This is a genomic window from Saccharopolyspora sp. ID03-671, from assembly GCF_045278815.1.
Lineage (GTDB): Bacteria > Actinomycetota > Actinomycetes > Mycobacteriales > Pseudonocardiaceae > Saccharopolyspora > Saccharopolyspora ipomoeae.
In genome coordinates this window covers 5735920-5849467 of record NZ_CP134054.1, presented here as the reverse complement: position 1 = coordinate 5849467, position 113548 = coordinate 5735920, and the positions used below count along the sequence as shown (strand labels likewise).

At 70.1% G+C, this 113548-nt stretch carries 118 protein-coding genes and 2 pseudogenes (2 of these 120 running past the window's edge); 34 read left to right on the top strand and 86 right to left on the bottom strand.

What is annotated here, in order from left to right; genetic code table 11:
* The 4 genes and pseudogenes from yvcK to REH65_RS27100 form a co-directional block, all read right to left on the bottom strand.
* Nucleotides 1–841, bottom strand: the 5' portion of a protein-coding gene (gene yvcK, locus REH65_RS27115) for a uridine diphosphate-N-acetylglucosamine-binding protein YvcK (protein ID WP_406693252.1). The gene continues 116 nt to the left of window position 1, outside the view; 841 of the gene's 957 nt are visible here — the first part of the coding sequence; it begins with the start codon at nt 839–841; its stop codon lies off the left edge, out of view.
* Between the two features lie 23 nt (nt 842–864).
* Nucleotides 865–1743, bottom strand: a complete 879-nt coding sequence (rapZ, locus tag REH65_RS27110) for an RNase adapter RapZ (protein WP_406689659.1) — start codon at nt 1741–1743, stop codon at nt 865–867.
* Complete coding sequence (gene uvrC, locus REH65_RS27105; protein ID WP_406689658.1) at nt 1736–3409, bottom strand: excinuclease ABC subunit UvrC; 1674 nt, start codon at nt 3407–3409, stop codon at nt 1736–1738. Before uvrC ends, rapZ begins: the two co-directional genes overlap by 8 nt.
* Nucleotides 3410–3524: 115 nt before the next feature.
* A pseudogene (locus REH65_RS27100) lies at nt 3525–3641 on the bottom strand (hypothetical protein); the annotation flags it as partial.
* Nucleotides 3642–3865: 224 nt separating this feature from the next.
* Here REH65_RS27100 and REH65_RS27095 point away from each other — a divergent pair.
* Nucleotides 3866–4834 carry an MBL fold metallo-hydrolase gene (locus tag REH65_RS27095; RefSeq protein WP_281453718.1) on the top strand — a complete coding sequence of 323 codons (969 nt, stop codon included), beginning with the start codon at nt 3866–3868 and terminating at the stop codon, nt 4832–4834.
* 83 nt (nt 4835–4917) lie between these two features.
* Here the strand turns inward: REH65_RS27095 and REH65_RS27090 are convergent, their stop codons facing one another.
* Nucleotides 4918–5997 (bottom strand): glycoside hydrolase family 172 protein, encoded by a 1080-nt coding sequence (locus REH65_RS27090; protein ID WP_281453719.1) that lies wholly within the window; start codon nt 5995–5997, stop codon nt 4918–4920.
* A gap of 76 nt (nt 5998–6073) precedes the next feature.
* The gene (locus REH65_RS27085) at nt 6074–7096 is read right to left on the bottom strand and encodes a dihydroorotate dehydrogenase (protein WP_406689657.1); all 1023 of its coding nucleotides are present in this window, start codon (nt 7094–7096) and stop codon (nt 6074–6076) included.
* Between the two features lie 124 nt (nt 7097–7220).
* Between REH65_RS27085 and REH65_RS27080 the strand changes: the two genes are divergently transcribed.
* From REH65_RS27080 to REH65_RS27070, 3 genes are all read left to right on the top strand, one after another.
* On the top strand, nt 7221–7976 hold the full coding sequence (locus REH65_RS27080) for a DeoR/GlpR family DNA-binding transcription regulator (protein WP_406689656.1): 756 nt from the start codon (nt 7221–7223) through the stop codon (nt 7974–7976).
* Complete coding sequence (locus REH65_RS27075) at nt 7969–9141, top strand: MFS transporter (RefSeq protein WP_406689655.1); 1173 nt, start codon at nt 7969–7971, stop codon at nt 9139–9141. The genes REH65_RS27080 and REH65_RS27075 overlap by 8 nt, the downstream gene beginning before the upstream one ends.
* Before the next feature lie 163 nt (nt 9142–9304).
* Nucleotides 9305–9679 (top strand): FKBP-type peptidyl-prolyl cis-trans isomerase, encoded by a 375-nt coding sequence (locus REH65_RS27070; RefSeq protein ID WP_281453723.1) that lies wholly within the window; start codon nt 9305–9307, stop codon nt 9677–9679.
* A 135-nt stretch (nt 9680–9814) separates the two neighbouring features.
* Here REH65_RS27070 and REH65_RS27065 read toward each other — a convergent pair.
* The 14 genes and pseudogenes from REH65_RS27065 to REH65_RS27000 form a co-directional block, all read right to left on the bottom strand.
* Nucleotides 9815–10062 (bottom strand): annotated as a pseudogene (locus REH65_RS27065) (PH domain-containing protein).
* A 185-nt stretch (nt 10063–10247) separates the two neighbouring features.
* A complete protein-coding gene (ribH, locus tag REH65_RS27060) occupies nt 10248–10748 on the bottom strand; it encodes a 6,7-dimethyl-8-ribityllumazine synthase (RefSeq protein WP_281453725.1) in 501 nt (166 codons plus the stop codon).
* A gap of 151 nt (nt 10749–10899) precedes the next feature.
* Entirely contained in the window at nt 10900–12198 is a 1299-nt protein-coding gene (locus REH65_RS27055; RefSeq protein ID WP_281453726.1) for a bifunctional 3,4-dihydroxy-2-butanone-4-phosphate synthase/GTP cyclohydrolase II, read from the bottom strand.
* Nucleotides 12195–12854, bottom strand: coding sequence for a riboflavin synthase (locus REH65_RS27050; RefSeq protein WP_406689654.1), 660 nt, complete (start codon nt 12852–12854; stop codon nt 12195–12197). Before REH65_RS27050 ends, REH65_RS27055 begins: the two co-directional genes overlap by 4 nt.
* Before the next feature lie 42 nt (nt 12855–12896).
* On the bottom strand, nt 12897–13931 hold the full coding sequence (gene ribD, locus REH65_RS27045) for a bifunctional diaminohydroxyphosphoribosylaminopyrimidine deaminase/5-amino-6-(5-phosphoribosylamino)uracil reductase RibD (protein WP_406689653.1): 1035 nt from the start codon (nt 13929–13931) through the stop codon (nt 12897–12899).
* Between the two features lie 35 nt (nt 13932–13966).
* Nucleotides 13967–14647: a ribulose-phosphate 3-epimerase gene (gene rpe / locus REH65_RS27040; protein WP_281454024.1), complete on the bottom strand. Its 681-nt coding sequence runs from the start codon at nt 14645–14647 to the stop codon at nt 13967–13969.
* A gap of 114 nt (nt 14648–14761) precedes the next feature.
* The gene (locus REH65_RS27035; protein WP_406689652.1) at nt 14762–16147 is read right to left on the bottom strand and encodes an amino acid permease; all 1386 of its coding nucleotides are present in this window, start codon (nt 16145–16147) and stop codon (nt 14762–14764) included.
* Between the two features lie 219 nt (nt 16148–16366).
* The gene (locus REH65_RS27030; RefSeq protein ID WP_406689651.1) at nt 16367–16774 is read right to left on the bottom strand and encodes an OsmC family protein; all 408 of its coding nucleotides are present in this window, start codon (nt 16772–16774) and stop codon (nt 16367–16369) included.
* Nucleotides 16775–16871: 97 nt separating this feature from the next.
* Entirely contained in the window at nt 16872–17315 is a 444-nt protein-coding gene (locus tag REH65_RS27025) for a nucleoside deaminase (protein WP_406689650.1), read from the bottom strand.
* Nucleotides 17316–17332: 17 nt separating this feature from the next.
* Entirely contained in the window at nt 17333–18742 is a 1410-nt protein-coding gene (locus REH65_RS27020; RefSeq protein ID WP_406689649.1) for an RsmB/NOP family class I SAM-dependent RNA methyltransferase, read from the bottom strand.
* Nucleotides 18739–19662 carry a methionyl-tRNA formyltransferase gene (fmt, locus tag REH65_RS27015; protein WP_406689648.1) on the bottom strand — a complete coding sequence of 308 codons (924 nt, stop codon included), beginning with the start codon at nt 19660–19662 and terminating at the stop codon, nt 18739–18741. Before fmt ends, REH65_RS27020 begins: the two co-directional genes overlap by 4 nt.
* Before the next feature lie 2 nt (nt 19663–19664).
* Nucleotides 19665–20210 (bottom strand): peptide deformylase, encoded by a 546-nt coding sequence (gene def / locus REH65_RS27010; protein WP_406689647.1) that lies wholly within the window; start codon nt 20208–20210, stop codon nt 19665–19667.
* A 93-nt stretch (nt 20211–20303) separates the two neighbouring features.
* A complete protein-coding gene (gene ggt / locus REH65_RS27005) occupies nt 20304–22088 on the bottom strand; it encodes a gamma-glutamyltransferase (protein WP_406689646.1) in 1785 nt (594 codons plus the stop codon).
* Between the two features lie 72 nt (nt 22089–22160).
* On the bottom strand, nt 22161–23744 hold the full coding sequence (locus REH65_RS27000; RefSeq protein ID WP_406689645.1) for a putative glycoside hydrolase: 1584 nt from the start codon (nt 23742–23744) through the stop codon (nt 22161–22163).
* 176 nt (nt 23745–23920) lie between these two features.
* Between REH65_RS27000 and REH65_RS26995 the strand changes: the two genes are divergently transcribed.
* From REH65_RS26995 to REH65_RS26955, 9 genes are all read left to right on the top strand, one after another.
* Nucleotides 23921–24943, top strand: a complete 1023-nt coding sequence (locus REH65_RS26995) for a polysaccharide deacetylase family protein (protein ID WP_406689644.1) — start codon at nt 23921–23923, stop codon at nt 24941–24943.
* Nucleotides 24944–25223: 280 nt separating this feature from the next.
* Nucleotides 25224–27401, top strand: coding sequence for a nitrate- and nitrite sensing domain-containing protein (locus REH65_RS26990; protein WP_406689643.1), 2178 nt, complete (start codon nt 25224–25226; stop codon nt 27399–27401).
* The gene (locus tag REH65_RS26985; protein WP_406689642.1) at nt 27398–27778 is read left to right on the top strand and encodes a roadblock/LC7 domain-containing protein; all 381 of its coding nucleotides are present in this window, start codon (nt 27398–27400) and stop codon (nt 27776–27778) included. Before REH65_RS26990 ends, REH65_RS26985 begins: the two co-directional genes overlap by 4 nt.
* 6 nt (nt 27779–27784) lie before the next feature.
* Nucleotides 27785–28135 (top strand): DUF742 domain-containing protein, encoded by a 351-nt coding sequence (locus tag REH65_RS26980; RefSeq protein ID WP_281453740.1) that lies wholly within the window; start codon nt 27785–27787, stop codon nt 28133–28135.
* Complete coding sequence (locus tag REH65_RS26975) at nt 28119–28697, top strand: GTP-binding protein (RefSeq protein ID WP_406689641.1); 579 nt, start codon at nt 28119–28121, stop codon at nt 28695–28697. Before REH65_RS26980 ends, REH65_RS26975 begins: the two co-directional genes overlap by 17 nt.
* Before the next feature lie 318 nt (nt 28698–29015).
* Nucleotides 29016–30314 carry an MFS transporter gene (locus REH65_RS26970; RefSeq protein ID WP_406689640.1) on the top strand — a complete coding sequence of 433 codons (1299 nt, stop codon included), beginning with the start codon at nt 29016–29018 and terminating at the stop codon, nt 30312–30314.
* Nucleotides 30311–31453: a GAF domain-containing protein gene (locus REH65_RS26965; protein WP_406689639.1), complete on the top strand. Its 1143-nt coding sequence runs from the start codon at nt 30311–30313 to the stop codon at nt 31451–31453. The genes REH65_RS26970 and REH65_RS26965 overlap by 4 nt, the downstream gene beginning before the upstream one ends.
* Nucleotides 31454–31478: 25 nt before the next feature.
* Nucleotides 31479–32384 (top strand): polysaccharide deacetylase family protein, encoded by a 906-nt coding sequence (locus REH65_RS26960; protein ID WP_406689638.1) that lies wholly within the window; start codon nt 31479–31481, stop codon nt 32382–32384.
* A 43-nt stretch (nt 32385–32427) separates the two neighbouring features.
* Entirely contained in the window at nt 32428–33084 is a 657-nt protein-coding gene (locus tag REH65_RS26955; protein ID WP_406689637.1) for a GntR family transcriptional regulator, read from the top strand.
* Between the two features lie 116 nt (nt 33085–33200).
* On the opposite strand, the gene REH65_RS26950 is transcribed toward REH65_RS26955, so the two are convergent.
* Nucleotides 33201–33764: a GNAT family N-acetyltransferase gene (locus tag REH65_RS26950; RefSeq protein WP_406689636.1), complete on the bottom strand. Its 564-nt coding sequence runs from the start codon at nt 33762–33764 to the stop codon at nt 33201–33203.
* Complete coding sequence (locus REH65_RS26945) at nt 33764–35785, bottom strand: primosomal protein N' (RefSeq protein ID WP_406689635.1); 2022 nt, start codon at nt 35783–35785, stop codon at nt 33764–33766. Before REH65_RS26945 ends, REH65_RS26950 begins: the two co-directional genes overlap by 1 nt.
* Before the next feature lie 91 nt (nt 35786–35876).
* Here REH65_RS26945 and REH65_RS26940 point away from each other — a divergent pair, with 91 nt between their 5' ends.
* Entirely contained in the window at nt 35877–36332 is a 456-nt protein-coding gene (locus REH65_RS26940; RefSeq protein WP_281453748.1) for a tRNA (cytidine(34)-2'-O)-methyltransferase, read from the top strand.
* Here the strand turns inward: REH65_RS26940 and REH65_RS26935 are convergent.
* From REH65_RS26935 to REH65_RS26865, 15 genes are all read right to left on the bottom strand, one after another.
* On the bottom strand, nt 36319–37044 hold the full coding sequence (locus REH65_RS26935; RefSeq protein WP_406689634.1) for a TIGR02206 family membrane protein: 726 nt from the start codon (nt 37042–37044) through the stop codon (nt 36319–36321). The genes REH65_RS26940 and REH65_RS26935 overlap by 14 nt on opposite strands.
* A 156-nt stretch (nt 37045–37200) precedes the next feature.
* A complete protein-coding gene (locus REH65_RS26930) occupies nt 37201–37635 on the bottom strand; it encodes a hypothetical protein (RefSeq protein WP_406689633.1) in 435 nt (144 codons plus the stop codon).
* A gap of 193 nt (nt 37636–37828) precedes the next feature.
* Entirely contained in the window at nt 37829–38608 is a 780-nt protein-coding gene (locus REH65_RS26925) for a hypothetical protein (protein ID WP_406689632.1), read from the bottom strand.
* A 35-nt stretch (nt 38609–38643) separates the two neighbouring features.
* The gene (locus tag REH65_RS26920) at nt 38644–39885 is read right to left on the bottom strand and encodes a putative T7SS-secreted protein (RefSeq protein ID WP_406689631.1); all 1242 of its coding nucleotides are present in this window, start codon (nt 39883–39885) and stop codon (nt 38644–38646) included.
* Nucleotides 39878–40222 carry a hypothetical protein gene (locus tag REH65_RS26915; RefSeq protein WP_406689630.1) on the bottom strand — a complete coding sequence of 115 codons (345 nt, stop codon included), beginning with the start codon at nt 40220–40222 and terminating at the stop codon, nt 39878–39880. The genes REH65_RS26920 and REH65_RS26915 overlap by 8 nt, the downstream gene beginning before the upstream one ends.
* Nucleotides 40223–40366: 144 nt before the next feature.
* A complete protein-coding gene (gene metK / locus REH65_RS26910) occupies nt 40367–41563 on the bottom strand; it encodes a methionine adenosyltransferase (protein ID WP_281453750.1) in 1197 nt (398 codons plus the stop codon).
* Between the two features lie 39 nt (nt 41564–41602).
* Nucleotides 41603–42853 carry a bifunctional phosphopantothenoylcysteine decarboxylase/phosphopantothenate--cysteine ligase CoaBC gene (coaBC, locus tag REH65_RS26905; RefSeq protein WP_406689629.1) on the bottom strand — a complete coding sequence of 417 codons (1251 nt, stop codon included), beginning with the start codon at nt 42851–42853 and terminating at the stop codon, nt 41603–41605.
* Nucleotides 42850–43143: a DNA-directed RNA polymerase subunit omega gene (gene rpoZ, locus REH65_RS26900; protein ID WP_010310991.1), complete on the bottom strand. Its 294-nt coding sequence runs from the start codon at nt 43141–43143 to the stop codon at nt 42850–42852. Before rpoZ ends, coaBC begins: the two co-directional genes overlap by 4 nt.
* A gap of 72 nt (nt 43144–43215) precedes the next feature.
* Nucleotides 43216–43818 carry a guanylate kinase gene (gene gmk, locus REH65_RS26895; RefSeq protein WP_281453752.1) on the bottom strand — a complete coding sequence of 201 codons (603 nt, stop codon included), beginning with the start codon at nt 43816–43818 and terminating at the stop codon, nt 43216–43218.
* Nucleotides 43815–44132, bottom strand: coding sequence for an integration host factor, actinobacterial type (gene mihF / locus REH65_RS26890; protein WP_093423896.1), 318 nt, complete (start codon nt 44130–44132; stop codon nt 43815–43817). Before mihF ends, gmk begins: the two co-directional genes overlap by 4 nt.
* Nucleotides 44133–44639: 507 nt before the next feature.
* Nucleotides 44640–45413: an ESX secretion-associated protein EspG gene (locus REH65_RS26885; RefSeq protein ID WP_406689628.1), complete on the bottom strand. Its 774-nt coding sequence runs from the start codon at nt 45411–45413 to the stop codon at nt 44640–44642.
* A 218-nt stretch (nt 45414–45631) separates the two neighbouring features.
* Nucleotides 45632–46882, bottom strand: a complete 1251-nt coding sequence (locus REH65_RS26880) for a hypothetical protein (RefSeq protein ID WP_406689627.1) — start codon at nt 46880–46882, stop codon at nt 45632–45634.
* Between the two features lie 11 nt (nt 46883–46893).
* Nucleotides 46894–47445 (bottom strand): DUF3558 domain-containing protein, encoded by a 552-nt coding sequence (locus REH65_RS26875; RefSeq protein WP_281453755.1) that lies wholly within the window; start codon nt 47443–47445, stop codon nt 46894–46896.
* Nucleotides 47446–47462: 17 nt separating this feature from the next.
* Nucleotides 47463–47861, bottom strand: a complete 399-nt coding sequence (locus REH65_RS26870; RefSeq protein WP_281453756.1) for a PE domain-containing protein — start codon at nt 47859–47861, stop codon at nt 47463–47465.
* A gap of 243 nt (nt 47862–48104) precedes the next feature.
* Nucleotides 48105–48296 carry a DUF397 domain-containing protein gene (locus REH65_RS26865; RefSeq protein WP_406693251.1) on the bottom strand — a complete coding sequence of 64 codons (192 nt, stop codon included), beginning with the start codon at nt 48294–48296 and terminating at the stop codon, nt 48105–48107.
* Nucleotides 48297–48407: 111 nt separating this feature from the next.
* Here REH65_RS26865 and REH65_RS26860 point away from each other — a divergent pair, with 111 nt between their 5' ends.
* Both REH65_RS26860 and REH65_RS26855 read left to right on the top strand, forming a co-directional pair.
* Entirely contained in the window at nt 48408–49724 is a 1317-nt protein-coding gene (locus tag REH65_RS26860; protein WP_406689626.1) for a hypothetical protein, read from the top strand.
* Between the two features lie 241 nt (nt 49725–49965).
* A complete protein-coding gene (locus REH65_RS26855; RefSeq protein ID WP_406689625.1) occupies nt 49966–50352 on the top strand; it encodes a hypothetical protein in 387 nt (128 codons plus the stop codon).
* 115 nt (nt 50353–50467) lie between these two features.
* Here the strand turns inward: REH65_RS26855 and REH65_RS26850 are convergent, their stop codons facing one another.
* From REH65_RS26850 to REH65_RS26835, 4 genes are all read right to left on the bottom strand, one after another.
* A complete protein-coding gene (locus REH65_RS26850; RefSeq protein ID WP_406689624.1) occupies nt 50468–50995 on the bottom strand; it encodes a hypothetical protein in 528 nt (175 codons plus the stop codon).
* 88 nt (nt 50996–51083) lie between these two features.
* Complete coding sequence (locus REH65_RS26845) at nt 51084–51512, bottom strand: hypothetical protein (RefSeq protein ID WP_406689623.1); 429 nt, start codon at nt 51510–51512, stop codon at nt 51084–51086.
* Between the two features lies 1 nt (nt 51513).
* On the bottom strand, nt 51514–52230 hold the full coding sequence (locus REH65_RS26840; RefSeq protein ID WP_406689622.1) for a hypothetical protein: 717 nt from the start codon (nt 52228–52230) through the stop codon (nt 51514–51516).
* 18 nt (nt 52231–52248) lie between these two features.
* Nucleotides 52249–52428 (bottom strand): hypothetical protein, encoded by a 180-nt coding sequence (locus REH65_RS26835; protein ID WP_406689621.1) that lies wholly within the window; start codon nt 52426–52428, stop codon nt 52249–52251.
* Between the two features lie 272 nt (nt 52429–52700).
* Here REH65_RS26835 and REH65_RS26830 point away from each other — a divergent pair, with 272 nt between their 5' ends.
* A complete protein-coding gene (locus tag REH65_RS26830) occupies nt 52701–52961 on the top strand; it encodes a hypothetical protein (protein WP_406689620.1) in 261 nt (86 codons plus the stop codon).
* A gap of 45 nt (nt 52962–53006) precedes the next feature.
* Here REH65_RS26830 and REH65_RS26825 read toward each other — a convergent pair whose 3' ends face one another.
* Nucleotides 53007–53774, bottom strand: a complete 768-nt coding sequence (locus REH65_RS26825) for a hypothetical protein (RefSeq protein WP_406689619.1) — start codon at nt 53772–53774, stop codon at nt 53007–53009.
* 189 nt (nt 53775–53963) lie between these two features.
* Between REH65_RS26825 and REH65_RS26820 the strand changes: the two genes are divergently transcribed.
* Nucleotides 53964–54542, top strand: a complete 579-nt coding sequence (locus REH65_RS26820; protein ID WP_406689618.1) for a dihydrofolate reductase family protein — start codon at nt 53964–53966, stop codon at nt 54540–54542.
* Between the two features lie 102 nt (nt 54543–54644).
* Here the strand turns inward: REH65_RS26820 and REH65_RS26815 are convergent, their stop codons facing one another.
* Entirely contained in the window at nt 54645–55256 is a 612-nt protein-coding gene (locus tag REH65_RS26815; protein ID WP_406689617.1) for a TetR/AcrR family transcriptional regulator, read from the bottom strand.
* Between the two features lie 196 nt (nt 55257–55452).
* Between REH65_RS26815 and REH65_RS26810 the strand changes: the two genes are divergently transcribed.
* Entirely contained in the window at nt 55453–56025 is a 573-nt protein-coding gene (locus tag REH65_RS26810) for a stage II sporulation protein M (RefSeq protein ID WP_406689616.1), read from the top strand.
* A gap of 47 nt (nt 56026–56072) precedes the next feature.
* Here REH65_RS26810 and REH65_RS26805 read toward each other — a convergent pair whose 3' ends face one another.
* Complete coding sequence (locus REH65_RS26805; RefSeq protein WP_406689615.1) at nt 56073–56789, bottom strand: hypothetical protein; 717 nt, start codon at nt 56787–56789, stop codon at nt 56073–56075.
* A gap of 65 nt (nt 56790–56854) precedes the next feature.
* Nucleotides 56855–57253 carry a DUF6578 domain-containing protein gene (locus tag REH65_RS26800; protein WP_406689614.1) on the bottom strand — a complete coding sequence of 133 codons (399 nt, stop codon included), beginning with the start codon at nt 57251–57253 and terminating at the stop codon, nt 56855–56857.
* A gap of 152 nt (nt 57254–57405) precedes the next feature.
* Between REH65_RS26800 and REH65_RS26795 the strand changes: the two genes are divergently transcribed.
* Together REH65_RS26795 and REH65_RS26790 are read left to right on the top strand one after the other, a co-directional pair.
* Nucleotides 57406–57582 carry a hypothetical protein gene (locus REH65_RS26795; protein ID WP_406689613.1) on the top strand — a complete coding sequence of 59 codons (177 nt, stop codon included), beginning with the start codon at nt 57406–57408 and terminating at the stop codon, nt 57580–57582.
* 81 nt (nt 57583–57663) lie between these two features.
* A complete protein-coding gene (locus REH65_RS26790; protein WP_406689612.1) occupies nt 57664–58032 on the top strand; it encodes a hypothetical protein in 369 nt (122 codons plus the stop codon).
* A gap of 162 nt (nt 58033–58194) precedes the next feature.
* Here REH65_RS26790 and REH65_RS26785 read toward each other — a convergent pair whose 3' ends face one another.
* Nucleotides 58195–59010, bottom strand: coding sequence for a helix-turn-helix transcriptional regulator (locus REH65_RS26785; protein ID WP_406689611.1), 816 nt, complete (start codon nt 59008–59010; stop codon nt 58195–58197).
* A gap of 124 nt (nt 59011–59134) precedes the next feature.
* On the opposite strand from REH65_RS26785, the gene REH65_RS26780 reads away from it, so the two are divergent.
* Both REH65_RS26780 and REH65_RS26775 read left to right on the top strand, forming a co-directional pair.
* Nucleotides 59135–59872, top strand: coding sequence for an alpha/beta fold hydrolase (locus tag REH65_RS26780; RefSeq protein WP_406689610.1), 738 nt, complete (start codon nt 59135–59137; stop codon nt 59870–59872).
* Between the two features lie 135 nt (nt 59873–60007).
* Complete coding sequence (locus REH65_RS26775; RefSeq protein WP_406689609.1) at nt 60008–60661, top strand: maleylpyruvate isomerase family mycothiol-dependent enzyme; 654 nt, start codon at nt 60008–60010, stop codon at nt 60659–60661.
* Nucleotides 60662–60681: 20 nt separating this feature from the next.
* Here the strand turns inward: REH65_RS26775 and helR are convergent, their stop codons facing one another.
* From helR to REH65_RS26760, 3 genes are all read right to left on the bottom strand, one after another.
* The gene (helR, locus tag REH65_RS26770; RefSeq protein ID WP_406689608.1) at nt 60682–62859 is read right to left on the bottom strand and encodes an RNA polymerase recycling motor ATPase HelR; all 2178 of its coding nucleotides are present in this window, start codon (nt 62857–62859) and stop codon (nt 60682–60684) included.
* Between the two features lie 395 nt (nt 62860–63254).
* Nucleotides 63255–63608 (bottom strand): hypothetical protein, encoded by a 354-nt coding sequence (locus tag REH65_RS26765; protein ID WP_281453777.1) that lies wholly within the window; start codon nt 63606–63608, stop codon nt 63255–63257.
* Entirely contained in the window at nt 63605–64687 is a 1083-nt protein-coding gene (locus REH65_RS26760; RefSeq protein ID WP_406689607.1) for a serine/threonine-protein kinase, read from the bottom strand. Before REH65_RS26760 ends, REH65_RS26765 begins: the two co-directional genes overlap by 4 nt.
* 451 nt (nt 64688–65138) lie before the next feature.
* Here REH65_RS26760 and REH65_RS26755 point away from each other — a divergent pair, with 451 nt between their 5' ends.
* Nucleotides 65139–66008, top strand: a complete 870-nt coding sequence (locus REH65_RS26755; protein ID WP_406689606.1) for a DUF559 domain-containing protein — start codon at nt 65139–65141, stop codon at nt 66006–66008.
* A gap of 335 nt (nt 66009–66343) precedes the next feature.
* Here the strand turns inward: REH65_RS26755 and pyrF are convergent, their stop codons facing one another.
* From pyrF to pyrR, 7 genes are all read right to left on the bottom strand, one after another.
* On the bottom strand, nt 66344–67195 hold the full coding sequence (pyrF, locus tag REH65_RS26750; RefSeq protein WP_406689605.1) for an orotidine-5'-phosphate decarboxylase: 852 nt from the start codon (nt 67193–67195) through the stop codon (nt 66344–66346).
* A gap of 2 nt (nt 67196–67197) precedes the next feature.
* Nucleotides 67198–70512, bottom strand: coding sequence for a carbamoyl-phosphate synthase large subunit (gene carB, locus REH65_RS26745; protein WP_406689604.1), 3315 nt, complete (start codon nt 70510–70512; stop codon nt 67198–67200).
* Nucleotides 70512–71633 carry a glutamine-hydrolyzing carbamoyl-phosphate synthase small subunit gene (gene carA, locus REH65_RS26740; protein WP_406689603.1) on the bottom strand — a complete coding sequence of 374 codons (1122 nt, stop codon included), beginning with the start codon at nt 71631–71633 and terminating at the stop codon, nt 70512–70514. Before carA ends, carB begins: the two co-directional genes overlap by 1 nt.
* A 71-nt stretch (nt 71634–71704) precedes the next feature.
* Complete coding sequence (locus REH65_RS26735; RefSeq protein WP_406689602.1) at nt 71705–72223, bottom strand: transporter; 519 nt, start codon at nt 72221–72223, stop codon at nt 71705–71707.
* Nucleotides 72223–73521 carry a dihydroorotase gene (locus REH65_RS26730; RefSeq protein ID WP_281453786.1) on the bottom strand — a complete coding sequence of 433 codons (1299 nt, stop codon included), beginning with the start codon at nt 73519–73521 and terminating at the stop codon, nt 72223–72225. Before REH65_RS26730 ends, REH65_RS26735 begins: the two co-directional genes overlap by 1 nt.
* A 79-nt stretch (nt 73522–73600) precedes the next feature.
* Nucleotides 73601–74533: an aspartate carbamoyltransferase catalytic subunit gene (locus REH65_RS26725; protein WP_281453787.1), complete on the bottom strand. Its 933-nt coding sequence runs from the start codon at nt 74531–74533 to the stop codon at nt 73601–73603.
* On the bottom strand, nt 74533–75123 hold the full coding sequence (pyrR, locus tag REH65_RS26720; RefSeq protein ID WP_281453788.1) for a bifunctional pyr operon transcriptional regulator/uracil phosphoribosyltransferase PyrR: 591 nt from the start codon (nt 75121–75123) through the stop codon (nt 74533–74535). Before pyrR ends, REH65_RS26725 begins: the two co-directional genes overlap by 1 nt.
* Nucleotides 75124–75411: 288 nt before the next feature.
* On the opposite strand from pyrR, the gene REH65_RS26715 reads away from it, so the two are divergent.
* The gene (locus REH65_RS26715; RefSeq protein ID WP_010311046.1) at nt 75412–75900 is read left to right on the top strand and encodes a transcriptional regulator; all 489 of its coding nucleotides are present in this window, start codon (nt 75412–75414) and stop codon (nt 75898–75900) included.
* A gap of 202 nt (nt 75901–76102) precedes the next feature.
* Here the strand turns inward: REH65_RS26715 and nusB are convergent, their stop codons facing one another.
* The 3 genes from nusB to REH65_RS26700 all read right to left on the bottom strand — a co-directional run bounded on the left by nusB (nt 76103) and on the right by REH65_RS26700 (nt 78302).
* Nucleotides 76103–76558, bottom strand: a complete 456-nt coding sequence (gene nusB / locus REH65_RS26710) for a transcription antitermination factor NusB (protein ID WP_281453789.1) — start codon at nt 76556–76558, stop codon at nt 76103–76105.
* Complete coding sequence (gene efp / locus REH65_RS26705; protein ID WP_093423648.1) at nt 76555–77121, bottom strand: elongation factor P; 567 nt, start codon at nt 77119–77121, stop codon at nt 76555–76557. The genes nusB and efp overlap by 4 nt, the downstream gene beginning before the upstream one ends.
* Before the next feature lie 83 nt (nt 77122–77204).
* Complete coding sequence (locus tag REH65_RS26700) at nt 77205–78302, bottom strand: M24 family metallopeptidase (protein WP_406689601.1); 1098 nt, start codon at nt 78300–78302, stop codon at nt 77205–77207.
* A 178-nt stretch (nt 78303–78480) separates the two neighbouring features.
* Here REH65_RS26700 and REH65_RS26695 point away from each other — a divergent pair, with 178 nt between their 5' ends.
* Entirely contained in the window at nt 78481–78999 is a 519-nt protein-coding gene (locus REH65_RS26695) for a methylated-DNA--[protein]-cysteine S-methyltransferase (RefSeq protein ID WP_406689600.1), read from the top strand.
* On the opposite strand, the gene REH65_RS26690 is transcribed toward REH65_RS26695, so the two are convergent.
* Nucleotides 78943–79638: a spermidine synthase gene (locus REH65_RS26690; protein WP_406689599.1), complete on the bottom strand. Its 696-nt coding sequence runs from the start codon at nt 79636–79638 to the stop codon at nt 78943–78945. The two genes, REH65_RS26695 and REH65_RS26690, sit on opposite strands and share 57 nt — an antisense overlap.
* A 47-nt stretch (nt 79639–79685) precedes the next feature.
* A complete protein-coding gene (locus tag REH65_RS26685; protein WP_406689598.1) occupies nt 79686–80993 on the bottom strand; it encodes an MFS transporter in 1308 nt (435 codons plus the stop codon).
* 71 nt (nt 80994–81064) lie between these two features.
* Here REH65_RS26685 and REH65_RS26680 point away from each other — a divergent pair, with 71 nt between their 5' ends.
* Together REH65_RS26680 and REH65_RS26675 are read left to right on the top strand one after the other, a co-directional pair.
* The gene (locus REH65_RS26680) at nt 81065–82006 is read left to right on the top strand and encodes a GlxA family transcriptional regulator (protein WP_406689597.1); all 942 of its coding nucleotides are present in this window, start codon (nt 81065–81067) and stop codon (nt 82004–82006) included.
* A 99-nt stretch (nt 82007–82105) separates the two neighbouring features.
* Nucleotides 82106–82822, top strand: coding sequence for a DUF4232 domain-containing protein (locus tag REH65_RS26675; RefSeq protein ID WP_406689596.1), 717 nt, complete (start codon nt 82106–82108; stop codon nt 82820–82822).
* 123 nt (nt 82823–82945) lie between these two features.
* Here REH65_RS26675 and REH65_RS26670 read toward each other — a convergent pair whose 3' ends face one another.
* From REH65_RS26670 to REH65_RS26635, 8 genes are all read right to left on the bottom strand, one after another.
* Nucleotides 82946–84385 carry a beta-xylosidase gene (locus tag REH65_RS26670; RefSeq protein ID WP_406689595.1) on the bottom strand — a complete coding sequence of 480 codons (1440 nt, stop codon included), beginning with the start codon at nt 84383–84385 and terminating at the stop codon, nt 82946–82948.
* Complete coding sequence (gene aroQ / locus REH65_RS26665; RefSeq protein WP_281453797.1) at nt 84385–84819, bottom strand: type II 3-dehydroquinate dehydratase; 435 nt, start codon at nt 84817–84819, stop codon at nt 84385–84387. Before aroQ ends, REH65_RS26670 begins: the two co-directional genes overlap by 1 nt.
* Nucleotides 84816–85928: a 3-dehydroquinate synthase gene (gene aroB / locus REH65_RS26660; RefSeq protein ID WP_281453798.1), complete on the bottom strand. Its 1113-nt coding sequence runs from the start codon at nt 85926–85928 to the stop codon at nt 84816–84818. Before aroB ends, aroQ begins: the two co-directional genes overlap by 4 nt.
* Before the next feature lie 32 nt (nt 85929–85960).
* A complete protein-coding gene (locus REH65_RS26655) occupies nt 85961–86476 on the bottom strand; it encodes a shikimate kinase (protein WP_406689594.1) in 516 nt (171 codons plus the stop codon).
* A complete protein-coding gene (gene aroC / locus REH65_RS26650) occupies nt 86476–87681 on the bottom strand; it encodes a chorismate synthase (RefSeq protein ID WP_281453800.1) in 1206 nt (401 codons plus the stop codon). The genes REH65_RS26655 and aroC overlap by 1 nt, the downstream gene beginning before the upstream one ends.
* Before the next feature lie 48 nt (nt 87682–87729).
* Nucleotides 87730–87954 carry a hypothetical protein gene (locus REH65_RS26645; protein ID WP_406689593.1) on the bottom strand — a complete coding sequence of 75 codons (225 nt, stop codon included), beginning with the start codon at nt 87952–87954 and terminating at the stop codon, nt 87730–87732.
* Nucleotides 87955–88477: 523 nt separating this feature from the next.
* Nucleotides 88478–88933 carry a PTS glucose transporter subunit IIA gene (locus REH65_RS26640; RefSeq protein WP_406689592.1) on the bottom strand — a complete coding sequence of 152 codons (456 nt, stop codon included), beginning with the start codon at nt 88931–88933 and terminating at the stop codon, nt 88478–88480.
* Nucleotides 88930–89292, bottom strand: a complete 363-nt coding sequence (locus REH65_RS26635) for a glucose PTS transporter subunit EIIB (protein ID WP_281453803.1) — start codon at nt 89290–89292, stop codon at nt 88930–88932. Before REH65_RS26635 ends, REH65_RS26640 begins: the two co-directional genes overlap by 4 nt.
* Nucleotides 89293–89396: 104 nt before the next feature.
* Here REH65_RS26635 and REH65_RS26630 point away from each other — a divergent pair, with 104 nt between their 5' ends.
* The 3 genes from REH65_RS26630 (at nt 89397) to REH65_RS26620 (ending at nt 91821) form a co-directional block, all read left to right on the top strand.
* Complete coding sequence (locus REH65_RS26630; protein ID WP_406689591.1) at nt 89397–90155, top strand: GntR family transcriptional regulator; 759 nt, start codon at nt 89397–89399, stop codon at nt 90153–90155.
* A gap of 108 nt (nt 90156–90263) precedes the next feature.
* A complete protein-coding gene (locus REH65_RS26625) occupies nt 90264–91517 on the top strand; it encodes a PTS transporter subunit EIIC (protein ID WP_406689590.1) in 1254 nt (417 codons plus the stop codon).
* A gap of 40 nt (nt 91518–91557) precedes the next feature.
* Complete coding sequence (locus REH65_RS26620) at nt 91558–91821, top strand: HPr family phosphocarrier protein (RefSeq protein ID WP_281453806.1); 264 nt, start codon at nt 91558–91560, stop codon at nt 91819–91821.
* Nucleotides 91822–91967: 146 nt separating this feature from the next.
* Here the strand turns inward: REH65_RS26620 and REH65_RS26615 are convergent, their stop codons facing one another.
* The 14 genes from REH65_RS26615 to aspS form a co-directional block, all read right to left on the bottom strand.
* The gene (locus REH65_RS26615) at nt 91968–92813 is read right to left on the bottom strand and encodes a shikimate dehydrogenase (protein WP_406689589.1); all 846 of its coding nucleotides are present in this window, start codon (nt 92811–92813) and stop codon (nt 91968–91970) included.
* Nucleotides 92800–94002, bottom strand: coding sequence for an endolytic transglycosylase MltG (mltG, locus tag REH65_RS26610; protein ID WP_406689588.1), 1203 nt, complete (start codon nt 94000–94002; stop codon nt 92800–92802). Before mltG ends, REH65_RS26615 begins: the two co-directional genes overlap by 14 nt.
* Nucleotides 93999–94472, bottom strand: coding sequence for a Holliday junction resolvase RuvX (gene ruvX, locus REH65_RS26605; RefSeq protein WP_406689587.1), 474 nt, complete (start codon nt 94470–94472; stop codon nt 93999–94001). The genes mltG and ruvX overlap by 4 nt, the downstream gene beginning before the upstream one ends.
* Nucleotides 94469–97141 carry an alanine--tRNA ligase gene (gene alaS / locus REH65_RS26600; RefSeq protein WP_406689586.1) on the bottom strand — a complete coding sequence of 891 codons (2673 nt, stop codon included), beginning with the start codon at nt 97139–97141 and terminating at the stop codon, nt 94469–94471. The genes ruvX and alaS overlap by 4 nt, the downstream gene beginning before the upstream one ends.
* Nucleotides 97142–97220: 79 nt before the next feature.
* Nucleotides 97221–97505, bottom strand: coding sequence for a hypothetical protein (locus REH65_RS26595; protein WP_281453811.1), 285 nt, complete (start codon nt 97503–97505; stop codon nt 97221–97223).
* Nucleotides 97502–97909: a DUF948 domain-containing protein gene (locus REH65_RS26590; RefSeq protein ID WP_093423596.1), complete on the bottom strand. Its 408-nt coding sequence runs from the start codon at nt 97907–97909 to the stop codon at nt 97502–97504. The genes REH65_RS26595 and REH65_RS26590 overlap by 4 nt, the downstream gene beginning before the upstream one ends.
* A gap of 193 nt (nt 97910–98102) precedes the next feature.
* On the bottom strand, nt 98103–99065 hold the full coding sequence (locus REH65_RS26585) for a 2-hydroxyacid dehydrogenase (RefSeq protein ID WP_406689585.1): 963 nt from the start codon (nt 99063–99065) through the stop codon (nt 98103–98105).
* Between the two features lie 237 nt (nt 99066–99302).
* The gene (locus REH65_RS26580) at nt 99303–100661 is read right to left on the bottom strand and encodes a replication-associated recombination protein A (protein ID WP_281453813.1); all 1359 of its coding nucleotides are present in this window, start codon (nt 100659–100661) and stop codon (nt 99303–99305) included.
* A 147-nt stretch (nt 100662–100808) separates the two neighbouring features.
* Complete coding sequence (locus REH65_RS26575) at nt 100809–102317, bottom strand: SulP family inorganic anion transporter (RefSeq protein WP_406689584.1); 1509 nt, start codon at nt 102315–102317, stop codon at nt 100809–100811.
* A 90-nt stretch (nt 102318–102407) separates the two neighbouring features.
* Entirely contained in the window at nt 102408–103004 is a 597-nt protein-coding gene (locus REH65_RS26570) for a carbonic anhydrase (RefSeq protein WP_406689583.1), read from the bottom strand.
* A 50-nt stretch (nt 103005–103054) separates the two neighbouring features.
* Nucleotides 103055–103435 carry a hypothetical protein gene (locus REH65_RS26565; protein ID WP_406689582.1) on the bottom strand — a complete coding sequence of 127 codons (381 nt, stop codon included), beginning with the start codon at nt 103433–103435 and terminating at the stop codon, nt 103055–103057.
* 344 nt (nt 103436–103779) lie between these two features.
* Entirely contained in the window at nt 103780–104490 is a 711-nt protein-coding gene (locus REH65_RS26560) for a GNAT family N-acetyltransferase (RefSeq protein WP_406689581.1), read from the bottom strand.
* Nucleotides 104487–105701, bottom strand: a complete 1215-nt coding sequence (locus tag REH65_RS26555) for a phosphotransferase family protein (protein WP_281453818.1) — start codon at nt 105699–105701, stop codon at nt 104487–104489. The genes REH65_RS26560 and REH65_RS26555 overlap by 4 nt, the downstream gene beginning before the upstream one ends.
* 267 nt (nt 105702–105968) lie before the next feature.
* Nucleotides 105969–107789 carry an aspartate--tRNA ligase gene (aspS, locus tag REH65_RS26550; protein WP_406689580.1) on the bottom strand — a complete coding sequence of 607 codons (1821 nt, stop codon included), beginning with the start codon at nt 107787–107789 and terminating at the stop codon, nt 105969–105971.
* 432 nt (nt 107790–108221) lie between these two features.
* Between aspS and REH65_RS26545 the strand changes: the two genes are divergently transcribed.
* Complete coding sequence (locus REH65_RS26545) at nt 108222–109328, top strand: hypothetical protein (RefSeq protein WP_281453820.1); 1107 nt, start codon at nt 108222–108224, stop codon at nt 109326–109328.
* Between the two features lie 277 nt (nt 109329–109605).
* Here REH65_RS26545 and REH65_RS26540 read toward each other — a convergent pair whose 3' ends face one another.
* A complete protein-coding gene (locus REH65_RS26540) occupies nt 109606–109836 on the bottom strand; it encodes a hypothetical protein (protein WP_406689579.1) in 231 nt (76 codons plus the stop codon).
* Nucleotides 109837–110012: 176 nt separating this feature from the next.
* Nucleotides 110013–110447: a hypothetical protein gene (locus tag REH65_RS26535; protein ID WP_406689578.1), complete on the bottom strand. Its 435-nt coding sequence runs from the start codon at nt 110445–110447 to the stop codon at nt 110013–110015.
* 367 nt (nt 110448–110814) lie between these two features.
* Between REH65_RS26535 and REH65_RS26530 the strand changes: the two genes are divergently transcribed.
* Nucleotides 110815–111825, top strand: coding sequence for a zinc-binding dehydrogenase (locus REH65_RS26530; RefSeq protein ID WP_406693250.1), 1011 nt, complete (start codon nt 110815–110817; stop codon nt 111823–111825).
* A gap of 24 nt (nt 111826–111849) precedes the next feature.
* Here the strand turns inward: REH65_RS26530 and REH65_RS26525 are convergent, their stop codons facing one another.
* Nucleotides 111850–112614 carry a GntR family transcriptional regulator gene (locus tag REH65_RS26525; protein WP_406689577.1) on the bottom strand — a complete coding sequence of 255 codons (765 nt, stop codon included), beginning with the start codon at nt 112612–112614 and terminating at the stop codon, nt 111850–111852.
* A 125-nt stretch (nt 112615–112739) separates the two neighbouring features.
* Between REH65_RS26525 and REH65_RS26520 the strand changes: the two genes are divergently transcribed.
* Nucleotides 112740–113548, top strand: the 5' portion of a protein-coding gene (locus REH65_RS26520; RefSeq protein WP_406689576.1) for a TIGR03364 family FAD-dependent oxidoreductase. Its footprint extends 295 nt past the window's final position; the window shows 809 of its 1104 coding nt (coding positions 1–809); the start codon lies at nt 112740–112742; its stop codon lies off the right edge, out of view.

Genomic DNA, 113548 nt, shown 5'->3' with positions numbered 1-113548 from the left:
CGCCCAGTCTCGAGGCCGCCGAGCGCAACCGGTCCGGAGTCGGCACCGAGTCCACGTCGGCCAGCACGGCGTCGACCTTCAGCCGGGGCGCGTGTTGCGAGAGTACGTCGAGGTGCTGTTCGGGCGAGAAGCCCGCCGTCTCACCCGGCTGAGGGATGAGGTTGAGCACCACGAAGCGCTTCGCCGAGGTGGTCACCAGGGCCTCGTGCAGCTCCGGGACCAGCAGATGTGGCAGCACGCTGGTGAACCAGGAGCCCGGCCCGAGCAGCACCAGATCGGCGTCGGTGACGGCCTCCACGGCTTGCGGGCACGCGGTCGGCTGATCGTCGGAGTTGGCGTGCAATCGCACCTGTTTCACCCGACCGGGTGTACTCGCGAGGGCGACCTGGCCTCGGATGGTGCGCACCGAGTCCGGATCGGAGTCGAGCCCGACCACGTCGCCGATCATGTCCAGCGGCTCCGTCGACATCGGCAGCACTCGTCCTCGCACACCCAAGAGCCTGCACGCGTGGTCAAGCACCTCCACCGGGTCCTGCAGCACCTCCAGCAGCCCGGCGAGCAGCAGGTTCCCGACGGCGTGCCCGGCCAGCGCCCCGGACCCGCCGAAGCGGTGCTGGAACACCTCCGACCACAGCTGCCCCTCGTCACCGCCATCGGCCAGCGCCGCGAGGGCTTTGCGCAGGTCACCGGGCGGGAGCAGGCCGAGCTCGCGGCGCAGCCTGCCCGACGAGCCGCCGTCGTCGGCGACCGTGACGACGGCCGTGACGTCGGGGGTGATGCGCCGCAGCGCCGACAGCGAGGCCTGCAGGCCGTGCCCGCCGCCCAGCGCCACGACGCGCAGCGGGCGTTCCTCGTGCGAGCCCGTCACTCGCGCCCCAGGTCCCGGTGGACCGTCTTGACCATCATCCCGTCGTCCTCGGCGAGGCGGCGCGCCAGCTCCTCGACCAGCGCGACGCTGCGGTGCTTGCCGCCGGTGCAGCCCAGCGCCAGCGTCAGGTACCGCTTGCCCTCCCGGTGGTAACCGGCGCCGACCAGCCGCAGCAGCTGCTGGTAGCTCTCCATGAACTCCTCGGCGCCCTCCTGGCCGAGCACGTAGTTGCGGACCTCATCGTCGAGGCCGTTGAACTCGCGCAGCTCGGGGATCCAGAACGGGTTGGGCAGGAACCGGCAGTCCATGACCAGGTCGGCGTCCATCGGCAGGCCGTACTTGTAGCCGAAGGACAGCACGGTCACCCGCGTGCGGGTGCTGGCCTCGGTGCCGAAGGCGTCCTCGATCTTGGTGCGCAGCTGGTGCACCGACAGACCGGTGGTGTCCAGCACCAGGTCGGCCTCCGAGCGCAGCCGCGACAGCAGCGAGCGCTCGGCGGCGATGCCGTCGGCCAGCCGGCCGTCGCCCTGCATCGGGTGCCCGCGGCGGACCTGCTCGAAGCGCCGGATCAGCACCTCGTCGGTGGCCTCCAGGAACAGCACCTTCGGCTTGTAGCCGCGGGCGTCGAGGTCCTTGATGACCGAGCCGAGGTCTTCGGTGAAGGCGCGGCTGCGCACGTCCATCACCACCGCGACGCGGGTGATCTGGCCGCTGGAGCGCGCGCCCAGCTCGACCATGGTGGCGATCAGTTCCGGCGGCAGGTTGTCCACCACGAACCAGCCGAGGTCCTCCAGGCACTTGGCCGCGGTGCTGCGGCCCGCTCCGGACAGGCCGCTGACGACGGCGACCTCGATGCCCGAATGCTCGTCACTCACTTTGTTCCCCTTGTTTTCCGGCTGTCCCTTCGGCCAGCGCCGCGTGCACGGTCTCCGCGGTGCTGCGGCCGATCCCGGGTACCGCCACGATGTCCTCGACCGAGGCCTGGCGAAGTCTCTTCACCGAGCCGAAGTGCTTGAGCAGCGCCGCGCGACGAGTCTCGCCGAGACCCGGGATGGAGTCCAATGTGGATCCCGTCATCCGCTTGCCGCGCTTGGCGCGGTGGTAGCTGATGGCGAAGCGATGCGCCTCGTCGCGGACGCGCTGCAGCAGGTACAGGGCCTCGCTGGTGCGCGGCAAGATCACCGGATCGGGGTCGTTGGGCAGCCACACCTCTTCGAGGCGCTTGGCCAGCCCGATCACGGCCACGTCGGTGATGCCCATCTCGGTCAGCGCGTCGGAGGCGACGTTGGCCTGCGGCCCGGCGCCGTCGATGACCAGCAGATTCGGCGGGTAGGCGAACTTCTTCGGCCGCCCGGTCTCCGGGTCGAGCGGGCTGGCGCCCTCCCCCTCCGGAGCGACGTCGTGCGGAGCGGCCTCGCTCGGGGCGGCTTCCTTCGCGGTTTCGCTGAGGTAGCGGGCGAAGCGGCGGCGCACGACCTCGTCGATCGAGCCCACGTCGCCGCCCTCGGCGCCCTCGCGGACCTCGAAGCGCCGGTACTCGGACTTGCGCGGCACGCCGTCCTCGAAGACCACCAGCGAGGCCACCACGTCGCTGCCCTGCACGTGGCTGACGTCGATGCACTCGATCCGCAGCGGCGCGGTGTCCAGGGCGAGGGCTTCCTGCAGCTCCTGCAGCGCCGCCGAGCGCGCGGTGAGGTCACCGGCGCGGCGCAGCTTGTACTGCTGGAACGCCTCCTTGGCGTTGCGCTCCACGGTTTCCATCAGCGCACGCTTATCACCGCGCTGCGGCACGCGCAGGCTGACGCGGCTGCCGCGCAGCTCGCCGAGCCAGCCGGCGATGGTCTCGGAGTCCTCGGGCAGCTCGGGCACCAGCACCTCGCGCGGCACCGGGCTTCCCCCGGCGTCGGCCTGGTCGGCCAGTGCCGCCTGCTCGCCGTAGAACTGGGTGAGGAACTGGGAGGTCAGCGCCGAGGTGTCCATCTGCTCGGCCTTGTCGATCACCCAGCCGCGCTGGCCGCGCACCCGGCCGCCGCGGATGTGGAAGACCTGCACGGCGGCGGCGAGCTCGTCCTCGGCGAAGGCCACCACGTCGGCGTCGGTGCCGTCGCCGAGCACCACGGCCTGCTTCTCCATCGCTCGGCGCAGCGCTTCGAGGTCGTCGCGCAGCCGTGCGGCGCGCTCGAACTCCAGCTCCGCCGAGGCGGCCTGCATCTGCTTGTCGAGCTTGCGCATCAGCTGGTCGGTCTGACCGGCCAGGAAGTCGCAGAAGTCCTCGACGATGCCGCGGTGCTCCTCGGCGCTGACCCGGCCGACGCAGGGGGCCGAGCACTTGCCGATGTAGCCGAGCAGGCACGGGCGACCGATCTGCGAGTGCCGCTTGAACACCCCGGACGAGCAGGTGCGCGCGGGGAACACCCGCAGCAGCAGGTCGAGCGTCTCCCGGATCGCCCAGGCGTGGGCGTAGGGGCCGAAGTAGCGGACGCCTCGCTTGCGCGGGCCGCGGTAGACGTGCAGCCGCGGGTACTCCTCGTGCAGCGTCACCGCCAGCACCGGGTAGGACTTGTCGTCGCGGTAGCGGACGTTGAACTTGGGGTCGTACCTTGATCCAGGAGTACTCCAGCTGCAGCGCCTCGACCTCGGTGCCCACCACCGTCCACACGACTCCGGTGGCGGTGGTGACCATCTGCCGGGTGCGCGGGTGCAGCCCGGCGAGGTCGGCGAAGTACGAGGAAAGCCTGCTGCGCAGGCTCTTCGCCTTGCCGACGTAGATCACGCGCCCGGCGGCGTCGTGGAAGCGGTAGACGCCCGGGGCGTCCGGGATCGTGCCTGGTGCTGGTCGGTAGGTGGACGGGTCGGCCACGCCTCCAGCCTACGTGCGAGCCCCGACGGGCCGCGTCGGCGGCCTCGCACCACGAGCGGTGCGGATCGGTGCACACTGTGATCACGGGTCACTTCAGGTGGCCCCGCGATCCGTCACACGCCGCCGGGAGGTCCGAGTTGAGCTACGCCAACACCAGTCCCGACCGAGGCAACCCCGACCGATCCGCCCCCGACCGCGCTTCGCTCGCCGAAGTCGGCCCCGGTGTGCACGCCTGGCTGCAGCCGGACGGGTCGTGGTGGATCAACAACGCGGGCGCGGTGCTCACCGACGAGGGCATCGTGCTCGTCGACACCTGCGCGACCGCCGAGCGCACCCGGCGCTTCCTCGACGCGGTCCGCGAGGCGGGCTCGGACGCGCCGATCCGCTTCGCGGTCAACACCCACCTGCACGGCGACCACACCCACGGCAACGCGCTGCTGCCGGACTCCACCGTCCTCATCGGACACGCCGCGACCCGGGACGGCATCCTGGCCGACACGCTGCTGCAGCAGCCGCCGCCGGTGTGGGAACCCGTGCCGCGGTGGGAGATCAGCGAGCACCGCGCCCCGTCGGTGGTGCTGCGCGACTCGCTGACGCTGCACCTGGGCGAGCGCGCGATCGAGCTGCACCACCCGGGTTTTCCCGCCCACACCCCCGGCGACGTCGTGGCCTGGGTGCCGGATGCGGCGGTGCTGTTCAGCGGCGACCTGCTGTTCCACGGCGTGACGCCGCTGGTGTTCATGGGCTCGGTGGAGGGCGCGCTGAAGTCGCTGGAGTGGCTGGCCGGATTCCGGCCCACGGCGGTGGTCCCGGGGCACGGGCCGACGCTTCCGGGCTCGGCGCTCCCCCGCGTCCTGGAGGACCACGCCCGCTACTACCGCTTCGTCCTCAACACCGCCCGCAAGGGGCGCATCGACGGCCTCGGCCCGCTGGAAGCCGCGCAGCGCTGCGACCTCGGCGAGTTCGCAAACTGGCCGGACGCCGAGCGCATCGTGCTCAACCTGCACCGCGCCTACGCCGAAGCCGACGACCGCGACGTGGACCTCGCAGCGGCCTTCACCGACGCGGTCACCTACAACGGCGGCCCCCTCACCACCCACGTCTGACCCGGCCCCCGGGCCCACCGGGTCGCACGATCTCAATGGAGATCAGGGATCCGATTTCCATTGAAATCGTGCGACCTCCGGTGTCAGAGGGGACGCGGGATGCGGTCCTGGACCGGGGCGAGGGTGACCGGCAGGGCCGGGAGGGTCTGGTACCAGTAGGCCGTCGAGGAGACGTCGTCGGAGCGCTTGTTGGCGTGCCCGTGCTCGATGGTGGCCTTGATCGAGCGGTCGAAGACGATCGGGTCCTCGACGTGGAAGCGGTAGTAGGACACCTGGCCGCTCCAGTTCTCCCCACCGGGCATGGTGATCCCGTGGTACGGCCCGTGGAACTCCTGGTTCGGGCACCAGGCGGTGTTGAAGTAGTCCTCGGTGCCGGTGCCGTGCAGCCGCGGCGGCCAGGGCTCGCCGTCGATGAAGAACATGTCGTCGCCCTCGCCGTACCAGTTCCACTCGCCGGTCTCGCGCAGGTTGTGCACGTTGAGGACGGTGCCGACGTAGTGGCCGCGCCCCTCGGCCTCCAGCATCACGAAGTTGCCCGCGCCGTCGGTGTTGTGGCCGCCGAAGAGGAACTCCTCGTTGGTCTGGTCGCCCTGCGGCACGCCGTCGGTGGGGTTCTGCCGCCTCCACTGCGCGTGGAAGTAGGCCAGCTCCGGGTCGGGTTCGGGGTAGCTCTCGTAGTCGACGTAGAAGTAGAACGTCACCGGTTTGACGCTCATCTCGCTGATCAGCTCGACCCGCGCACGACCGGCGAAGGGCATCGCGAACCAGCAGTTGAAGCCCTTGCCGTCCTGCGGGCTCATCTGCAGCGGCGCGGAGCTGAAGTTGACGCTGCGGGCGTGCCCGACGCCGAAGAAGTCGCCCAGGGGCACCAGCACCGCCGGGTGCGGCTGGTCGTCCCAGGTGATCCGCAGGACGAGCCTGCGCAGGTAGTCGGCCTCCAGCTCGGCGGGCTCGCCGACGTGGTCGAGCGCGACGGTGCACCAGATGTGCGTGATCACCCCGGGCCCGGGGATGTCGGCGAGCACCCGGGTCTCACCCGGCATCACGCGCACGTTGTCCTGGTTGCCACCGGAGGTGTCCCAGCTGGAAGCCCTGCCGCGACGCGTCGCCCGCAGTCGCGGCAGGTCCCTCAGACTGCTCCCGAAATCCCCGTAACCGGCCACAACGGCCTCCCCAGTCGGCAGACATCAGTGTCGTTGATCACTGTCTACCATCCCGGGCGCGCCTGTCGCCCCGGTTTCACCGAGCCGGGTGCGTGTAGTTCTCGATGCGTCGCAACAGGTTCCGGATGCGGGCGCCGTAGATCGGCGAGAGGGCGTAGCCCGGGTAGCTGGCGAACCAGCTGGCGCTGCCCAGGCTCACCGCGTCGGCACCGGCCCAGAAGTACTCGCGGCAGTCGTCGAAGCTGCGGATGCCGCCGGTGGCGATGATCGGCAGCGTCACGTCGGCGTCGCGCAGCTCCTTGACCACCCGCAGCCCGATCGGCTTGATCGCGCGGCCGGACAGCCCGCCGAAACCGTTCTTGAGCAGCGGCGTCCCGGTCTCGGGGTCCAGCCGCAGGCCCTTGACGGTGTTGATCGCGGTCAGCGCGGAGACGCCGTGCTCGGCGGCCAGCCGCGCGTGGGCGACGTAGTCGTAGTCGGGCGAGAGCTTGAGGATGACCGGGTGGTTGCTGCGCGGCACGGCCTCGGCCAGCACGCCCTCGATGATCTGGTTGAAGTCGAAGTTGACGTTGTGGCAGGAGACGTTGAACTCCAGCGCGGCGATCTCGCCTGCGGGCACGGCCTCGTTGACCTTGTCGACCAGGGTCACGAACTCCTCGGCGGAGAAGCCGCCGATCGACATGATCGTGTTCTGCGAGCGGGTGCGCGGGTAGTAGTCGCGCAGGTAGGCGTCGATGCCGACGTTGCACCAGCCGAAGGCGTTGAGCCAGCCGCCGTCGACCTGCCGCAGGGCCTGGCCGTAGCGCTTGAGCAGGCCGGGCAGCTCGCGCAGCTCCCAGTCGTCCTTGGTGGTGAAGTGGCCTTCGCGGGGTTCGACGGTGACGGTGCGGGTGGTGACGGCGCCGAAGCGCTCCAGCGGCACGAAGTTCGAGATCGGGCTCATGCCGTAGGGGATGACCTTGTTGTTGGCCACGCCGTAGCCGAGCAGGCTGGACGAGGTGACCAGGCGGTTGCGGAGCCGGATGTCGCCCAGCCGCACACCGGGCTCGGCGCTCTCGTCCCGCACCAGATGAAGGTTGCGCTCCTGGGCCACGCTCACGATTCCTCCTACTGCACCCCGTCGACCGGCCGCCGTCCATTGTCCCCCACGACGGGGCCCGCCCCCATGCGGGTTCGCACACACGTGTTTGCGCTTCGAACACGATTCCTGTTCGATAGAACACGTGGAGAGTTCAGAACGCAGCCGGACCATCATCGATCGGCTCCGGCAGGCCGAGCGGGTGACCGTCGCCGAGCTCGCCGCCGCCACCGGGTGCTCGGAGATGACGATCCGCCGCGATCTCGACCAGCTCGCCGAGGAGGGCGTGCTGCGGCGGGTGCGCGGCGGCGCGGTGAGCTACCTGCGCGGCCAGTCCGCCCCGTTCTCGCTGCGGGAGCGCGACTCGGCGGAGGTCAAGCAGCGGCTGGCCGCCGAGGTCGACTCGCTCATCGCCGACGGCGAGTCGGTCATCGTCGACAGCGGCTCCACGACGCTGGAGGTCTCCCGCCGCCTGGCCGGGCGCCGGGTGACCGCGATCCCGCTGGACATGCACTCGGCGAACGCGCTGAGCAACGCGCCCGAGGTCGAGCTGCTGCTGCCGGGCGGCCGCGCCAAGCCCGGCGAGCTGTCGTTCGTCGGCCACCTGACGGAGAACTCGCTGCGCGCCCTGCGGGTCGACACCACCGTGCTCGGGGTGTGCGGCCTGTCGGCGGCGCGCGGCCTGACCGCGCACGACCTGGAGGAGGTCCCCATCAAGAACGCCGCCACCGATGCCGCGCAGCGCGTGATCGCGGTGTGCCACGGCGCCAAGTTCGCCCGCACCGGGCTGGGTTTCGTGTGCCCGGCGACGAGCCTGGACGTGGTGGTCACCGACCGCAGCGCCCCGGCCGAGATGCTCGCCGAGCTGGAAGCGGCCGGGGTGGAGGTGCGCGTTGTCTGAGACCCTTTCCGCCCCACCGCTTTCCGCGCGACGGGCGCGCTGGGGCACGATCGGGTACTTCGTGGCCACGGGTGCGGCGCTGGGGACCTGGACCTCGCGGATCCCGGCGATCAAGCAGGACCTCGGGCTCGACGACGGTCGGATGACGATCGCGCTGTTCGCGATCGCCGTCGGGTCGGTGCTGGCGATGCAGGTCGTCGGGCACCTCGCCGACCGCTTCGGCAGCGCCCGGGTGCTCGGCCCGGCCGGTCTGGCGATGGCGGCGAGCCTGCTCGTGCCCGGCTTCGCCGGCTCGCTGCCGGTGCTGGTGGCCGGGCTGGTGCTGTTCGGCGCCGGGCACGGCGTGGTCGACGTGGCGATGAACGCGCACTCGATGCAGGTGCAGCGCCAGTACGCGAACCCGATCGTGATCACCTTCCACGCGCTGTTCAGCGTCGGCGGGCTGATCGGTTCGGGCGTCGGCGCGGTGGCCGCGCAGCTCGGCACGCCCGTGCCGCTGCACTTCGCGCTGGCCGCGCTCGGGCTCGCGGTGCTGGTGGAGGCCTCCCGGCGACGGCTGCTGCCCGCAGAACCGCACCGGACGAGCGGTGAGCGGGAGCGGGCGCGCGGCATCTCACCAGCGATCCTGCTGCTGGGGGTGCTGGCGTTCAGCTGCTCGCTCGGCGAGGGCTCGATGGCCGACTGGTCGCCGCTGTACCTGCACGACGAGCTGCGCACGAGCCCGGCGATCGCGGCGATCGGCTACGCGGTGTTCTCCACGATGATGGCCGTCTGCCGGTTCCTCGGCGACCACCTGGTGGCGCGGTTCGGACCGGTGGCGCTGGTGCGCACCTGCGGGCTCATCGCGGGCGTCGGCATGGGCGCGGGGCTGCTCGCGCACCACCCGGTCGCGGCGATCACCGGCTTCGCGCTGTTCGGCATCGGCCTGTCGTGCATCATCCCGCAGGTCTTCAGCGCCGCCGGCACCCGCGACCCGGCCCGCGCCGGGCGCGACCTCGCCCAGGTCAGCACCCTCGGCTACGGCGGCCTCCTGGCGGGCCCGGTCGTCATCGGTGTGATCACCCACTGGACCGACCTCACCACCGCCCTCCTGATCCCGGCGGCGTTGGCTCTGGTCGTAGCCCTAGCAGCCCCCATCGTCCGCCCCCGCCCCGCCGCGGGGTGAACGATTTCAATGGAAGTCGGGACCCTGATCTCCATTGAAATCGGGGACCCGGCTTCCATTGAAATCGGGGCTTCCCGGGCGGGAGGTGCGGGGTCGCGGTGCTCCGGGGCTGGCGTGCGACCACAATGGTCGGTGAACGTTCCCGAACTTCTAGGAGCACTTCGTGAGCAACGAGAAGCCCGTCGTGGAGGCCCCCACCGGCGAGCCGTCGCCGGAACTGGTGATCGAGGACCTCATCGTCGGCGACGGCCCGGAGGCCAAGGCAGGCGACCAGGTGTCGGCGCACTACGTCGGCATCTCCCACAGCACCGGCAAGGAGTTCGACGCCAGCTGGAACCGCGGTCAGCCGCTGGACCTGAAGCTCGGCTCCGGCATGGTCATCGAGGGCTGGGACAAGGGCCTGCAGGGCATGAAGGTCGGCGGCCGCCGTCGCCTCTCGATCCCGCCGCACATGGGCTACGGCCCCCGCGGCGTCCCCGGCGTCATCGCCCCCAACGAAACCCTCATCTTCGTCTGCGACCTCGTCTCCGCGGGCTGAGACTCCACCGACCCGGATTGCGCCCGTGATCAGGTTCCTGATCACGGCCGCGATCCGGTGTCCCGGGCAGGTGCTGATGCGGAGAACCCCGGTGATCATGTCGATCACCGGGGTTCTTCGTGCGTTCCGGCCTGGTCAGGCGTCGATGGTGCGGCGGAGTTCGCGGAGCCGGCGCATGGCCGCGACCGCGTGGTCGCCGTCGGTGGCCTGGACGGCCATGATCGGGACGTACTCGTCGTCCGGGAGCTCCACGCGGGCCCACGGGGCCCCGTCGGGGAACGTGAGCCCTGCACCAGGTCCCACGAGACCCGCTGGGTGCCGATGATGTTGCGGATCTCCAGCCCGTCGGCGTCGGCGCGCAACCGAGGCCGGGTCAGCAGCATGACGCCCCCGGCCAGCAGCAGACCGAGGAAGCCCATCGCGACCTGGTCGGCGACGGTGAAGATCGCGCCCGTCGGGGTGTCCCGCAGCAGCGTTCCGACCAGCGCGAACACCACGACCAGCACGATCGCGATCGGGATCGCCACCCGCCGGACCTTGCGCGGGCGCACCTCCACCGTCGCGGCGCTCACAGGAACCCCCGGTCGCCGTCGACGCCGCCGCGCAGCTCGCGCAGCACCAACGCCGTCTCCAGCGCGGCCGCGGTGGCCTCGAATCCCTTGTCCTCGACCGAATCGGCGAACCCGGCGCGGGCCACGGCCTGCTCCAGGTCGTCGGTGGTGAGCACGCCGTTGCCGATGGCGGTGGACTCGTCCAGCGCCACCCGGGTCAGGCCCTGGGTGACCGAGTCGCACACGTACTCGAAGTGCGGGGTGCCGCCGCGGATGACCACGCCCAGCGCCACCACCGCGTCGTGCGAGTGCGCCAGCTGCTGGCACACCACCGGCAGCTCCACCGAGCCGGGCACGCGCACCACGGTCGGCTCGGCGATGCCGGCTTCCTTGGCCGCCTCGACCGCCCGGTCGAGCATCTGGTCCACCAGCTTCTCGTGCCAGCGGATCGCCGCGATCCCCAGCTTCAGATCCCCGGCCTGCGGAACCGCGACCCTGGGCCGACCTTCCCCACTCATACTTGCTCCGCCTCTCCCGGTTCCGCCTCTCCGCGCTTTTCAGTGGTGGTCGCGTCCCAGGACAACCTAGCGTGTGGAGGTTGCTTGTGGCTGGGTTGCTTCACGGTCCCCTGAGATGCGGTTTCGAGGGCTCCTGCTGCTTTACCGAACCTCATGCCGTGACCCCGGAATCCCCAGCGATCGACGAGTCCTCGCCGTCGTCCAGATTGTCCAGGACGTGGCCCATGCGGTCGCGCTTGGTCCGCAGGTAGCGGATGTTCTCCGGGTTCGGGCGGATCGGCAGCGGCACGCGGTCGACGATGCGCAGGCCGTAGCCCTCCAGGCCGATGCGCTTGGCCGGGTTGTTGGTGAGCAGCCGCATCGACTTGATGCCCAGGTCGCAGAGGATCTGCGCGCCCTGGCCGTAGTCGCGGCTGTCCACCGGCAGGTCCAGCGCGACGTTGGCGTCGACGGTGTCGGCGCCGTCGTCCTGCAGCTGGTAGGCCTGCAGCTTGTGGATCAGGCCGATGCCGCGTCCCTCGTGGCCGCGCATGTAGAGCACCACGCCGCGCCCTGCCTCGGCGACCTTCGCCATCGCCGCGTCCAGCTGCGGGCCGCAGTCGCAGCGCAGCGAGCCGATGACGTCGCCGGTCAGGCACTCGGAGTGCACCCGCACCAGGATGTCCTCGCCGTCGCCGATGTCGCCGTAGACCATCGCCAGGTGCTCGATGCCGTCCAGCGTGCTGTCGTAGCCGACGGTCCGGAACGTGCCGTGCACGGTCGGGATGCGGGCCTCGGCCACCCGCACGACCTGCTTCTCGAAGCGCCGGCGGTAGGTGATCAGGTCGGCGATGGTGATCAGCGCCAGGTCGTGCTCGTCGGCGAAGACCTCCAGCTCGTCGCGGCGGGCCATGTCGCCCTCGGACTTCTGGCTGACGATCTCGCACAGCGCGCCCGCCGGGCGCAGACCCGCGAGCCGGGCCAGGTCGACCGACGCCTCGGTGTGGCCGGGGCGGCGCAGCACGCCGCCGTCGCGGGCGCGCAGCGGCACCACGTGGCCGGGCCGGGTGAGGTCCTTCGGCGTGGCATCGGCGTCGGCCAGCACCTGGAGCGTCTTCGCGCGGTCGGCGGCGGAGATGCCGGTGGTCACGCCCTCGGCGGCGTCGACGGTGACCGTGTACGCGGTGCCCTTGCGGTCCTGGTTGGAGTGGTACATCGGCGGCAGGTCGAGCCGGTCGCAGTCCTCGGCGGGCATGCCGACGCAGATGTAGCCCGAGGTGTAGCGGACCATGAAGGCCACCAGCTCGGGCGTGGCCTTCTCCGCGGCGAAGATGAGGTCGCCCTCGTTCTCGCGGTCCTCGTCGTCGACGACGACCACCGGCTTGCCGGCCGCGATGTCGGCCAGCGCCCGCTCGATGGTGTCGAACTTGTTCGTGCTCACCGTTTCCGAAACCTCGTCCTCGGGGTTCATCGCGCCTCCCTGATGCCGCCATTGTCCCCCGTCACCGCGGGTCCACCAGCGCTCTGCGCGGCCAGCTGAGCTGCGGAGAGCCGCTCCAGGTGCTTGGCCAGCACATCCACTTCGATGTTCACTTCGTCACCCGCGGCGCGTCGGCCGAGGGTCGTCAGGTCCTTGGTGGTGGGGATCAGCGCGATGGAGAACCGCGCGGGCTCCCCGTCGACGACCTCGACGACGGTCAGCGACACGCCGTCGACGGTGATCGACCCCTTCTCCACCAGGTAGTGCGCGAGGTGCCCGGGCAGGTCGAACGAGGTCAGCCCGGTGGCCTCGTCGGTGCCGCGCAGCACGGCCGTGCCGTCGACGTGGCCCTGCACGATGTGCCCGCCGAGGCGCTCCCCCAGCGCCATCGCGCGCTCCAGGTTGACCCGCTCACCTGCGGCGATGCGCTTGAGCGATGAGCGGCGCAGCGTCTCGGAGACCACGTCGACGGTGAAGCGCTCGCCCTCGGTGGTGACCACGGTGAGACAGACGCCGTTGACCGCGATCGAGTCGCCGTGCTTGGCGTCCTGGGTGACCACCGGACCGCTGATGGTCAGCCGCGAGCCGTCCTCTAGGGGCTCCACGGACTCGATGGTGCCGAGTTCCTCGACGATCCCGGTGAACACTGCTGCCTCCTGCCTGCCCTGCGAGCCCCGCTGCCCGCGACTTCAGTCCTGCGGGGCGGCGCTGATCGGGACGGCGCTGATGCGCACGTCCGGGCCACTCATCGTCGTCTCTTCGATTCGCAACCGCCATGCCTGCGAGATGCTTCCCACGCCCGCATCTCCCAGCGCGGCGGGTCCCGATCCCAGCAGCGCGGGGGCGACGTAGGCCAGCACCCGGTCGACCAGGCGCGCCCGCCAGAAGGCCCCGGCCAGGGTCGGCCCGCCTTCCAGCAGCACGTCGACCACGCCGCGGCGGGCGAGCTCGGCCAGGGCCGCGGCGGGGTCGCCACCGGGCAGCCGGACGGTCTCGGCGGCGTCGTCGAGGACCCGGGACCCCGGCGGGATCTCGCGGTCGCCGATGACCACGCGCAGCGGTTGCCGGTCCAGCAGCGCTCCGCCCGGGTCGCGGGCGGTCAGCTGCGCGTCGTCGGCGAGGATCGTGCCGGTGCCCGCGATGATGGCGTCCATCGCCGCGCGCACCCGGCCCACCTCGGCCCGCGACTCGGCGGAGCTGATCCACTTGCTGGTGCCGTCCGCGGCCGCCGAACGTCCGTCCAATGTGGCCGCGTACTTCCAGGTTACATGCGGGCGTCCGGTGTGGACGAAGTGCAACCAGGCCCGCAGCGGCCCTTTCGCGACCTCGTCGCGGAGCAGACCACTGTGGACGTCGACTCCGGCGGCGCGCAGCACTTCGGCGCCGCCCGCGGCCGACGGGTTCGGATCGGAGACGGCGTGCACGACGCGGGCCACCCCGGCGGCCCGCAGCGCCTCGGCGCACGGCGGGGTGCGGCCGGTGTGCGCGCAGGGTTCGAGGGTGACCACGGCGGTGCCGCCCTGAGCGCGCGATCCGGCTTCGCGCAGGGCGTTGACCTCGGCGTGCGGGCCGCCGGGCGGGCTGGTGGCGCCCGTTCCGGCGACCTCGCCGCGCGCGTCGAGGATCACGCAGCCCACGGGCGGGTTCGGGCTGGTGGTGCCCCGGACCCGCTCGCTGGCCGCGATCGCGGCGCGCATCGCCCGCGCTTCGACCTCAGCGGCCATGGCGTGCTCCTCGGGCGATGCGCGGCGGTGGTGTTTCAGGCCCGGGCGCGGGCGAAGGCCGGGGCGGCGAGGCCGCGCAGGGCCTCGATGGCCTCGGCCGGGTCCTTGCCGTTGTAGACGGCCGAGCCCGCCACGAAGCAGTCCACACCGGCCTCGGCGGCCTGCTCGATGGTGTCGGCGTTGATGCCGCCGTCGATCTCCACCAGCAGCTTCAGGTGACCGGTGTCGACGAGCTTCCGGGCCTTGCGGACCTTGTCGAGCACGTCGGCGATGAACTTCTGGCCGCCGAAGCCCGGCTCGACCGACATCACCAGCAGGGTGTCGTAGTGCTTGAGGACCTCGACGTAGTCGTCGAAGTTGGTGCCCGGCTTGATCGCCAGACCGGCCTTGGCACCGGCGGCGCGCAGGTCCTTGGCGAGGTTGACCGGGTTGTGCGCCGCCTCGACGTGCACGGTGACGTTGTGCGCGCCGGCCTCGGCGTAACCGGGGGCCCAGCGGTCGGGGTCCTCGATCATGAGGTGGCAGTCGATCGGGATGTCGGTCGTCTTGAGGATGGACTGCACGACCGGCAGGCCCAGCGTGAGGTTCGGCACGAAGTGCGCGTCCATCACGTCGACGTGGAGCCAGTCGGCCCGCTTGCCGGGCTCTCCGCCGACGGCGGAGATCTCGTCGGCGAGCCGGGCGAAATCTGCGGAGAGGATGGAAGGCGCGATCATCGGCTGGTTCGACACATGCGCGAGTTTAGATCCCACCGGCCGCGCTCACCCCCACGCCCTCCTCCGACGGTCGCGTCCCCGTGACGAACGGTCGCGGGGACGCGCCTTTCTCGGTCAAGCCCGCTGCTTGCGGTTGATCGCGTAGTAGGCGATCGCCAGCACCACCAGGAAGGGGACGCCCGCCTTCCACGCGGTGTTGAACTGCTCGGTGAACGGGGTCGTCAGCAGCACGGCGGCCACGAACAGCATCGCCAGCACGGTGGTGACCGGGGCGCCCGGCAGCCGCACCGGGGAGGGGTCCAGGCCCTGGGCCGCCCGACGGCGGCGGAACACCAGGTGCGAACCGAAGATCATCAGCCACACGAGCAGCGCCGCGAACAGCGCCAGGCCGATGAGCAGCGGGAACGCGCTCTCCTCGGTGAACACCGCCAGCGCGGCGGCCAGCGCCAGGCCCGCCGCCGAGAGCACCAGCGCGCGGCGCGGGACGCCGTTGGCGCTGACCCGGGCGAACCACTTCGGCGCGTAGCCGTCGAGCGCGAGCGAGTGGGTCATGCGGGCGGTCAGGTAGAGGTTGGTGTTCATCGCCGACAGGGCGGCGGTGAGCACCACGAAGTTCATGATCCCGGCCGCGGCGGGGATGCCGACCATGCTGAACAGGCGCACGAACGGGCTCTCGGTGACGTCCTCGGAGGAGGAGACCTCGTTCCACGGCAGGATCGAGACGACCACGAGCATGCCCATCACGTAGAACAGCGCGAGCCGCAGCACGGTGCTGCGCGCGGCGCGCGGGACGTCGCGGGCGGGGTCGCGGGACTCGGCGGCGGTCATCGACACCGCCTCGGTGCCCAGGTAGGAGAAGGTGACCACGGTCAGCGCGAGCCACACCGCGCCCAGGCCGTTGGGCAGGAAGCCGCCGTGCTCGGTGAGCGCGCCGACGCCGGCTGGCTCGTGACCGGGCAGGCCGAAGAGGATGTAGATGATGCCGAGGCCGACGAACACCACGATGGTGACGACCTTGATCATGGCGAACCAGTACTCGAACTCGCCGAAGAACCGCACGGCGGCGAGGTTGATCGCCAGCATCACCACCGAGAAGCCGACGACGGGGATCCACAGCGGCAGTTGCGGGTACCAGAACTGCAGGTAGAGACCGGCGGCGATGACCTCGCTGCCGATGTTGACGACCTGCGCGGCCCAGTACATCCAGCGCGAGACGAAGCCCGGCAGGCCGCCGAGGTGCTCGCGGATGACGGCGCCGAAGCCACCGGCCTCGGGCTGCACGACGATCATCTCGGCCAGCGCGTAGGCCAGCGCCAGCGCGGCGAAGGCGGCCACGGCGTAGGCGATGATCACCGCGGGTCCGGCGATGGAGATCGCCAGCCCGGAGCCGAGGAACAGTCCCGTCCCGATGGCGCCGCCGATGGCGATCATCCCGACCTGGCGCCCGGACAGCGCCCGGCGCAACCCGGACCGCTCGGCCGGTGCGGTGTCCTCAACCACCTGAACTGCCTCCTGCTCGTCGCCCACTTCGAAACGCCCGAGCACCTTACGACGCCCCTCCGCTCCAGCGGCCCCACGGCTACCGAAGCGTTGCCTCCGGTGGGTCCAGCACCGGGAAGGTGACGGTTTTAGCCATAATTGACCGGACAAAAAGGACATCGATCATGGGCAATTATGGCTAAAACCGTCACCACTGCGGACCGCGTCGCCCCCGGGAGATCAGCTGGGGAGGGTGAGGGCGATGGGGGTGGATTCCTCGACGGAGCGGCTCACCGTGCAGTAGTTCTCGATGGCTCGCCGGACCGCGCTGAGGAGCTTGTCGCGGTTGTCGACGTCGTCGAGGTCGGCTTCGAGGGAGACCTGGATCTCGGCGAACTTGTGGTCGTCGCCGGGGTTCTTGGTGCGGTCGGCGTGCGCGACGAGCTTCGCGTCCTCGCCGATGCGGCGGACGAAGAGGTTCTCGCTCGTCACCGCGGAGCAGGCGGCGACGGCCGCGAGCAGCAGCTCACCGGGGGTGAACGCGCCGGGCGCCCCGTCCCGCCCCACGGTGACCTCGGCGCCGCGCGAGTTGGTCGCGGTGAACGTGTGCTCGCCGGTGCGAGTCACTTCGACCGGAGTGGAGGACATTGCGAACCACCTTCGAAATCGTCGACTGCCCCGGCAGAACCACCGCGACCGTCCCGTTGTTCCCGCCGGAGGAGCCCGTTGTTCCCGCCGGAGGGGCTCAGCCCTCCCCGATGTCCTCGTTCCAGAGGTGGGGGTGGGTGGCGATGAAGTCGGCCATCATGCGGGTGCAGCCGGGGTCGTCGAGGACGACGACGTCGACGCCGTGCTCGGCGAGCCAGTCGTGTCCGCCGTGGAAGTTGCGGGCCTCGCCGATGACGACCCGCCCGATGCCGAACTGCCTGATCAGACCGCTGCAGTACCAGCACGGCGAGAGGGTCGTGACCATCGTCGTGCCGCCGTAGGAGCGCTGCCGCCCGGCGTCGCGGAAGGCCGCGGTCTCGCCGTGCACCGACGGGTCGTCGTCCTGCACCCGCCGGTTGTGCCCGCGCCCGAGCACCTCGCCGTCGGCCCCGATCAGCGCGGCGCCGATGGGGATGCCGCCGGAGGCCAGCCCCGCCTCGGCCTCGGCGATCGCGACCGCCAACCAGTCCCGGTAGTCCACCTCAGAGCGCTCCTTCGTCACACCCGGAAGAGGGCGCAGAACATCGCGTCGGTGCCGTGCTTGTGCGGCCACAGCTGCACGCCCGGCCCGTCGCCCAGGTCGGGGACGTCCGGGAAGTGCTCGCGCGCGTCGAGCTGGGTGACGCCGGTGCGCCGGACGACGTCGGCCACGACGCCTTCGGTCTCGGGCAGGTGCGGCGAGCACACGACGTAGCCGACGATCCCGCCGGGCCGGGTGAGCTCGATCGCCGAGATGAGCAGTTCCCGCTGCAGCTTGGTCAGCTCGCCGACGTCGCCGGGCTGACGCCGCCAGCGCGCCTCCGGACGTCGCCGCAGCGCCCCGAGCCCGGTGCAGGGCGCGTCGACCAGCACCCGGTCGAAACCCGGTTCCAGGCCGGGAGAACGGCCGTCCGCGGTGTGCACGGTCACCGACAGGCCCTCGGTGGCCTTGCGCACCAGGTCTGCTCGGTGCGGCGCCTGCTCGACGGCGTCGAGCGTCCCGCCGTCGAGGGTGACCAGCGCGCCCAGCAACCCGGCCTTGCCGCCGGGTCCGGCGCACAGGTCCAGCCAGCGCAGGTCGGAACCCGAGATCTCGGGCTTGGTGACGGCGAGGCTGACCAGCTGGGACCCCTCGTCCTGCACGACGGCGAAGCCCTCCTGCACCGGCTCCAGGTCACCGGGGTCACCGGCGCCGGCCTCCAGCCGCACGCCGTAGGGCGAGTAGGGCGCGGGGTCGCCGCCGGTGATGGCGGCGAGCTCGTCGGCGCTGATCTCGCCGGGCCGCGCGGTCAGGTGCACCGCCGGGCGGGTGTCGTCGGCGGCCAGCGCGTCCTCCAGCTCGTCGAGCCCGAGGGCGTCGGCGAACGCCTGCGCGATCCACTTCGGATGCGCGTGCTTCATCGCGAGGTGGCCGACGGGGTCGTCGGCCCGGTCCGGGGCGATCTGCTCGACCCACTGCTGCTCGTCCTTCTCGGCCGCGCGCCGCAGCACGGCGTTGGCGAAACCGGAGAGCTTGGACCCGTTCTCGAACCGCACGATGTCCACAGTGGATGCCACTGCGGCGTGCGCGGGGATGCGGGTGCGCAGGATCTGGTACACCCCGACGCGCAGCGCGTCGAGCAGCTTCGGGTCCATTTCGGACAGCGGGCGCGTGCTGCACTCGCCGATCACCGCGTCGAGCAGGCCCTGCGCCCGGCACGCGCCGTAGGTGAGCTCGGTGGCCAGCGCCGCGTCCCGGCCGCTGATGCGCCGCTGCTGGAGCAGCGGTGGCAGCGCGAGGTTGGCGTAGGCGTCGCGCTCGCGGACCGCGCGCAGCGTCTCCACCGCGACCAGCCGCACCGGGTCGACGTCCACCGGTCGCGGGTTGGCCTTGCGCTGCGGCGGGCGGGCCTTCGACGGGCGGTTGGGCCGTCGGCGGCGTTCAGTCACTGGAGCTTGTCTCCTTGCTCGATGCGGGTTCCGCGCGCCCAGTCGGTGGCGGCCATGCGCTTCTTGCCTGCCGCCTGCACCTGGCCCAGAGCGACGGCGGTGGTGCCGGTGCCGACGAGGACCCGGCGCTTCTCGGTCTTGATCTCGCCCGGCCGCAGCTGCTCGTCGGTGACGGTGACGGGGCCGAGCTTGAACCGCTCCTCCCCCAGCCACGCCCACGCGCCGGGCTCGGGCGTGACGGCGCGGATGAGCCGGTCGACGGCCGCGGCGGGCGCGGTGAAGTCGACCTTGGCGTCCTCGACGGTGACCTTGGGCGCGTAGCTGACGCCGTCGGCGGGCTGCTCCTCGGCGCGCACGCTGCCGTCCTCGATGCCGTCGAGCGTGGCCGACAGCAGGTCGGCACCCGAGATCGACAAGCGTTCCAGCAGCTCACCGGCGGTGTCGGTGGCGCGGATCTGCTCGGTGACCACGCCGAAGACCGCTCCGGCGTCGAGCTCGCGGACGATGCGGAAGGTGCTGGCCCCGGTGATCTCGTCGCCGTGCCGGATCGCGGCCTGCACCGGTGCGGCACCGCGCCAGGCGGGCAGCAGCGAGAAGTGCAGGTTGACCCAGCCGTGCCGCGGGATCGCCAGCGCCTCCTCGCGCAGCAGCGCGCCGTAGGCGACGACCGGGCAGCAGTCGGGGTCGATCTCGCGCAGCCGCGCCAGGAACTCCGGGTCGGAGGCCTTGGCCGGGGTGAGGACCTCGATGCCGTGCTCGTCGGCGAGCGCCCCTACGGGCGAGCGCACGAGCTTGCGGCCGCGCCCGGCGGGCGCGTCGGGCCGGGTCACAACGGCGGCGACCTCGTGCCGGTCGGAGTCGATGAGCGCCTGCAGCGCGGGGACGGCGGGCGCGGGCGTTCCGGCGAAGACCACGCGCATGCTCAGCGGCCTCCGAACAGCGGGTGCGGGTTCTGCTTGATGACCGGGGTGGCGCCGTCGAACCAGGGGGACTGGCGGATCTCGCGCATGGCGGCCTTGCGGGTCTCCTCGTCGAGGCGGTCGAGGAACAGCACGCCGTCGAGGTGGTCGGTCTCGTGCTGGATGCAGCGCGCCAGCAGATCGGTGCCCTCGACCTCGACGGGCTCTCCGTGGAGGTTCCAGCCGCGCGCGACGACGTGCTGGGAGCGCAGGCAGTCCCAGGACATGCCGGGGATGGACAGGCAGCCCTCGGGCCCGAGCTGGTCGTCGCCGCCGACGGCGGTCCAGGTGGGGTTGATGAGGTGCCCGGCGAAGCCGTCGCAGTGGTAGGTGAACACGCGCAGGCTCACGCCCAGCTGGGGCGCGGCGAGCCCGGCTCCGCCCTGGTCCTCCATCGTGTCCCAGAGGTCCTTGACGAGAGTGCGCAGCTCCTTGTCGAAGTCGACCACCTCGTCGGCCTTGGTGCGCAGGACGGGGTCGCCGAAGAGTCTGATCGGCTGGACGGTCACCTGGTCTCCCTCACGTCGACTACGACCCGACGAGTCTAGTAGCCGGACGCGCGCCCCGGCCGACCGCCGCACCCGCGGCCGGGGCGCGATCGGTCAGGGAGCGGGCAGGACCACTCCGGCCGAGCCCCCGCCTCGGCGGTGGCGTTCGGCGGCGGCGAGCCAGCGGCCGTCGGGGAGGCGTTCGACGCCGGTGGCGGCGCCGATCTCGTCGGTGGGCTCGAAGCGGTGGCCGAGGGCTTCGAGCTTCGCGGTCTCGGGCTGGGCGAGGAAGGCGGGTTCGGCGTCGGTGGTGGCGCTGTTGCGCTGCGAGGCCCGGGGTTCGGCGATGGCGTCGACGAGCGACTGCCCGCGGTCGAGACGGCCGGTGAGGGTTTGCAGGACGGTGGTGATGATCGTCGCCCCGCCCGGGCTGCCGAGCGCGAGCGCGGGTCGGCCGTCGCGGAGCACGATCGTCGGGCTCATCGAGCTGCGCGGCCGCTTGCCCGGCCCCGGCAGGTTCGGGTCGGGCACGCCCGGGGTGACCGGGGTGAAGCTGAAGTCGGTGAGCTCGTTGTTGAGCAGGAACCCGCGGCCGGGCACGACGATGCCGCTGCCGCCGGTCTGCTCGATGGTCAGCGTGTAGGACACGACGTCGCCGCGGGCGTCGGCGACGGTCAGGTGCGTGGTGTTGGGCCCCTCGTAGGGCTCGCCACCGCCCCGACCACCGGCGCAGTCCTGCGGGGATGCGGGGTCGCCGGGTGCGACGGGCGCCGGCAGGGCGGCGTCGTCGCTGATCAGGCACTCGCGGGAGGCCGCGAACTCGTCGCTGAGCAGTCCCTCGGTGGGCACGTCGGAGAACGCGGGGTCGCCGACCCACCGGTTGCGGTCGGCGAAGCCGAGCTTGCTCGCCTCCAGGTAGCGGTGCAGGTAGCCGGTCTTGTCGGCGGCGGCGAGGTCGGAGCGCTCCAGCACGTTGAGCGCTTCGCCGACGGTCGTGCCGCCGGAGCCCGACGGCGCCATGCCGTAGACGTCGAGGCCCCGGTAGCCGGAGTGCGTCGGTTCCCGGTCGAGGACCCGGTAGTCGCGCAGGTCGCCGGTGGTCATCGCCCCTGGGCGCACGTGCCGTCCGGACGCGGGGTCGACGGGCGGCTGGTTGACGGTGCGGACGAGGTCGGTGCCGATGTCGCCGGAGTACAGCGCGTTCACACCCTCGTCGCCGAGCCGCCGGTAGGTCTCGGCGAGGTCGGGGTTGCGGAACACGCTGCCGACGGCGGGGGGCTGCCCGCCGGGCAGGAACAGCGCGCGGGTGGCCGGGAACGCGCTGAACCGCTCCTGGTTGTCGGCGGTCTGCTGGCGGAAGGTGTCGTCGACGACGAAGCCGTCGCGCGCGAGGTCCTCGGCCGGGCGCAGCACCTCGTCGAGGTCCTCGCGGCCCCAGCGGTCCAGGGCGCGCTGCCAGGTCAGCGGCGTGCCGGGCACGCCGACTCCGAGCCCGCTGGTGACGGCGTCGTCGAACGGGATCGGCTCGCCGTTCTCCAGGAACAGGTCCTCGCCCGCCGCCGACGGCGCGGTCTCGCGGCCGTCGACGGTCTCGACGCGGCCGGTCGAGGCGTCGTAGTGCACGAAGTACCCGCCTCCGCCGATGCCCGCGGAGTAGGGCTCGGTGACGCCGAGCGCGGCGGCGGTGGCCACGGCCGCGTCGGCCGCGGTCCCGCCCCGGCGCAGGACTTCCAGGCCCGCCCGGGTGGCGTCGGGGTCGACGCTGGAGACCGCGCCGCCGAACCCGACGGCCTCGGCCTGCTTCGGCGGTTCCGGTTCCGCCTGGACCACCGGGATCACCGGTGCCAGCAGCGCGCACGCGCCCAGCGCGCTCACGCCCACCCGGATGCTCGACCTCATCTGTCCTCCTCCTGGTGACGACGACGGGCCGTTCACCTCCCCCGACCGAGGCGAACGACCCGTGTCCCTCGCTCAGCCCCTCGGTGCCAGGGCGGCGTCGTGATAGCGGCAGTTCGGTGCCCACAGCAGGAAGGAGTTCATGCCGTTGCTGCGGGCGGCGTCGATCTGCGCCGCGACCTCTCCCGGACCGTAGGACACCCCGAGGCTGAAGTCCTGCAACCACGGGATGATCTGCACGTCCGTGCCCTCGACGGCCTTGGCGAACGCCCCGAGGGAACGGGCCACGATGTCGTAGGGCTGGCTGTTGGGGTTGCCGACGCCGAACTCCCCGGCCGCCCAGTGCGACGGGTAGACCATCGGCGCGATGTAGTCGACGTAGTGCGACATCTGGCGGATGTCCTGGGCGATCTCGGTGGGCCGGTCCACGGCGATGCCGAACACCGACGCGCCCAGCAGCGCCCCGCGCGAGCGGACCTCGGTCTGCGACTGGCGCAGGAAGTCGGCGATGGCCGCTTCCGGCGTGCCGACGAGGTTCGGGATCCGCATCTCGTTCATGTGGCCGTCCGGCCGGCGCACGTAGTCGTAGAGCACGTCGTCGAAGCCCAGCTGCGCGGCCTCGGCGGCGATGTCGACGTTGTACTGGCGCACCACCGGGTCGGCGAAGTTGGTGAACGCGAACTGCCCGTAGCCGCTGGACCAGGGCGAACCGCCCGAGGTCTGCACGACGCGCTCGGGGTGGCCGCCGTTCCAGGAGGCCGCGCCCAGAACCGGGTCCTTGAACGCCACGAGCCGGCCGACGACGCGGACGCCCATGCCGTGCAGCTGGTCGAGGGTCTGTCGGGCGTTGTAGTAGCCCTTGACGGCGCCGATCTGGTGGGCCATCGGGACCGCGGAGTCGTAGACGACCTCGCCGCTCTCGTCCTTGAGGTCGAGCTCGACGGTGTCGATCTTGCCCTGGCGGGCCATCTCCAGGATCGGTTCGCGCAGCGAGTCGCTGGTCCAGGCCATGCCGGTGACGTGCACGGCGCGCATCCCCGGGTGCTTGATGTGGACCGTCATTGCGCGCTCGGTCCGGTTGCCCGCCGGGTCGGTGGCCACCACCTTGACATCCCGATCGGGTTTGTCGACCACGACGCTGAACGCGCCCTGCGGATCGGTGCTGACCTGCTTGCCCGCGACCTCGACGCGCTCCGCACCGTGCGCCTTGCCGGTGACGGTGACCGGGCGGTTCGGCCCGTCCGGGCGCAGCGAGTCGTCGACCTGGAGGTCGGGCGGCGTGCTGTCCACAGTGAACTCGTGACTCGTGGTGTCTGAACCGAGCCAGGAGATGCTCCGCGGGGCTTCGACGGCGAGTTCGTGCGAACCGTCCGGAAGACCGGCAGGAGCCAAGGTCAGACCACCCGGGACCTGCCGCGCGGCGACTTCCCGCCCGTCGATCGTGATCTTGGCGTTGTTCACGCCCCGGATACCGACTTCGGCATTGGTGTTCACCGGCTGAGCCAGACCGGTGATTTTCACGTCCTCAGTGGACAGCGTGCGTAACAGGAGGAAACCGAAGAGCAGCACCAGTGCGGTACCGACTCCGATCACCACGTACTTGGGCGTTCCGGCGCTGATGGCCTTGATGCGGGCGCGCGCTGAAGCAGCATCCGACATCGGTTTCGCCTCCCCGACTTAGGCGAACTCGCGCGGTGCACGAATTTCCTTGCTGGACAATTGGGATCGGCCGCGACCACGCGGCCGGAAACCCACTGTCGCAGTCGGATCGGGCTAGATCAATTGGCCAGTTGGAGTATCCCGGCGGCGGAACCTGATCTATACCGTTGGTTCCGATGTTGCCTTCCAGAACCGCGCTTCGCGCCGCCGCTCTCGCGATGCTGTGCGCCACGGCCGCGTGCAGCGCGCCCGCCGCGCCCGCCCCTCCGCCGCCGCCCAACACCCCTGCCGCACCGCCCGCTCCCCCGCCGCCACCGGACCCGGCCTCCGTCGGTGCCAACGAGCTCGGCGACGTGCCGGTGCTGATGTACCACCGCATCACACCCGCTCCGACCAGCGTGTACGACCGCACTCCGGCCGATTTCCGGGGCGAGCTGGAGCGCCTCGTCCGCGAGGATTACGTTCCGGTGACGGCCACCGAGTACGCAACCGGGAAGATCGACATCCCGGCCGGCAAGCATCCCGTGGTGCTCACCTTCGACGACGGCTCGGCCACTCAGTTCACTGTGGACGCTTCGGGCGGTCCGGCCCCGGAGTCGGCGGTCGGCATCCTGCTGTCGGTCGCTCGGGCCAATCCGGGATTCCGCCCGGTGGCGACGATGTACGTGTTCAATCCGCCGTTCGAGGAACCCACCGGTCGGCGCAGTCTCACCTGGTTGCACGACAACGGTTTCGAGATCGGCAACCACACCCTCGACCACCCGAACCTCGGGAAGGTCTCCTCGGAGCAGGCGCGGCACGAGATCGCCGGGATGCAGAAGATCATCACCGACGCCGTTCCGGGGTTGCGGGTGGACTCGCTGGCGCTGCCGCTGGGGATGCACCCCGACGAGGAGGTGCTGGCCTCCGACGGCTCGGCCGACGGGGTCACCTACCACCACACGAGCGTGATGCTGGTGGGTTCCAACCCCGCTCCCTCGCCGTTCACCGCGGATTTCGACCCGGCGAACATCCCCCGCATCCGCTCGCAGGGCCCCACCGGCGAGGACGCGAACTACGGCTCGACGGTGTGGCTCGACAAGCTCGCCGCCGACCCGGCGTCGCGCTACACCTCCGACGGCGACCCGGCCAAGACCTCGGCGCCGAACTCGGCGACGGCGCAGCCCGCCCCCTCCGCGCCGAACGTTCACCGCTACTGATCCGCCGCGAGGGCGACCGGATTGCTCCCGCGTTCGGGGAACGGATTTCGGCAGTTCTCCGAAACCGGAATACGGGAGTAATCCGGTCACCCCCCGTTGGTTGCTCCCACCAGGAAGAATTTGCCCAGCCGCATGCCGATCGTGATCAACCCGTAAGCAGCGTTGGTATGAACGTGTTACGTGCTTTGACACGGCCGGGTAAGCGCGACACGCAGGGTTAATCAGCTGCTAGCGTCCCGCCATCATCTTCGCCGCAGAAACCGGAGGGGGGTTTCCGCTGGTGACGTCACAGGACGCCGAGACTCATCACCGGACCATCAAGAAGCGGCTCTCGCGCGCGCTCACGCTGCCGATCGTGCTGCTGTCGGTCGTGCTGCTGTCCTCTACCGTGCCGCAGGGGGTCGAATCCTTCGTCGTCTGGCGGATCGGGGTCGCGGCCGAGGACGCCGGTGGATCGGCGATGCGCGCGTTCGCCGCGCTGCAGCACGAACGCGACCTGTCGGTGCGCGAGGGCATCCCGACCGCGGAGCTGGGGGCTGCGCGCGTCACCAGCGACCGCACCACCACCGAGCTCGTCCGCACGCTGGACTCGCTGACGGACTACGCGCCCGAACCGATCGCGGTCAAGACCGAACAGCTCAAGAAGCAGCTCGCCGAGCTGCCCCAGCGCCGCCTGCTGGCCCAGGGCCCGCTCAACCGCCGCGCCACCGTCGAGTACTTCAACGCCACCATCGACACCGGCATCGACCTGTTCGACACCCAGTCCCGGCTGGCGCACGACATCCAGGTCACCCAGGACGGCATCACCGCCACCGAGCTGCTGCGCGCCTCGGACCTGATGCGGCGGGCGGCGATGCTCGGCGGATCGGCGGTGGACTCGGGCCGCTTCGAGGCGGGCGAGCACCACGCGTTCGCCGAGCAGGTGTTCACCTACCGCAGCCGCATCAGCTCTGAGAGCGCTCACGCGGCACCCGAGGTGCAGCGGCAGTACCGCGCGCTGACGGCCTCGCCCGCGTGGCAGCGGCTCACCGCGGTCGAGGACCGGCTGGTCGCCGACGGCGCGAACGGCTCGCACGCGTTCCCGCCGGAGCAGCAGCGCGCGTGGCACGACGACGTGACCACCGTGGGCCGCGACCTCAACGAGCTGGCGCTGGCCCAGTCCGACCACGCGATCACGCTCGGCATGACGCAGGCCTACTCGAAGTTCGTCTGGACGATCCTGGTGGTGCTGGTCGCCCTCGCGGCCGTCGCGCTGTGCTGGTGGTACTCGTGGCGCAACATCGGCCTGGCCGAGCAGGTCCTGCAGCGGCTGGCGCGGCTGCGCGACGCGGTGCGGCACCGCACCCACGACCTGCTGCCGCCGATCCTGGCCCGCGCCCGCGAGGGCAAGGAGGTCGACGTCGACGACGAGCTGGGCGAGCTGGACTTCGGCCGCGACGAGATCGGCGAGGTCGCCGACGCGATGGAGGTCTCGCAGCGGGCCACCATCGACGCCACGATCAAGGAGGCCGGCACGCACGCGGCGTTCCGCAGCGCCATCGCCGCGATCGCCAGCGGCCAGCAGACCCTCATCCAGCAGGCGATCGTGCTCATCGACGCCGCCGAGCACGACGAGCAGGACCCGGCGAAGCTGCGCCGGTTGCTGCAGGTCGACAGCACGGTGACGCGGCTGCGCCGCAAGATCGAGAACCTGCGGGTGCTGGCCGGGGACCGGCCGGGGCGGCGCTGGCGGGACCCGGTGCCGCTGAGCAAGCTCGTGCAGTCGGCGATCGGCGAGACCGAGCACTACACGCGGATCAACGTCCGGGCGGTGCCGCCGCTGGCGGTCAAGGGCCCGGCGGTGACCGACACGATCCGGGTGCTGGCCGAGCTGATGGACAACGCCACCCGCTTCTCACCGCCGAACTCGCCGGTGCTGGTGCGGGTGGATCGCACGACCGGCGACCGGGTGCTGGTGGAGATCGAGGACCGCGGCCTGGGGATGCCCGCGGCCGACCGCGAGCGGATCAACGAAACCCTGTCCGCACCACCGGATTTCACCGCCAACTCGGTGCAGGACGACGTCCGGCTGGGCATGGTGGTGGTCTCCCGGCTGGCGCAGCGGCGCGGCATCGAGGTCGCCCTGCACCCCGGGGAGGGCTCGGGCATCCGGGCCTCGGTGGTGCTGCCCGCCGACCTGATCACCTCGCCCGCCCAGCCCCGGCAGGGGGCCGACCGGCAGGGCGTCGAGTCCACGGTCCGCATCCGCCGCAAGCCCCGCCGCACGTCCACCTCGGTCGAGCCGGAGAGCACCGGCGGCCTGCCGCAGCGCAGACGCGGCACGACGCTCGCGCGGCTGACGTCCAGCACCGCGGCCGACGACCCGGAACCGCCGTCCGACGAGCCGCGCCGGTCGGGGTCGGCGGCGTTCATGAACCAGATCCAGCGCGCCCGTTCTCAGCAGGAGGGACGTTCGTGAGCAGCGACAACCTGAGCTGGTTGCTCCAGGATTTCCACCGCCAGGTGCCGGACGCGCGGGGGCTGATCCTGTTCTCCGCCGACGGCCTGCCGACCGCGTCGTCGGGCCTGTCCGACGACGACGCCGACGCCCTGGCAGCGCTGGGATCGTCGATCAACAGCACTGTGGCCGGCGCCAGCGCGCGCACCGGGTCGGGCCGGGTGCGCCAGACCCTGGTGGAGAGCGACGACGCGTACCTGCTGCTCACCCGCGCCGCCGAGCGCACCGGCCTGCTGGTGGTCGTGTCGATCTCGGCGGACCTGGAACTCACCGCCTCGGCGGTGGAGCAGCTGGTCGCGCGCGTCGGCGCGCACCTGGCGACGCCGGCTCGGCGGTGAGGCGGCATGGCCGAGTGGAGCGATGACGAGCCCGGGCCGCTGGTGCGGCCCTACGTGCACACCGGGGGCCGCACCGACGTCGCCAGCGAGGAGCTGAACGTCTCGGCACTGCTGCGCGCGACGCCCGATCCCGACGAGCAGGAGCTGTCGCTGAGCGCGGCGGCGGTGCGGGAGCTGTGCGCGACGCCGGTGTCGCTGGCGGAGATCGCCGCGGAGCTGGAGAGCCCGATCTCGGTGGCGCGCGTCCTGGTCGGCGAGCTCGTCACCCGGGGCCTGCTGCGGATCGCCGCCCCGAACACCGACCACCCCGACATTTCGTTCTTGGAGAGGCTGCGCAACGATGTCCGGAACCTTTGATCCGAACACGACTTCGGCGAAGATCGTGATCGCCGGGGCTTTCGGGGTCGGCAAGACCACGATGATCACCAAGCTCACCGACCGGGAGCCGCTGCGCACCGAGGAGATCCTCACCGAGGCGGGCGTGGGCGTGGACGACCTCTCGGGCGTGGAGAGCAAGCGGACGACGACGGTGGCGCTGGACTTCGGCCGCCTGGACCTGCCCAGCGGCCCGAAGCTCTACCTGTTCGGAACCCCGGGCCAGGACCGGTTCTGGCCGATGTGGGACAGCATCGCGACGGGCGCGCTGGGCGCGATCGTCATCGTCGACCCGGACCGGCTGGGCCAGTGCTTCGCGATCCTGGACTTCTTCGAGGACCGCGGCATCCCGTTCGTGGTGGCGGTCAACGAGTTCGAGGGCGCCACCCGCCACGAACCCGATCAGATCGCCGCCGCCCTGGACCTCGACCCCGACATCCCGGTCCTCCACTTCGACGCCAGGAGCAAACCCGACACCAAGGAAGTCCTGGTCACAGTCCTCAGCCGAGCCATCGACCACCGCATCACCGCACCAACGCCCTGACCTCACCACCCCACACCCACCCCAACCCGCTGACCTCCGGGCAGAGCCGGTGGTGCCGGCAGCATCGTGCGTCACCAGTGGACAGTTTTAGTCCAAAACATCCGGGCAAAACGGACATTGATCATGGGTGATTCGAGGTAAAACTGTCCCCTGCCTCGCACCACCCCACCTGAGCGCCACCCCATCGCCGCAACGAGCCCCTAACGTCCGGGGCGCAGCTTTCACGTTCCGGTTACGTGCGGGGCTTGTTCGGCAACGGGCACCGGCATACCTTTATTTGGTATACCGTGTTGGTATACCAAGCAAAGGATGAGGCTCATGTCCAACACCCGTTGGCGCTTGTTCGGTCTCCTGTTGTTGCTGGTCACCGTCAACTACGTCGACCGCGGATCGCTGTCCGTGGCACTTCCGATGATCAAGGACGAGTTCGGCATCGGACCTGAGGTCACCGGCGTCCTGCTGTCCGTCTTCTTCTGGGCCTACGCCGCGATGCAGATCCCCGCGGGCTGGCTCATCGACCGCTTCGGCCCCCGCAGGCTGATCACCGCCGCGTGCCTGGGCTGGGGCGGCGCGACCGCGCTCACCGGTCTCGCGCCCAACACCGCCACGATGGCCGTCGGTCGCGCCGCGCTCGGCGCCGCCGAGGCGCCCATCATGCCCGCGGGCGGCAAGCTCAACGCCGTGTTCCTGACCGAGAAGGAACGCGGCCGCGGCGCCACGATCCTCGACGCCGGCGCTCCCCTGGGCTCGGCGTTCGGCGGCGTCGCGATCACCGGCCTCATCGCCGCCACCGGCAGCTGGCGCTGGGCGTTCATCGCCGCCGGTGCCGCGACGATGCTGCTGGGCTTCTGGGCGTGGCGGGCCATCCGCGACACCCCGGAGACCCACCCGCACGTCGACGACGCCGAGCGCGCCCACCTCGCCCGAGCGCGCGCGGACGAGAACGCCCGCCACCAGGCCACCGGACGGCGCGCCGGTCTCGTGCACTACCTGCGCTACCGCAGCTTCTGGGCGATGTGCCTGGGCTGGCTCGGGTTCAACGGCGTCTTCTACGGGCTGCTGACCTGGGGCCCGCTGTTCCTGTCGGAGAGCAAGGGATTCGACCTCGGCGCGATCGGCTGGTCCACGTTCGTCATCTTCGGTGCCGGGTTCGTCGGCGAGATCCTCGGCGGTCAGCTCGCCGATCGGCTCCGCGATCGCGGCTTCGGCACCAACGCCGTGCTGCGGAGCCTGCTGGGATTCGCCGGGCTGTGCGTGATCGGCGGGCTGGTCGGGGTCGTGCTCGTGCCGGGTCCGGTCGCGGCCATCGTCCTGCTGTCCACCGTGCTGTTCTTCCTCCGCTGGGTCGGCCTGTTCTGGGCCGTGCCCGCGATCCTCGGCGGCACCGAGGACGCCGGGGTGCTCGGCGGCGCGATGAACCTGGCGGGCAACGTCTCCGGCTTCATCACGCCCATCGCGGTGGGGCTCATCGTCGGCGCGACCGGCGGTTACACCGGGGCGCTGCTGTACTTCGTCGGCGCGGGCGTGATCATGACGATCTCGGTCCTCGTCCTGGACTACAGCACCCGGCTCGCTCCCCGCGCCACGTCCGCGCCCGTTCAGGGAGGTGCCGCGTGACCCGCATCGGCATGATCGTCCCGTCCTCCAACACGACCCTCGAACCCGCCACCCGGCGACTGCTCGCCGAGCGGTCCGATGTGGACGTGCTGTGCACCCGGATCCCGGTGCGCGCCATCACCCGCGACGGCACGGGCGCGTCCTTCGACGTCGAGACGATGGTGAGCGCGGCCGAGCTGCTGGCCGACGCCGAGGTGGACTGCGTGGTCTGGAACGGCACCGCCGGGTCCTGGCTCGGCGCCGACCACGACCGCCGGATCGCGTCGGCCATCACCGACCGCACCGGCCTCCCCGCCACGACCTCGACGCTGGCGATCCTGCAGGCCTGCCACGACTTCGGCGTCACCGAGCTGGCCTGCGCCTCGCCCTACACCGCCGACGTGGCGGAGGCGATCGTCGCCGAGTACGCCGGCCACGGCATCACCATCACCGGACGCAGCGAGTGGTGCCTGTCCGACAACCGCGCCTTCGCCGCACCGGGAGCCGCCGAGGTCGCCGAACTGCTGCGCAGCGCGGCGAAACCCGGTGCGCACGCGGTGGGTCTGATCTGCACCAACGTCGACGGCGCGGCGGTGGCCGCCGACGTCGAGCGCGAGCTGGGCGTGCCGGTGATCGACAGCATCGCCGCCACCCTCTGGTGGGCGCTGGAGACCGCGGGCGCGCCCTCGCGCATCAACGGGGCGGGGGCGCTGCTCGACCAGGCGGACCTGCGGCACCGCGCGTCGCGGATCGTCGCCGAGCTGCGGGTGCGCACCGGCTGCGACCGCACGACGCTGCGCGTCGACGACCCGCTGCGCGGCCTGCACGTCGACCTGTGCGCGGCGGAGTCCCGCGCCGACGGGGTGCGCTCGATCCAGCACGACCCTTCCCTCGACCAGCGCGGGTTGGAGACCGTGCGGTGGCTGGACGAGCACCGGCGGGTCCTCGTGCAGCCCGCGTTCACCGAACCGCCGTTCCCGCCGCAGGCGCTGCGCGAGGTCTACGGCGTGAGCGCCCAGGTGCTCGGCCCGGTCGAGCGCGGCGGCGAGGTCGTCGCGTGGTTGTCGGCGCACAGCATCGGCGAGCGGGCGTGGACGGAGTCCGATGTGGACGCGATGAACGCGGCGCGCGACGCGGTCGCGGCGCTGCTGGACCGGTGATCTCTCGATGTCGAAAGGACAACGCATGAAGAAGATCCAGGTGTGCGTCGGTGTCGACGTGGACTCCTGCGCCGGGTGGCTGGGCTCCTACGGGGGGCAGGACTCCCCCAATGACATGCAGCGCGGCGTGTTCGCCGGGCAGGTCGGCGTGCCGCGCGTGCTCAAGCTGCTGGAACGCCGCGGCATCACCGGCACGTGGTTCTGGCCCGGTCACTCGCTGGAGACCTTCCCGGAGCAGGCTCGGATGTGCGTCGAGGCCGGGCACGAGATCGGCGCCCACGGCTACAGCCACGAGAACCCGCGCTCGCTGTCGCCCGAGCAGGAGCGCGACGTGATGACCAAGAGCGTCGAGCTCATCGAGGACCTGTGCGGGAAGCGGCCCGAGGGCTACGTGGCGCCGTGGTGGGAGATGAGCGAGCACACCGCGGGCATCCTCGCCGACTTCGGCTTCTCCTACGACCACTCGCAGAACTACCACGACTTCGTGCCGTTCTACGCCCGCGTCGGGGACCGGTGGACGCCGATCGACACCTCCCGGCCGGCAGCGCACTGGATGAAGCCCCTGGAGCACGGCAGCGAGATCGACCTCGTGGAGTTCTGCGGCAACTGGTACGTCGACGACCTGCCGCCGATGATGTTCATCAAGTCACACCCGAACTCGCACGGCTTCGTCAACCCGCGCGACATCGAATCCCTCTGGAACGACCAGTTCGACTGGGTCCACCGGGAGCTCGACTACGCGGTCATCCCGATGACGCTGCACCCGGACGTCTCCGGGCGGCCGCAGGTGCTGCTGATGCTGGAGCGACTGCTGGACCGGTGGGCGGAGTTCGACGGCGTCGAGTTCGTGCCGATGGCCGAGGCCGCCGCCGAGCACCGACGCCGCTTCCCCTTCGACCAGCCCGAACGACCGGACGGTCTGGGGCGGTGAGCAGCTGATTCGGCCTGGTGCCACTGCTAGGATCCGAGGTGGCATGGCTTCTGATTCCCACTCGACCGAGACCGTCCTGCTGCGGGGGCGACTGATCGACACCCTGCGCAACGACGTGATCATCGGTCGCTATCCCCCGGGCTACCGGCTCGTCGAGCGGGACGTCGCCGACACCTACGGGGTGTCGCGGCTTCCCGCTCGGGAGGCGCTGCAGGCGCTGCGCGCCGAGGGCTTCCTGGAGGTCCGCAACACGCGCGGTCTGGTCGTGCGCACCTGGACCGAGACCGACGTGAGCGAGCTGTTCGACATCCGCGAGGCGCTGGAGTCGGTGGCCTGCCGCCAGGCCGCGGAGCAGCGCACCGACGACGACGTCGTCGCGCTGCGCGAGGCGGCCGACGCGGCCGATGCGGCCGTCGCCTCGGGCGACACCTCCGGCGCGCACGACGCCAACGCGCTGTTCCACCAGCTGCTGGTGACCGCGGCCCACAACCGCACGCTCAGCGAGGTCACGGCCCCGATCCTCTACCGGGTGCAGTGGCTGGTCCGCCAGATCCCGGACCCCCACTCGGTCTCGGACGACCACCACGCCCTCGTCGAGGCCATCGCCGACGGCGACCCCCGCCGCGCACAGCGCCTCGCCGTCTCGCACGCGGAACGCAACCGCACCACAACCCTCAAAGCCATGTTCCCGGGCCGCTGACCCGTCACCAGCGGACAGTTTTAGTCCAAACTGTCCGGACAAAGCGGACATTGATCATGGGTGATTCGAGGAAAAACCGTCCTCTGCCTCGCACCACCCGAGTGCCAGGCCCCGGCTCAGGGCTTGGGGCGCAGCTGGTCGCGGGTGACGGCGTACTCGACGTCGCCGTGCTCGGAACCGGGGATGGGGCCCTCCGGCCACGTGGTGAAGAAGGTGCGGACGTAGCGCAGACCGGCCTTCTCCATGACGCGGCGGGAGCCGGTGTTGACCGTCATGGTCTGGGCCCACACGCGACTCAGGCCGAGGTCGGCGAACCCCTTGTGGATCAGCGCCCGCGATCCCTCGGTCGCCAAGCCTCGGCCCCAGGCCGAGCGGTGCAGCCGGTAGCCGAGCTCGAAGTTGCCGAGGTCGTCCGACGCGTTCGGGTGGAACTTGAAAAGTCCCAGGAACTCCCCGGTCTCCCGCTCGACGGCGACCCAGTTGCCGTGTCCGCCGTAGCGCTCGTAGCGCGCCAGGTACATCGGCATGGTCTCCGACCGGACCTCTTCGAGCGTGCTGGGCACGCCGCCGTTGAGGTACCGCATGACCTCGGGATCGCCGTTGAGCCGGAACACCGCGTCGGTGTCCTCGGCGGTGAGCTCCCGCAGCACCATGCGCTCGGTCTCCAGGAACACCCGCACTACAACATCTCCAGCGGGTCGAGGCGGACCTGGAGCTCGGTGGCCTTGCGGGCCGCGCGGATGGCCTGGGCGGCGTGCAGGGAGTCCGCGAGCGCTCGGCCTTCGGTGCGGTCGACGCGGACGATGAGGCGCTCGCGCTCGGAGCTGCCGTCCTCGTCGACCTCGCCGAGCGGCACCGGCCCGAGAACTTCAGCGCTGGAAGGCAGGTCCGCCGAGTCCAGCAGCGCCTCGATCGCGTCCGGCGTCCCGTCGACGGCCGCCACGCGGCGTGCGGGCGGGAACCCGAGCTCGGCGCGCTCGGCGAGTTCCTGCGCGGCGTACCAGGCCGGGTCCCACCGCACGAGCGCCTGCACCGGCTGCAGCGACGACTCCGCCATCACCACCACGCGCCCGCCGTCGGAGGCGGGCCGCACGAGAGCGGCGGCGGCGAACCACTTGCGCAGCGCGGCCTCCGACGCCCGCAGCTCGGGTCGTCCGAGCAGGGTGCGGCCGTCCAGCAGCAGCGCCGCGCCGTAGCCGCCGTCGGCGACGGGTTCGGCGCCGGGAGTGCACACGATCAGCGCGGGCTTGCCGGGCACGTCGGCGAGGATCTCGCCCGCACCGGAGGTCCGCACCGGGGTCCCGGGGAACGCCCGCCCCAGCTCCTCGGCGGTGCGGCCCGCACCGACGGCGACCGCGCGCAACCGCCGCGACCCGCACTGCGGGCACTTGAACGCCGCCTCGGAGGTCCCGCACCAGCTGCACGCGGCCGGTTTGGGCATCCCGTCCTCGGTTCCCCCGGGCAGCGACAACGGCCCCGCGCAGCGCCGGCACCGAGCGCGTTCGCGGCAGTCTCCGCAGGCCAGAGCCGGTACGTACCCGCGCCGCGGCACCTGGACGAGCACCGGCGCACCGCTCTTGAGCGCGGCCCGGGCGGCCTCGAATCCCACCGACGGCAACCGGGCGGCCCGCGCGGCGGGGTCGCGCGCGAGCTGCGTGTCGTCCTCGCCGATGGAGGTCACGCGCGGCGCGGCGGCCCGCACCTCGGTGCGGTGCGCGACGAGCTCGTGCGCCCAGCCGGACTCGACCAGCAGCGCGGCCTCGGCGGTCCGGGCGAACCCGCCGACGACGAGCGCCGCGCCCGCGGTGTGCGCCCGCTGGGTGAGCACGTCGCGCGTGTGCGGGTAGGGCGTCTGCGGGTAGGAGTGAAGGTCGTCGCCGTCGTCCCACACCACGGCCAGCCCGAGGTCGCGCACCGGCGCGAACATCGCCGCGCGCGTGCCGATCACCACCCGCGCGGCACCGCGCAGGGCGGCGAGCCAGTGCTTGTAGCGCTCGGCCGGGCCGCTGTCGGCGGTCAGCGTCACGACGTCGTCGCCGAGCAGCGCCGCGCAGGCCGAGTGCAGCCGCTTGAGGTCGCGGTGATCGGGCACGACGATCAGCGCCCCGCGTCCGGCGGAGGCCGTGGTGGCGGCGGCTTCGGCGAGCCGCGCGGGCCAGTCCTCCCCCGGCAGCGCCTGCCACACCGCGCGGGCCGGACGACCCGCGCTCAACGCGTCCAAGAAGGACTGACCGTGCTGATAACGCTGCCACGCAGGCGTTTCCGGCCGATCGGGCGCGGGAACCGGTTCGCGCCGCGCGGACTTCTCGGCGGCGGCGCTGCGCGGTGGGATCGCCAGCCGCAGGACGTCGACGAGCATCCCGCCGTAGCGGCCGGCGACAGCGCGGGCCTGGGCGAGCATCTCCGGCGTCAGCACCGGTTCCGGCGAGGCGACCCGCTCCAGCCACGCCAGGTTGCCCTTGAACTCGGAGGTCTCGACGCGCTCCAGCAGGTAGCCGTCGACGAGCTTGCCGCGGAACCGCACCCGCACCCGCACCCCGGCCTGAGCGTCGGCGTCGAGCCGATCGGGAACGCGGTAGTCGAACGGGCGGTCCAGGTGCACCGGCAGCGGGACGTCGACCAGCACGCGCGCGACCGGACTGCTCGCCGCCGCCGTGCGCTCGGTCTCCTCCTTCCGCTTCCGCGGCTGCCCACCTGCCATGTGTCTTCTCTACCATGCTCCCCCGTCGCGCCCCGGTGCCGGAGGTGACCGGCGAGTTGGATCCGGGTGGAGCGTGTGAAAGCATTTTCGAGTGTTTCACGTCGTCTTCTACCACCCCGAGATTCCCGGGAACGCCGGGAACGCGATCCGGATGGCGGCCGGTTCGGGCGCCGCGCTGCACCTGATCGAGCCCCTGGGGTTCTCCGTGGAGGACGCGAAGCTGCGCCGCGCCGGGCTGGACTACCACGACCGCGCGGCGCTGCACGTCCACCCGAGCCTGGACGCCTGCTGGGACGCGCTGCGCCCGGAGCGGGTCATCGCGTTCACCGCCCGCACCGAGATGATCCACACCGAGGTCGACTACCGGCCGGGCGACGTGCTGCTGTTCGGCCCGGAGTCGACGGGGCTGCCGGACGAGCTGATCGAGTCGGCGTCGCTGCGGGTGCGGATCCCGATGCTGCCGGGCATCCGGTCGATGAACGTCGCGAACTCGGCGGCGGTCGCGGTCTACGAGGCGTGGCGGCAGCAGGGCTTCAAGCTGCCGTGACGGGCTCGCGGCGGCGCGTCCAGGGCCAGGTGAGCAGCGCCCAGGCGGCCATGCCGACGACGAGCTCCACGGCCAGGTAGGTGGGCCAGCCGCCCATCAGGTCCAGCAGCGACGGGTTGTCCGGCTTGCTGCTGACGAACCCGTAGTTGGTGCCCGCGATGGCGTTGAAGCCCAGCATCAGCACTCCCCACGCGACGGTGACCCCGACCGAGACCCAGTACCCGCGCCAGGTCGGCCTCAGCCCGATTCCCCAGGTCAGGAAGGCCGCGGTCCAGATCACCAGCAGGTGCTGACCCCAGAACTCGACGAAGTCGACGTGCGGGAAGTCGGGCGCGTCCAACGCCGGCGTGATGATCGCCTGCGGTGTCAGCGTCAGCCCCCAGAAGTACAGCAGCGCGTGCGGCGTCGAGGCCCGCGTCCACAACGCCCAAGCCGCCACCACCCACGCCAGATCGCACAGGTGCAGCGGCAGCGAGTTGAACAGGTCCCAGGCCCCGGGGGTCAACCGGTACGCCAGCAGCGGCAGGTTGAACCCCACCACGACCAGCGCGAACCCCCGGCACCACCGCTCGACCCCGGCCCGGTCCCGCAACCGCCTCCCGAGCACGACGAGGACCACCGACCCGAGCACGATGAGCCCCATCAAAGCCACGTGCGACGGGCCGTACACCACGAACCGATCCCCAACCGGCTCCACACCCCCAACACTCACCCACCCACCCCATCCCGTCAATCCCACCCAACACACCCGAACCAACCCGCGTCACGCCAAAACCCCCAAAAAACCGGATCAAATACCGCAGTTTTCGACCGCAAGCGCGAGGTGGTGAGGGCGATCAGACGACAGGCGAGCTCATCGTGCGGCCTGTCAGGCGATACCGAGGGTGACGCTAGCGCCCTGCGGCAGCTCGTGGATTCGTTGCGCGAAGGGGCCGCGAATTCGCATGCACTTTCCGGCGTCCTTGGCCGTGAGGTTGGTGAAGTCGTAACTACCGCCCAACGTGAAAAGGCGCCACGGCACTAACCGCTGGCTATATCCGAGCGGCCCCATCTCGTCTTGCCACGCAGCGGCTATCGATCGGCAGCCATGCACTTCAAGGTCGTCCAGCAACCAGCTCGCCCAGTCTTCGAGCGAGCTGCCCAGCAGCACCGTCTCTCCAGATTCCGGATGGAAGAGGACCACTTCACTCCGACGGCGGATGGCGAACTGAACCCCGAAGAGATCCTGGCCGAAGCAGAAGAGGTTGTCCGCCAATCCACCGTAGGTGCTCTTCCACTCGTCGACCTTGTTCCAGCGCTCCAACTCCGGACCGAGTCCAGGGTTGCCGGCGCGAAAGACTTGCACGCCCGAGTTGCACGCGAAGAAGCCGTTAAACTGGTCAGCAACCTGGCCAGCTCGCCCAACGGCCCCTCGTTCGCACCGAGGTCGACCGTTCTCGGGTATCCAGAACTACCTCGAGCGCCGGCGACGAGGAGTTGGAGTGCGGATCGCATTCTCATACGACTCCAGGCACCGATGAAACGTCGATCCGGTTGAGCACAGCTTCACGCAGTTCCGACGTAACCGCCGTGCGCATATCGGGTTGCGTTGTGATCCCTGCAGGGGCAACATGCCAGGGCTGCTCGGCGAACCACAGGTCGAGCGAGGCGAGCAACACCGCACCGGCTTCGTCACCTCTACCAGCCTTGACGAGCTGACGGGCGAGCCAGAACGACATCGCCCAGTCCTGGGGTTCCAGTCCCGCATCGTGCAGCTTGATCGCAATAGCGGGCTGTCGCGAACGCTGCGACGCTCCCCATAGCCTGCGCCGCTGCGACCCGCTCAAGTTCTGCGGGTCCTGTTCGGCGAGTTCCGCATCAGCAGCGCGCAGTGGCTTCGCAGGCAGGGGACTGTACAGATCCATGTCAAAACCCGTGATGAGACTGTGGACCGGTTGTCCCTTCGCCACCTCGCTTTGCAGCCAGACAAGACGTTTTCCCAGCGTGCTTCCCTCCGGAACATGGCGTCCCACACGCTCGAGCACAGCCGCCGGATCATCACCGGCCTCGACCGCACCAATCAGCAGAGCCTCGTCAAACGGCATGTCATGATCGAAGAAACTTCCGGGGCGGCTGCTGAATCGGGTGATCGCGTCCTCAGCCAGTTCTCGAGCATCGGAAAATCCGTCACGCCACCAGAAGACCTCGATCGCAGCAGCCGTAGCAGGCCACACATCATCAGCCGACTGGTTCTGCTGCGTCGTGAGCAGCAGCCGTTCGAGAACGTCTTGCGGCATCGTGGGTTGACTCCTTAATGAGTTCTCACTCGCTGTTACTCGACGAGGATTCGCACGTGGTCATCTTTCCCGAGCTCTTGAGCCCTGATCTGGGCATTCATGGAAGATCCCGCGCCACGGTTGTCGCTGGCGTCAATGTACTTGACCGAGCTTCCCTCACCGCCCTCGCGGAACATCGCCGGCGGATACTCATCACGATCGAGATAGTCACCTCCCCTGGTCGGGATCCCGCGCAGCGATTCCCTCCGGTTGATGTCCGCGTTCTCCTTGTCAATCGTGAGATCTGACGGCAAGGGCTCTCCCCTCCGCTGCGGATCAGGACCGTGTGAGATGACTCCGGCTTGCGCCTCTTCGATGTGCTCCGCGGACTCCGGATACTTCTCGCTCTTGACGATGACAGGCTGGGGGCTCGCATCCGGAAAGTTCTCCCCATATGCGGGAGGGTCTTCCGCGCCGAGGGACGACGCGAGATCATCCGCGTCCTCACGGACTTCATCTGCCAGCTCGTTGGTCTTGTCGAGAACGGTGTTGGAAGCTGCTTCGGTACTAGCTTCTACAGAACGTGCCGCATCGTCCAGCCCCACCAGATCAAAGCCGCCGCCGACGACGTTTCCCACACCGTCGACGGCACCAGCGATCGTCGTACCCGCAGCATCGACGAAGTTTCCGACGCCGTCGAGTGCGTAATGAGCGATATTTCCCGGTATATCTCCGATCGTCTCTGCTGCGTCACCGAAGAACTCACCGATCTCGTCGAGCAAGGACGGCTTTTCAGGCGCGTCCTCCTGAGCGCTGTTCACCGCAGAAGCTGCGTCCTGACCAGCCTGATCAAGCTGTTGACGCGCGCGATCAAGGAGGGCTCGGGCGCTCTCCCGCTTGACTTCTCCTGGGTCGTTGAAAGGTGCGTCTTGTGGTCCACGTTCGAATTCGTCCTGGGCCCGCTCGGTCGCACGTTGACCGGCCTCGTACTCCTCGACGGCTTCGCAGGCCTGAGCCTGAGCCCACTCCAGCACCCCCACGAAGTCGCTCAGTGCCCGTGCCGAATCGTGAAAAGCATCCCCCGCCTTGATCCAACGCAGGGGTTCCTGTTCGAACCGCTGGCGGAAGGCATCACCGGCTTCGCCTTCCCAACCCCCCGCATCGAGGCGCTTGAAGCCCTCGCCGATCTCCAAGAGTCGATCACCGAGCTTGCCGAGTCTTTCCGCAGAACCACGGACATCAGCCGGGTCTCCCGGGACCAACTCCTTGGGGTCAGTCGTCTCCCCTAGTTCAGCCATCCTGCTCAATCGCTTCCGCACCGGGGTCATCGACACCGTCGAAGAACCCCTTCAAGCGCCGCTCGTGTTCCGAGTCCGCCTCGATATAGGCACCCGCAGCATCGATCATTCGTTGCGACATGTCGTTGCCGTCGGTGAGCAAACTCGCGATCCCGACATCCCAACGTTCCGTGAAAGACGCACAGGCCTCGGCCAGCGCAGGGTGCCCCCAGGATTCCGGAGCGCAGTCGATGTCCTCGACAGCGAGTTTCTCGGTCTCCGTGAGAAGCTCAGCGATCCCGATGCCCGCATCGGTCAATGCGTCGATATCGACGCGGAAGTACTCCCCAGCCCCCATCAACAACCTCCGGCAAAGAGATCATCTCCTTGTCGAATAGTAGTGTGACCCGTACCGCGCGAGGGGCTTTCTGCACAATGTGCGACCTGAACAGACCAGAAGGCGCCCCCGGAGGGTTCCGGGGGCGCCTTCTGCGGAGCGGGGTCAGACTCCGGCTGCTGCCTTGAGGGCTTCTGCGCGGGTGGTGGATTCCCAGGGGAGGTCGACGTCGGTGCGGCCGAAGTGGCCGTAGGCGGCGGTGGCCGAGTAGATGGGCCGCAGCAGGTCGAGGTCGCGGATGATGGCGGCCGGGCGGAGGTCGAAGACCTCGTTGACCGCCTTCTGGATCCGGGCCGGGTCGACGGTCTCGGTGCCGAAGGTCTCGATGAACAGGCCCACCGGCGCGGCCTTGCCGATCGCGTAGGCGACCTGGACCTCGATGCGCTTGGCCAGGCCCGCGGCGACGACGTTCTTCGCGACCCAGCGGGTCGCGTAGGCGGCGGAGCGGTCGACCTTCGACGGGTCCTTGCCGGAGAACGCGCCACCCCCGTGGCGGGCCATGCCGCCGTAGGTATCGACGATGATCTTCCGGCCGGTCAGGCCCGCGTCACCCATCGGCCCGCCGACGACGAACCGGCCGGTCGGGTTGACCAGCAGCCGGGTCTCGGCGGTGCTCAGCGCGAGGTCCGCGATCTCGGGCTCGACGACGTGCTTGGTGATGTCGCCGACGAGCTGGCCTTCGAGGTCGATCTCCTCGGCGTGCTGCGTCGACAGCACGACGGTGTCGAGCCCCACGGCCTTCTCGCCGTCGTAGGCGATGGTCACCTGGGTCTTGCCGTCGGGCCGCAGGTACGGCAGCACCCCGTCCTTGCGGACGCGGGTGAGCCGGCGGGACAGCCGGTGCGCCAGCGCGATCGGCAGCGGCATCAGCTCGGGCGTGTCGTCGCAGGCGTAGCCGAACATCAGGCCCTGGTCACCGGCGCCCTGCTGGGCGATCTCGTCGATGACGCCTTCGACGCGGGTCTCGTGCGCGGTGTCGACGCCCTGGGCGATGTCGGGCGACTGCGAGCCGATGGCGATGTTGACGCCGCAGGAGTCGCCGTCGAAGCCCTTGGCGGAGGAGTCGTAGCCGATCTCGAGGATCTTGTTCCGCACGATGGCGGGGATGTCGGCGTAGGCCTCGGTGGTGACCTCACCGGCGACGTGCACCTGCCCGGTGGTCACCAGCGTCTCCACGGCCACGCGCGAACGCGGGTCCTGCGCGAGCAGCGCGTCGAGGATCGAGTCGCTGATCGCGTCGCAGATCTTGTCGGGGTGCCCTTCGGTCACCGACTCACTGGTGAACAACCGCTGCTGACTCACAACTCTCCTAGGGTCTGACGGCGTCGACGCCGTCAAACACTACTGGTAGGAGAGCCGCCGCCCGACCGCATCCCACAGTGTGGACGCCAGGAGGGACTTGGCGCCGAGATCGATCCGCTCCTCGGTGCCGTCGTCGCCGAGGAGCCATCCGGAGTTGTCCTCGACCTCGAAGGCCATGCCGTCGCCGACGGCGTTGACCACGAGCATGTCGCAGCCCTTGCGCGCGAGCTTGGCCCGGCCGTGGTCGAGCACCGAGGAGGTCGCGTCACCGGTCTCGGCGGCGAACCCGACGATCAGCGACGCCGCGAGCTTGCCCGCGGAACGGGACTCGACGAGCTCGGCGAGGATGTCGGGATTGCGGGCCAGCACAACGGGTTCCGGATCCCGATCAGTCTTCTTGATCTTGTGCTCGGCCTGGTTCACCGGCCTGAAGTCGGCCACCGCGGCGGCCATCACGACGGCGTCGGCGCCGTCGGACTCGGCCAGCATCACCGTCCGCAGCTCCTCGGCGGTGCCGACCTTGATGAGCCGCACACCGGCCGGAGTGACCAGGTCGGCGGTGTGCGCGGCGACCAGGGTCACGTCGGCGCCGCGGTGCGCCGCGATGCGCGCCAGCGCGTATCCCTGCCGCCCGGACGAGCGGTTTCCCAGGTAGCGGACGGGGTCGAGCGATTCCCGGGTTCCCCCGGCGGAGATGACGACCCGCTTGCCGTCCAGGTCCCACGGCAGGGAGGTCGACGAGGTCAGCAGCAGCCGCGCCAAGTCGACGATCTCGGCGGGGTCGGGCAACCGCCCCTTGCCGGTGTCCTTGCCGGTCAGCCTCCCGCTGTCGGGTTCGGCGACGACGACACCGCGCTCGCGCAGCGTGGCCACGTTGTGCCGGGTCGCCGGGTGCTCCCACATCTCGGTGTGCATCGCGGGGACCATCAGCACCGGGCAGCGCGCGGTGAGCAGGGTGTTGGTGAGCAGGTCGGGAGCCTGCCCGGTGGCCGCGCGGGCCAGCAGGTCAGCCGTGGCGGGGACGACGACCACGAGGTCGGCCTCCTGGCCGAGCCGCACGTGCGGCACCTCGTGCACGTCGGTGAACACGCCGGTCTCGACCGGCTGCCCGGACAGCGCCTCGAAGGTGGCCTTGCCGACGAAGTTCAGCGCGGCCTCGGTGGGCACGACGCGAACGCTGTGGCCGGTCTCGGTGAGGCGCCGCAGCACCTCGCACGCCTTGTAGGCGGCGATGCCACCGCTGACGCCGAGGACCACCCTCGGGCGGTCCTCGGTCGTTCCGGTCGTCACTCGCCTTCGGTGTGCTCGAGCACGCCGGCGTGGATCTCGCGCAGCGCGATCGACAGCGGCTTCTCGCGCGGGCCCGGCTCGACCAGCGGGCCGACGTACTCCAGCAGGCCCTCGCCGAGCTGGGCGTAGTAGTCGTTGATCTGCCGCGCGCGCTTGGCCGAGTAGATGACCAGCGCGTACTTCGAGCTGACCTGCTCGAGCAGGTCGTCGATCGGCGGGTAGGTGATGCCCTCGACGGTGTTGGTCGAGGGGCTGCTGTTGAGGGCAGCCAGCGCGCTAGGGGTGCTCACAGGTGTGGCTCCTGCTCAGTAGTAGGTCGTTCGGGACGACGCGAAGGGACAGCGACCAGGATGACCTGGGCGTCACTTCTCGTGGCCGAGTATCAATCGTACCAATTCGCTGGTCGCGGACTGCAGGTCGGCGTTGACGACGGTCTCGTCGAACTCGGGTTCGGCGGCCAGTTCATCGCGCGCGGCGGCCAGGCGCTTCTCGACGACGTCGGCGGGCTCGGTGCCGCGACCGGTGAGCCGGTCGACGAGCTCGTCCCAGGACGGCGGCAGCAGCATGACCAGCTGCGCGTCCGGCCAGGCGGTGCGAACCTGGCGCGCGCCTTGCAGTTCGATCTCCAGCACTGCCGGACGGCCCGATTCGATAGCCTCTTCGACCGGCTTGCGCGGCGTTCCGTAGAAGTTGCCCGCGTAGCGGGCGTGTTCGAGCATCTCGCCGTCGGCGATCATCCGCTCGAACTCCGCGACGGAGACGAAGTGGTAGTGCACCCCGTCGACCTCACCCGGGCGCGGGGCCCTGGTGGTCGCGGACACGCTGAAGTACACCTCCGGCACCTGCCGGCGCACTTCGCCGAGCACGCTGGACTTGCCGACGCCGGAAGGCCCGGAAACGACGGTGAGCCGAGGCTCGCCCTGACGGACGATCCTCGGCTCAGCGCCGGCTTGTGCGTCGATCACTCGCCGCTGAACTCGGTGAGCAGCGCCTTGCGCTGCCGCTCGCCCAGCCCGCGCAGACGACGGCTGTTGGCGATCTCCAGCCGCTCCATGATCTGCTGCGCACGGACCTTGCCGACGCCGGGAAGGGCCTCGAGCAGGGCGGAGACCTTCATCTTGCCCAGAACCTCGTCGTTGTCGGCGGTGTCCAGGACCTCCGCCAGCGTGGTTCCGCCTCGCTTGAGGCGCTCCTTGAGCTCAGCTCGGGCGCGACGGGCGGCAGCCGCCTTTTCCAGAGCTGCTGCCCGCTGCTCCTCAGTCAGCTGGGGAAGGGCCACCATGTCCTCCGTGATGTGGGGTTTCGCTTGATCGGTGCGGGCGACGGTACCGAGTCCCGAAAGGCGGTTGCCCACGGGGGTCCCGGTTTTGCGGAACGGATCAGTCCGCCCCACCGCCCTGGCCCTTGAAGTTCTACCCGTACAAGGCGTGCACGAGCACGGGGCCGCTGCAAGTCCTATCAACAAAGCCGCTGAAGTGCACTAATCTCGGCCAAACTTATCGGAATGTGTCCGATTTCCGCACAGTTGAGCCACGTGGAGGCCATCTCCGCAGGTCACAACGGCGTAAAACACTCCCCGAACGGACGCGCCCCGAAGGTCTGTTCTATGATGAAAGTTGATCTTGTTCTCGGAGATTTCTTCCACTCAGCGGAAAAGGTGGTCCTGTGATGTGGCACCGCGACACCCGGGCGTGCCGCTCCCCCGGACGCGACCCCGGATGTGACGGAGCCCCGGGCGCGTAACACCCGAGGCTCCGGCAGCAGATCCGTTACCGCCTGTTCACGACTACAGCGTCTTGGTCAGGTCTTGAACCCGGGTGATCATGCGCTGGCGGTCGATGGGGGCGATCGTGGTCCAGCCCTCGTCGCTGCGGTGGCTGTTCTCGATCATGTACCAGCCTTTGGCGTTGGCGAAGAAGTTGGTGACCATCGGAGCCCGGTGGCGCTTGCCGTGGCCGTCCATGACGGCGTAGCCGACCTGCGCGTAGGCGTTGCGCGCCCCACCGGCCATCTCCACGAGCGCCTTGGCCTCCTCGCGCCGAACCCCTTGCCGCACAAGCGCTTCGGCCATCTCGCGGTCGTTGCCGGCCGACTTGGCGGCGGTTTCCATCGCCGCGCTGCGCAGCGAGACGCCCTTGCCGGGGCCGGCCTTGACGTCGTCGGGCAGCACGCTCACGATCGCCCGCACCATCGAGTCCGCGGGCAGGGTCTGCACGGTCACGGACTCCTCGGTGAGCACCGCGAGGGTGGCGTGACCGCGGGTGCAGGCCACCATGCCCGCCACGATGCGCTGAGCGCCGTCGGGCGTGCGCCGGCGGAAGTTGATGTCGAAGGCCCGCTCGTAGCGCGTGAGCGGCAGCAGGGCCCCCTGGATGTCCTCTTCCCGCATCTCGTTGCCGAACCCGAGGTTCTGCAGCTCCTCGCGCGCGCGAGCCTCGACCTGGCGCCGCTCGGATTCGAGGATGCCTTCGGGCAGGACGTTGAGCACGAGGGGTTTGGTGCCGAGGTTGAAGTACTTCCACGCCTCGTGGAAGCCCTGCTTCGACAGCTCGATCTTCACCGGTTCTCCCCAGCCAGACAGTGTGGACGGCACCGACTCGATCGCGTCCACGATGTGATCCGAGTTGTTCACTGATTGGTCCAGTTCTCAGCCGTTCGGAAGCCCATGACGCACGGCCGTCCCCCACAGTCCGAGCACTGATCGTCCGCGTTGTTCCAAGAGTTAGTGGGCGGCACCGAAGCGGTGCCGCCCACTAGCCGATCTGCGATTTCGAGCACTTACCGCTGGTTGTCCCAGTCACCGAAGACCGGCGGGGCCACCTTCGGCAGGTCCTCGTCGAAGACGCCCTGGTCGCCGACGAGGTAGTCGGGGGTCTCGTGCTCGAGGTCGTCCTCGCCTTCCTGACCCCGGCCGCGCGCACCCGCGCCCGCACCGGCGCCGGCACCCCCGCGACCACCGGCGCCACCAGCGCCGCCGACCCCGGAGCCGGAGGCTCCACCGAGACCACCCATGCCCGAGCGCCCACCGGCACCCATCCCGGCACCAGCACCGCGACCCCCGGCACCCGAACCGGCCCCCAGGCCACGGCCCGCGCCAGCACCGCTGCGGCCCCCGGCACCACCGGCACCACCGCGGCCACCCGCGCCCGCGCCCGTACCGGGACGACCGGCACCCAGACCGGGCGCACCGCCGGGGTAACCCGGAGTACCGGGACCACCGGGCACGCGACCAGCGCCGCTGCCGCCGGGGTTCTGCCCCGAGCCCGAGCCACCACCGGGCAGGTTCGCCCAGGCAGCACCCGTACCGGCGGAACCGCCACCGTAGGAGCCACCCGCGCCCGCACCGGACCCGGCGAGGCTGCCACCACCGGAGCCCGAACCACCGGCCCAAGCACTGGAGGTGGACGACGGAGACGAGTAACCGGAGTCCACGCCGCCGACGCTCGGAACGGAGGAGCTGCTCACGCCACCGTCAGGCTGAGCCACCGTCGGCGGCGCCTCGAAGACGGCACTGCTCGACACGTTGCTCTGCGACGTGTCCTGGTAGGTGGTGAAGGCCTGGACAGCCTCCTGCCGAAGCTGCTCGTTGTGCGCCTTCGCGTCCTCGGCGTCAGTCGAACCGGTCCAGAAGCTGTCCCAGCCCTCTTCGAACCAGTTGTCGTCCGGGACGGACTCTTCTTCGCTCTTGGCCGGGATCGAAGTCTGAACCTTCTTGAAGGCCTCGCCCTGAGCGGTCATCTGCTGCGACTGGAGCTTCGCGCTGTCCGCCGTGATCTCGGTCCACAGCACGACCGGCATGGCCTGGTCCTTCATGGCCTCACCGGACTCTGCCTGCATGAACGCACCGACGGACTTCAGCTTGTCTTCAAGCCGGGTCTTCAGATCACGCAGGTACTGGTCTTCGGAGTTCCACAAGGTGGACTGCTCGTACAGCGCCTCAGCGCCCGAACCGCCCTGGACCCAGTTGCGCATCTGCGTCAGCTGCGCACCCTCGAAGCTCGTGGGTTCAAAGTGTCTGTTGTCGGTCACCGCCTACCCCCTCAGGCATTCGGAAGATTCTGAACGACGGCCTCGGCGACCTTCTGCATGACGTCGCAGCCGTTTACCGCTTGGTCCCTCGACAAGCCGTACGCCATGACGGAGCCCTGATCTGAGACGTCGACGACGACTGTGCAGTTCCGAGCACTTACCTCGGCCTTCGCGGCCGGGTAGCCAGCAACAGTGATCGGCTGCGTGCCCGGCTTCGACTGCACGAACTGCTGGAACGTCTGCTTGGTGGTAACCGCGACGAAGGCGTTCCACCCTGCTTGCGTTCCCGCGTCGCCGGACGCGAACGTGCAGCCAGGCATGCCGTTCGACTCCCTCGCCTGCGGAGGCTGGTCCGCCCCCACGGACTGCTGCTGTTCCGGAGTCAACACGCCGCATGCGTCAGCGACCTGCAACGACTTCGCCGGGGCAGTACGGGAAGAGCTCGGCGGCGCCGGGGCCTCGGTCGGAACGCTGCTCGGAGGCTCGGGAGTGGCACCGCCACCCGAGCACCCCGCGAGCACGACGCTCGCGAAGACCGCACCGACGGTGAGCCCTTTACGCAAGATTCCTCCTAGAACACTCAAGACTTGAAGCTGAGAGAAGCCGTGTCGTCATCCGTGCGCACCTGCTGCGCACTTTGCCGCAGCGCGTTGGCCGCGTCCCTGAACACAACAGCGAGCTTCGCGTAGTTCTCCATGTACGCGTTGGGCCCACCTGCGCCGACCTGTCCGAAGGTCGTGGCAGAACCGGTGCTGACCGGGTCGCTGCCCGGAGCTGGGACCTCTGCGAGCATCGTGATGTCGGCTTCGCGGTTCTCCAGCTTTTCGGCCTCGTCGTCGAAGAAGCGAGCGAGCTCATCGACCTTGTCCGGCTGGATCCGCATCGAGCCGCCAGCGGCCTGAGCCTGCGCGTACGCCGCCTTCTCGCCGATGTTGGTGATGGTCTCGCCGATCTGACCCCAGATGTTCGGGAACGTCATGCCGCGCCTCCCTCGCTGTTCACGCTGAACTCCCCTTGTCCACGTGCCGTCGCAGTGAGGGCGACGGACATCCACTTGCCAGCGTGGCAAACGTTAGCGCACGGGTGCACGCGCGTGTAGCGAAGTTGGTCAAAACAGGAACCGGCAGACGAGTGAATTGGATCTCAGATCACCGCTAGGGGCTTCCCAACCACTTGATCTTGTGTTCAAGCCCCTACCGACCCCTATTCGCCAGCCCCCCGATCAGGAGAAGCGGCTGTCGACTCCTCGGACGAACGACAACCATGAGAGCTGGCCAAACACCAGATGCCGCCTCGCGCGGTCCTTCGAGTCACGAGCGAGCACGTCGTTCCCAGCGAAGGCGACCTCGACGCAGTTGCCGTAGTTGCGATCACGATCGGCACTTGCCCTGCGGGCGCGTAAGAGAAGCCCCACAGCCAGCGAATACAACGAGGCGAACCCAGCAGTTTCACTAATCACTCCAGGTGACGACCTCGGTTTCCCTACGCTGTCGCCATCCGCGGGGACGTCTTCAGGGGGATATCTGTGTCGAATCAGCCGGGCTGGGATCAGCAGTGGGGCCAGCAGCCACAGCAGAACTGGCCGCCGCAGCAGAACTGGGGGCAGCCACCTCAGGCACCGAAGCCAAAGAAGAAGTGGCCCCGTGTCGTCTTCGCCGTGGTCGGTGTGCTGCTGATCGCATTCTTGACCCGGCTCGGGTTCGTGATCGTCGACATGCAGTCCAAGCAGGCGGACGACGATCCGACCGCGCCAACCGCCAACGAACGGGACCCGATCCTCGCTCTCACCCAATCACCCGGCACCGGGGTTCCCGGCCACTACGGCGGAACCGCGATGTACGACGCGTGCGAATTCGTACCGATGGATGCGCTGGACAACTTGGGGCTGCCCCCAACTCCGGCGATGACCGTCGTGCACCACTACTTCGACGGCGACGTCCCACCTGGCCAGACGGTCGAAGAGGACACGCTTGCTCCGGGCATGTGCGGATACGTGTTCCCCAAGCAGACCGGCGTGACCGTCGAGGTCTTCCAACCCCCGTACACCGAACCTGATCGCATGGTGAGCTGGCAGCCGAACCCGAAGGACGGGCCGATTTCGCAAGACCGCGGCTTCAACGTGCAGAACTTCTACGACCAGGGGAACAACTGGTGGGACGTGCGCATCGCCCGTCCCGACCTGGTCGTCCGCGCAACCGTGAAGGGGCCGCGCGACACCGGAGGTGGACGCAGCGAAACCGGCCACGACGGCAAGCCCATCGCCGACGCCCTGATCCAACCGATCCTGGCCAGGGCTCTCGCCGGGCCGACCCCGCACCGCCAGTACGAATTCACCGGCCCTTACGCAGGCCAGAAGGACGCGTGCGAGGTCTTCACGCCCCAGGCCGTCGAGGCAGTGCTGCACAACCCGGTCAAGCCCCAAGCATCGGCGAGCTATCTCGCCGGAGACGCGGTCATGACGGAGTTCGACGGCTCGGTCTCCTACCGGGTCGACACCCGCTGCACCCGCAACACCCTCATCGAAGGCGGCTCCATCGGCGACGGCCACGGCGAAGCCAAGCTCTCCCTCAGCACCTGGCAGGACGCTCGGGGAGCGACCACCCGTCAAGCCTCCGTCTGCCGCGACAAGATCATGGGCACCACCCCGATCCCGCTCCAGGACCAACTCGGAGACGGCCCGGTCTGCGCCATGAACTCAGCCACGGGCACCACCAGCCTCGCCTTCAAAGTCGGCAACACGACCGCAGACCTCTCAGTCTCCGACGCAGCCCAAGACCCCCTCCAAGAAGCCCGACGACTGATGCCGTTGGCCCAACAGGTCGTGGCAGGTCTGGCGGGATGAGGCCGGTGAAGCACTCGAGGAAATCGGTCATCAAGTTCACCCGAACCTCCGTCCTCGTTGTCGGATCTGCGACGCTGCTGACGTCCTGCGCACAATCGGAGCCCGGCTACCACCACGACCCCGGCGCGTGCTCGGTCATCTCCGACCCGAGCATCGCCAGGCAACTCGGTGACGAAGCTCTGCAGTTCCCGGCCACCGCGGACGTCACGCACTCCGATACGCAGATGTCGAGCAAGTGCGAGTGGACGTCGAACTACCCGCCGGGCTGGGGGGGTCCCCGGCAAAGGCGGAAATCTCGGTGATCGTCCGAATGAAGCTGACCGACGCGGAGCCGGACCTCACCGCAGCACAGGACAGCTACCAGCTGAACAGCGAGCTCGGATCGATCCCCGACTCCCTGCCCAACGTGCTCGGAGCCGCCTCGAACCGAAGCTTCCGACCAGGCTCAGCCGACAACAGCCAAGTCGCCACCATCGACTTCATCCGCGCCAACGCCCACGTCACCGTCAGGTACGAAGGCTGGGGAAGCCACGGCTTCGGCCCGCAGTTCATCCCGCCGGATGCACAACAGGCCGCCACGTACGACTTCGCAGGGCAGGTGGCGGAGATACTCGGCACGCCGAAGTAGTGGTTGACTGCACCGCAATCTCCTGCGGCCTTGTCGTGGGAAGTTTTCATGAAAACGTCCCACCCCCGAACACACATGCTGGCCAGCTACGGCTGTGTCGGACTGGTCATGAGCATCAAGGGGAAGGCCGCAGCGTCCACTGGATCGCGGTCCAGGCCGCGCCGCCCAAAACCACTGGCAAGCCCAGAAATACCAGGAAAGAATACGTCTCCGCGTTGAACCCGATGGGTTCCCCCGAGCTTGACGCCGATGACGTCACCACCATGAGCAGCACCAACGCGTAGCTGAGCCCGGTGGTCATGAATGTGCCGCCCCAGTACACCGCGGCAACGCGCCGAAGATTGCGGCACGCGGTGACGCTGAGATACCCGGTCTTCTTCACACAAGACCGGCCCATCAGCGCATACGCACCGATCATCAGCATGAACAGAGCGGATACTCCGACCATCCCGACCACGATGAACGTCATCGGATCCTCGGACGTCGGGCCGAAAAGGGTCCACGGCATGCCGACGGCGCCGAAGAGAACCGCCAGCGGAAGCATCACCAACCCGATCAGCGTCGACCTCGTACGCACGCTGCGCAGCTTGTCGAACGGGACCAGAACGAACTGCTCAGGCGGCTGCGGAACAACCGGGATCATCAGAGCCCTTCTCGATCCGTCACTGGGGCACCGTCCGGCGCATCTGCCATCACCTTGGTCAAGGCGCATTCCGACAGTGCTGGCCAATCTACCGGTCACGGCTGGCGGGATCCTCGAGGAAGCTCACCTGACTGAGATCCTCGTCTTCTTCCTCAACACGAGGCGAGGTTTCACGCTTGGCAGGCATACCCGATTCGGCCCGCTCAGCAAGGTTACGGCGGAGCTCATCGAATTGGCGTTCACCTTCGTCGGCGAGTGCCGTCCTTTCGTCCTCGGTCATCTCCTTCATACGGTCAACTGCCTGCTGCGCCAGGGGCGCAACCGCTTGACCGAACGCCGCAGTCTGCGCCACCTCGCGAAGACTTGCTTTTCCAGCAAGCACATCGTCAACGATCCTGCGAAATTCTGGGTTGTCAACCTTTCCGCGCAGCAGCTGCAAGGAATCACGAAGGTGCTGCGAACGCGCCCGGTCACCACGGGCAATATCAAGCATTGGATCTTGATCGGGGTTCGACATGTCATGCTCCGGGGTGATCGTAAGCCCCTGCAGGCAGGGGATGGTCTTTGAAGCCGTGCAGGTTGCCCAACATGCCAGCAATGATTCCGCTGGTGCCAGTGCAGAGGTTCCAGGCCATGCCGTGGTACTTGCAGATGTCCATCCAGACTTGCACAGCTCGGGCAACCGTGAGCACCATCGCGCTGCCACCCGCGATCGCGCCGATACCAGTCCAACTGCTCGCCGCAGTGGCAGCTGCTTCGATGACGAAGCCGATCGCGAGATCGAACAGCAGCTCCAACAAGCTGACCATCGTCTTCGCAGTGGCCCACACCCCGTAGGCTGCCTGCTCGAACTGTTCACCAACCTTCTCGAGAGCCGAAATCTGGTCGCGCAACGATTTGGGCAGCTCCTCGAAGTACTTTCCAGCTGCCGATGCGGCGTTACCCTCCCAAACCTTCAACATGTCAGCACCACCGCGCTCGATCTCAGCAGCGCAGGCCTCGTGGAACTTACTCAGGTTCTTCAGCGCATCGCCAGCCTTAGCAACGGCCTCCCAATTTCCAGCGAGCTCCTTTGCTACCCACTCCGCAGGATTCACCCCAGATACCTGATCAATAAAGATGTACGCCCAGTGCCCTAGACTGAAAAAGTCCGGGAACGACAGTGCCTTGTCGATCGCATCCGGAATAGCCTGCTCGGCGACCGGGTCAACAAGCTTCGCCTTCGGTTCACTCATCGCCGGAATCCTTAACTTCTACGAGCTGGGGTAAGTTTCGTCAAGTCGACGTTCTTCGTTCGCATCAGTATCGCGATACATCTTCGCCGACTTCACCAACTCACCCGCCGATGCAGACAGAAGTTGATCCAGATGCTTCAGGTTGTCCCCAACTGCAGCTTTGGTGTCGTTGTTCGCGTTGGCGATCGTCGCGAACATCCGAGCGTCGCCATAGTCATATGAGAGGTGTTGGTTCGGTAGTCCTGTGCCGCCTTCAAATCGTCTTGCAGACCCTTCAGCAAGGACGCATACGTGTCGAGCCCTTCAGGCTGCACCCGAAACCCCATACAACTCCTCCCTCTCTCTGCGATCACGCGAGCGCAACCACGTAGGCTACCGGTCGAAGCGACGCGCCGGCACGAAACGGGAAGGACGCTATGCCACCGCAGTCCACACCTCCTGCGAAACCCACCCGACGACGCTGGCTTCGAGTGGCATGGATCGCGACCTTCACTCCGATCTGTGCAGGACTGCTCATCGCCGGTTTTGCGTTCCACTGGGCGTTCCTGCCTGCTACGGCGCTCTGGATCGCGGCCTTGGGCTGTGTTCTCCGGATGGAATCCCTTGACCACCTGACACGATCGGTAGCCGAAGCCACGCCTCGCCAACAACTGGCCAAAGCCGGTTGGCTACTGCTGGCGATCGCCCTGATCGCTGTGAGCGCAGTGGTCGTGAACGCAATCCTCGGGTGACCCCATCTCACTCGACAGGTCGAGCCAGGGGCAGTCCCTTCCCCACTAGCGTTCCAGTAGGTGGCCGAGTTCTTCCCAACGCCGTCTTCGCACGTCAGGGCCCTTCAGCGCTGCTCGGATGAACAAGAGCAGCGCGACGGTTGCCACGGCCCACGCGATGTAGTGGCCGCTGCCGTCGGAGGGGTCGGAAGTCAGCGCTGCGGCGAGGGCGAACAGGCCGACGAAGCCGTGGAGGAAGCCGAGGCCGATCTGGCGGTTGAACTGCTTGGACCAGAGCCGCTGTCGCTCGCGGGCCCAGTCGAGGTCCTTGCTCGGCGGGTCCGCTTTCGGGTCGAACGGGCCGTACGCGCTGGTCAGGACCGTTGTCTGCGGTTCGGCCAGGACCAACGTGCGTCCAGTCGCGGTTTGGGTGTTCGTGGCCACCGTCAGCCCTGCTGCTCGGACAATTCCCCTGATTTCCGGATATGAGACGGGCCCGTACTGCGACGTGTCGAGGTGATACCCGCCGTTGGGGTTCATCTCGGCGTCATGGAGGTCCGCCTGGAGTCGACGCTGAGCATCCGCCTTGCCGTTGGCACCCTGGTCTTCCCCCGGGACGAAGTGAAGCAGCCAGCCCGCTTCGCCCAGGTCATCGTCCCGGTAGTCCCAACCGCGCTCGCGCAGCAAGGCGACGATCTCGGGCTTCGGGATCTCCCGGTAGTCGAACCAGTCGATCTCGAAGGCCTGGTTTTCGCCCTGGTCCGCGGCCTGCTTGAGCCGGGTCAGCTGCCGCGCCTTGCGACGAAAACGGATTTCGCTCACGGTCAAGGTCACCTACAACTCCGTCGAGATGGTCCCGCCCCACCGGGAAACGCCGGTTTCCCCGGATCAGCTCGACGCCGAGGCCCGGCGGGTGGTTCAGGAAGCGCTGGGGACCGCCGACGACCCGGCATGACCCGAGGCCCCGATGAGTTCCTTCGGTTGGGTTGGTCTACCTCGACGTAGCTAAGGTTGGAGGGGCGCATGGCGAAGTCGGTGTTGGACATGGCGATGTCGTTGGACGGGTTCATCGCTGGGCCTGGGGATGGGCCGGGGAACGGGCTCGGTGACGGTGGTCTTCGGCTGCACGAGTGGCTCGGCGAGCCCGTCGCGGGGTATCCGCACTTCGATCCGCCGGGGGTGAGCGGGCGGGTGTTCGCCGAGGTCATGGCGACCGGGGCTGTCGTCGTCGGCCGGAAGACGTTCGACTACGCCGGGCACTGGGACGGTGATCACCACGGCGTGCCGATCTTCGTGCCCACGCGCGGCACGCCGCCCGAGCCGCAGAGCGGCTGGGTGCACTACGTCCCCGACGTCGCGACCGCGATGCGCGAGGCCAAGGCTGCCGCCGGGGACGCGAACGTGATGGTGCACGGTGCTTCCCTCGCGCAGTCGCTGCTGCGCGAAGGCCTGCTCGACGAGCTGGAGATCCACCTGATCCCGGTTGTCCTCGGTGACGGGCGACGGCTGTTCGGAACGGACCACGTCGAGTTCGAGCTGACGCGCGTGCTCGACGCGCCCGGCGTCACCCACCTGCACTACCGAGTCCTTCCCCCGGCGTGATGGGGTTCGGGCACAGTTTTCATGAAAACTTCCCCCACCCCTACCAATGCACCCGTTCGGGTGCGCTGCGGCAGGGGACAGTTCTTCCTCGAACCGTCCGCGTCAACGCGGCACGGCTTCGCCGTTGAGGACGGCGGTGACCGCGAGTTTGAGGGTGTGGGTCTCGAATCCGATGCGACCGCGGGCGCCGGGGAAGGCGCGCTCGAACGAGAGACCGTTGACGACCGTGAGCAGGAATCGCGCCTGCTGTTCGAGGTCTCCGGGGGCGAGCGCGCCCTCGTCGCGCAGCACCGCGAGCCAGCGTTCGACGCGGTCCACGGCGAGGCGCTCGATCGCGAGGAACGCGTGAGCCGAGTCCTCCGCCGGGGGTGAGGCGACGTAGGCGTCGTGGAGCGAAGTCAGGGTCCGCCGCGCCTCATCTCCCGCGCCCGTGGCCGCGAGCAGCAGCTGAAGGCACGCCTCCAGCCGTTCGGCGGGGTTCCGCGAGGTGTCCGCCATCGGATCGTCCGGGACGTCGAGCGTCTGCAGGCCCGCGACGACGGTGTCGATCAGCTCCTGCTGAGTCGGGAAGAAGTGCCTCAGCGATCCGGTGCTCACGCCCGCACGCGCTGCGACCGCGCGCACGCTGAGCCGGGCGGTCGGATCCTCACCGAGCATCGTCGCCGCGGCGATGAGGATCTTCGACCGCGTATCACCCTTGCTGGAATCATTCATGACACTTCCTCTATCACGCTGTGCTAGCGTATTCCTTGTCTGTATCACAGCGTACTAGTCGCACGTGTCCGGATCGGATCCGCCGAGCCGGAGCCGAGAGGAGCGCGACATGCCGTCCACGACTCAAGAGCCCGAGCACCTGACGTCGCGCCGAATCCCCTTGTGGAGGAGGCCTTTTCACCTCATAAGGGCGAACTTGCGCACGTACCTGATCATCAACGCCGGGGCGTACGGGCTCACGCTCGTCGGGCTCGTCCTCGGAATGCTCTTCCCCGAGCTCAACGAGACCCAAGCGGCCGCCCTGGTCGACGACGGCACGGCCGGACTGGTCACCGAGCTCGTCCACACGCCACCGCTGTTCGCGCTGGTGATCCTCGCGGTGAACGTCTTCCGCCTCAGCCTTCTCACGATCGTGGCGCCGTCGCTGGTGGCGCCCTTCGCCGGACTGGCGTTCTTCGCCTACTGGGCCGTCGAAACGGGCATCACGCTGGCACCGGTCACGCCCCAGGCGGCAGTGGCGATGATCCCCCACTCGCTGACCATCATCATCGAGCTGCAGGCCTACATCCTGCTGCTCCTCGGCAGCTTCCTGCTCGGACGAAGCTGGCTGGTACCGGGCGCGGGCACCCGCCGACAGGGCTACGTCCGGGGGCTTCGGCGCCTCGGCCTCCTAGCCCTCCCCGCGCTCGCGCTCCTGGTGGTGGGCGCGATCTGGGAGGCGTACTCGCTGCGCTACCTGGTCCACCCGCTCAGCCAATGGCTCCTGTAGTGGGCGAAGTTTTCATGAAAACTTCGCCGTCACCAGAGTCCCCCAGTTCAGGACGTCGTGAACGCTTCGGACGTGGCGTCGTGGGCGAGTTCGACGACGCTGGAGCCGTAGGTGTCGGGTTCGACGACTCGCAGGATGAGGCAGAAGCGCTTGCGCAGGCCGTAGGTTCGCATCAGGCGGGTGTGGTTGCGCTGGAGGTAGCGGGCGGCGGCTCGGTTGCTGACCGAGGTCTGGCCGCAGATCAGGAACGCCGGCTTGTCATCGCGCTCGCGCTGGATCTTGGCCAGCGCCACGTACTCCGCGCGCCCCATCTCGACCGGGAAGCGGTGCTCGCCGGCGCTGATCGTCAGGCCTTCCGGGTCGTCCTCGTGCAGGGCGTGGCGCAGGTTCGGGATCGCGGAGCGCAGGTGAGCGGCGGTGCGGTGGTTGGCGTCGGGGCCGCCGATGCAGAACTCGGCCTTGTCGGCCGCGCCCTGGTAGACGTCGTCGTGGAAGACGACCTCCGGCCTGGCCCGGCAGTCGCCGAGCACCGTCGACAGCTCCAGCAGCGCCGCCGCGTCGTTCCGGTGGACGCTGCGGTCCCGGTTCGACGAGGCGTGGCGGGGCACGACCACCAGGCACTCATCGCCTCCGGTCAGGCCGAAGAAGACCTGCATCCGCCGCAACCGGCGCCAGGCCAGCGCCTTGGTCGCCAGCCACACGGCCGAACCCGTGATCACGCTGGCGATGATGTTCAGCGAGACGTTCCACGCGTCACCCGTCACAGCACCCGCCCCCAAGATCGACTCACGGGCAGGCTATCGACCGAGAACCAACGGCAAACCGCTTTTCAGCGGATCTCAGTCACGTCGAGATCGACCAGGTAGGCCGTGAACGTCTCGCCGTCGCCGGGGAAGACCTCGTCGTCCGAAGCCTCGATGGGCTGGAGCCGCCCGGTGCGAGGTTTCGGGATCCACTCGCCCGTCCCCTCGGCCCGTTCGAAACGGCACAGGACCGCGTTGATCCCGGTCACGACGCCGGAGGTCTTGGGCACGTCCATCACTCGCCTCCCGTGGCGGAGCGCGCTGCGCACGTCGTCGGCTTCGACGCTCTCGCCCAGCTGCCCCCGGACGAAGGCGGTGGTCCTGGACGCAGGAGGGAGCAGGGCCCACTCGACCGCATCGCCGATGCGGAACGGCGCCCCGCAGCACTCCACCTCCCACGCAGCCATCCACGCTCGCACCGTCATGCGTCCCGATCCTCCCAGCCGAATCTCTGCGTGGGAATTCTGCGACGAGATCGGGCTCGTCTGATAAGCACGTGCGCATGACTCCTCCAGCTCCTCAGTCCCGGTATCCGGCGTGTGCGCTGTGCGGTGGGACCTTCGTCGGCGGGATGCGGATGACCAGCCAGTACAAGACCGGGGTCTTCCCGTTCCGAAAGCGGATGTGGGTCAATCCGCTCTCCACGTTGAGCGCTGTGGTGTGCCTGGGGTGCGGGCACACGAAGCTCTTCGCCGACGAGCTCAACCGGCTCCGCTTCGAGGCGCAGCAGCACCCCGAGATCTTTGACTGGTAACGGGTCAGGGTGCGGTCGAGGCCGCGAACCACCCGAACGCTCGACTTGTTGTCGCTGGTGATCGCGGTGACAATGCGCGGCATGAGTTACGGGCCGCAAGATCCGTACGACCGGCGGGACGCCGACCACTACGACCGCGACTACCGCGACCCCTACGAGCGACGTCGACGCCCGGGGCAGGTCGGCGACACCGTGGCGCGGATCGTGCGGATCGTCGTGTCGATCGTGGTGCTGGTGTTCGCGCTGCACGTGCTGTTCGTGGTGCTCGACGCGAACCAGGGCAACGGCTTCGTGTCGTTCATCTACACCCTCGCCCAGACCTTCGTGCTCGGCCTCGGCGACGTGTTCACCCCGGACGACGCCCTGCTCGGGGTGGTCCTCAACTACGCGCTCGCGGCGCTGATCTGGTTCATCGTCGGCCAGATCATCATCAAGATCATCCGCAGGTAGGGCGGTTTCGCGGGGATTCTCACGACTCTTCACTCCCGGGGCGGCTTCCCGTCGGCCGGGGACGGTTTTCCCTCGAATCACCCATGATCAATATCCGTTTCGCCCGGACAGTTCTCACTAGAACTGTCCGCTGCCCTCACCTCCGAGCGGGAGATCGCGAGGTCAGCGGGCGGCGACCGAGGTCGTGCCGAGGAGGCTGAGCTTCTCGGCGCTGTCGGTGCCCGGGTCGGGGTGGAAGATGACCAGCGCCTGGCCCGGGCTCCCCTCGACGCCGAGGCGTTCGCGGTTGAGGACCAGGTCGCCGACCTGCGGGTGGGCGACGCGCATCGGCGCGGCCGCGCAGACGATGACGTCGTGGCGGGCCCAGATGCTGCTGAAGCGGGGGCTGGCGAGGCTGAGCTCGCCGACGATCTCGGCGTAGCGGGGGTCGTGGGTCTCCGCGCCGACCGACTTGCGGAAGCCCGCGACCGCGCTGACCGAATCGGCCTCCCAGTCCGGGTAGAGGTCCTGCTCGGCCGGGTCCAGGAACATGTCGCGAAGGCGGTTGGTCCCCGGAACCAGACGGGGCGACAGCGCGGTGGCCAGCCGGTTGGCGGCCAGGACGTCCATGTACCTGGTCTCCACGAACGCCGGGAGCGCCAGCGATGCGAGGAGTTTCGCCGTGCTGGACCGGAGCTCCGGCATCGGCGTCCTGCGCAGCGGTTTGGTCGCCGCCAGGCGCAGCAGGTGCTCGGTCGCGGCGTCGTCGAGCCGCAGGACGCGCGCCAGCGATTCCAGGACCTGCACCGACGGGTTGCGGTCGCGGCCCTGCTCCAGGCGCAGGTAGTAGTCGGCGCTGATGCCGGCGAGCATCGCGACCTCCTCCCGGCGAAGGCCGGGCACCCGACGCACGCCGGTCACCGGAATCCCGGCCTGCTCGGGAGTGACGAGCTCGCGCCGTGCGCGCACGAACTCGCCCAGCAGGTTCTCCTCGGCCACCCCTCCAGCGTAGGCGGGCCGAGCGGGCCGTGCCTGGTCCTGCCACCCCCAGGATCGCGGGGGCTCTGGTTCTGGTCGCGCGGCGGCCCGATCGTGGTGGGCACGTCCATCCCAGGAGGCATGCATGTCCACGTTTCTGCTGGTCCACGGCGCTTGGCACACCGGTCACGCCTGGGACCGGGTGGTTCCGCTGCTGTCCGGGCACCGGGTGCTGGCCCCGACGCTGACCGGCTACGGCGAGACCGCGCACCTGCTCACGCCCGAGACCGGGGTGCGCACCCACTCCGACGACGTCGTCCGGCTGATCCTCGACGAGGACCTGCACGACGTCGTGCTCGTTGGGCACAGCTACGCCGGGCTGGTCATCTCCGACGCCGCCAACCAGGTCCCGGAGCGGATCTCGCAGCTGATCTACCTCGACGCGATGGTCCCGGAGGACGGCGAGACCGCGGCCGACGTGATGCCGCAGGCGAAGAAGGCCATCGACTTCGCGCTGCGCTCGGAGAGCGGATTCCGCGTCCCACCTCCGGTCGACGGCTTCGCCTCCGCCACCGGGGAGGGTCTGTTCGGCGTCACCGATCCCGACGACCTGGCGTGGTTGCGCTCGATGCTCTCCGACCAATCGGTCGGCGCGCTGCAGCAACCCGTGCGCCTCGACAACCCCGCCACGCGGGCGATCCCCCGCGCCCACATCCACTGCACCGACGTCCCCGAGGACTTCGACCGCCGCCCCGTTCCCTCCGTCCAGCCCAACGGTTCTCCCGCGGTCGTTCACGAGCTGCCCACCGGCCACGACTGCATGATCACCATGCCCGGCGAGGTGGCCCGGTTGCTCGTGGACCTCGCCAGGGGACGGTTTTAGTGAGAACTGTCCGGGCGAAACGGACATTGATCATGGGTGATTCGAGGAAAAACTGTCCCCTGGTGAGCCTCTCGCCGCTGCGGGAGCTCAGCCGAATCGGGGGTCGGCGTCGGGGAGGTGTCGTAGGGTCCGGGCGTGAACCAGGACTTCGAAGAGCTCTTCCGGATCTCGGAGGAGAACCGGCGGCTCGCCGCCGACATGTTCGCGTCGTTGACACCGGAGCAGTGGACGACGCCGAGCCTGTGCGCCGGGTGGACCGTGCGGGAGGTGGCGGCGCACATGCTCGCTCCGCTGGAGACCCGGCTGAACTGGCTTCGGGTGCTGCGCACCGTCGTTCGCTACCGCGGCGACCTCGACCGGTACGTCGACGAGCAGACCCGCGAGTGGGCGCAGCGCCCCACCGACGAGCTGGTGTCCGGCCTGCGCCGACTCGCGGGCAACCGGTTGAACGTGCCGATCGTCGGGCCCCACGGTCCGATGACCGACACCTGCATCCACCTGCGCGACGCGGCCAGGCCGCTCGGTCTCGACGTCAACCCGCCACCCGCCTCGTGGCGCCCGGCCCTGGACTTCCTCACCACCAGGAGCAGCGCCCGCGCCTTCCTCCCCGCCAACCGCCTCTCGGACCTCCGCCTCACCGCCGCGGACCAGGATTGGAGCTGGGGCGAAGGCGCTGAACTCCGCGGCCCGTCGGAAGCCCTCACCCTCGCCATCACCGGCCGCACCGTCGCCCTCCCCGATCTCGAAGGCCCCGGCCTCGACCTCCTCCGCAGCCGCCTCGCGCAGTGACCTGACCCGGTTCTCCGATTTCAATGGAAGTCGGTGTCCCGATTTCCATTGAAATCGGGACACCCCTCGCGTGTGCGGAGGACGTCGGGGAGCGGGCCGGTGTGGAGGATGCCGAGGCGTTGCGTCGCGCGCGTGAGGGCCACGTAGAGGTCTGCGGCTCCTCGTGGGGTTCGGAGGATCTCGGCGGGTTCGACGAGCAGGACCGCGTCGAATTCGAGGCCCTTGGTGGCCGTCGGGGTGACCGCGCCGGGGATGCCGGGTGGGCCGATGACGACGCCGGTCCCTTCGCGTTCGGACTCCTCGGACTTGAAATCCGCTATGGCGCCGCCCATTTCGGAAACCGCGACCTGGCGGCACCAGGGCTCGACGCCGTTGGAGCGGACCGAGTCCGGTGGGGTGACTCCGGGCGCGAACTCGGCGAGGAGACCTGCGGCGAGGCGCATGATCTCCGCCGGGGTCCGGTAGTTGACCGTGAGCTCGCGGTAGGCCCAGCGGCCGGGGACGTAGCGGTCCAGCATCGCTGCCCAGGTGCGGGCGCCTGCGGCTGAGCGGCGTTGGGCGAGGTCGCCGACGACCGTGAACGAGCGGCTCGGGCAGCGGCGCATCAGCACTCGCCAGTCCATTTCGGACAGCTCTTGGGCCTCGTCGACCACGACGTGGCGGTAGGTCCAGTCGCGGTCGGCGGCGGCGCGTTCGGCCAGCTCGCGGGTGTCGCGCTCGACGAAGTGCTCCGCCAGGTCCTCGGCGTGCAGCAGGTCCTGGGCGAGCAGGTGGTCCTCGTCGTCCATGAGGTCGTGGCGCTCGACCTGCAGGATCTCCAGGACCCCGGCGGCGTACTCGGCTTCCGAATCCTCCTCGGCAGCAGGCGCTTTCACCTCGCCCAGCAGGTCGACGAGCTCGTCGAGCAGCGGCACGTCCGACACCGTCCACGCCTCGCCATCACCCCGCAGCAGCGGCTCGGCGCCGACCGCGCGAAGCCGCTCCGGGGAGGTGTAGAGCTCGGCGAGCAGTTGCTGCGGGGTCAGCTCCGGCCACAGCGCGTCGATCGCCTCGCGCAGGCCGCGGTGCTCCGCCAGTTCTGCGCGCACCTCCTCCCTGACGTTCCCCCACGCCTCGTCCTCCCTGGTCAGCCAGCCGCGGGCGATGCGAGCGGTGGCGCGTTCGGTGAGCACGTAGCCGACGACGTCGACGAACACCGCGCGTGCCTCGTTGTGCGGCAGGCCGCTGTCGCGAGCCTCCTCGCGGGCCCACTCGGCGGTGGCGGCGTCGATGCGGACCGACACGTCCTCCAGCTCGATCTCCCACGGCTGCTCAGGCAGTCGCTGCCGGTCGGCGACGGCCGCGCGCAGCACGTCGAGGATCTTCAGCGAGCCCTTGAGCTCGGCGATCTCCGGCGCGTCCTCGGCGGTGACGCGCAGCCCGGGAAGCAGGTCGCCGGTGGTGGCGAACACGACGTCGGACTCCCCCAGCGACGGCAGCACGCGGCCGATGTGGTTCAGGAACTGCGGATTCGGCCCGACCACCAGCACGCCGCTGCGCTCCATCCGCTCCCGCTGCGTGTAGAGCAGGTAGGCGACGCGGTGCAGCGCGACGACGGTCTTGCCGGTGCCGGGTCCGCCCTCGATGACCAGCACGCCCGGGTGGTCGAGGCGGATGATGCGGTCCTGCTCGGCCTGGATGGTGGCGACGATGTCGCGCATCCCCTCGCCGCGCGGTGCGTTGACCGCGGCGAGAAGTGCTGCGTCACCCGCGGTTTCGCCGTCTGGCCTGCCCAGGACCTCGTCGGTGAGACCGGTGATCCGCCGACCGCGGCTGTGCAGCTGACGGCGTCGGCGCATGCCTTCGGGGTGGGCGGCGGTAGCCGTGTAGAAGGGGCGCGCCGCGGGGGCACGCCAATCCAGCAGCAGCGGCCGGTGGTCGTCATCGGCGTCGAACAGCCCGATCCGGCCGATGTAGCGGCGTTCTCCGTCGGTGGCGTCGAGGCGCCCGAAGCACAGGCCGTGGTCGGCGACGCCCAGCCGCTGGAGCTCGCGGGCCTGCGCGCGCACCTCCACGTCGCGCTCCATCGGCGACGTGGAGGTGTCGCGCAGGGCCCGCCGGTAGCGGGTGTCGACGCGGGCGCGTTCGGCGTCGAGTCGTTCGTAGAGCCCGGCCACGTGGGCGCGCTCGGACCGCAGTTCTTCCTCGTGTTGAGACACGTGCCCCTCACCAGTGATCGATTCCCCCAGCCGTGCACCGCGTTTGCGCAGGTCCCGGCACAGGTCGAGCATTGTGCGGCACGACCCGGGCCTTGCCGCAAGTCCCCCTGCCCCCTGTAAGATGAGCACGGGAAGGGACGGGTTCGCCCTTCATCGGGCAAGTTCTTCGCGCTGGTCGCCGCGATCCCCGCCTCCGATCTCCTCGTGCTGATCACGGATACTCGCCTCGCCGAACGGCGGGTTGCGTGACCTGGTGGCATGCAACGCCATGCGCCTAACCACTGAACCCTGGAAACGCGAAATTCGCTCGCCGCGTCAAAAACCGCAACATTCATCGCGCGAAAACCGCAGCATTCGTCACGCGAAAACCGGGGTTTTCGTCCGAGGGAAGGGGATCAGCCGTCGTTGTCGCGGGTCTTCTTGTCCTCGGCGCGGGGTTCGGGTTCGACCGTGACCGTGATGGGGGCCGAGCCCGGGGCGGGGAGGGCTCGGACGTCCTCGGCGACGCGGTCGGCGGCGGCCATGATCGAGCCGGCGCTGTCGGAGTCGAGGGTGCCATCGGCGACCGCCTCGGCGATGTCGCGGTGCAGGGCGACCAGGGCGGTTTCGGCGTCGAGCCGGTTGTGGGCGAGGGCGGCGGCCTTGACCTCGGCGACGCGGGCACCGAGCTGGGCGCGCACCTGCGGATCGTCACCGCATCCGACCAGCGCGAACCCGACCAGCACCACCGCGGGCAGCAGCCGGTTCATCCGCGCACCAGCCTCTCCAGGTTCTCCAGGTCGGCGGGCAGCCGGTCCGGCCCGGGGTCTCCGGAAACCGGTGGCAGCTCGGGAGTTTCGGTCGCCGAGGGCCAGAACGCCACGGCCAGCGCGAGGGCCGCGACGACCACCAGCACCCCGGCGGCGATCGGCGCCAGCGGCGGCCGCGCTGACCGCTGCTGGACCGGCATCGACTCCGTCGGCGGACGCTGCACCCGCTGCGGCGGAACCCGCGGCGGCGGGACGGGCAGGGGTGCCGGGATCGGGGCGAGAACCTCGGTGGTGCGGCCGCTGAGCAGGTCGCCGGCCTGCTCGGCGGTGATCCGGCGCGCCGGGTCGGCGGCGAGCATCGCCAGCAGCCCGCGCCGCAGCCGGGCCGGGATGCCGTAGGGGACCTGCGGCGGGCGGACCAGTCGCGCCACGGCCGCGTCCGGGCCGCCGGGGTACTCGACCCGCCCGGTCACGCACTCCAGCAGGACCAGCCCGAGCGCGTACACGTCGGCGGGAAATCCCACGTCACCACCGGAAACCTGCTCGGGCGCCATGTAGGTGGTGGTGCCGACGACCATGCCGGAGTCGGTCAGCCGACCGGCCGCGTCGGCGAGCCGCGACACCCCGAAGTCGGCGAGGAACGCGCGCCCGTCGTTGCCGATGAGGACGTTGGTGGGCTTGACGTCGCGGTGCACCACGTCGTTGCCGTGCACGTAGGCCAGCACGTCGGCGAGCTTGCCACCGACGTCGGCGACGTCCTCGGGCTGCATCGGGCCGGTCTCGGCGACGTCGGCCAGCGTGCCGCCCTCGACGAGTTCCATGATCAGGAACAGCTCGTCCTCGTCGGAGCTGAAGTCGTGCACGGTGACCAGGCCCGGGTGGCTCAGTCCCGCGAGGATCCTGGCTTCCTCGGCGAAGCGCTTGCGCCCCAGCTCATCGGTCGCCGAGCGGAACACCTTGGCAGCGACCAACCTCTGCAGTCGGGTGTCCATCGCCCGGTGCACGTCGGCCATCCCACCGCCGCCGATGCGGGAACCCAGCCGGTACCGCCCGCCCAGCAACGGAGCATCGTCGGTCATGCACCCTCCGAACTCCTCACCCGTTGACCCTATCGGGTGTCGGTCAGGGGTCCAACGACCGGATTGAGCAGGAATCATCATGCTCAACCAGATCTTTATCAGTGGGTGATTCCGGACGCGCGGATGCCGCGGCGAACTCGGCGGCCCGGGGCATGCCCAGCGCCCGGACGTGACCGCCGAGGGTTTCGAAGATCCGCAGCAGCGTCGGGTGCGTGGGGGTGAGGGTGAGCTGCGTGCCCGCCCACGGGTGCGCGCCGGCTCCCCGGAGAACATCCTGCTCACGAGCTGACCTTCCGAAGGCGAAGTTTTCATGAAAACTTCCCTCCCCCAACCGCGCGAGAGATCGGATGCACCGGCACGAGGTCGACCGAAGGTGTGGTGGTCATGCCGTATCCGGTGATTTCCGGTGTTCGGGTGTATCTCCTGAGGGGCTTCTCGCCTCTTTCAGGACATGGAACAGTCTGACTTCGCGGCGCTGTGCGACGAGCACGGGTTGTTGACCAGGAGAAACGCGGCGGCCGCCGGTGTGAAGGACCGGGATTTGCGGAGCCCGGAAATCGTGCGGGTGCTTCCCGGCGTGTACGCGTTGAGGGGGACTCGGCTGACCCATCGGCTGAAATGCCTCGCCGCTGCGAAGGGCTTGCCCCCGGAAGCAGTGCTCACCGGCCTGTCGGCGGCGACGTTGCACGGTGCTGATGGACTCGCGGACTTCCGGACGCCCGTCGATGTACTCGTGCCCCGGCCGGCCGGGCCGCATCGCAGGAAAGGTCTGGACTGCTCGGCCTCGCGCACCTACGAGTTCGAGTACGCGCCATGGAACGGGATCAACCTGGCGAACATCGATCGCTCCGCTTTCGACCTGCTCAGGAAGGGGCCGATCACGATGTCGGTGGCGCGTTGCGACGCCCTCCTGCACCAGGGACTGATCACGTCACGCGCGATCGGCGAGTTCATGCGCGGCCGGAGGGACGACGGCGTGCGCAAAGCCCGTTACCGGTTTGCGCTGCTGGACGGACGCGCGGAGTCCATCCCCGAGTCCGTGCTGCGCGTCGAACTCGCGTTGCTCGGTTTCACTCCCGTGCCGCAACACGAGGTCTGGGTCAACGGCAGGTTCCTCGCCCGGCTCGATCTGGCATTCGTCGATCAACGGGTCGCAGTGGAGTACGACGGGCAGTGGCACGGAGACCACGCGCAGATCAAGAGGGACCGCGCTCGACGCGCTCGCCTCACCGAGGCCGGGTGGACGGTGATCGTCGTGACCCACGACCAACTCCAGCACTCACTCCACTCGGTCATCGACCGAATCCGAAGCTCTCTCTGAACACGGGACAGTTTTCATGAAAACCTCACCTCTACTACGTGGACGAAGTTTTCATGAAAACTTCCCTCCTCCACCATGAAACACGACTCTGGAAACATCTGTTTCAAGTTCACGGATTCGCGTGTTCACCAGGTGTTTTGAGCGGCTCGGGGGTTGGTGTTGGGGAAGTTTTCATGAAAACGTTCCGTTTGTTGAGTGGGGGAAGTTTTCATGAAAACTTCGTCCCGACCCACCATGGGACGGGAGGGTTGGGATTCGTTCAAGGGTTGGGGTGGAGGTGCGAAACGGGGGCGTCCTCTTGGTGAGGACGCCCCCGATCGGACCGGACCCGAGGGTCAGAGGTGGAGCTGGTGGTCGATGTCCTCGGCGAGGCGGGCGTGGGTGTCCCGGAGGGACTTCACGCCGGGGCCGTGGCGGAGGACGTCTCGCGACGTCGTCGGGAGGACGTGCGGCAGCGCTCGGCCGAAGACGGCTTTCAGGTCTTCGAGCGTGGCGCCCTGAGCTCCGAGACCCGGGGCGAGGATGGGCCCGTTGAGGTCGGAGAAGTCGAGCTCTCCCGCCGGGATGGTGGCTCCGGCCACCACGCCGACGTGCCCCATCGGGGTCTTGCCCAGGTTGGTCTCGGCGGCCGAGTCCACGATGTACTGGCCGACCGTGTCGCCGCTGCCGTGGACCGACTGCTGCAGGCCCACGCCCTCCGGGTTCGACGTGCGGGCCAGCACGAACACGCCCTTGCCGTTCTGCTCGGCCATGCCGATGGCCGGGGCCAGCGAACCGTAGCCGAGGTACGGCGAGACCGTGATCGCGTCGGCGGCCAGCGGGGCGTGCTCGTCGAGGTACGCCATCGCGTAGGCCGTCATCGTCGAGCCGATGTCGCCGCGCTTGACGTCCAGCAGCACCATCGCACCGGCCTGCTGCGACTCGGCGATCACCTTCTCCAGCACCGCGACACCGGCCGACCCGTAGGACTCGAAGAACGCCGACTGCGGCTTGAGCAGCGCCACCCGGTCGGCCAGCGCCTCCACCACCGTCATCGCGAAGCGCTCCAGCGCCTGCGGGCTCTCCCCCAGCTGCCACGCGTGCAGCAGCGACGGGTGCGGGTCGATGCCCACGCACAGCGGCCCGCGCCGGCTCACCGCGTCGGTGAGCCGGGCGCCGAACCCCGCGCGCAGCGGCGCGTCAGCCATCGTCACTCACCGTCCTGCCGCAGCGCGGCCTGCAGCGCCTGCAGCGGCCGGACGCCGATGTTGCCGCCGATCGCGGCCTCGATGCCCTGCACGGCCGCCGCCGCACCCTGCACGGTGGTGATGCACGGGACGTCGCGGGAGACCGCGGCCGTGCGGATCTCGTAGCCGTCGACCCGCGGACCCGGGTTGCCGTACGGGGTGTTGATGATCATGTCGACCTCGCCCGCCTTGATCAGGTCGACGACGTCGCGATCGCCCTCGACCGACTCGGTGTGCTTGGCGACCACGGTGGAGGTGATGCCGTTGCGGCGCAACACCTCGGCCGTGCCCTCGGTCGCGAGGATCTCGAACCCGAGGTCGGCCAGCCGCTTCACCGGGAACACCAGCGAGCGCTTGTCCCGGTTGGCGACCGAGACGAACACCTTGCCGGAGGTCGGCAGCGAGCCGTAGGCACCGGCCTGCGACTTGGCGAACGCCTGGCCGAACGAGGTGTCGATGCCCATGACCTCGCCGGTCGACTTCATCTCCGGCCCGAGCAGCGAGTCCACCCCGGCACCCTCGCGGGTGCGGAAGCGGTGGAACGGCAGGACCGCCTCCTTGACCGCCACCGGCGCGTCGACCGGCAGGTCCGCGCCGTCGCCCTCGGCGGGCAGCATGCCCTCGGAGCGCAGCTCGGAGATCTTGGCGCCCAACATGATTCGCGCGGCGGCCTTGGCCAGCGGCGCGGCCGTGGCCTTCGAGACGAACGGCACCGTCCGGGAGGCGCGCGGGTTGGCCTCCAGCACGTAGAGCACGTCGTCCTTGAGCGCGTACTGCACGTTGAGCAGGCCGTGCACGCCCACACCGCGCGCGATGGCCTCGGTGGAGCGGCGCACCATCTCGATGTCCTGGCGCCCCAGGGTGATCGGCGGCAGCGCGCACGCCGAGTCGCCGGAGTGGATGCCGGCCTCCTCGATGTGCTCCATCACGCCGCCCAGGTAGATCTCGGTGCCGTCGCACAGCGCGTCCACGTCGATCTCGATGGCGTCGTCGAGGAACTTGTCCACCAGCACCGGGTGCTCCGGGGTGACCTCGGTGGCGCGGGCGATGTAGTTCTCCAGCGACGCCTCGTCGTAGACGATCTCCATGCCGCGACCGCCCAGCACGTAGGACGGGCGCACCAGCACCGGGTAGCCGATGTCGTCGGCGATGCGCTTGGCGCCCTCGAACGAGGTCGCCGTGCCGTACTGCGGCGCGGGAAGACCGGCCGCGACCAGCACGTCGCCGAAGGCACCGCGCTCCTCGGCGAGGTGGATGGCCTCCGGCGGGGTGCCCACGACCGGCACGCCCGCGTCGGCCAGCCGCTGCGCCAGGCCCAGCGGGGTCTGGCCGCCCAGCTGCACGATCACGCCGGCGACGGTGCCGGAGTTCTGCTCGGAGTGCACGACCTCCAGGACGTCCTCGAAGGTCAGCGGCTCGAAGTACAGCCGGTCCGAGGTGTCGTAGTCGGTGGAGACGGTCTCCGGGTTGCAGTTGACCATCACCGTCTCGTACCCGGCGGCCCGCAGCGCCATCGCCGCGTGCACGCACGAGTAGTCGAACTCGATGCCCTGGCCGATGCGGTTCGGGCCCGAGCCGAGGATGATCACCTTCGGCTTGTCGCGCTGCTCGGCGACCTCCGATTCCGCCGCGGGGTCGGACTCGTAGGCCGAGTAGTGGTACGGCGTGTTCGCCGCGAACTCGGCGGCGCAGGTGTCGACGGTCTTGTAGACCGGGCGCACGCCGAGCCGGTGGCGCAGCGCGCGCACGCCGTCCTCACCGGCCAGTTCCGGCCGCAGCGCGGCGATCTGGCGGTCCGACAGGCCCGCCCGCTTGGCCACCCGCAGCAGCGTCGCGTCCAGCACCGGGGCGTCGACGATCTCGCGCCGCAGCTCCACCCACGCCGCGATCTGGTCGACGAACCACGGGTCGATTCCCGAGGCCTCGTGCACCTGCTCGACGGTGGCGCCGAAGCGCAGCGCCCGCTCGACGGTGTAGATCCGGCCGTCGTGGGCGGTGCGCAGATCGTCCAGAGCGGACTGCAGCGTGGCCTCTTCGGGATCCGGCCTGGTCCAGAACCCGACCGACTTCGTCTCCATCGACCGCAGGGCCTTGCCCATCGCCTCGGAGAAGCTGCGGCCCACGGCCATCGCCTCGCCGACGCTCTTCATCGTCGTGGTCAGCTCGGTGTCGGCGCCCGGGAACTTCTCGAAGGCGAACCGCGGCACCTTGACGACCACGTAGTCCAGCGTGGGCTCGAACGACGCCGGGGTCTCGCCGGTGATGTCGTTCTGGATCTCGTCGAGCGTGTAGCCCACGGCCAGCTTCGCGGCGATCTTGGCGATCGGGAAACCGGTCGCCTTCGACGCCAGCGCCGAGGACCGCGAAACGCGCGGGTTCATCTCGATGACGACCATGCGGCCGGTCGTGGGGTTGATGGCGAACTGGATGTTGCAGCCGCCGGTGTCCACCCCGACCTCGCGCAGCACCGCGATGCCGACGTTGCGCATGTGCTGGAACTCGCGGTCGGTCAACGTCATCGACGGCGCCACGGTCACCGAGTCACCGGTGTGCACGCCCATCGGGTCGACGTTCTCGATGGAGCAGATGACCACCACGTTGTCGGCGTGGTCGCGCATCAGCTCCAGCTCGTACTCCTTCCAGCCGAGCACGCTCTCCTCGATGAGCACCTCGTGCACCGGGGACTCGGCGAGGCCGAACGAGGCCATCCGCTCCAGGTCCTCCTCGGTGTGCGCCATGCCCGAGCCCAGGCCGCCCATGGTGAAGCTGGGCCGGATGACGACCGGCAGACCCGAGGTCTCGACGAACGAACGCACGTCGTCCATCGACTTGCACACCTTCGACGAGGGCACCTCGCCGCCGACCGAGCGCACGATGTCCTTGAACATCTGCCGGTCCTCGCCGCGCTGGATCGCGTCGACGTCGGCACCGATGAGCTCCACGCCGTACTTCTCCAGCACGCCGCGGTCGTGCAGCGCGATCGCCGTGTTCAGCGCGGTCTGCCCGCCCAGCGTCGCCAGGATCGCGTCCGGGCGCTCGGCGTCGATGACCTTCTCGACGAACTCCGGCGTGATCGGCTCGATGTAGGTGGCGTCGGCGAACTCGGGGTCGGTCATGATCGTCGCCGGGTTGGAGTTCACCAGCGAGACGCGGATGCCCTCCTCCCGCAGCACCCGGCAGGCCTGGGTGCCGGAGTAGTCGAACTCGCACGCCTGCCCGATGACGATCGGACCGGAACCGATCACCAGAACGTGCTTGATATCAGTCCTCTTCGGCATTACCGAGCCTCGCTCATCAGGTCAACGAACTTGTCGAACAGGGGCGCGGCGTCGTGCGGACCCGCTGCCGCCTCGGGGTGGTACTGGACGGAGAAGGCCGGGCCGCTGAGCAGCCGCAGACCCTCGACGGCACCGTCGTTGGCGCAGTGGTGCGAGACGATCGCGCGGCCGAAGTCGGTGTCGAACTCCTCGCCCGGCTCGCCCTCCACGGCGAACCCGTGGTTCTGCGCGGTGATCGCGACCTTGCCGGTCTCCTGGTCGATGACCGGGATGTTGATGCCGCGGTGGCCGTACTGCAGCTTGTAGGTGCCGCGGCCCAGCGCGCGGCCGAGCACCTGGTTGCCGAAGCAGATGCCGAACAGCGGCAGCTTGCGGTCCAGGGCCTGGCGGGTCAGCTCGACCTGCGCGTCGGTGGTCGCCGGGTCACCGGGACCGTTGGACAGGAACAGCCCGTCCGGCGCGATCTCCAGGATCTCGTCCATCGTGGACGCCAGCGGCATCACGTGGATCTCGATGCCCCGCTGGGCCATCATCCGCGGCGTGTTCGCCTTGATGCCCATGTCCAGGGCCGCGACCCTGAACCGCTGCTGGCCCTCGGCGGGGATCACGTAGGTCTCACCGGTGGTGACGTCGCCCGCCAGGGACGCGCCGACCATGCCCGAGGAGTCCTTCACCGCGGCCACCATCTGCTCGTCGGAGCCCAGCTCCGGACCCGAGAAGATGCCGCCGCGCATCGCGCCCAGCTCCCGCACGTGGCGGGTCAGGGTGCGGGTGTCGATCCCGGAGATGCCGACGACGCCCTGCTCGGTCAGCTCGTCGTCGAGGCTGCGGGTGGAGCGCCAGTTCGACGCCCGGCGGGCGGGCTCGCGCACGGCGTAGCCGGCGACCCAGATCTTGTCGGACTCGTCGTCCTCGTCGTTCCAGCCGGTGTTGCCGATCTGCGGAGCCGTCTGCACCACGATCTGGCGGTGGTAGGACGGGTCGGTCAGCGTCTCCTGGTAGCCGGTCATGCCGGTGGTGAACACGACCTCACCGAGGGTGCGGCCCACCTTGCCGTAGGCCTCCCCGCGGAAGATCCGGCCGTCCTCCAGCACCAGCGCGGCCGGGGTGTGCGCGGTCATTTGTCCTCCTGTGCTGGTGTGGGGGTACCCCACACCCCGGTCGGTCGGATGAACAGCTTCGCGATCGTCGTTCATCCGTCCTCCCTGTGGTTCGAAGTCTGAGCGGGCAGGGCGCGAACCGCCTCGACCCACTCGGTCTGCGCTTGCTTGTCGTCGCCGCGGAATCCGGTGTCCAGCAGCTGTTCGCCGAGCCGCCAGGTCACCACCACCAGTCCTGCGCCGGGCACGACCTTGTTGGCCAGCTTGTGGTCCAACCGGGCGTCCACCACGGACTCGGCGGGGATCCACACCGCCGAGGCACCGTCGCGCTCGATCAGCAGGCCGGTGGCGTGCAGGTGCGCGGTCCCGTTGGCGCGGTGCCCGATGTCGCCGACCGCGATGCGGTCCTGCCAGTCGTCGGCCTTGGTCGTGCCGATGTACATGCCGGTGGCGGGGGTGAGGGTCTCGGCGCCGGGGTCGGCCGGCCGCTCCGGGAACGGAGGCAGCTCGGCCTCCTGTCGTCGGGCTCGGGCCAGCCAGCCGCGTCGCATCCCGAAGAACACCAGCGCCGCCAGCGCGGCGAGCGCGAGCACCCACAGCGTGCGTTCCATCAGCGCCTCACCTTGCCCTCGTGCGCGGTGATCGCACCGCGCAGCAACGTCGCGACGACCCGACCGGGCAGCCGCATCCCTTCGAAGGGGGAGTTCTGCCCCAGGCTCGCCAGCTCGGCGGCGCGCACCGTCCACTCGGCGTCCGGGTCCACCAGCGCGAGGGTGGCGGGCTCGCCGACGGCGATCGGCCGCCCCTGGTCGGTCAGGCCGGCGATCTCGGCGGGGCGCTCGGAGAGCACCCGCGCCACACCGCGCCAGTCCAGCAGGCCGGAGCGCACCATCGTCCGCGTCACGATGCCCAGCGCGGTCTGCAGGCCCAGCATGCCCGGTTTGGCCGCGGACCACTCGCAGTCCTTGTCCTGGGCGGCGTGCGGGGCGTGGTCGGTGGCCACGCAGTCCACGGTCCCGTCGGCCAGCGCCCGGCGCAGCGCCAGCGCGTCGTCGTCGGTGCGCAGCGGCGGGTTGACCTTGTTGACCGGGTCGTAGGTCTGCAGCCGCTCGTCGGTGAGCAGCAGGTGGTGCGGCGTCACCTCGGCCGACACCGAGCCGCCGGTCTCGCGGCCCTTGAAGAACCGCAGCAGCTCGGCGGTGCCCGCGGTGGAGACGTGGCAGACGTGCAGCGTGCCTCCGGTGTGCGCGGCCAGCAGGCAGTCCCGCGCCACGATCGACTCCTCGGCCGGGGCGGGCCAGCCGGCCAGGCCCAGCCGGGCGGCGTTGGGGCCCTCGTGGGCCTGCGCGCCGACGGTCAGCCGCGGTTCCTCGGCGTGCTGGGCGACGAGCCCGCCGAACGAGCGGGTGTACTCCAGCGCCCGACGCATCAGCAGCGGGTCGTGCACGCACTTGCCGTCGTCGGAGAAGACCCGCACCTCGGCGGCGGAGTGGCGCATGGTGCCCAGCTCGGCGAGCTTCTCCCCCGCCAGGCCGACGGTGACCGCGCCGACCGGGTGCACGTCGACCAGGCCGATCTCGCGGCCCCGGCGCCACACGTGCTCGACGATCACCGCGTTGTCGGCGACCGGGTCGGTGTTGGCCATCGCGAACACGGCCGTGTAGCCGCCCAGGGCAGCGGCCGCCGAGCCGGTCTCGATCGTCTCGGCGTCCTCCCGGCCGGGCTCGCGCAGGTGGGTGTGCAGGTCCACGAAACCGGGCAGCGCGACGGCCCCGGAGCCGTGGACGATCTCGTCGGCGTCGGCGGACAGCTCCGCGCCGATCTCGGCGATGAGCCCGTCCTCGACGAGCACGTCGACCGGCTCGCCCTCGCCGTAGGGGCGCACGTCCTTGATCAGCACCCGGCTCATGCGCAACCCGCCTCTCCGCGATTCGCAGTTGTGGTGGCGTATCGCTCAACGTCTCGGTTCGCGGTTTCTTGTGGACCGCTCATGCGGCGAGCTCCTCTCCCGCGAGCAGGTGGTAGAGCACCGCCATCCGCACGTGCACGCCGTTGCCGACCTGCTGGGTGATGGCGGCGCGCGGCGAGTCGGCGACCGACGGCGCGATCTCCATGCCGCGCAGCATCGGGCCCGGGTGCAGCACGACCGCGTGCTCGGGCAGCTTCGCCAGCCGCTTCTCGTTGAGGCCGTAGGCGATCGAGTACTCGCGGGCCGACGGGAAGAACCCGCCGTGCATCCGCTCGGCCTGCACCCGCAGCAGCATGACCGCGTCCAGGCCGGGCAGCTCCGGGTCGAGGTCGTGGCGCACCTCGGCGCCCCAGTGCTCGATGCCGGTGGGCACCAGCGTGGGCGGCGCGATGAGCGTCACCTCGGCGCCCAGCGTCCGCAGCAGGTGCACGTTGGACCGCGCGACGCGGCTGTGCAGCAGGTCGCCCACGATGCCGATGCGGCGCCCTGAGACGTCCCCCAGGCGCTCCCGCAGGGTCGCCGCGTCCAACAGGGCCTGGGTGGGGTGCTCGTGCATCCCGTCGCCCGCGTTGACGACCTGGGTGCCGTCGGCCTCCAGCCACTCTGCGAGCCGGTGCGCGGCCCCCGAGGCCGGGTGCCGGATGATCACGCAGTCGGCGCCCGCGGCCGACAGGGTCAGCGCGGTGTCCCGGAGGGACTCGCCCTTGCCGACCGAGGAGCTCGACGCCGAGACGTTGATCACGTCGGCGCTCATCCACTTCCCGGCGACCTCGAAGGAAACCCTGGTCCGGGTGGAGTTCTCGTAGAACAGCGTCACCACGGTGCGCCCGCGCAACGTCGGCAGCTTCTTCACCTCGCGCCCCAGCAGCGTCTGCTTGAGCGTGTCGGCGGTGTCGAGCACGGCGGTCGCGTCGGCGGCGGGAAGGCCCTCAGTGGACAGCAGGTGGCGCATCACACCTCCTCCTGTGCCTTGTGGATCACCACTCGGTCCTCGCCGTCCGTTTCGGACAGCTGCACGGCCACGTCCTCGCTGCGGGAGGTCGGGATGTTCTTGCCCACGTAGTCCGCGCGGATCGGCAGCTCGCGGTGGCCGCGGTCGACCAGCACGGCCAGCTGGACCGAGCGGGGGCGGCCCTGGTCGCGCAGGGCGTCGAGGGCGGCGCGCACGGTGCGGCCGGAGAAGAGCACGTCGTCGACGAGCACGACCAGCTTGCCGTCGAGCCCCCCGGGCGGGAGGTTCGTGGGCTCCAGCGGCCGGTTGGGCTGGGTGCGCAGGTCGTCGCGGAAGAGCGTGATGTCGAGGGTGCCGACGGGCACCGTCACCCCGCTGAACTCGCTGATCTTGTCGGCGAGCCTCCTGGCCAGCGGCGTTCCCCTGGTGGGGATGCCCAGCAGCACGACCGGCTCGTCGGAGGTGTCCAGCGCGGTCTTCTCGATGATCTGGTGCGCGATTCGGGCTATCGTGCGCGCAACGTCACCGGCGGAAAGCAGCTCCCGCTGCCCTGCCGGTTCCGCCGCGCTCGCCTGATGGCGAGACGCCACGGTGCGACCTCCTTCTCCGCCTCACTGGACGGGTCCTTAAAGGATGGTGTGTGAGCTGCCCCGCAATCCGGGTTCGGGATGAACCTGCGCATCACCGGGCTGACCCGTACGCTATCAGCGACAACGGGTCAATCGACCGGGTGGTGTGTTGGTCCTCGCCACATCGGCACCGAAGACCAACTTGACCTGGTGACGCTCGCGAGCGAACATTACTCTCCGTATCGATCTGAGCTTTGCTCCCCGGTCGCCGTTATCGGCTGACGGGGCGAACGAACGGAGAAACGCCACATGGGCGACTACGCCAAGGCGCTGGGCAGCAAACTCCGCGCTATCCGCCAGCAGCAGGGTCTGTCGCTGCACGGCGTCGAGCAGAAGTCTGGCGGACGGTGGAAGGCCGTGGTCGTCGGGTCCTACGAGCGAGGCGACCGCGCGGTGACCGTGCAGAAGCTGGCCGAGCTCGCCGATTTCTACGGCGTGCCGGTCGCGGAGCTGCTTCCCGAGGGCCGCGTGCCGTCGGGGGCCGAACCGGCCACCAAGGTCGTGATCAACCTCGAGCGCCTGCAACAACTGCCTGCGGAGAAGGTGGGTCCGCTGGCCCGCTACGCGGCCACGATCCAGAGCCAGCGCGGTGACTACAACGGCAAGGTGCTGTCCATCCGCACCGAGGACCTGCGTTCCCTGGCGATCATCTACGACATGACGCCGGGCGAGCTCACCGAGCAGCTCATCGACTGGGGTGTGCTTCCCCCTGAGGCGCGCCCTGCCCGCGAGGAGTGACATCACACCGATAAGAAGCGGACCGGGGCACCCAGCGGCGACGCCGCGACGGGTGCCCCTGGGCTTTTCAGCCCATCACCCGATCGGCCGCAGACGCGATCGACCGGTGCTCGCTCTGGGCAACGGCGGCCTACCGCCGATCGGGTGAGCGCGCGAAGAGGGGCACCCGCCATCGGCAGGTGCCCCTCTTCGCGGCTCGTGGTCAGTCGACCGGAGTCTCCTCCTGCTTCGGGAGGGTCTTGCGCAAGCGGTCCCGGATGCCGGCGAGGCGGCCGAGGACGCCGTTGACGAAGCGCGGCGAGTCGTCGGTGGACAGGGCCCTGGCCAGCTCCACCGCCTCGTCGACCGCCACCACCGGCGGCACGTCGCCCTTCGGGCACCACAGCAGCTCGTAGAGGCCCAGCCGCAGCACCGCGCGGTCCACGACCGGCATCCGCGAGAGCGTCCAGCCCTCGATGTGCTGGGTGAGCAGCTCGTCGATCCGCTCCCTGTTCTCGGTCACGCCCTCGACCAGGATGATCGTGTAGTCCGGCACCGGCGGGGTCTCGGGCCCGCCGATCCGGTCGGACATGAGCGTGACGGCGTCGGTCTCGCGCAGGTCGGCCTCGTAGAGGAAGTCGACCGCGCGCTTACGAGCCTTGCTGCGCGAGCCGCTCATTTGGAGTTGACGCGGCTGAGGTACCGGCCGTCGCGCGGGTCGACCTTGACCTTGTCACCGGTGTTGAGGAACAGCGGCACCTGGATCTCGGCACCGGTCTCCAGCTTGGCCGGCTTGGTGCCGCCGGTGGAGCGGTCGCCCTGCAGGCCCGGGTCGGTGTGCTCGACGACGAGCTCCACCGAGGCGGGCAGCTCGACGTACAGCGGCGCGTCCTCGTGCCGGGCGACGACGACCTGGCTGTTCTCCAGCATGTAGTTCGCGGCGTCACCGACGACGTCGGCGGACACGCTGACCTGCTCGTAGGTGTCCGGCTCCATGAAGACGTAGTCGTTGCCGTCGTAGTACAGGTAGGTCATCTCGCGGCGGTCGACGTTGGCGGTGTCCACCTTCACCCCGGCGTTGAAGGTCTTGTCGACGACCTTGCCGGAGAGCACGTTCTTGAGGGTGGTGCGGACGAAGGCGCCGCCCTTGCCGGGCTTGACGTGCTGGAAGTTGACGACGGACCACAGCTGGCCGTCGAGGTTGAGCACCAGTCCGTTCTTCAGGTCGTTCGTGGAAGCCACGTGGGGGTTCTCCTGTGGTGATGGCTTGGTGTTGCGCCGGGCCGCAGCGGGGCTCCGGCGAAGTTCCGCGCACCCGTCGTGCGTCAGACTTCGACGAGCTCTTTGGTCGTCAGGGTGAGGAGCTCCGGCGTGCCTGGACGCACGACCAGTGTGTCCTCGATACGGACCCCGCCCTGCCCGGCCAGGTAGACGCCAGGCTCGACGGTGACCGCCATCCTCTCGGCGATTCTACCGTCCCCGCGCTGCGACAACGTGGGCGCCTCGTGGATCTCCAGGCCCACGCCGTGTCCCAAGCCGTGCAGGAACCGCTCCCCGTACCCCGCGTCGGTGATCACCTGACGGGCCGCGGAGTCGACGTCGCGGACCTCGGCGTCGACCTTCACGGCCGCCCGCCCGGCGGCCTGCGAGGCGCGGACGAGCTCGTAGATCTCCCGCTGCCAGTCGGCCGGCTTGCCCAGCACGACCGTGCGGGTCATGTCCGAGTGGTAGCCGTCGACCAGCGCGCCGAAGTCCATCTTGACGAAGTCCCCCGAGGTCAGGACCGCGTCGGTGGGCCGGTGGTGCGGGACGGCGGAGTTGGCGCCGGTGGCGACGATCGTCTCGAAGGACGGCCCGGCCGCGCCGTTGTCCAGCATCCGGGCCTCCAGCTCGCGGGCGACCTCCAGCTCGGTGCGCCCGGGGCGCAGCCCGCCGTGCTCGATGAGGTCGGCCAGCGCGCGGTCGGCGGCGGAGCAGGCCATCCGCAGCGCGTCGATCTCGGACTCGTCCTTGATCAGCCGCAGGCCCTCGACCACGCCCGGCGCGCGGACCAGCTCGGACTTGCCCGCGGCGTCGTCGAGCACGTCGCGGTTGTCGACGGTGACGTGCTGGGACTCGAAGCCGACCCGCCGGTAGACGGTCGCCTCCTCCCCGAGGCGCTGCGCCAGCGTCACGTCGCTCGCCCGGTCGATCACGCGCTCCAGGTCCGGGACCTGCTCCTCGGCCTGGGTGAGGTAGCGGCCGTCGGTGCAGAACACCGTGCGGTTCTCGTCGGCGGCGTGCACCACCAGCGCGGCGTTGGACCCGGTGAACCCCGTCAGGTAGCGGATGTTGAGCAGGTCGGTCACCAGCAGGGCGTCCAGATCCCGCTCCCGCAGTCGGCTGCGGAGCGCGTCTCGTCGATGGGCGTGCGTTTCGGACATGTTCGGAGCCTAACCCCCAGGGCAGCGGTGCGACCCGCGTCGAGCGGCCGTTTGCTGAAAGCCGCCAGGACCTTGCGCCCCGAACCCGGCCCGTGCAACTCGGGGGCGCGGAAATTCGCAGGTGAGCGGATCTTTGCGCGTTCGCCGGGATGTCGGTGGCGGCCGCTATGGTGGGGCCGTGGAGCTGACGTGGAGCACCGTGTCGGGGCCGGTCGGGGAGATCACCGCCGTGGCCTCCGGCACCGGCGTGCGTCACGTGGCCTTCGCCGGTCCCGACGTCGCGCTGGCCGAGTTCCCGGGAGCCGAGCCCGGCGGGCTCGCGGCCGAGGCGACCGGGCAGCTCGGCGAGTACTTCACCGGGCGGCGCAAGGAGTTCCGGATCCCGATCGACTGGACCGGCCTGGACGGGCTGCGCGCGCACGTGCTCCGCACGCTGCTGGAGCTGGTCCCCTTCGGCGAGACCGTCAGCTACAAGGGCCTCGCGGAGCTGTCCGGCAGGCCCGAGGCCTCGCGAGCCGTCGGCACGATCATGGGTTCCAACCCGGTGCCGCTGATCGTGCCGTGCCACCGGGTGCTGGCCTCCGGCGGCGGGCTCGGCGGGTTCGGCCCCGGGTTGGAGGCCAAGCGGAAGCTGCTGGTGCTAGAGGGAATCCTGGAACCCAGCCTGCTGGAGCTGGACCTGGTGCGCGACGAATAGGTGGTAGGTCGTCTCGCGCTGCCCCAGGGTCACCGGGATCGCCCGCTCCTCGGCGTCGCCGAAGACCTCGCGCATCGCGGCGAGCAGGTCCGGCGAGGTGTCGGCCGACCACACCGCCAGCGTCCCGCCCGCGGCGAGCTTGTCCCGGCAGCGGCGCAGGAACGGCGAGTCGTAGAGGGCCGAGTTCTCCTGGTAGACGAGGAAGTCCGGGCCGTTGTCGACGTCGAGCAGCAGCACGTCGCAGCAGCCGTCGGGTTCGGCGTCGAGGACCTCGGCGACGTCGCCGACGGTGACCCGCACCCGCTCGTCGGCCAGCGCCGCCGCGGTGTCGGGGACCAGTCCCGCGCGGTGCCAGTCGAGCAGGTCGGGTTCGATCTCGACCACGTGCGCCTCGGTGACCCGCGCGTCGGTCAGCACCTCGCGGAGGGTGAAGCCGAGCCCGAGGCCACCGATGAGCACCCGCAGGCCGTCACCGCGGTCGAGGCGACCCAGGGTGGTGGCGGCCAGCAGGCGTTCGGTCTCGGTGTGCGCGGTGTCCATCACGAAGACGCCGTTGACCCGCAGCTCCAGCGCGTCGTCGCGGCGCATCAGCACGAGCTCACCGCGCTCGCCGACGGCACGGGCGAGAAGCTCAGACATGGTTTCCGAGACTACCGGGGCCGTTCCCCCGCACGCCGGTGCGTGCCTCAGGAACCCGCCCGAGCCGGAGTCGCGTCCGGGTCCGGGTCGGGCCGCCCGCGCGCGCCTCGCCGGATCGATGCGGAGAAGGCCGTCGCCAGCAGGCAGAGCGCACCCGATCCGTACCAGGCGAGCGCGTAGTCGCCGAACAGGTCCCGGATCAGTCCGGCCCCGCCGGCGACGGCCGCCGCCCCCACCTGGTGCGAGGCGAACACCCAGCCGAACACCACCGAGGCCTTCTCCCCGAAGTGCTCGCGGCACAGCGCCATCGTGGGCGGCACCGTCGCGACCCAGTCCAGGCCGTAGAAGACGACGAACAGCACCATCTCCACGCCCGGTTCCGGCGCGAACAGCTGCGGCAGCACGAACAGCGACACCCCGCGCAGCGTGTAGTAGACGGCGAGCAGGACCCGCGGGTTGATCTTGTCGGTGAGATAGCCCGACGCCACCGTTCCCAGCACGTCGAAGACCCCGATGACCGCGAGCAGTCCGGCGGCCGTGGTGGTGGGCATCCCGTGGTCGTGCGCAGCGGGCACGAAGTGCGTGTTGACCAGTCCGTTGGTGCTGGCCCCGCAGATCGCGAAACCGCCCGCCAGCAACCAGAAGACCGGGTTGCGCGCGGCCGCGAGCAGGGTCCTGATGGCCACCATCGCGGGATTTCCCCGCTCCCGCGCGGGTTCCGGCTCGTCACCGGTGGCGCCGTAGGCGGACACGCCCGCGTCGCGCGGGCGTTCGCGCATGACGAGCCGCACGAGGAGCGCGACCAGCAGCGCGGCGGCGGTGATGGTCAGCGAGGCGGCCCGCCAGCCCCAGTCGGCCACCAGCATCGCCTCCACCGGCAGGAACACCAGCTGCCCGGTCGCGCTGGCCGCGGTGAGCACCCCGCTGACCAGCCCTCGCCGCGCCACGAACCAGCGGTCGACCACCGTGGACACGAACGCCAGCGCCATCGATCCGGTACCGAGCCCGACGAGCAGCCCCCAGCACAGGATCAGCTGCCACGGCTCGGTCATGAACACCGTCAGCCCGCTACCGACTCCCACCAGCAGCAGCGCGGAGACGGTGACCCGGCGGATCCCGAAGCGCGCCATCAGCGCCGCCGCGAACGGGGCGGTCAAGCCGAACAGCAGCAGGTTCAGCGATACCGCCACCGAGACCAGCCCGTGCGACCACCCGAACTCCCGGTGCAGCGGATCCATCAGGACGCCGGGTGCGGACCGGAACGCGGCGGCCCCCATCAGCGCCACGAACGCGACAGCGGCGATCCTCCAGGCGGGGTGCGCCCCCAGCACTCGACTCCACAGCACTCGAACCATGCCGTTCAGCCTGATCGCGCCGTGATCCGCGAACCAGTGGCCGGAGGGACAACATGTGGGAAGATTCGGCCATGCATCGGATCGCAGTGCTGGGCGTGCAGACCGTCGTCGGGTTCGACCTGGCCATCCCGCCGCAGATCTTCGCGGGCACCACCGGACCGGAGGGCGAGCTCTACGACGTGCGGGTGTGCAGCATCGACGGCGGCCCGCTGCCCACCACCAGGGGTTTCGCCGTGCTGCCCGAGTGCGGGACGGACGCGCTGCGCGAGCCCGACACGGTGATCGTGCCCGGCGTCGACACCGACGACTTCACCGAGGACCCCAAGATCACCGACTACCTGCGCGGGTTGCCCCGGGGCACGCGGATCATGTCGATCTGCACCGGAGCCTTCGTGCTCGCCGCCGCGGGTCTGCTCGACGGGCGCCCGGCCACCACGCACTGGGCGCACGCCGAGCGGTTCCGCGAGATGTTCCCGCAGGTCGACCTGCGTCCGGACGTGCTGTTCGTGGACGACGGCGACGTGCTGACCTCCGCGGGCGTGGCCGCCGGGATCGACCTGTGCCTGCACGTGATCCGCTCCGACCACGGCAGCGAGGTCGCCAACCGCGCGGCGCGGCGCAACGTCGTCCCGCCCTGGCGCGACGGCGGGCAGTCGCAGTTCATCGAACGACCGCTGCCCTCCCCCGGCGTCCACGGGACCGCCCCGGCCCGGGAGTGGATGCTGCACCGGCTCGCCGAGCCGCTGACGCTGGAGGACATCGCGGCGCACGCGGGGATGAGCGTGCGGACCTTCACCCGGCGGTTCCGGGAGGAAGCCGGGACCTCACCGCTGGACTGGCTGCTCGGGCAGCGCATCGAGCACGCACGGCACCTGCTGGAGCGCACCGACCTGCCGATCGAGGAGGTCGCGGTGCGGTCCGGGCTGAGCACGGCGACGTCGCTGCGCAAGCACCTGCGGGCCAAGCTGGGCATCGGACCGGCCGCCTACCGGCGGACCTTCCACCAGGACTAGTTGCCGCCGCTCACGAGTGGGGCAACCTCGGGAGCGGATGTGCGTCCTCTCAGTTGAGAGATCGACCCGCTGGAGGTTCGACTGAGAGGGGCGAGAGCCATGACTCGGACGAGGATCATCGTGGCGGCGACCGCGGCGCTACTGGTCGCAGGCCTGAGCGCCTGCGACGAGGACGGGTCCGCGGGGGCGTCCGGCACCGTGATCAACGACGCCGCGCCGGAGCCGACGCCGGCGCGGACCGAACCGGCGCCGGCGGAGGGGACCGGGTCGGACGAGGCGGAGTCCGGCGGGACAGGGTCCGGCGGGACGGGGTCCGGCGAGCAGGGGTCGGGCGAGGCGACCACCTCCCCGGACGGGAGCGCGCCGGACGAGGAGCCATCGTCGCAGTTGTGCAAGGTCGCGGACCTGGCCGTGACGGTGCAGTACGTCGACTCGGCCGCCGGGACCGTGCACCAGGCGCTGCGGTTCACCAACACGGGCAACCGCACCTGCGAGATCCAGGGGTTCCCGGGCGTTTCCTACGTCGGCGGCGATGACGGCCACCAGATCGGCAAGCCCGCGGGCCGCTCCGGCGACAAGGGCCCGGCCATCACCCTCGACCCCGGGGCCCAGGCCTGGGCCCCGCTGGCGGCCCCGCGCCCGGAGAACTACGACGAGGCCACCTGCCGACCTCAGGAGGCCCGGGGATTCCGCGTGTACCCGCCCCAGGAGTACGACTCGGTCTTCGTCCCCCTCCCCCTCACCGCGTGCTCCAACACCGAGGCCGTCGGCAACTTCCTCACGGTCCGAACCCTCCAAGAGGGCTCCCCCTCCTGAGGTCCCTCGTCTCCCGTGCGACGCAGCGTCACCAGGGGACGGTTTTGGTGAGAACTGTCCGGGCAAAACGGATGTTGATCATGGGTGATTCGAGGAAAAACCGTCTCCTGGTGACGAACGTCGTCAACGTGAGGTGGGGCGGAGGTCCCCTGCGACCGGGCGGGCCGCCCATTCGGCCGGGGTGGCGTTGGTGATCTGGGAGGCGTTGGCCGCCGCGGTGGCCGAGGTGACCTTCCAGAGGCGACCTCGGGTGTCGAGCAGGGCGATCTCGCCGCTCGGGGAGCGGAAAGCCGGGGCACCGGCGGGGATTTCAGCCCTCATCGGGAGGGGGTCCAGGGGTTCCGGGCGGTCGTCCAGGACCCGGGTGGCGAGCGTTTCGGCAGCGGAGCGGCGTTCGAATCGGACCCTGGAGCCGTCGTGGACGAGGTCGACCGTGCGGACCGGGGACGGGACCGCGAAGCCGTCGAGGGCCGCGGCCGCGCGGACCGGGTCGGCGCAGGCACCGGCGCTGGTGATGTCGAGACCGAAGTGGCGGATGTCGGTGGGCGCCGGGGCCAGGGCGGTGGCGCGCAGCACGTCCAGCGGGACGGATCCGCACGGGTCCGATGTGGACGGACGCAGGTGCCCGTTCCCGTCGCGGACCAGGCCCGGGCCCTCCTGCCACGGACCGGGAATCGTCACCGGCTGGTACGGGTGCCGGGTGAAACCCGTGTCCCAGAACGTGATCTGCGTGCCCGCCTCCGTCTGGTGCGCGATGGCGAAGGCGTCCAGCGTCGGCGAGTACGCCCAGTCCGCGCTGAACGCGTCGACCACCGACCGCGTCCGCCCGGAACCGGCGGGCTGGAACCCGCGCTCGGTGAGGGCTTCAACTCCCTTGCCGAACAACGGGTCTCGCGACCGCAGCACGAACTGCCCGGCACCGTTCCAGCCCGCACCGCGAGCCGTGGTGTCGGTGAACAGCAGGTAGAACCACCCGTCCAGGAACAGCGCCGAGGGCTGCCCGGCGCCGTAGACGTTCGAGCGCGCGACCTCGCCCGCCGCCGTCACGATCGGCGCCGCACCGCGCGTCCACGCCGTGCCGTCGGGGCTGGTCGCCACGCCGATCGCGTTGCCGTGGGCGTGATCCCCGGCCGCACCCGTGTAGTACAGGTAGTAGCGGCCGTCGACGCGCAGCACCGACGGATCGCAGGTGTGCATCCCGTCGAAACGGCCCGGCTCACCGGAGAACACCGGCGCCGCGGGCCCGAACGGACCGTCTGGCGAGGCCGCCGAAGCGTGCAGGACGTCATCGCCCGCAGGCCCGACGCCCGGCAGCTGACTGCACCACCACGCGCGGTACCCGCCGCCCTCGGCCAGCACCGACGGCCCGTAGTTGTACGGCGCGGGCAGCCCACCGGCCGCCACCACGCCCGGACTCGACCGCACCGCACCGGTTCTCAGCTCCACCGGCATCGGAACCGGCTTCCGCTGCTCGGCGACCGGCACCACCGGGCTGCCGTCGACGTGCGTGCAGCCCGCCAGCAGCCCGATCGCGACCAGGGCTAACGGCAGGCGACCGCGCACTACTCCCCCGGCTTCTCCGCCAGCCAGCGGATCGCCAGCGGGTACCCGGCCACGCCCAGCCCGGCCATCACCGCGGTCGCGATGTCGGACAGGTAGCTGGTGTGCCGGAACGGTTCCCGCTTGTGCACGTTGGAGATGTGCAGCTCGATCAGATCGGCGGTCAGCTGCGACGCGGCGTCGCGGACGGCGACCGAGTAGTGCGTCCACGCGCCCGCGTTGAGCACCACCGGCCAGGAGGCGTCGGCGGCCTCGTGCAGCCAGCCGACCATCTCGCCCTCGTGGTCGGTCTGCCGCACCTCGACCTCGACGCCGAGGTCGCGACCGGCCTGCTCGCACAGCGACACCAGGTCGGCGTAGGTCGTGCTGCCGTAGACCGAGGGCTCGCGCTTGCCGAGCCGACCCAGGTTCGGGCCGTTGAGGACGAGGACCTTCACAGCAGAACCTCCGTGCTCGACTTGCTCTCGCCGCCGGTGATCGCCGAGTACGCGGCGGCGATCAGCGACGGGTCCGGGCCCTCCAGCCGCTCCGGCTTGGCCAGACCGTCGAGCACCACGAAACGCAGCACGCCCGAGCGGTTCTTCTTGTCGGCCTTCATGCCCTCCATCAGCGAACCCAGCGCGTCCGGGTCGTAGGTGGTGGGCAGGCCGAGCAGGTCGAGGATGCGCTTGTGCCGGTCGGCGGTCTCGTCGTCGAGGCGTCCCGCCAGCCGGGCGAGCTCGGCGGCGAAGACCAGGCCGACGCTCACCGCCGCGCCGTGGCGCCAGCGGTAGCGCTCGCGGCGCTCGATGGCGTGAGCCAGCGTGTGGCCGTAGTTGAGGACCTCGCGCAGGTGCGACTCCTTGAGGTCCGAGGAGACCACGTCGGCCTTGACCTGGATGGAGCGGCGCACCAGCTCGGCCAGCACGTCCCCGGTCGGGTCGGTGGCCGCGTCCGCGTCCTCCTCGACCAGCCGCAGGATCTCGGGGTCGGCGATGAAACCGGCCTTGACGACCTCGGCCATCCCGGCCAGGAGTTCGTTGCGCGGCAGGCCTTCCAGCGTCGCCAGGTCGCACAGCACCAGGCTCGGCTCGTGGAACAGGCCCACCAGGTTCTTGCCCGCGTCGGTGTTGATGCCGGCCTTGCCGCCCACGGCCGCGTCGACCATGCCCAGCAGCGTGGTCGGCACGTGCACGGCCTTCACCCCGCGCATCCAGGTCCCGGCGACGAACCCGCCGAGGTCGGTGACCGCGCCGCCGCCGAAGGACACCACGACGCCGTCGCGGTCCATGCCGATCTTGCCGAGGACCTCCCAGCAGAACCCGGCGACCTGGAGGCTCTTGCCGTCCTCGGCGTCGGGGATCTCGACCCGGTGCGCGTCGATGCCGGCCTCGGTCAGCTCCTCGCGGACCGCCTCGATGGTGGCGGTGATCGTGGGCTGGTGCACCAGCGCGACGCTCGACGCGTCGGCGAGGAATTCCACCAGCTCACCGAGCAGCCCCCGCCCCACGACCACGTCGTAGGGCTGCTGGCCGTTCACGCTGATCCGAACCGGCTCGGAGGTCATCGTCGTCCCTTCGGCAAATCGGGGAGGGTGTTTCAGTCGGCGAGTGCCGCGAGGTCGTCGATGACCTTGTCGACGACGGCCGCGGGCCCCAGTTCGTCGGTGGCGACCTCCACGGCCGCGACCGAGCGGTAGATCGGCAGCCGCTCGTCGAGCAGCGCCTTGAAGGTGGCGCGCGGGTTGACCCCGGCCAGCAGCGGGCGCGCGCTGGAGAGCCCCACGCGGCGGGCGCCTTCGGCCAGCCCGACCGACAGGAACACCACCGGGTGCCCGGCCAGCCGCTTGCGGGTCAGCTCGGAGAGCACCGCTCCCCCACCGACCGCCAGAACGCCGTCGTGCTCGCTCAGCGCGGCGTCGACGGCCTGCTCCTCCAGGGCGCGGAAGGCGGGTTCGCCGTCGTTGGCGAAGATGTCGGAGATCTCCCGGCCGGTGCTCGACACGACGTCGGCGTCGGTGTCGCGGAACCCGACACCGAGGCGCTCTGCCAGCATCCGGCCGATGGTGGTCTTGCCCGCGCCGGGCGGGCCGATCACGATCGCGCGCGGCGCCATCACCGCACCTGCCGCTTCTCCGCGCGCTCCCGCAGCGAGGCCAGGTAGCCCTCGACGTTGCGGCGGGTCTCCGGCAGCGAGTCGCCGCCGAACTTCTCCAGCGCGGCCTCGGCCAGGACCAGCGCCACCATCGTCTCGGCGACCACCGCGGCGCGCGGCACGGCGGTGATGTCGGAGCGCTGGTGCATGGCCTGCGCGGGCTCGCCGGTCTCCATGTCGACCGTGGCCAGCGCGCGCGGCAGGCTGGAGATGGGCTTCTTGGCGGCGCGCACGATCAGCGGCTCGCCGTTGGTGATGCCGCCTTCGAGACCACCGGCGCGGTTGCTGGCGCGGCGGACCCAGTTGACGCCCTGGTCGGGGTAGATCTCGTCGTGCGCGGCGCTGCCCCGGCGGTGGGCGTTGGCGAAGCCCTCGCCGATCTCCACGCCCTTGACCGCCTGGATGCTCATCAGCGCGCCCGCCAGGCGGGCGTCGAGCTTGCGGTCCCAGTGCACGTGCGAGCCGATGCCCGGGGGCAGGTTGTAGGCGATGACCTCGACGACGCCGCCGAGGGTGTCGCCGTCCTTCTTGGCCGCGTCGACCTCGGCCATCATCCGCTCGGTGGCGTCGTCGCCGAAGGCGCGGACCGGGTTCTCGTCGATGGCGCCCAGGTCGTCCGGGCCGGGCAGCGTCTCGCCGGTGGCGTCCACGCCGCCGAGGCTGACCACGTGGCTAACGATCTCGACGCCGAGCAGCTGCCGCAGGAACTGGCGGGCGACGGTGCCGACGGCCACGCGCGCGGCGGTCTCGCGGGCGCTGGCGCGCTCCAGGACCGGGCGGGCCTCGTCGAAGCCGTACTTCTGCATGCCGGCGATGTCGGCGTGGCCGGGGCGCGGGCGGGTCAGCGGCTCGTTGCGGGCCAGCCCGGCCAGCACGTCCTCGTCGACCGGGTCGGCGGCCATGACCTGTTCCCACTTGGGCCACTCGGTGTTGCCGATGCGCACCGCGATCGGGCCGCCCTGGGTGCGACCGTGGCGGACACCGCCGATGATCTCCAGCTCGTCGGACTCGAAGTTCATCCGCGGGCTGCGGCCGAAGCCGAGCTTGCGGCGCTCCAGCTGGGTCGCGATCTCGGTCGAGGTCACCTCGACCCCGGCCACCATGCCTTCCAGCACCGCGACGAGGGCGGGGCCGTGCGATTCTCCAGCGGTCATCCAGCGCAACACGACTTAGATCCTGCCACGCTCTGCCCTGGGGGAACCCGGCCGGGTGGGTCAGGGCCAGCCCAGCGTCACCAGCCAGGACGGCAGCAGCAGCGCCGGACCGTGCGCGACGGCCCGAGTTCGCCGCGACAGCACCCCGACCAGCGTCAGCACCGCCGCCGCGACCATCACCGCGAGGACGGACTGGACCGATACGGAACCGACGACCATCCCGAGGACTCCTGCGAGCTTGACATCGCCGGCCCCCATCGACGTCGGCGCCACGAGCCGGATCACCCAATACGTCCCCGCCGAACAGCCCGAGCCCGGCCACCGAACCGAGCACGACACCCGGCCGGTGCGCGGCGGCCAGGCCCAGCAGCACGGCGACGACGGGATAGGCCGGGAGCGTCAGCACATCGGGAAGCCGGTGGACCCGCAGGTCACAGGCCCCGAGCAGAACTCCGCCCCAGCCCACGAGCAGCGACAGCGGTATCCACCACCACGGCGGCTCGCGGAGCGCGGTCACCACCCACGCGCACGCGACCGCGGCCTCGCACCAGCCCGCCCTCACCAGCGCTCCGCGCGGAAGCCTCCCGAGCCACCTACGGCCGCCCCGACCGGCGAGAACCCCCGCCACGCCCAAGAACAACGCACTCACCCCGAGCACGCTGCCCCAACCCCCACCTCGGGCGCGGGATCTGCCGGGTGGAGGGGGCGTGTTGGGAGCCCTTCCGGGCAGCGGGACAGTTTTAGCCATAACTGTCCGGGCAAAACGGACATTGATCATGGGTGATTATGGCTAAAACTGTCCTCGGTCTCACGCTCCGAGGGTGAAGAGGTGATCCCCGGCGAGGACCTGGGTGTCCTCGCGGAGGTCCGCGAGGGACTCCGCCGGGGCCTCCAGTGCCACGACGGGGCAGATCGAGGCGTAGCCCTGCGACTCGATCTCCGTCGGGTTCCAGGTGATGATCTTCTGCCCGGCCTCGACCGCGTCGCCCTTGGCGACGTGCAGCGTGAAGCCCTCGCCCTTGAGCTTGACCGTGTCGATGCCCAGGTGCACCAGCACCGCACCGCCGTCGTCCGCCGCGACCACGAACGCGTGCGGGTGCAGCGTCACGACCTTGCCCGCGACCGGGGCGACCGCGTCGCCCTCGCCGCCGGAGGGCTTGACCGCCAGGCCCGGCCCCACCATCGCCTGCGAGAACACCGGGTCCGGGACGTCGCTGAGCGCCGTGGTGAGACCCGCGACCGGGCTGCCGACCTCGGTGCTCACATCAGGTCCTCGATGTCGCCGGCCAGCGTGTCCGCCTCCGGTCCGACCACGACCTGCACGACCTCGCCCTGCAGCATCACGCCGTGCGCGCCGGCGGCCTTGAGGCCCGCCTCGTCGACCTTCGAGCCGTCCTCGACCTCGCAGCGCAGCCGCGTGATGCACGGCTCGATCTCGACGATGTTGTCCCCGCCGCCCAGCGCGGAGAGGATCGCCTGGGCCTTGTCCTGAGCCACCACGTGCTCCCTTCGTGCTTCCGCCGCCGCGGTTCGACCACCGCGACGCGACGATCTTGCGCCACGTGATGTCGATGCGGCAACGAAAACCGAGCCGTGTTGACACCTGATCGCATGACGGCGCATTCTTCGCAACCAACTGGTTTAGACCGGACAGTACCAACGAACGGTCCCGGTTCTCATCCGAACCGGCGGCGAGTTCACGTCAGGGTGACACGGCAGGAGGCGGCATGGGGGAAGAACCGAGTTCTCTCCAGCGCACCCCCGCTCTGCCCGACGGACCGATGCCCAAGCACGCGCAACTCCGGGAGATCCTGCGCGAGCTGGCCGGTGACGAGCTCCCGCACGGCGCCGCGCTCCCTTCGGAGCGCGACCTGGCGGTGCGCTACGGCGTGTCCCGGCTGACCGTGCGCGAAGCCATCGGCCAGCTGGTCACCGAGGGCCTGCTGGTGCGGGTGCGCGGCAAGGGCACCTTCACGGCGCGCCCGCGCATCGACTGGCAGGTGCACCTGGCCTCGTTCACCGAGGACATGCGCCGCCGCGGCATGCACCCGGAGACCGTGCTGCTCGACGCCGCCGAAGCCGTCCCGCCACCCGCCACCGCGCGAGCCCTCGGTCTCGGCCCGGACGAACCGGCGCACTGGCTGTTCCGGCTGCGCAAGGCCGACGGGATGCCGATGGCGGTCGAGCGCGGCTGGTACCACCCGCAGGCCGTGCCCGACCTGCTCGACCAGGACCTCACCGATTCGCTCTACACGCTGCTGGCCCGGCGCTACGGGCTGCGGCTGGAGTCGGGCACGCAAACCGTGCTCGCCGACGACGCCGACGCCGAGACCGCCCGGCTGCTGGGGCTCCGCCCCGGCGGGTCGGTGCTGGTGTTCCGGCGGATCTCCACCGCGCGCGGACGCCCGGTGGAGGACATGACCTCCTGGTACCGAGGCGATCGATATCAGGTGACCATGCAGCTCGACCGCGATCCGGGCGAGTAGCAGGCGAGAACCAGACGAATGGGCACCACCGCGCAACTCGTTTTGCCATGATCTTCCGAACCCCAGGTTGACCAACCCCAGCCCGGTGAACCAAGCAGGAGGTAACCGATGAGTTCCAGCGCCGCCAAGGCGAAGCGGAGCAACAGAGGGCTCGCGCAACTCCAGCGCATCGGCCGCAGCCTCATGCTGCCGATCGCGGTGCTGCCGGCCGCCGCGCTGCTGCAGCGGCTCGGCCAGGACGACCTGCTCGGCACCGAGGGCCTGGGCGCGTCGCTGACCTGGCTGCAGCCGGTCGCCGGCGTCATCGGCGCCGCCGGTGGCGCCCTGTTCGACTACCTCCCGCTGCTGTTCGCGATCGGTGTGGCGATCGGGTTCGCCAAGAAGGCCGACGGGTCGACGGCGCTGTCCGGCGCGGTCGGCTACCTGGTGCTGCACGGCGTGCTCACCGAGATCGCCGGCACCGAGGACGGCACCTCGTTCAACAAGAGCCCTTACGGCGTGCTCGGCGGCATCGTCGCCGGTCTCGTCGCGGCCTGGCTGTGGCAGCGCTACCACCGCATCAAGCTGCCGGACTACCTGGGCTTCTTCGGCGGCAGGCGGTTCGTGCCGATCGTGACCGCGGTGTCGATGCTGGTCGTCGGCGTGGTCATGGGCCTGCTGTTCCCGCTGTTCGACGCGCTGCTGACCGCCTTCTCCGACGCGGTCACCCAGCAGGCGGTCATCGGCGGTGGTCTCTACGGCCTGATTAACCGGCTGCTGCTGCCGTTCGGCCTGCACCACATCCCGAACAACGTGGTGTGGTTCCTCTTCGGCGACTACAACGGCGTCAAGGGCGACATCAACCGGTTCTTCGAGCACGACCCGACGGCCGGCACCTTCATGACCGGCTTCTTCCCGATCTTCATGTTCGCCCTGCCCGCCGCGGCCCTGGCGATCTGGCACTCGGCCAAGCCGGAGCAGCGCAAGGTCGTCGGCGGCGTGATGCTCTCGGTCGCGCTGACCTCGTTCCTGACCGGTGTCACCGAGCCGCTGGAGTTCTCGTTCATCTTCGTCGCGTGGCCGCTGCTGCTGATCCACGCGGTGCTCACCGGGACCTCGATGGCGCTGGTCAACGCGCTGGACATCCACTCCGGCTTCGGTTTCTCGGCCGGTGCCATCGACTACGTGCTCAACTTCGGCATCTCGAAGGGCTCGATCTGGCTGGTCCCGATCGGCCTGGCCTACGCGGTCATCTACTACGTGGTGTTCCGGTTCGTGATCACCAAGTGGAACCTGCGCACCCCGGGTCGCGAGGAGGACGACAGCGCCTCGGTCGATGCGGATAATGCCGGTGGGGACGCGCCGGCCCCGGAGAAGAAGTGAGGCGGCGCGGGTCGGTTCCCGCCCCCGATGGAGGAGAGACATGTCTGAACGACGGGTCACCGTGGCGAGCAAGGTCGGGATCCACGCTCGTCCCGCTGCTCTGCTGGCCAAGACCGCCGCTGCTCAGCCGGTGGCGATCACCATCCGCAAGGAGGGCAGCGCGCCCGTCGAGGCGGGCAGCATCCTCGGGCTGATGACCCTGGGCGCCTCCCACGGCGACGAGGTCATCCTCGCCGCCGAGGGCGAGGGCGCGGAAGCCGCCCTCGACGAGGTCGCCAAGCTCGTGGCGACCGACATGGACTGACACCTCGCACTGCGACGACGGCGGCGCTTCCCCCCCCGGGAGGCGCCGCCGTTGCCGTGCGGCGACGTTGCGCGGGGACGGTTCTGGCCGGGATCGCCCGGGAGATCAGGGGCGAAATCCCGGGCGATTCCGGCCAAAACCGTCCGCTACAGGGGGAGGGAGTGCCCGGTCGCCTCCGCCAGGGCGTCGCGCATCGCCGTGCGGGGAGCGGGTTCGCCGGTGAAGTGCTCGACCTGACCGAACGCCTGGTGCAGCAGCATGTCCAGGCCGGTGGCCAGGCGGCCGCCGGTGACGCGGACGGCTTCGGCCAGCGGCGTCGGCCAGGGGTGGTAGACGACGTCCAGCACGCACGGCGCCTTCGCCAGGTCCGCCGCGTGCGGATCCACCGCTCCCGCCGGGAGCGTCGAGACGACCACGTCGTGGGCGGTCGCGGCGTCGGCGAGGTTGATCGAGTCGAGCCGCTCGACCCGGACCCGCAGGCCGATCCGCTCCGCCGCCTCCAGCGCCTCGGCCGCCCGCGCGGGCTCGCGCACCGCCAAGGTCGCCTCCGACAGCCCGAGGTCGGCGAACGCCGCCAGCGTCGCCACCGCCGTTCCGCCCGCGCCGAGGATCAGCCCGGCGCGCCCGTCGGCGAACCCGCCCGCGACGCGCAGCGCCCCGACGACGCCGTCCACATCGGTGCAGTCGGCGAACCAGCCGCCGTCGGCGCGGTGCACCAGCGTGTTCGCCGCGCCCACCGCCTCGGCCCGCGCGGCGACCTCGTCGGCGACGCGCAGAGCCGCGCGCTTGCCCGGCATCGTCACCGACAACCCGACCCACTCCGGGCCCAGCTCGCCGACGAAGGTCACGAGCCGCTCGGCGTCCGCCTCGACGCGCTCGTAGGTCCAGGGCAGACCCAGCGCGTCGTAGGCGGCGCCGTGCAGGACCGGGGACAGCGAGTGCTCGACCGGTCGGCCGAGCACGGCTGCCCGCCGCTGATCAGAACGCGCCACGAGCCTGCGCTTCCTTGATGTAGGCGTCGTGCTGCTCCTGGTTCTCGGCGAAGCACGACGTGCCGTCCGGGTAGCACTTCACGAAGTAGCGCCACTCGCCCGGTGCCGGGCGCTCCGCCGCCTGCAGCGCCTCCTTGCTGAACGCCGAGATCGGCGTCGGCGGCAGCCCGTAGTTCAGGTAGGTGTTGTACGGGCCGGGGCGCTGCCGGTCGGCGCTGTTGGTCAGCAGCGTCGGCTTGTCCAGCGGGTAGTTGATCGTCGAGTCCAGGCCCAGCTTCATCGCGGGCTGGCCGAGCCGGTTCTCGATGACCCGGGCGACCCGCGGGAAGTCCTTGGCCAGGCCCTCGCTCTGCGTCAGCGACGCGATGATCATGACCTCGTACGGCGAGTGCCCGGTGCTCTCCGCCAGCTTCGGCAGGCCCGCGACCTCCAGCTGCGCCGCCGACTTGGTGACCACGTCGCGCAGCACGTTCTCCGCGGACTCGCCCGGCTTGACGTCGTAGATGCCCGGCATGATCAGGCCTTCCAGGCGACGCCGCGGCTCAGCCTTCGACGCGTCCGCCACGGCCCACTCCGGCACGCCCAGCGACGCCAGGTCCGCGGTCTCGGCGGCCCGGTGCATCTCCTCGGACGTCGTGCACTTCTCGTTCTTGTTCGTGCACGTCGCCTCGGCGAGCCTGGTCAGGATGCCCGGCGTGTTGCCGCCGTTGGGCGCGGCCTGGTCCTCCAGCCGCATGCCGCCGCGGATGTCGACCCGGCCCACCTTGGCGTCGTCGGACAGGATGTGGCTGACCGCCGCCTGCCCCGACATCTTGTTGCGCATCAGGTAGTAGCCGGGCTGGATCGAGTTGATCCGCTTGTTCTCGGCCGACGCCGCGGTGAAGGCCTTGGTGCTGGCCACCACGTCCTTCTCGGACAGGGTCTTGCCGATGTCGCCGACGGTGTCGCCGGAGGCGACCTCGATGACGACGCTGCCGGTGCCCTCGCCGTCGTAGTCCTCGTAGGAGCCGATCTGCATGATCTGCATGGCTCCGTAGCCGACACCACCGCCGACCAGCAGCAGGACGAACAGCCCGGCCAGGGCGGTCACCCACCGGCGCCGCTTGCGGCGGCGGAAGCGGTCGGGATCGTGTCGCCGCCGCCGGTGTTCCCCGGGCTCGTCCGCGAACAGTCCGAGATCGTCGGTCACGGGAGTTCCTCTCGTGTCTTGGTCCCCCGGCCGTCCAGATATGCCTGCAAGATCTCCACCGCAGCCGCCTGGTCCACGACGGCGCGCTGCTTCTTCCCCCGCACGCCGCGTTTCGACAGCTTCCGGCTGGCCGTCACGGTGGTCAACCGCTCGTCGTGAAATCGCACCGGCACCGGCGCGACCTTCTCGACCAGCGCCGCCCCGTAGGCCTGCGCGATCTCCGCGGCGGAACCGTGGTGGCCTGCCAACGTCTTGGGCAGGCCGATCACGACCTCCACCACGTCGTGCTCGGAGACGAGTTCGGCGATCTTCGCGAGATCGCTGCCGCCCTCCTCGTCCCTCCGCAACGTCTCCAACGGGGTCGCCAGCATCGGTGCGGGATCGCTCAACGCGACACCCACCCGGACCGCGCCGACGTCGACACCGAGCCGACGTCCCGGGCCGGGATCCGCCTGCCGGTGCTCGTTCACCCGCCAGCCACCACCTGGTCGACGCCGGTGCGCAGGGCACCGATCGCCGCGGTGATCCCCGCCGGGTTCGAGCCGCCGCCCTGAGCCATGTCCGGCTTGCCGCCGCCGCGTCCGCCGACCTCCGCGGCGAAGCTGGGCACCAGCTTGCCCGCCGCGATCCCCTGGTCGCGGGCCGCGTCGTTGACGCCGACCACGAAGCTCACCTTGCCCTCGTCGGCGGAGAACAGCGCCACCACCGACGGGCGCGAACCCAGGCGGCCGCGGATCTCCCCGGCCAGCGCGCGCAGCGCGTTGCCGTCCACGCCGTCCGGGACCTGCTCGGCCACCAGCGTCACGCCGTGCACGTCGACGCCCTTGTCGGCGAGCTCGCCCGCCGAGTTGAGCACCTGCGAGATGCGCAGCTGCGCCAGCTCCTTCTCGGCGTTGCGCAGTCGCGACACTACGCCCTGGATGCGCTCGGGCAGCTCGTCGGCGGGCACCTTGAACTGCTCGGCGAGCTGGTTGACCAGCAGGTGCTCCTTGCTGATGTGGCGCATCGCGTCCATGCCGACCAGCGCCTCGACGCGGTGCACGCCCGACCCCACCGAGGAGTCCGAGACCAGCTTGACCACGCCGAGCCGACCGATGCGCGGCACGTGCGTGCCACCGCAGAGCTCGCGGGAGTAGTCGCCCATGTCGACCACCCGTACCTGATCGCCGTACTTTTCGCCGAACAGCGCCATCGCCCCGAGCTCCATCGCCCGGTCCATGCTGGTCGTGTAGGCGTTGACCTCGACGTCGGTCTGCAGGTAGTCGTTGACCTCCTCCTCGACCCCGGCCAGCACGTCCGGCGACACCGCCGACGGGACGGTGAAGTCGAAGCGCATCCGGCCCGGCGAGTTCAGCGAACCGGCCTGCGCGGCGCGCTTGCCGTAGGCGCTGCGCACCGCGGCGTGCACCAGGTGCGTCGCGGAGTGGGAGCGCTCGATGGCCTGGCGGCGGTTCGCGTCGACGGCGGCCTCCAGCGTGGTGTCCACGCCCAGCTCGCCCTCCAGGACCTTCGCGCGGTGCACGAACAGGCCCGGCACGCTGCGCTGCACGTCGTGGACCTCGACGGCCACGCCCGGGCCGACCAGCTTGCCGGTGTCGGCGATCTGGCCACCGCCCTCGGCGTAGAACGGGGTGCGGTCGAGCACCAGCTCGACCTCGGTCCCGGCCGAGGCGCGGGGCGCGGGCTGTCCGTCGACGAGCAGGCCCAGCACGCGGCTGTGCGCCTGCAGGTCGGTGTAGCCGATGAACTCGGTGGTGCCGTGCTGGTCGAGCAGCGTCCGGTAGGTCGACAGGTCGCCGTGGCCGGTCTTGCGGGCCTTGGCGTCGGCCTTCGCGCGGCTGCGCTGCTCGGCCATCAGGTCCCGGAAGCCCTGCTCGTCGACCGACAGGCCCTGCTCGGAGGCCATCTCCAAGGTCAGGTCGATCGGGAAGCCGTAGGTGTCGTGCAGCTGGAACGCCTTGTCCCCGGCCAGGGTCTTGCCGCCGGACTTCTTCAGGTCGGTGACGGCCAGGTCGAAGATCTTCGAACCGGCGGTCAGCGTCGACAGGAAGGCGTCCTCCTCGTTGCGCATCACCGAGTCGATGCGGTCGAACTCGGTGACCAGCTCGGGGTAGCTCGGCGACATCGCGTCGCGCACGACCTTCGCGAACTCGCCCAGCACCGGCTCCTGCACGCCCAGCAGGCGGGTCGAGCGCACGATGCGGCGCAGCAGGCGGCGCAGCACGTAGCCGCGGGCCTCGTTGCCGGGGGTGACGCCGTCGCCGATGAGCATCACGCCGGAGCGGGCGTGGTCGGCGATGACGCGGAACCGCACGTCGTCCTCGTGGGTGGCGCCGTAGCGGCGGCCGGAGAGCTCCTCGGCCTTCGCGATCACCGGCCGGACCAGGTCGGTCTCGTAGACGTTCTCCACGCCCTGCAGCAGGCAGGCCACGCGCTCGACGCCCATGCCGGTGTCGATGTTCTTGGTGGGCAGCTCGCCGATCGGCGGGTGACCGTCCTTCGGCGGCAGCTCACCCCTGATGTCCTGCATGAACACCAGGTTCCAGATCTCGATGTAGCGGTCCTCGTCGACGACCGGACCGCCCTCCGCGCCGTACTCGGGACCGCGGTCGTAGTAGATCTCCGAGCAGGGACCGCCGGGACCGGGCACGCCCATGTCCCAGTAGTTGTCCTTGGCGTCGCGGGTCTGGATGCGCTCGGCCGGGATCCCGCAGACCTTCTGCCACAGACCGGCGGCCTCGTCGTCCTTCTCGAAGACCGTCACCCACAGCCGCTCCGGGTCGATGCCGTAGCCGCCGTCCGCCTCCGACTTGGTCAGCAGCTCCCACGCGTTCTGCATGGCGCCCTCTTTGAAGTAATCGCCGAAGGAGAAGTTGCCGGCCATCTGGAAGAACGTGTTGTGCCGGGTGGTCTTGCCGACCTCGTCGATGTCACCGGTGCGCACGCACTTCTGGATGCTCGTCGCCCGCGGGTACGGGGCCGGTGCCTCGCCCAGGAAGTAGGGCTTGAACTGGACCATGCCCGCGTTGACGAACAGCAGCGTCGGGTCGTCGAGGATCAGCGACGCGCTGGGCACGACCGTGTGGCCGCGGCCCTTGAAGTGCTCGGTGAACCGGTGGTTGATCTCGTGGGTCTGCACTGGGAGTCCTTGGGAAGGTCGGTCACGGACACGGCTGTCGGTGTCGGCGGGCGGCGGCGGCGCGAAGCAGGCGCCAGCGTCAGCGGCCCGCCCGGCGAGCTCGCCGCTCGGCGTCGCTCTCGGCCGCTATCCGGCGGACCTGGCTCGCTTCCGCGACCACATCCTGCAGCTCGTCTTCCCGCTCCTGCATCCCGGCGCGCACGTCGGCCCCGAACGAGCCCACGGCTCCGGCCAGTTCCCGCATCGCGCCGCCGATCTGCTCGGCCGCGCCGGTGGGGGTCGCCTTGCGCGCGGTCTCGTTGACCTTGCGGGTCAGCGCGACTCCGGCTGCGATGCCCGCGCCGAACCAGAAAAGGCGCCTCACTTGCGCACCCCTTTGTTCTTGCGGCGGAAGTGCCGTCCGGTCGGTTCCTGCTTGCGCTTGCGGCGGGCCTTCAGCGCCTTGCTGACGCCGTAGGAGAACGCCGCCGTCTTCACCAACGGACCACCCAGTGTAGCCGTGAACAGCGAGGACAACGCCGAGACGTTGCCGCTGATGGTCTTGGCGTTGGAGGTGATGCCGTCCACGCGCTCCAGCTGCGTGTTGACGTGCGTGATGGTGGTGTTCGCGCCGGTGAAGATCGGGTCGCTGTTCTCCTGCGCCTTCTTGATCGCGGTGCTCGCCTCGTCCAAGGTCTTGCCGAGCTTGATCAGCGGCACCGCCAGCAGCAGGACCAGCAGCACGAACGCTCCGGCGACGATCAGCGCGGCGATCTGCGTGGGCGTCACGTGCCCTCCCGTTTGTCCACGTCATGTCCCTGTCGAACCGGACGAACGCCCGGTTCGTTGATCGTGCGCCAGGTTACCGGTGTGCGCAGCGGCCACAAGCACCCGGTCCGCCGGGTCGAACCGCAGGTGCGGGCGTTTTCGGCACGTCCCGGAGCGGGCTCGGCGAGGAGGTATCGATGCGGTGACCGGTTGATCACGCGGTGACCGGGGTCAGGGGCGGCTGACCGGCCAGGACGGCCGCGACGTTGCGCGCGGCGAGCTCGGCCATCGCGGTGCGGGTCTCGGTGGTCGCCGAGCCCAGGTGCGGAGCGATGGCGACGTTGTCGAGCTCCAGCAGGCCGGGCTCGACCTGCGGCTCCTGCTCGAAGACGTCCAGCGCCGCACCCGCGATCTGCCCCTCCGCCAGCGCTCTGGCCAGCGCTTTCTCGTCCACGACGGGGCCCCGGCTGGTGTTGACCAGGATCGCGGTGGGCTTCATCGCCGCCAGCGCGGCGTCGTCGATGAGGTGGCGGGTGCCGTCGGTGAGCGGGCAGTGCAGCGAGAGCACGTCGGCGGTGCGCAGCAGCTCGTCGTGGGAGAGGTAGCGGGCGTCGAGCTCCGCCTCGATCTCCTGCGCGGCGCGGCGGCGGCCGGTGTAGGCGATGTGCATGCCGAACGCCCGGGCGCGTCGGGCCACGGCCTGGCCGATGCCGCCGAGACCGACGACGCCCAGCGTCTTGCCCTGCAGCCCGGTGCCGAGCATGAAGCCGAGGTGGAAGTTCCAGGGCGTGCGCGAGCGCAGCAGCCGCTCGCCCTCGCCGAGCCGGCGGGTGACCGACAGCAGCAGCCCGAAGGCCAGGTCGGCGGTCGCGTCGGTGAGCACCCCGGGCGTGTTGGTGACCGCGACGCCGCGCCCGGTGACCGCCGGGACGTCGACGTTGTCGTAGCCGACGGCCACGTTGGCCACGACCTTGAGGTTCTCACCAGCGGCGTCGACGAACTCGGCGTCGATCCGGTCGTGCAGCATCGCGACCACGCCGTCAGCGCCTCGAACCGCCTCGTGGAGCTCGTCGGGGGTCAGCGGGCGGTCCTGATCGCACACCCGCACCTCGGCGACCTCCCGCAGCACGGCCACCGCCGCCTCCGGGATCGTCCGGGTCACCACGACCTCGCTCACGTCGACCTCCCTCGCTCGGCGGGGGAGGTTCTCTTGAAGACCTCCCCCGAACCACGTTCCCCATCCCCGACCTCACGTCCTGGAGGACGGGGAGGTTTTCATGAAAACTTCGCACCCTCCCAACGCGAAGCCCCAGGTCATCCCACCACCGGTCCCCGCGTCACGTCTCCGGGGGTGGGGAAGTTTTCATGAAAACCTCCCCACCCCGGGAACCGAGCGGTCCCCGGGGACGAGAGATCACTGATCCCCGTCGCGGATGATCGTGCGGAGCTTGGGCACGCGTTCGTGGAGGGCGCGTTCCGCGCCTCGCGGAGTCGGGTTGTAGTAGTCGCGGCCCACCAGGGACTCCGGGGGGTACTGCTGGGCCAGCACGCCCTCCGGCTTGTCGTGCGGGTAGCGGTAGCCCTTGGCGTTGCCGAGCTTCTCCGCGCCCGCGTAGTGACCGTCCCTGAGGTGGGGTGGGACCGGGCCGCCCTTGCCCGCCCGGACGTCGCTCATCGCCTCGTTGATGGCCGCTATCACGGCGTTGGACTTCGGGGCCGTGGCCAGGTGGATGGTGGCCTGGGTCAGGGCCAGTCGGCCTTCCGGCATGCCGATCAGCTGGACCGCCTGGGCCGCGGCCACCGCCGTTTGCAGGGCCGTCGGGTCCGCCATGCCGATGTCCTCGCTGGCGTGCACGACCAGGCGTCGGGCGATGAAGCGGGGATCCTCGCCCGCCTCGACCATCCGGGCCAGGTAGTGCAGCGCGGCGTCGACGTCGGAGCCCCGGATCGACTTGATGAAGGCGCTGGTGACGTCGTAGTGCTGATCACCGCCCCGGTCGTAGAGGACCGCGGCGCGGTCCACCGTCGACTCGACGGTGGCCAGGTCGATCTCGTCGGCGCCGTTGGACATCGCCGACTCGGCCGCGGCCTCCAGCGCGGTCAGCGCGCGGCGGGCGTCGCCCTCGGCCAGCGCGACCAGGTGGTTCTCGGCGTCCTCGGACATGCCGATCTCGCCGCCCAGACCGCGCTCCTCGCTCACCGCGCGGCGCAGCAGCGAGCGGATGTCGTCGTCGTCCAGGCTGCGCAGCTGCAGCACCAGCGACCGCGACAGCAGCGGCGCCACCACGGAGAAGTACGGGTTCTCGGTGGTCGCGGCCACCAGCAGCACGGTCCGGTCCTCGACCGCTCCGAGCAGCGCGTCCTGCTGGGTCTTGGAGAAGCGGTGCACCTCGTCGATGAACAGCACCGTGGCCTCGCCGGACCGGCCGAGGCGGCGCTTGGCCTCCTCGATGACCGCGCGGACCTCCTTCACCCCGGACGACAGCGCCGACAGCGCCGCGAACCGGCGCCCGGTCGCCTTCGACACGAGGTTGGCCAGCGTCGTCTTCCCGGTCCCGGGAGGCCCGTAGAGCAGCACCGACGCCGGCGCCGCCCCCTCGACCAACCGCCGCAGCGGCGCCCCGGCGACCAGCAGGTGCTGCTGCCCGACGACCTCGTCGAGGCTCCGGGGCCGCATCCGAACCGCCAGCGGCGCGTTCTCGGCCAGCTTCTCCCCGGCCTTCTCCTCGACCTCGGCCCCGAAAAGCCCGTCGTCGAACAACCCCTCGCTCACACCCGAAACGCTACCCGCCAGCACCGACTCCCCCGCGAACCGCACCGCACCCGCCCCCAACGCGAGGGGACGGGTGCGGGGAACGCGATTTCAGCGGAAGTCGGGGACCTGACTTCAATGGAAATCGTTCAGCCCCCGGTGAGCGGGTCAGCCGGTCTTGGCGGGCATGGCGACCTCGACGCTGCCGTTGTTGCGGCGGTGCTCGGCGACCCAGTTCTCGACGGCCTGGTGGCAGGCGCGGTCGAGGTGGCGGACCATGCTCAGGTCGAGGTGCACGTGCTTGCCGGTGGGCAGCTTCTCCAGCTGGTCCAGCAGCCGCGGCAGGCGCAGGAAGGTGGCGTTGCCGCCGAGCTGCACGCGGACGTGATCATCGGCGTCCTCGGACTTCACCGACATCCGGGAGACCTCGATCGCCGTCTTGACCACGGCCACGGCCAGACCCGTCAGGGTGCCGATGAGCAGGTCGGTGGCCACGATCGTCACCGCGGTCAGGACCAGCACGAACGCCTCGGACCGGTGCTCGCGCACCAGCTTGACGACGGCGTTGATCTCCAGCAGCTTCCACCCGGCCTGGATCAGCAGCGCGGCGAGCACGGCGGTCGGGATGAACGCCAGCAGACCGGGCAGCGCCACCACGAACAGCAGCAGCCAGACGCCGTGCAGCACGCGGGACAGCTTCGTCTTCGCACCCGCCTGCACGTTGGCGGAGCTGCGGACGATGACGGCGGTCATCGGCAGCGCGCCGAACACACCGCAGACCGCGTTGCCCGCGCCCTGGGCGACGAGCTCCTTGTTGTACTGCGTCTTCGGGCCGTCGTGCATGCGGTCGACCGCGGCGGCGCTGAACAGGCTCTCCGCGGAGGCGATCAGCGCGAACGTCAGGATCGAGCCGAGCACGGCGAGGTTGACCGCGCCGAAGTCGGTCAGCGCGGGCGGGTTCAGCGACGACAGCAGCGAACCGACCTCGACGGTCTTCACCGGCAGCGCCATCAGCGCGGCGGCGGCGCTGGTGATGACGACGGCGATGAGCGCCCCGGGAACCAGGCTCACCGAGGAGGGCGCGAACTTCTTCCAACCGGTCATGATCAGCAGCGCGGCCACGGCCAGGCCGAGCCCGGACAGGCCCTGCGGCGTGGTCACGGTGGCGACGGCCAGCTCACCGAGGCCGCCGAACTTCTCCGGGGTGGTGTCGGGCTGTTCGAGCCCGCCGACCGGGTAGACCTGGCCGAGGATCAGCACCAGGCCGATACCGGCGAGCATGCCCTGCACGACCGACGGCGAGATGGCGCGGAACCAGGTGCCCAGCCGGCTCACCCCGAGCAGGATCTGCACGACTCCGGCGCCGAGCACGATGACGCCGAGCATCCCCAGCCCGTGCTGGCTGACGGCCGAGGCCACCAGCACGGTCAGACCGGCCGCCGGGCCGGAGACCTGCAGGCTGCTGCCCGGCAGCAGGCCGACGACCAGACCGCCGACGATGCCGGTGACGATGCCGAGCTCGACCGGCACGCCGGACGCGGCGGCGACGCCGACGCACAGCGGGACGGCCACCAGGAACACCACCAGCGAGGCGGCGATGTCGGCGCCCAGGGTGTTGGGCGCGTTGGGCTTTCGCCCGGTCTGTTGTTGCGACTTGTCCTCAACTTGCGTGGTCACGATGCCCTCCAGGGCGAAAACGGGTAGCGGGTACCGCGCCGGGCACCCTGCGCGGTGGGTGCCCGGCGTCGGTTTCCGCTGGCGCGGGCTTTAGAGCGGGAGGAAGTCCTCGTCGTTCGAGGACTCCGGAGCGACGTAGACGAGGCCGGTGTCGATCTCGTAGAACCAGCCGTGCAGCCGCAGCTGACCGGACTCGACGCGGTCCCGGATGAACGGGTACTCGCGCAGCGTGTCGAGCTGGGCGCGCAGGTGGCGCTTGCTCTCGGTGCGGACGGCGGCGTCCTCGGGAGTGGCTTCGACCAGGCTGTCGGTGCCCAGCCAGGTGCACAGCGCGGGCAGCTCGTCGAGCCCCCGGCCCGCGATGGTCATCGCGGTCACGGCGCCGCAGTGCGAGTGGCTGCAGACGATGATGTCGGGAATCCCCAGTTGGAGCACCGCGTACTCGATGGTGCCCATTTCGCTGGAGCCGGAGTCGGGCGCGTATTTCGGCACGACGTTTCCGGCGGTTCGCAGTTCGAACAAGGTTCCTGGCTCAGCCCCGGTGATGTGGGACGGGATCACGCGGGAATCTGAACATCCGATGAACAGAGCGGAGGGCTTCTGTCCGGCGGCCAGCTGCTTGCGCTGGTCCTCAGAAAGCAGGGAAGGGTGACGACGTGCGTGACGCACGAAGTTCTCGAAGCTCATTTCGGAATCTCCGGGTCGAATCGGCTCGGAAAAGGCGAAGTCCGAGCCGATCAGTGCCGCATGACCTGCAGTGCGGCGGGAGAATGTTTGAGCCTGCTGCGCGCGTGGTACGTATCGGTCCCAATATCCGGGAAGGAAACGGCGCGCACGAGGATCGCGAAATCCGCCGCCGTCCACCGCGACTCCCCGTGGAGCGGGTCGAGGTCGTGCTCGTGCCGGACCAGGGTGCGCCGGTGCGCGGCCAGTCCGGGCAGTCGCTCGCGGAGCTTCTCGGTGTCCCGCTGCTCCTTGGGATCGGGCTTGTGCTCGCTGGTCGTGGAACTGGGGACCTGCCCCGCCAGGGCGGCGTCGGTGGGGCCGAGGGCGGCGAGCGCGACCGCGAAGAGCAGGAAGAGACCTGCCCTCGTGATCAGCCACAGCCTGCCGCGCACCGATAGCCTCCTGGGTTGAAACGACTCAGCGGATCCCCTTCCGGCGACGCCGACGGGTGCGGGGTGAAGGAGCGAAAGCGCTCGATCACAACGATATCGGAAGACCCTCGTCCGTGCGCAAGTCACAGATCGGAGGAATCCCACGTGAAACAAATGAGAATTCCTTAATCCGCGACCTTCGCTCCCCCGAATCACCCGGTCGCCGGGTGGCGAACCCCCCGATCACTGCGCTGCGCAACGGCGATCCTCACGGTGCGCAGCGGAATGTGATCTGCATAACCGCATCGGGCGACAGTTCACGGCCACCGACTATTCACCTGAGCAACACCTGAGAAACGTGAAATCTACCGGACACGATAATGATATGCATGCGCACGTATGAATCCGAGCGATTCATAGCGACTCCGTGCGACCGAATTGTCGGTTTCAACCTGGAGGAACACCCGCTCGGCCGACGCCCACTCAGCACCCGCGCGCAGCAGCGCACTCGCGACTCCCCGTCGCCGCCAGCGCGAGTCGGTCCGCATCCCGTAGACGCCGCACCAGCCGTCGGCGACGGCGAACATGCCCACTCCCACCGCGACCCCGTCGTGCACGGCGGTGGCGAACGCGACGGGCGCCGGAACCCGGTCCAGGCTCGGCTCGGGCCGGCCCCCGACGTCGGCGACCGCCGACAGCCACCGCGGCGCGGGCGAGTCGTCCAACTGCACCTCGAACGACGGCGGCGGGCACGCCCGCAGCAGCGCCTCCCGCTCGGTGCGCATGATCACCGTCGAGGCTTCGGCCCGATACCCGCGACCGGCCAGCAGCGCGTCCAGGTCCGCGCGCTCGTCCAGCGGGCTGACCTGCACGATCGCCGGACGGGAGCGCTCGGCGTAGAAGCGCTCCACGACCTCGGGATCGGCGAGCGGGTCCAGCGGCAGCGCCGAGTTCGAGCGGCGGCGGGGCAGCAGCGGGCAGTGCCGCAGCAGCCAGCCGTCGCGGCGTTCGACCGTCGTGGCGGGCCAGGTGGCCACCGCCGCGCGCTCGATCTCGAAGGTGTCCGAGGTCCTCACTCGGTGCGGAACGCCGGGTAGGGCTGCAGGTGCAGCGCACCCGCCCCGAAGCGCTCCACCAGCGCGTCGATCACGGTGTCGGCGAACTCGGCGACGTCGTCGAGCCCCGCGTCCTGGGCGTCCGAGCGCAGGTGCCGCCAGCGGTCCACCAGCGCCGTGCTGCGGCGCGGCGAGGGCTGGTGCAGGTCGATGGGCCGGTCGGTCTCACCGGTGCGCGGCAGGAACCACCACGTCGAGACCCACACCCACAGCAGCTGGGCGTTGAACAGCCTGGGCAGCAGCACCTCGTCGGAGTCCAGCTCCGGCCACACCTCGGCGATCTCCGAGCGCCAGGTCGCGAGCATGCTCTGCGCCAGGTTGTCGGGTAACGCGTAGGAGCACCACGAGGACGGGAACGGGTACTGCAGGTAGGCGGCGTCCATCGCGACGTCGCGCACGCAGCCCCACTCGAAGTCCAGGAACCGCACCCCGCTGGAGCCGGTCACCAGGCTGTTCTCCGGGCAGATGTCGGACGGGCTGAACGACTGGTAGCGGCTGGAACCCAGCTGCTCGGTGGCGCCGGTGAGCCGCTCGACCAGCGCCGGGGGCGTGTCGACGCCCAGGATCTGGCTGAGCAGCTCCGGCAGCTCGCCCACCGAGGCGACGATGTCGTCGGAGACCGGGTCGGTCCACGACTTGGCGCCCAGGCGTCGCATCAGCGCGTCGAAATCGGCCGCGCAGCCCGCGGTGGTGCTGTGCAGGCGCCCGAGCGCCCGCGCCCACGCGAGCAGAGCGCGCTCGGCCGCGCGCGGGTCCTCGGCGAAGAGCACGTCGGCGAGCGTCGAGCCGCGGCCGAGGTCTTCGAGCACGAGCAACCGCTCGTTGACGTCGTGAGCGATGAGCTCGGGGCTGACGCGCGCCTCCGGCGGCAGCGCCGTGGTCAGCTGGCAGCTGGCGGCCTCGTGCGCGAACGGGTCGGACCGCGCTTCCGGCGGGCACTCTCCGTAGTGCTTCACGACCACGGTGCGCGGCAGTTCGAACGGCGATTCGGCGATCCGCACCCGCAGCACGACCGAGCGGTCGCTACCGCCCAGGTCCTCCGCGTCGGCAAGCCGCACCGGAGCTCCGGTCCTCTTGCTCAGCACCGCTTCTGCGGTCGCGACCGTGTCGGTCGCCTCGGTGCTGGCCGGGACCCGGACCTCCGGGGGGCCGGTGGTGATCTCCACGCTCATCGTCTCCTGACACTACCCCCACAACCTGAATTCCCAGGGCCATGACCGGTCAAGTGACCCCCGACCGAGCAGCCGCTGTGTGCGCTGCGTGTTCACCTCGGAACGCTGCACGCACACGGCCCCGTAGACCTTGACGGACGCGGGCTTCGGCGACGTTGCACGCCGATCAAACTCCGATGCCGAAACGCGTCGCCCCCGCACAAGAGTGAGCCCGGCCCGGCGCGTGGATGACGCGTCGGACCGGGCGGCCACTCGAAGGGACCTCCCCTAGCCCTGCTGCTCATCCCCCTCGGCGACCTTGTCGCCTGCGCCCTTGTCGGCGGCCTGCTTCGGCTTCGCGTCGATGCCGGCCTCCTTGCGCTGGGCGGCGGTGATCGGCGCCGGCGCGGCGGTCAGCGGGTCGAACCCGCCGCCGCTCTTCGGGAACGCGATGACGTCGCGCAGCGAGTCCGCTCCGGCCAGCAGCATGCAGATCCGGTCCCAGCCGAAGGCGATGCCGCCGTGCGGCGGGGCGCCGTACTTGAACGCCTCCAGCAGGAAGCCGAACTTCTCCTGCGCCTGCTCGTCGGTGATGCCCAGCAGCTCGAACACCCGTTCCTGCAGGTCCGGCCGGTGGATACGGATGGAGCCGCCGCCGATCTCGTTGCCGTTGCAGACGATGTCGTAGGCCCAGGCCAGGGCGTTCTCCGGGTCCTTCTCGAAGTTGTCGATCCAGTCGGCGTTCGGCGAGGTGAACGGGTGGTGCACCGCGGTCCACTTGCCGCTGCCGACGGCGACGTCACCGGCCTCCATGTCCTCGACCGGCTCGAACATCGGGGCGTCGACGACCCACACGAACGACCAGGCGTCGTGGTCGATGAGGCCGCAGCGCTCACCGATCTCCAGCCGGGCCGCGCCCAGCAGCGCCCGCGCGCCCGCGCGCGCACCCGCGCCGAAGAACACGCAGTCACCGGGGTTGGCGCCGACCGCCTTGGCCAGGCCCTCGCGCTCGGAGTCCGACAGGTTCTTGGCGACCGGGCCGGACAGCTCGCCGTTCTCGCCGATGAGCACGTAGGCCAGGCCCTTGGCGCCGCGCTGCTTGGCCCACTCCTGCCAGGCGTCGAGCTGGCGGCGCGGCTGGTCGGCGCCGCCCGGCATGACCACGGCGCCCACGTAGGGCGCCTGGAACACGCGGAACGGCGTGTCCTTGAAGTACTCGGTCATCTCGGTGAGTTCGAGACCGAAGCGCAGGTCCGGCTTGTCGGTGCCGTAGCGGGCCATCGCCTCGGCGTAGGTCATCCGCGGGATCGGGCGCGGGATCTCGTGGTCGACCAGCTTCCACAGGCCGGCCAGGATCTCCTCGCCGAGCTCGATCACGTCGTCCTGCTCGACGAAGCTCATCTCGATGTCGAGCTGGGTGAACTCCGGCTGCCGGTCGGCGCGGAAGTCCTCGTCGCGGTAGCAGCGGGCGATCTGGAAGTAGCGCTCCATGCCGCCGACCATGAGCAGCTGCTTGAACAGCTGCGGCGACTGCGGCAGCGCGTACCAGCTGCCCGGCTGCAGGCGGGCCGGGATGAGGAAGTCGCGGGCGCCCTCCGGGGTGGAGCGCGTCATCGTCGGCGTCTCGATCTCGACGAACTCGCGGCCGTGCAGCGTCTCGCGCGCGATGCGGTTGATGTCGCTGCGCATCCGCATGATCCGCGCGGGCTCGGCGCGGCGCAGGTCCAGGTAGCGGTGCTTGAGGCGGATCTCCTCGCCGACCTCCAGGTGCTCGTCGAGCGGGAACGGCAGCGGGGCCGACTCGCTGAGCACCTCCAGGTCGGTGGCGGTGATCTCGATGGCGCCGGTCGGGATCTCCGGGTTCTCGTTGCCCTCCGGGCGGACCACGACCTCACCGGTGATCTTGATGCAGAACTCGGCGCGCAGCCGGTGGGCGCGCTCGGCCATCTCGCCTTCGCGGAAGACGACCTGCGAGACGCCGGAAGCGTCGCGGAGATCGATGAAGATGACCCCGCCGTGATCGCGACGGCGCGCCACCCACCCGGCGAGGGTGACGGTCTGCCCGGCATGACCGGCGCGGAGCGATCCGGCCTCGTGCGTGCGCATCACGGGTACTCAGGCTCCTTCTTCCGCTGTACCAGCGTTCGACTGCGTTGGTGGGGCTTCCCGCGGTCTTGAGCAGGCGGGACGCAAGGTTCCAGGCTAGCCAACCTGCGCTGGGCGATCGCGAGCAGGGCTGCGGCGGCGTCCCGCGATGTGAGCCCGCGACGCGAGGTCTGGACCTGGCACGTCCAGCGTGACAGGCTGGTCCAACCATTTTTTCGATCCCGTTGATTTCGCGGTTTCGCGGACCCGGATGGCGGCGGAGTGAACAATGTGGGGCGGTGCATACGTGTGGAGAGAGAAGGAACAACAAAACACAGGCATCGCCCGAGGTGGGCTCCTCCTTTAGTGGGAGACGCCTACCGGAACTCGGTCGTTGCGCAACAGTGACCCACTGATTAGCGTAAGTTCGGAATTCGCCGGACACGAGGAGTAACGATGACCGGCCCGAAAACCGAGGCCCGCCCGACCGCCCCCCGACCGGCCGTTCGCGGTATGCAGGGCGCCCAGCAGGCCCACCCGACCCAGCAGCAGGCTCACCCGACCCCGGCCCCGAAGCCGCAACCGACGCAGCAGGCCGGAGCGATCTCGGCCGAGCTGGCGGAGCTGCTCCGCACAGGTCCGTTCGAAGCCGCTCTGCGCACCGCCATCCGGTCCAGCCGCCTGAGCCTGGAGCGCATCCAGCACCGCCTGCGCGCCAGAGGAACCCCGGTCAGCATCACGGCGCTGAGCTACTGGCAGTCCGGCAGGCGCCGTCCCGAGCGCCCCGACTCGCTGCTGGCGCTGGCCCAGCTGGAGCAGGTCCTCGGCGTTCCGGAGAGCTCCCTGTCCGCGCTGCTCGGACCGCCGCGCCCGCGCGGCCGCACCCGCCAGGCCTCGACCGAGGCACCGCCGCTGAGCGCCCTGTGGTCGGAGCACGAGTCGGCCGCCGAGCTGCTCACCAAGATCGACACCAACCACGACAGCAAGCTCACCCGCCTGTCGCACCACGACGTGGTGCACGTCGACCAGCGCGGTGACCTGCGAAAGATCCGCACCCGCAAGCTGGTTCGCGCCGAGACCAACAACGCGGACCGCTGGGTGATCATGTTCGACGGCGCGTCGTCGGTGGCCACGCCGCCGATCATCCGCCCGATCCGGTCGTGCCGGCTGGGCCAGGTGCTCACCGACCACGCCCGCGACCTGGTGGTCGCCGAGCTGCTGTTCGACCACGCCCTGGCGCGCGGCGAGACGCTGCTGCTGGAGTACGAGATCATCGACCCGCCGACCGGTCCGAACGAGGTCGAGCACAGCTTCTGCCGGCTGTTCCGGCTGCCGGTGCGGCAGTACGTCGTGGAGCTGCAGTTCGACCCGGCCCACCCGCCCGCGGGCTGCGAGAGCTACGTCGGCGACTCCTCGATGCAGGAGGCCGAGCAGCCCAAGCAGCTGCAGGTGGACCGCTTCGGGCGCGCGCACGCGGTGGCGCTGGACTTCGGCATGGGAGTCTTCGGCGTCCGATGGAAGCCCGAGGAGCAGCAGGCGGCGGAGCAGCCCGGGACCGATTAATCCGGCCCGGTGACGTCATGTCACCCACCCTCCTGCACTCCGCGTAACGGAAACGCGAACAATTCAAGAAAGCGCCGAATCCCCGGATCAACACCTCTTCGCATTCGAGGAACAATGCCCGGCACACGCTTTCCAACGCGGACGTGCTTTACAACACCAGGGAATTCCGCGCAGACAACTGCTTCACCCGGAAAGCGCTGACGGCTTCCGGAAATCGCCACGAGGCCGAGCCGGGCACACCGGGCTCGGCCTCGGACTTCGTCCGCGCGCTGGTGTCCTACTCCGAGCTCTCGGGTTGCACCGAGGCGACGAATCGCTGGAAGTCAGGTGTGACCGCGCTGAAGTCCTCCTCGGCAGCGGTCAGCACCAGCCGGATGATGGCCCGCGCGTGCCGGTCCTCGATGTCGGACATCGCGAGGTAGACCTGGCACTGAACCAGCTCGGTCACCGTTCCGGCGACCTCGGTGACGACCCGCAGCACCTGGGTCAGCCCCGGAACCGTGCACACCGTCGTGACCGAAATCCGCAGCGGGGGCGACGAGGCTCGCCAAGCGCAGCCCCTCCATCCCGGACACCGACTCCGAGATCTTCCCCCCGGCGGCGTTCAGCGCCGCGGGGTCCACATCGAATCCAGGGGCCCACGTTTCGTCCTGCTTCCAGAGTTCCCACGACCGACAGGTGCGTCTACAGCTTTCCTGCAACAACGCCTCGCCAAGTCCAGCCCGCGCTGGTGACGGCATGCTGCAGGGGCGGCTTCAACTCGGCCGACGAGAACGACTGCTGCCGCTCCTTGACCAGGTTGCCCGCCTCGTCACGGGTGAAGGTCGCGCTGTAGGACTTCTTGTTGATCTGTCCTCGCGTGCGGCTGCCCGCGAGTTGGAGGCGCGGCGTTCCTCCGATCCAGGTGACCGACCACTCCTCGTCCACCGAGCGGACTTCGCGCTTCGACTCGTCGATGCGCATCAGCGTCCTGTTGACCGTGGTCACGTTGCCGAAGTAGCCGTACCAGCGAACATCGGCGATCTTCCACTCCGCGACGAGATCAACGCCCTCTGCCCGACCATCGCGCACGGTGAACGGCTCGTCGGGTCCGTTGACACCGAGAAGCGCTGCGCGCACCTCCGGAGCCGACCGCGGCACCGTTCCGCTCGCGGGCCGCTTGGTTCCGGTGAACCAATCGAAGAGGCCCATCTGAAATCCCATCAAGGTCGAGGACCGAGGTCGTGGCGGCGAGCTTCGACGATCTCGGCCACGCACCCGACTGCCCCGGCGATGGTAACGACCGCTCCTCACCTGCGGTCGCGGTTTCGCGAGATGCGGTTTCCGTGGAGCAGCACCGGACGTGGACGGCGCGTGAACAGTTGCCAACCTGTCTATACAAGATGGCGTTGGTGCTGGCAGTGTGCGTGACATGGGAGCTGCTCGTGTTGCGCGGTGGGATGGTGTTGGGGAGCCGCTTCGGGTTGTGGAGGTGGCGTTGCCCGGGGTGTTGGCGCCGGGTGAGGTGTTGGTGGAGGTCGAGCTGGCGACCGTGTGCGGTAGCGATCTGCACACCGTGAGCGGCAGTCGGCCGGGTCCCTGCCCCGGCGTGCTGGGGCACGAGCAGGTCGGGCGCGTGATCGCGGTCGGTCCCGAGGCGCCGCGCTGCCTGGACGGGGCGCCGGTGGTGCCCGGGGCGCGGGTGGTGTGGTCGGTGGCGGCGTCCTGCCTGCGGTGCGCGCGGTGCCGGGCCGGGATGCCGCAGAAGTGCCTGCACCTGCGCAAGTACGGGCACGAGACCTGGGACGAGACCGCGCCGCTGCGGGGCGGGTTCGCGACGCACTGCGTGCTCTGGCCCGGGACCGCGATCGCGGTGGTCGACGAGTCGTTGCCCGCTGAGGTCGCCGCCCCGGTGTCCTGCGCGACGGCGACCGTGGCGGCCGCGGTCGGCGCGGCCGGGCCGATCCGCGAAGGCATGCGCGCCCTGGTCAACGGCGCCGGGATGCTCGGCCTGACGGCCGCGGCGATGCTGGCCGCCTCCGGAGCGGAGGTGATCGCCGTCGACCCGCACGGGCACCGCCGCGACCAGGCCCTGCTCTTCGGCGCGGCCGGGGCGCAGCCGGTGGGCTCACCGATCGGCGAGGTGGATCTGGCGCTGGAGCTCTCCGGCTCCTCCGAGGCCGTGCAGACCTGCCTGGACTCCTTGGCCGTCGGCGGCACCGCGGTCCTCGCCGGCTCGGTCTCCCCCGGCCCCGCGGTGAACCTCGACCCGGAACGCCTGGTGCGCGGCCTCCACCGCGTCGTCGGCGTCCACAACTACCACCCCGACGACCTGCGGACGGCGGTCGAGTTCATCACCACCCACCACCACCGGCACCCGTTCGCCGACCTCGTCGCCGGACCCCACTCCCTGGACGACCTCGACACCGCCATCACCGCAGCCCACCGCGGCGAAGCCCCGCGCCAGGCCGTCCGACCCCGACCGCTCCCGTCCTCAGGTGACGGATTGCTCCCGTAATCGGGTCCCCGACCACGGGAGTGGTCAGAAGTCCGAGGTGCCGGTCCAGGCGGGGCCGGAGCGGGAGACGTCGGTGCGCTTGCTGCGGGTGTTGGTGACCGTCACCGAGGCCACGTCGGGGCGGTAGCGGTCCTCGGAGCACTCCAGCGGCGTGCCCGCGGAATCGGTGGTGATGCGGCGCTCCCGGAGCAGCGGGGCGCCTTCACCGACCTCCAGCAGCCGGGCGTCGGTGGCGTTGGCGGCGACGGCGTCGAAGGTGTGCCGGGCGGCGTGCAGGTCCACGCCCCGCTCGGTGAGGTGGGCGTAGATCGACCCGGCGTTGAGGTCGGCGTCGAGCAGCGAGCGGCCGATCTGCTCGCGGTAGGTCATCCGCTCCAGCATCGCGGGCCGGCCGTCGAGCAACCGCAGCCGCAGCAGCTGCACCGCGAGCGCGTCGGGTTCGAGCTGCAGCGCGGCGGCGATGGCCGGGTCGGGCCTGCGCAGCGCGATCTCCTGCAGCTGCTGGCCGGGTTCGTGACCGGTGATCTCGGCGCGACGGGTGAACGACAGGAACGACTCGAACGGCTGGCTCGGCACGGCGTCGAGGACCACCGGCCGCTTGCCCTGACCGCCGCTGATCAGGCCCTCGTCGCGCAGCGCGGCCAGCGCTTGGCGGATGGGGCCGCGCGAGACCGAGAACTCGTGGCACAGCTGGGATTCCGAGGGCAGGGACTCGCCCACCGCGAGCTCTCCGGACCGGATGCGCTGCCGCAGTTCGCCCGCCAGCACGCGGTGCAGTGGAGTCGTCACGGGACTGGACTATACAAGATCGGCTTGGGGACACATGTCCGATCGGAAATGCCAGGTTGAACAGCAGATGACTTGTAGATACAAGTTATTGACCAGCGTGATCGGCCACTGCGAGCGTGTGCGGTGTGAGCGATTCGAGCAGTTCCAGCGACCTGATCGTGGTCGGCGCCGGGATCGTCGGCCTCGCGCACGCCGTCGCGGCGGTGGAGCGGGGCATGTCGGTGACGGTCGTCGAGCGCGACGAGCGCGCGGTCGGCGCGTCGGTCCGCAACTTCGGCCACGCCTGCATCACCGCCCAGACCGGCGAGGCGCTGCGCTTCGCCGAGCGGGCCCGGGACACCTGGCTGAACCTGGGCGAGCGGGCGGGTTTCGACGTCGCCGAGTGCGGCACGGTCGTGGTCGCCCGCTCGGCCGAGGAGGTCGCCGCGCTCGAAGAGCTCGCCGAGCACCGCGAGGTCCGGCTCCTCACGCCGGACGAAACGCGGTCGGCCGCACCGGTTTCCGCCGACGGGCTGCGCGGAGGCGCGCTGCTTCCCCGCGATCTGCGCGTCGACCAGCGGCGCGCCGCCGGGGCGATCGCCGAGTGGCTCGCCTCCCGTCCCGGGGTTCGATTCCTGTGGTCCACCCCGGTCCTCGGCGTCGAGGACGATCTCGTGCGCACCGGCCGCGGCGAGCTGCGCGGCGATCGCGTGGTGGTGTGCACCGGCCACGACCTCGACCGGATCCTCCCGGAAGAGGCCGAGAAGGCCGGGATGCGCCGCTGCGTCCTGCAGATGCTGCAGCTGCGCGCGCCGGGAGTGCGGCTGGACCCGGCGCTGCTGACCGGCACCTCGATGCTGCGCTACCCGGCGATGGCCCGGACCGAGGGCGCCCGCGCGCTGCGGGACCGCTTGAGCGCGCAGCGGCCGGAGCTGCTGGCGGCCTCGGTCAACCA

What these genes read in the sequence shown, in the direction of transcription:
- ribH (WP_281453725.1), bottom strand. Translation starts at nt 10,748, where the DNA reads ATGAGTGGGGAAGGTCGGCCCAGGGTCGCGGTTCCGCAGGCCGGGGAT.
- REH65_RS27055 (WP_281453726.1), bottom strand. Translation starts at nt 12,198, where the DNA reads ATGAACCCCGAGGACGAGGTTTCGGAAACGGTGAGCACGAACAAGTTC.
- ribD (WP_406689653.1), bottom strand. Translation starts at nt 13,931, where the DNA reads ATGGCCGCTGAGGTCGAAGCGCGGGCGATGCGCGCCGCGATCGCGGCC.
- rpe (WP_281454024.1), bottom strand. Translation starts at nt 14,647, where the DNA reads ATGATCGCGCCTTCCATCCTCTCCGCAGATTTCGCCCGGCTCGCCGAC.
- REH65_RS27030 (WP_406689651.1), bottom strand. Translation starts at nt 16,774, where the DNA reads ATGTCCTCCACTCCGGTCGAAGTGACTCGCACCGGCGAGCACACGTTC.
- fmt (WP_406689648.1), bottom strand. Translation starts at nt 19,662, where the DNA reads ATGCGCGTGGTCTTCGCCGGAACGCCCGCGCCCGCCGTCCCCGCGCTG.
- ggt (WP_406689646.1), bottom strand. Translation starts at nt 22,088, where the DNA reads ATGAGGTCGAGCATCCGGGTGGGCGTGAGCGCGCTGGGCGCGTGCGCG.
- REH65_RS27000 (WP_406689645.1), bottom strand. Translation starts at nt 23,744, where the DNA reads ATGTCGGATGCTGCTTCAGCGCGCGCCCGCATCAAGGCCATCAGCGCC.
- REH65_RS26995 (WP_406689644.1), top strand. Translation starts at nt 23,921, where the DNA reads ATGTTGCCTTCCAGAACCGCGCTTCGCGCCGCCGCTCTCGCGATGCTG.
- REH65_RS26980 (WP_281453740.1), top strand. Translation starts at nt 27,785, where the DNA reads ATGGCCGAGTGGAGCGATGACGAGCCCGGGCCGCTGGTGCGGCCCTAC.
- REH65_RS26975 (WP_406689641.1), top strand. Translation starts at nt 28,119, where the DNA reads ATGTCCGGAACCTTTGATCCGAACACGACTTCGGCGAAGATCGTGATC.
- REH65_RS26970 (WP_406689640.1), top strand. Translation starts at nt 29,016, where the DNA reads ATGTCCAACACCCGTTGGCGCTTGTTCGGTCTCCTGTTGTTGCTGGTC.
- REH65_RS26960 (WP_406689638.1), top strand. Translation starts at nt 31,479, where the DNA reads ATGAAGAAGATCCAGGTGTGCGTCGGTGTCGACGTGGACTCCTGCGCC.
- REH65_RS26955 (WP_406689637.1), top strand. Translation starts at nt 32,428, where the DNA reads ATGGCTTCTGATTCCCACTCGACCGAGACCGTCCTGCTGCGGGGGCGA.
- REH65_RS26945 (WP_406689635.1), bottom strand. Translation starts at nt 35,785, where the DNA reads ATGGCAGGTGGGCAGCCGCGGAAGCGGAAGGAGGAGACCGAGCGCACG.
- REH65_RS26925 (WP_406689632.1), bottom strand. Translation starts at nt 38,608, where the DNA reads ATGCCGCAAGACGTTCTCGAACGGCTGCTGCTCACGACGCAGCAGAAC.
- REH65_RS26920 (WP_406689631.1), bottom strand. Translation starts at nt 39,885, where the DNA reads ATGGCTGAACTAGGGGAGACGACTGACCCCAAGGAGTTGGTCCCGGGA.
- REH65_RS26915 (WP_406689630.1), bottom strand. Translation starts at nt 40,222, where the DNA reads ATGGGGGCTGGGGAGTACTTCCGCGTCGATATCGACGCATTGACCGAT.
- REH65_RS26870 (WP_281453756.1), bottom strand. Translation starts at nt 47,861, where the DNA reads ATGACGTTCCCGAACATCTGGGGTCAGATCGGCGAGACCATCACCAAC.
- REH65_RS26850 (WP_406689624.1), bottom strand. Translation starts at nt 50,995, where the DNA reads ATGATCCCGGTTGTTCCGCAGCCGCCTGAGCAGTTCGTTCTGGTCCCG.
- REH65_RS26845 (WP_406689623.1), bottom strand. Translation starts at nt 51,512, where the DNA reads ATGTCGAACCCCGATCAAGATCCAATGCTTGATATTGCCCGTGGTGAC.
- REH65_RS26840 (WP_406689622.1), bottom strand. Translation starts at nt 52,230, where the DNA reads ATGAGTGAACCGAAGGCGAAGCTTGTTGACCCGGTCGCCGAGCAGGCT.
- REH65_RS26835 (WP_406689621.1), bottom strand. Translation starts at nt 52,428, where the DNA reads ATGTTCGCGACGATCGCCAACGCGAACAACGACACCAAAGCTGCAGTT.
- REH65_RS26820 (WP_406689618.1), top strand. Translation starts at nt 53,964, where the DNA reads ATGGCGAAGTCGGTGTTGGACATGGCGATGTCGTTGGACGGGTTCATC.
- REH65_RS26815 (WP_406689617.1), bottom strand. Translation starts at nt 55,256, where the DNA reads ATGAATGATTCCAGCAAGGGTGATACGCGGTCGAAGATCCTCATCGCC.
- REH65_RS26800 (WP_406689614.1), bottom strand. Translation starts at nt 57,253, where the DNA reads ATGACGGTGCGAGCGTGGATGGCTGCGTGGGAGGTGGAGTGCTGCGGG.
- REH65_RS26795 (WP_406689613.1), top strand. Translation starts at nt 57,406, where the DNA reads ATGACCAGCCAGTACAAGACCGGGGTCTTCCCGTTCCGAAAGCGGATG.
- REH65_RS26790 (WP_406689612.1), top strand. Translation starts at nt 57,664, where the DNA reads ATGAGTTACGGGCCGCAAGATCCGTACGACCGGCGGGACGCCGACCAC.
- REH65_RS26780 (WP_406689610.1), top strand. Translation starts at nt 59,135, where the DNA reads ATGTCCACGTTTCTGCTGGTCCACGGCGCTTGGCACACCGGTCACGCC.
- REH65_RS26765 (WP_281453777.1), bottom strand. Translation starts at nt 63,608, where the DNA reads ATGAACCGGCTGCTGCCCGCGGTGGTGCTGGTCGGGTTCGCGCTGGTC.
- REH65_RS26760 (WP_406689607.1), bottom strand. Translation starts at nt 64,687, where the DNA reads ATGACCGACGATGCTCCGTTGCTGGGCGGGCGGTACCGGCTGGGTTCC.
- REH65_RS26755 (WP_406689606.1), top strand. Translation starts at nt 65,139, where the DNA reads ATGGAACAGTCTGACTTCGCGGCGCTGTGCGACGAGCACGGGTTGTTG.
- pyrF (WP_406689605.1), bottom strand. Translation starts at nt 67,195, where the DNA reads ATGGCTGACGCGCCGCTGCGCGCGGGGTTCGGCGCCCGGCTCACCGAC.
- carB (WP_406689604.1), bottom strand. Translation starts at nt 70,512, where the DNA reads ATGCCGAAGAGGACTGATATCAAGCACGTTCTGGTGATCGGTTCCGGT.
- carA (WP_406689603.1), bottom strand. Translation starts at nt 71,633, where the DNA reads ATGACCGCGCACACCCCGGCCGCGCTGGTGCTGGAGGACGGCCGGATC.
- REH65_RS26735 (WP_406689602.1), bottom strand. Translation starts at nt 72,223, where the DNA reads ATGGAACGCACGCTGTGGGTGCTCGCGCTCGCCGCGCTGGCGGCGCTG.
- REH65_RS26730 (WP_281453786.1), bottom strand. Translation starts at nt 73,521, where the DNA reads ATGAGCCGGGTGCTGATCAAGGACGTGCGCCCCTACGGCGAGGGCGAG.
- REH65_RS26725 (WP_281453787.1), bottom strand. Translation starts at nt 74,533, where the DNA reads ATGCGCCACCTGCTGTCCACTGAGGGCCTTCCCGCCGCCGACGCGACC.
- REH65_RS26715 (WP_010311046.1), top strand. Translation starts at nt 75,412, where the DNA reads ATGGGCGACTACGCCAAGGCGCTGGGCAGCAAACTCCGCGCTATCCGC.
- nusB (WP_281453789.1), bottom strand. Translation starts at nt 76,558, where the DNA reads ATGAGCGGCTCGCGCAGCAAGGCTCGTAAGCGCGCGGTCGACTTCCTC.
- REH65_RS26700 (WP_406689601.1), bottom strand. Translation starts at nt 78,302, where the DNA reads ATGTCCGAAACGCACGCCCATCGACGAGACGCGCTCCGCAGCCGACTG.
- REH65_RS26690 (WP_406689599.1), bottom strand. Translation starts at nt 79,638, where the DNA reads ATGTCTGAGCTTCTCGCCCGTGCCGTCGGCGAGCGCGGTGAGCTCGTG.
- REH65_RS26685 (WP_406689598.1), bottom strand. Translation starts at nt 80,993, where the DNA reads ATGGTTCGAGTGCTGTGGAGTCGAGTGCTGGGGGCGCACCCCGCCTGG.
- REH65_RS26680 (WP_406689597.1), top strand. Translation starts at nt 81,065, where the DNA reads ATGCATCGGATCGCAGTGCTGGGCGTGCAGACCGTCGTCGGGTTCGAC.
- REH65_RS26675 (WP_406689596.1), top strand. Translation starts at nt 82,106, where the DNA reads ATGACTCGGACGAGGATCATCGTGGCGGCGACCGCGGCGCTACTGGTC.
- aroB (WP_281453798.1), bottom strand. Translation starts at nt 85,928, where the DNA reads ATGACCTCCGAGCCGGTTCGGATCAGCGTGAACGGCCAGCAGCCCTAC.
- REH65_RS26655 (WP_406689594.1), bottom strand. Translation starts at nt 86,476, where the DNA reads ATGGCGCCGCGCGCGATCGTGATCGGCCCGCCCGGCGCGGGCAAGACC.
- REH65_RS26635 (WP_281453803.1), bottom strand. Translation starts at nt 89,292, where the DNA reads ATGCGCCGTCATGCGATCAGGTGTCAACACGGCTCGGTTTTCGTTGCC.
- REH65_RS26630 (WP_406689591.1), top strand. Translation starts at nt 89,397, where the DNA reads ATGGGGGAAGAACCGAGTTCTCTCCAGCGCACCCCCGCTCTGCCCGAC.
- REH65_RS26625 (WP_406689590.1), top strand. Translation starts at nt 90,264, where the DNA reads ATGAGTTCCAGCGCCGCCAAGGCGAAGCGGAGCAACAGAGGGCTCGCG.
- REH65_RS26620 (WP_281453806.1), top strand. Translation starts at nt 91,558, where the DNA reads ATGTCTGAACGACGGGTCACCGTGGCGAGCAAGGTCGGGATCCACGCT.
- REH65_RS26570 (WP_406689583.1), bottom strand. Translation starts at nt 103,004, where the DNA reads ATGAGCTTCGAGAACTTCGTGCGTCACGCACGTCGTCACCCTTCCCTG.
- REH65_RS26555 (WP_281453818.1), bottom strand. Translation starts at nt 105,701, where the DNA reads ATGAGCGTGGAGATCACCACCGGCCCCCCGGAGGTCCGGGTCCCGGCC.
- REH65_RS26545 (WP_281453820.1), top strand. Translation starts at nt 108,222, where the DNA reads ATGACCGGCCCGAAAACCGAGGCCCGCCCGACCGCCCCCCGACCGGCC.